This is a genomic window from Cellulomonas alba, from assembly GCF_030362835.1.
GTDB classification, from domain to species: domain Bacteria; phylum Actinomycetota; class Actinomycetes; order Actinomycetales; family Cellulomonadaceae; genus Cellulomonas; species Cellulomonas alba.
This window is the reverse complement of the sequence record NZ_JAUCGQ010000001.1, coordinates 171,347-286,689: the sequence shown is the minus strand read 5'-3', so window position 1 is coordinate 286,689 and position 115,343 is coordinate 171,347. Positions and strand designations below refer to the sequence as shown.

Genomic DNA, 115,343 nt, shown 5'->3' with positions numbered 1-115,343 from the left:
GAGCTCGGCCCGCGCCGACGCGCCGGGGTCGTCCGGGAACAGGCGATGCACGACGGCGGTGTCGAGCGCGGGCACGAGGCGTGGCGGCAGCGCGACGTTGCGCGCGAACGACGTCTCGACGGACGCGACGCTGCACGGCGCGTTGATCGCGACCCACCGGGTCGACGGCAGCCCGTCGCGCAGCGCGATGCCGGCCGCGAGGCCGCCGAGCGAGTGCCCGACCACGCCCGCGACCTCGGCGCCCCGTGCGACGACCCCGTCCGCGAGGCGCTGCAGCACCTCGGCCACCTCGAGCACGTTGGTGGTCCGCCCGGTGGAGTCGCCGTGCGCGACGGCGTCGAACGCCACGACGGTCAGGCCCGCGGCCTCGAGGCCCGCGACGACGGCGGCCATCCGGGAGGCGCGCAGCTGCCACCCGTGCGCGACCAGCACCGTCGGCGCGTCGGCGTCGCCCCACCGGTAGGTGGCGACCCGCTCGGAGCGGACGTCGAGGGTGCCGCGCACGGAGCGCTCGTGGACGGGCCGGTCGGCCGGGCGGATCACGGCCGGCCGGCCGACGCGCATCATGAGCGCCGCGGCCGTCCGCACGGCGACCGGAGGCGCGACGGCGCCGAGCGAGCGGATGGTGGTGCGGACCGCGACGCGGGTCGCCGCGCGCGAGATGGGGACGCGGGAGCGCGGCACGGGCGTGGCGGTCATCGGGTGCTCCTCGGGTCGAACAATCCGAACGGTCGTCCGTAGAGATTGCGCCCAGAATATGCGAACGGTCGTACGCTTGTCACCGTGGAGAGCCACCCGATCCTCGTGCACGCCGACGGCCGCCGCGCCCGCGGCGACCGATCCCGGCGTGCGGTGCTCGACCACGCGGTGCACCTCGCGTCCACGCACGGGCTCGACGGCCTGAGCTTCGGGCTGCTCGCGGGCTCGGCGCCGGTGAACAAGAGCGGCATCGCGGGCCTGTTCGGGTCCAAGGAGGGGCTGCAGCTCGCGGTCGTCGAGCAGGCGCGGCAGGTCTTCCTCGCGGCGGTCGTCGAGCCGGCGCGCGAGGCCGAGCGGGGCCTGCCCCGCCTGTGGGCGCTCTGCGAGCGGTGGCTCGCCTACTCGCGCGACCGCGTCTTCGCCGGCGGGTGCTTCTTCCGCGCGGCCTCGGCCGAGCTCGATGCCGCCGGGCCGAGCGCGGTGCGGGACGTCGTCGTCGACGCGATCGCCGACTGGCACGGATACCTGACGCACCAGGCCGAGGTCGCGGTCGCGCTCGGGCAGCTCGACGTGGGCACCGACGTCGACCAGCTGATGTTCGAGCTCCGCGCGTTCCTCGAGGCGGCCGACGACGCGTCGGTGCTGCTCGGCGACGACCGCGCGTACGCGCGAGCCGAGACCGCGGCGCGCGCCGCGCTCGTCGCGCGCGGGGCATCCGGGATCTGAGGGCGCCGCCGGGTTGCCCCGGCGCACCCGGCGTCAGCCGCGGTCGAGCTCCGTCAGCCACGAGAACGCGACCGGCAGCGCGCGCAGCACCGACACGTGGCCGTCGCGCGGGCGCAGCCAGAGCTGCGCGTCGGGCAGGAGCTCGAGCAGCCGATGGCTGTGCGCGGCCGGCACGACCGCGTCGCGGCCGCCGTGCACGAGCAGAACCGGCGCCGCGACGTCGGCCGGTGAGAACCCCCACGGGCCGGCGTACGCGACGTCGTCGTCGACCGGGCCGTCGGGGAACGCGGCGCCCGCGGGTCCGGCGTCCGCGCCGAGCGCCGCCCACGGTCCGGCCAAGGCCTCCCAGTCCGCGTCGACGAAGCCGGGCGGCGGACCGGCGGGCTCCACCACCGCGGCGCGCTCCGTGCGCCCGCGGGTCGCCGCTCGCAGGGCCGCGTCCCACGCCATGCCGGCGGACCAGTCGAAGCCGTCCAACGGTGCGAGCCCCGCGATGCTCACGACCGCCGTCGTCCGCTCGGGCAGCAGCGCGGCGCACGCCAGGGCGTGGGGCGCGCCGCCGGACGCGCCCACGGACGCCGCGCGGTCGACGCCGAACGCGTCGAGCACCGCGCGCACGTCGGCGGCCGCGTCGCCGACGGTCCGGCCGGGGCGGGGCGTCGAGCCGCCGTACGAGGGTCGCCCGTAGGACACGACCCGCAGTCCGCACCGCTCGGCCGCGTCGACGACCGGCGCGAGGAGTGCGCCGGACTGCGGCGTGCCGTGGTGCCACACGACGGCCGCCGTCCCGGCGTCCGCAGCCGTCGCGTGCGCGCGGAGGTGCCGGCCGTCGGGCAGGGGCAGGTCGAGCGTCGTGGCGTCCGGCATGCCAGCGAGTATGGCTCGGCGATGCCGGCTGCCTGGGGCCCGCTCGTGACCGGAGGCGGCGCGCGGGCGTCGGCGACCGGGTGAAAGCCGCGCCTCGATGCGAGATCTGGACAGTTGTCCACCTACGATCCCGCAATGCTCACGCGCCGTGCGTGGCCGTCGATGGTGACGGCCGTGGTCCTGCTGCTGCTCGGCGCGCTCGTCGCCACGGGTGTCGGCCAGGCGCTCGGGCTCAGCCACGAGCCCGCCGCCACCCCGCCCGCCGTCCCGCCGTCCACCCGACCGGTGGCCGCCATCACCTCGGCGCCAGCGATCGACGGCATCGACGTCCCGGCGGGGGACCGGCTCGCCCTCGCGGCGACGTCCGTCGCCGACGCGCTCGTCGGCCGCGGTGTGCCGCGACCCCGGGTCGGCGCCGGGACGCCCGACGCGCAGCTCGTGGTGCACCTGGTCCCGTCGTTCCCCGGGTCGCCCGAGTCCTACCGCCTCACCGCGCGGCCCGGCGGTGGGTGGACCCTCGACGCCGGTGACGTCGCGGGCGCCGCGGCCGGGCTCTACGCCGTCGCGGACCACGTGCGGTCGGGTGCGCCCGTCGTGCCCGCGGGCACCGACGGCGCCGTTCAGACGCCGCGGCTCGGGCTGCGGCTCACCGACGCGGGCTCCGTCGGCCGCGAGCCTGACCCGCAGGCGTTCGCGGCGGGTACCGACTACTCGCTCAACACCGACGTCGTCGCCGAGGCGGCGCTGCCGTCGGCGCCGTGGGTCGACCCGGCGGCGGTCGACCGGATCGACGGCCAGCTGCGTCAGCTCGTCCGGCACTCGCTCGAACAGGGCTACAACGGCCTCGTCGTCCCGGGGTTCCTGCAGTACCTCACGTTCCGCGGCGTCGGCGACGGGCACGCCGTCTACCCGGCGGGGGACGAGCACGTCGCGCGGGCCGAGGCGATGGTCGCGGCGTTCGCGCCGGTGTTCCGGTACGCGCACGACATGGGCATGCACGTCTACTTCCTGACCGACATGCTCGCGGTCGACCCGCCGCTCGAGCGGTACCTCGACCGCACGTACGGCGGCCTGCGGGTCGACGAGCCCGCGCTCTGGTCGGTGTACCAGGCGGGCCTCGACGAGCTGTTCGACGCGATGCCGTTCCTCGACGGGCTGATGGTGCGCGTCGGTGAGGGCGGCGCCGACTACCAGGCGGGCTGGGACTACTCCTCGAAGCTCGCGGTGACGACGCCCGCATCGGTGCGGGCGATGCTGCACGCGCTGCTCGAGACGGCCGGGCGCCACGACAAGGACGTCATCTTCCGGTCGTGGACGGTCGGCGTCGGGCCGGTCGGGGACCTGCACACCAACCCGCGGTCGTACGACGAGGTGCTCGGCGACCTCGACGACCCGCACCTGGTCGTCTCCACGAAGTACACCGCGGGCGACTACTACAGCCACCTGCCGCTCAACCCGACGCTCGAGACCGGCACGCAACGCCGCATCGTCGAGTTCCAGGCGCGCCGCGAGTTCGAAGGCTTCGGCGCACTGCCCAACGACCTCGTCGCCGAGGAGAAGCAGGCCCTCGAGCACTTCCTCGCCGTGAACCCGCACGTCGAGGGCGTGTGGAACTGGACGCAGGACGGCGGCCCGCTCAGGGCCGGCCCGATGACGCTGTACCTGCGCACCGGGTTCTGGCAGCTGTACGACGTCAACACCTACGGCATCGGCCGCCTCGCGTGGGACCCCGCGGCCGACGCCGGGCAGGTCACGACCGACTGGGTCCGGCAGACGCTGTCCGCCGACCCCGCGACCGTCGCGACCGTGACGGACGCGCTCGCGCGGTCGCGCGACGCGATCACGCGCGGCCTGTACATCGGTCCCTTCGCGCGCCAGACCGTGCGCGCCCTCGGGCTCGAGCCGCCGCCCATGATGTGGATCTTCGAGTGGGACATCGTCACAGGCGACTCCGCCGCTCTCGACAGCATCTACGCGGTCAGTCGCGGGCAGGTCGACGCCGCCGTCGCCGACGGCCAGGACGCCGCGCAGGTCGCGCAGCGCATGCGCGACGAGGTCGCCGCGACCGACGCGTCGACGTGGCGCTCGGCCGCGATGCACGACGACCTCGTCGCGGCGCTCGACTACGAGACGAACCTGCTGCGCACGCTCGCGGCCTACCGCGCCACCGTGCTCCGCCACGCCGAGTGGCTCGACACCGGCAGCTCGACGGCCTACGAGCAGTGGCGCGCCGCGGAACGCGACTACCGGACCGAGCGGGCGGCGCACGTGGCGCGCTACGCGGGGGACGTCGACCTGCCGGCGTACAACTTCACGGCGGCGGACCTCGGCACGACGCGGGCGGACCGGGACCCGGCGATGGCGTGGGCCGCCCGGGCGCTGCTGGTCGTGGTGCTCGCGGCGCTCGCGCTCGGCACCGTGCGCGGCGGCCGCCTGCTGCGCGGACGGCCGGGCGCCGTGGCGCTGCGCGCGCTCCTCGTGGCGGCGACGCGGCCGTGGCGGCTCTCCGCCGTCGCCGCCGGCCGGGGCCGGACCGACCGGGTGCTCGTCTGGGCGCTCCCGGCGGTGGCGCTCGCGCTCAGCCGCGCGGTGCTCACCTGGTTCGCTGCGCCCGCGCACCTGCTCGTGGCGCTGGGCGGCTGGATGCTCGTCGCCGCCGTGCTGCGGCTCGCGGTCGGTCGCCGGGATCCCTTCCACCTCTGGGCCGCCCTCGGCGGGGTCGCGCTGCTGCGGGCCGCGCTCCTGCTCGGCGCCCTCGCGCTGCGCGGGCCCGGCAGGTACTGGTTCGGGTTCTGGACGTCGCCGGACGCCCGGACGCTGTACGTGACCGTCGCGTTCGCGGCGTTCTGCTGGCTGTTCGTCGTCGTGGCGCTCGTGCTGCGTGGGCGGTACGGCCTGCTGCGCCGGCGCGCCGCCGGGGTCACCGCGGTCGCCGCGGGCGTGGCGCTCGCGGTGCTCGCCGGGTTCGTCGCGGTCGTCGGGCTCGAGCGCGCGCTGACCGTGTGGAACGACCAGCTCGCGCTGCTCCCGTGGGGGCTGTCGCGCATCCTCGGGATCACCGTGTACCTCGGCATCCCGACCGTGCTGCCGACCGTCGCGGCGGTCGCGGGCGTCGTCCTCGCCGGTCTGGGCCTCGCGCTGTGCGCCGGGCCGCGCCGGCGTGCGACGGCCCCGGCGGCGGCTCGACCCCAGCCGGAGCGGGTCGGCGTCGTCGAGTAGGGGACACACCGCAAACGACGTTGGCATCGACAACGTTTTCCACGACGATGCGGTGCGTGTCGCTGATCGAGGTCGCCCAGCTCCGCAAGGTCTTCCGCCGCGCCGACAAGAAGCCCGGCCTCGCCGGGTCGGTGCGGCACCTCGTCGAGCGGAGGTTCGTCGACAAGGTCGCGGTCGACGACATCGACCTGCGCGTCGAGGCCGGCGAGGCGGTCGCGTACGTCGGGCCCAACGGCGCGGGAAAGTCGACCACCGTCAAGATGCTGACCGGCGTGCTCGTGCCGACGTCGGGCACCGTGCACGTCGAGGGTCGGGTGCCGCACAAGGACCGCATCGCGAACGCGCGCCGTGTGGGCGTCGTCTTCGGGCAGCGCACGCAGCTGTGGTGGGACCTGCCGGTGCGCGACTCGCTCGAGCTGCTGCGGGACATGCACGGCCTGTCGGACGCGGACTACCGCCGCAACCTCGAGCGGCTCGACGCGACGCTCGGCCTCGCCGAGCTGCTGCCGGTGACGGCCCGCAAGCTGTCGCTCGGCCAGCGGATGCGCGCCGACCTCGCGGCCGCCCTCGTGCACACGCCGCCCATCGTCTTCCTGGACGAGCCGACCATCGGTCTCGACATCGCCGTCAAGGACCGCGTCCGCGCGTTCGTGCGCGAGCTCGTCGCCGAGGGCACGACCGTCATGCTGACGACGCACGACCTCGGCGACATCGAGGACATCTGCCGCCGTCTCGTGATCATCGACCAGGGCCGGATCGTGTACGACGGCGACATCGGCACCGTCGTCGAGACGTACGCGCGCGAGCGCACGATGCACTTCTCCGTGGCCGAGGCGCCCGCGTCGCTCGCGGGGATCGCGGCCCGGCTGCCGGACGCCGCGGTCGCCGAGGGGCCCAGCGACGCGCAGCTCGACGTCACGTTCGACCCCGCGGTCGTCAGCTCCGCACGGGTGCTGGCCGCGGTGCAGGCGGAGGCCGACGTCGTCGACCTCCGCATCGACGAGCCGGCGATCGAGGACGTCGTGCGGCGGGTCTACGCGGGCGAGCTCGGCGCGGGAGGCATGCAGTGAGCGCCGCGGCGCTGCTCGAGGCCGCCCCGTCCGGGCGGCTGCCGTTCGCCGGCCGCACGCGCGCCCGGCGCTCGATGGCCCGCACCGCGTTCCGCAGCCTCGTCGCGCACCAGGTGAGCTTCCTGTTCGGGCTCCTGGCCACCGCGTTCGCCGTGCTGTCGATGCTCTACCTGTGGCGCGCGGTGCTCGCGAACGGGCCGCTGCACGGATTCGACTGGCCGCACATGCGCGCGTACCTGCTCGTGACGTTCGTGGCCGGGTCGCTCGTCTCGAGCTACGTGGACTACCGGATGGCAGGGCGCATCCTCCAGGGCGACGTCGCGATGGACCTCGTCCGGCCGGTCGGCTACCAGGACGCGCGGTTCGCCGAGGCGCTCGGCTTCGGCGTGTACGAGCTCGGCACCGGCCTGCTCGTCGCGGCGGTCGCGGCGCTCGCGTTCGGCGGCGTGCCGGGACCCGCGCCGGGCGAGCTCGGCGCGTTCGTCGTCTCCGCGCTGCTCGTCATGCCGCTGCGGTTCGGCATCGTCTACATGAGCGGGCTGGTCGTCTTCTGGACGCAGAACTACATCGGCGTGCAGGCCGGCCGCATCGCACTCGTCACGCTCTGCTCCGGGGCGCTCGTGCCGATCGCGTTCTTCCCCGGCTGGGCTCAGGACGTGCTGACGTACCTGCCGTTCGCGGGCATGGCGTCGACGCCCGCGCTCGTGTACGTCGGGCACCTCGCGGGTGCCGAGGCGTGGCGGGCGGTCGCCGTGCAGGCGTTCTGGGTGGTGGGCCTCTGGCTGCTCGGTCGCGCGCTGTGGGGTGCGGCCAGCCGGCAGCTGACGGTGCACGGTGGCTAGCGCGCAGGCCGTCGCGGCGCCCGGGGTGCTCGCGCGGGTGCGGCGCAACGCCTGGCTCTACCGGCGCTGCCTCGGAGCGCACCTGCGCTCGACGCTCGAGTACGAGGCCGACTTCTGGATCATGAGCGTCTCCGCCGTGATCGCGCAGGGCGTCGGGATCGTCTTCCTCTGGGCGATCTTCGGGTCGATCCCGGAGATCAACGGCTGGACGTTCTGGGACGTCGCCATGATCTACGCGCTCGTCGTCCTGTCGGAGGGCCTCTCGGTGCTGTTCGCGCAGGGCGCGTGGTCGATGGCCTTCACCGTGAACCTCGGCGGCTTCGACGCGCTCCTCCTGCGACCGTTCTCGCCCGTGCTGCAGGTGCTGAGCTCGGAGATCGGCATGAACGGGCTCGGGAACGTCGCGCTCGGCGGCGCGCTGCTCGGCGTCTCGGTCGCGCACGTCGACGTGGCCTGGACGCCCGCGACGATCGCGCTGTTCGTCGTGCTGGTGGTGAGCGCGGCGCTCGTCAAGGTCGGCCTCAACACGGCGACGAACGCGGCGGCGTTCTGGATCAAGACGCCGTGGTCGATGTTCGCGTTCTCGATGCACACGTTCGGCGAGCTCGCGCGGTTCCCGATCACGATCTACGGCATCGGCGTGCGGCTCGCGCTGTCCGTCGTCCTGCCGTACGCGTTCATGAGCTACTTCCCGGCGCAGGCGGTCCTGTCGACCGGCACGGCGCACTGGCTCGGCTTCCTCACGCCCCTCGTGGCGGTGTGGTGCCTCGTGCTGGGTGCGCTCGTGTTCCGGCGCGGCATGCTGCGGTACGAGAGCGCCGGCAACTGACCCGGGGTGTCGCGGCCGCGTCGCGGCTGCCACGCTGTCGCCGTGGCGCACGACGAGCAGCTCGTGGCGCGCGTCCTCGCGCAGGCGCGCGCGCTCGTCCGCGACGAGATCGCGACGCTCGTCGACCGGCGTCGTGAGACGGGGTACGGGCCGCTCTACGACCTGGTGGCCGACTACCCGCTGCGCGAGGGCAAGGGGCTGCGGCCCGCGATCTGCCTCTCGGCCGCGCTCGCGGCGGGCGGGCGCGTCGACCAGGCGCTCGCGTCGGCCACGGCGCTCGAGCTGCTGCACAACGGCTTCCTCGTGCACGACGACATCGAGGACGCGTCGACGTTCCGGCGCGGCCGCGCGACCCTCTTCGCCGACCGCGGGGTCCCCGTCGCGATCAACGTCGGCGACGCCACGAACATCCTCTCGGTCGGCAAGCTGCTCGAGAACGTGTCGGGGCTCGGCGTGCGCAAGGCGCTGCTCGTGCTGCGCGAGTTCGAGCGCATGGCGCGCGAGTCGGTCGAGGGGCAGGCGATCGAGCTCGACTGGATCGCCCGCGGCACGTTCGACCTCGGCGACCACGACTACGTGCGGATGGTCTACAAGAAGACGTGCTGGTACACGGTGATCGCCCCGCTGCGGATCGGCACGATCTGCGGCGCCCCGCCGGGCACCGGGCGTCCCACGGACGACGAGCTGCTCGGCCTCGTCGCGCTGGGCTTCCACGCCGGCGTCGCGTTCCAGATCACCGACGACGTGCTCAACCTGGTCGCCGACGAGGGCGCGTACGGCAAGGAGACGGCGGGCGACCTCTGGGAGGGCAAGCGGACCGTCATGCTGCTGCACTTCCTGCGGGCCGCCGGGCCGGACGACCGCCGCCGGGCGCTCGCGCTCCTGGCGCTGCCGCGCGCCGACAAGGCGGGCGACGAGGTCGCGTGGCTCGCCGGGGCGATGGACGCCGCGGGCTCGGTCGACCACGGCCGGGTGCTCGCGCAGCGCTACTCGCGGCGCGCGCTCGACCTCGAGAGCCGGGTCCTGCACCCCTCCCGGGCGGACGAGTCGGCGGACTATCGTCACTTCCTGCGCGAGATGCTGCACTACGTCATCGATCGGACGCTCTAGTCGAACGGGCGCCGGTCGCCCGACGCCGACGGACGGGACCCGGGGGCCATGACCGAGCCACCGCACGGAGCGAGCGACGCGCTCGGCGAGATCCTCCGGCTGCAGCAGGACTTCCAGGCGCGCATGGTCGACGAGACGCTGCGCTACCTGCGCCGCGTGCAGGGCATGTTCGAGCCGCACGCGCCCGGCACCGTGCTGCGGCCCGACGCCCCCGCGGCACTGGCCGCGACCGCGGCACCCGGCGGGCGCGCGTCGGTCCGGCTCGACGTCGAGAACCGGCAGCGCGTGCACACGGTGCTCGCCGCGACGCTCACGCCGCTCGTGGGCGAGGACGGGACGACCTGGTTCGCCGACGCCGACGTGCGGCCCGCGTTCCGCCTCCTCGCACCGGCGGAGCAGGCGCGCGTGACCCTGCGGCTGCCGGTGCCGGCCGACGTGCCGGAGGGGCTGTACCGCGGGCTCGTCATGCTGCGCGGGCTGCACCAGGGCGGGGTGCCGCTCGAGGTCACCGTGGCGGTCGCGTCGTGAGCCCCGGCGACCCCGACGTCCTGCTCGTCGACGAGCCCGACCGCGCGGGCCGCACCACGGCCTCGCTGGTCGCCTCCCTCGCCGGACGGCTCGCGGTCCTGCCGGGCGTGAGCGGCGCCGACGTCGTCGGTGCGCTGGCCGCAGGCGTCGCGGCGGTCGGGCGCGAGGCGGCCGAGACCGCCGAGGGACGGCGGCTGCGGGAGGCGCTCGCGCGCGGGCGTCCGGCGACGAACGCGACGCTCCTGTGGCAGCGGCTCGGCATCGACCGGTGGCTCGCGACGATGCCGGCGAGCCCCGTGCTCCACCAGCTCCGGAACGACGCGGCGCTGCTGCTGGTCGACGACCTCGGGGAGACGCTCGACCTGCCGCCCCTGCTGCCGGACCGGACGGGTGGCGACGCCGTCGGGCCGGGACCCGTCGACCCGCTCGACCTCGTGCTGGGTCTGTGGGCTCTCGCGCGCGAGACGGAGGCGCTCGTCGAGGCGCTCGCGGCCGCGTCGGGGGAGCCCGCGCCGCGGGTCGTCCCGGGTGCAGGCCGCGCCGCTCCGGTCGACGGCGTCGTGCTGCGTTGACCGTGGGGTGAGCGTGCTCGACCACCTCCGGCCGCCCCGAGCCGACGACCCGACCCGCGCGCTCTACAAGGAGTGGCTGCACGTCAACGTCTTCGACCACGCGAGCGGCACCGTCGGGCTGGTCAACCTCTCGCTGCACGGCGACCCCGCCGCGGCGCCGTCCCGCGCCGTGGGGGTCGCGCTCGTGCGCGTGCCGGGTGCCGGATGGTCGGGCGGGACGCAGGTGCAGGGCGCCGCCGCGGCACACGCCGGTGTGCTCGAGCTCGCGGCGGGCGACGTGGCCGTCGCGGTCGCGCCGTGGTTCGGCGCCGGTCACGCGGCGGCGCGCGCCGCGGTGGCGGACGCCGACGTCTCGCTCGGGGGCCCGGCCGTGGGGCCGCCGCTCGGGCCGTCGTGGGACGTCCCGTTCGGCGAGGGTCACCTGGGGTGGGCGGCGTACCCGCGGCTCGCGCTCGACGGCGTCGTCCGGGCGGCGGGCCGCCGGCTCGTCGTGCGCGGCGCCGGGGGCTACGCGGACCACAACTGGGGTCGCTGGGCGTGGGGCGACGACGTCGGCTGGGACTGGGGCTGCTTCCACGGGGCGGACGGCCTGCTGGTCGTGATGTCGCGCACGACCGACCGGGCGCACCGCGTGACGGGGGACGCGCTCGTCACCGTCGAGCACGCCGGGCGGGTCGCGCAGTTCGTCGGCCCCCAGGTCGACATCGCCGTCGACGGCGTGCGGCACCCGTCGCGACGGTTCCCGGGCGCGATGGCGGCGCTGCACGCCGACCGCGCGCGCGACCGGCTGCCCGCGCGGGTGCGGGTGCGCGTCGGCGACGGCTTCGACGGCCTCGAGGTCGTGCTCGACGTCGACGACGTGGCCCAGCTCCTGCTCGCCGAGCCGAGCAGGCCGGGGTTCGCCGTGCTGCACGAGTCCGTCGGCCGGTTCCGTGCGGTGGGCCGCCTGGCCGGTCGCCCGGTCGAGGCGCACGGGCTGGGCGTGGTCGAGCATGCCGGCTGATCGTGGGCTCGCGGCGTGGGTGCGGGCGATCGTCGGGGCGCTCGAGGCGGCCGACCCGGTCGGTGCCGCGACCCTGCGAGGCGTCGCGGCGCGTCGCTCGGCGCGGATCGGGCTCGACGACGAGTGGGTCGCGGTGGGCTTCGACGACCACGGCGCGCTGCGGGTGCGGCGCGTCGACGGACCCGGCACCGGCCCGTGGGGCCGCTCCTCGCGCGGCACGGTGGTCGACGTGCTCGCGGCGCGGGTCGAGGTGCGCGACGCGGTGCTGACGGGCGACGTCGAGGTCGTCGGCACCGTCGCCGAGGTCGCGGCGATGATCGCCGTCATCGAGATCGTGCTCGACGCCGCGATGCGCGCGCCCGCGCTGCAGGCGCTCGCGGACGAGCTCGTCGCGGCGGTCGGTGCGCCCACCGGTCCGGGGCGCGCGCCCGTGCCCTGGTACCCCGACGAGATCGCGCCCGCCGAGCTGCGCCTGCTGCGCGCGCTGGGGCTTCTCGCCGACCCGCCGGCCGCGACTGGTTGACGCCCGACTTGTCCGGGTCGATGCTGCTGGTGCGAGCGATCCGTGCGGATGCGGGGGTACGCCATGGGTTCCGACGTCCATCTCGACGGCCATCTCGGCTCGATCGGGCCGGTGACGGTCAATCCGGTGACGGTCGACGGCATTCCCGACGCGTTCACCATCACCGTCGCGTCGCCGCTGCCGAAGATCCAGCTCGGCGTCGACCCGGTGACGCTCAACCCGGTCGACGCGACGCTGACGCTCAACCCGGTGACGCTGAACCCGGTCGACCTCAACCTGGCGGTGACGTCGCTGCCGGAGACGCGCAGCCACCTGCCCGCCGACTTCACGGTCGGGCTGAGCCTGCTCGGCATGGAGCTGCTCAAGGTCCGGCTGTGCGGCGAGGCGCAGCTGATCTCCGAGGCGTACCACCCCGGGCCGTGCGAGGTCTGCGGCTACGAGGCGCGCGAGCCCGACGAGCAGGACGGCTGACCCGTGGCGCGCGCCGCGACAGTGACTGCGCGGCTGGTCGGGCCGCCGGGCGACGTCCGCGGCGTGGTCGACGTGCCGCCCGAGGCGCGCCGCTCGATCGTCGTCGCGCCCGGGTCCCGCTCGGGCAAGGACGGGTCGTGGCCGGGGGCGCGCGTGCTGACCGCGCCCGCGGGCGTCGGCGCGACCGAGGTGCGGCTGCTGCTCCCGGACGACACGCCCCCTGGGCCGGTCGACGCCGAGGTGCTCTGGGACGGCGGCGCGATCGCCGCGACGGTCGAGGTGCTCGCCGAGGAGCGGGTCGACGTGCGGCCCCACGACCTGCGCGTCGTCGGCGCCGCCGGCGACGAGGTGCCCGTGCAGGTGCACCTGACGGCGCACGGCAACGTGGCGGTCGACGTGCCGAAGGTGGGTGTGCTCGCGTTCGAGCGCGCCGAGACCCTGCAGCGCGCGATCGTGGCGGCGCTGTCGGCCGACAAGGGCGGGCTCGACCGCTGGGCGGCCGCGGCCGACGCCGTGGCGGACGACCAGTCCGGCGTGGCGCGGGTCGTCGTCACCGAGGGCGCCGGCCCGCTCGGCCCGGCCGAGCAGCGCTGGCTCAGCGCCGCGGTCCACGTGCCGACCGGTCTCGAGCCGGGCTCCTCGCACGTGGCGACGTGGCTCGTGGCGGGCACTCGGGTGCGCGTGCAGGTCGACGTCGCCGCACCGCCGCCCGGCGAGGAGACGTCTGTCCCGCCCGCGCCGGCCCGGTCCCGGCGCGCGTCGACCGGGTCCACGGGCGCCGCGACCCGGTCGTCCTCGCGCTCGACGTCGTCGCGCGCACCGTCCCGCAAGCCGTCGTCCCGCCCGCCGTCCAGCGAGGAGCCGTCGTGACCAGCTCGTCGTCCCTGTCCGACCAGACCACCGCCACCCTCGACTCGCTGCTCGGTGCGGGTCTGCGGCTCAGCCGCGCGATGCTCGACGCGCTCACGTCCTCGACGCCGGCGTCCGACGTCGCCTCGGCCGCGACCCGGGCCGTCAAGCAGGCCGACATCGGCGGGACGGTCGGCGACCTCACGTCCCGGCTGGCCTCGATGACGGCCGGGCTCACGAAGGGCGCGTCGTCGTCGTGCTGCACGATCCCGGACGCGTGCTTCCTGCCGGAGCGCCTGCCCGAGGTCAAGGCCCACGGGTGCCCCGGCGCGACGATGCGGCTGCGGCTGCGGGTGACGAACGAGTGGCCCGCGAGCCGGCAGGTCGCGGTGCGGGCGACGGGCCCGGACGCCAAGGCCGTCGAGATCGAGCCTCAGCAGCAGGCGGTCGGCCCGTACGAGACCGCGACGTTCACGGCGACCGTCCGGCTGCCCGACGACGAGGACGACCGCGAGCTCTCGGCCCTGCTGTGGGTCCGCGGCTGCCGCGACCACGTGGTGCGCTGGCGCGTCTCGAGCTCGTCCGGGGGCTGCGCGTGCACGCACGAGGTCGCCGTCACCGACGAGCCCGACACGGTCCACCACTGGTACGACCACTTCTACCACGAGCCCTGCTGCCGCCCGCAGGCCGGCGTCCGCGTGCCGATCCAGACGCATGGCTGACGCGCCCGGCGGCGGCGCGGACGACCTGGTCCGGCGGCTCGTCGACGCGAACGTGACGTACGTGCGCGCCTGGGGCGACCTCGTGACCGACTGGCTGGGCGCGGTCGGGCAGGTCGTCCGCGACGTGCCGCGCGCGGTCACGCTCCAGACGCCGGCGGCGACGACACCGCGCGACGACGCCGCGCACCGGGCGCAGCACGCCGCCGCGGCGCAGGCGGCGAGCGCGTCGGGGACGGCCGCGTCCGGCAGCCCGGCTGCGCCCTCCGCCGCGGCGCTCGTGCTCGAGGGCGCCGTGGGCGAGGAGGCGGGCGGCGCGTTCGAGATCGAGAACGTGCTCGACGCGCCCGCGACGGCGTCGGTCGTGCTCGACCCGTTCCGCGACGCCGCGGGCGGCACGCTGCACGTCGACGCGACGATCCGGCCCCACGCCGTGACGCTCGACGCGGGGGAGTCGACGGTCGTCGTGCTGCGCGTCCGGGTCCCCGCGGACGCGCAAGCGGGCTCGGACTACCGGTCGACGCTGCGCATCGACGGGATCCCGGCCGGCACCGTCGGCGTCGTGCTGCGGCGCACCGATGCTGACGGCGCATGACGGCGACGGACGACGCGGCGAGCGCTCTGCTGGCCGGCGCGATGTGGTCGTGGTCCGCGCAGGTGTTCGAGCCTGCGCGCGCCGCCCGGCGGTACGCACGCGAGCGCGGGTCGGCACCCGTGGTGGACGCCGTTCCGCCGACGCCGGGTGGCGGCGCGCGGTTCAGCCGGCTCTGGCGCGAGCCGCGGCTGCTCGAGGAGCCCACCGAGCACGACGCGCTGGTGGTCGAGTTCGACCGGCTCGCCGAGGCGTACGACTTCTACGTCCGGCCGTTCTCGGGCCCGCTGTTCGCCGAGGCGCTCGACGTCCTCGCTCCGCTCCTGCGAGCTGACGCCCGGGTGCTCGACGCGGGCTGCGGACCGGGGCGCGAGCTGCGCGCCGTCGCGCACCGGGTGCCGGCCGGCGAGGTGGTCGGAGTCGACCTCGCGGCGGGCATGGTGGTCGGCGCCCACCGGGCCGCCTGGGCCGCCGGGCTCGACAACACGGCGTTCGTCCAGGCGGACGTCGGCGACCTGCCCCACGAGCTCGACGGCGCGTTCGACCTCGTCTACAACTGCCTCGCGCACCACCACTACCCGGACCCGCCGGCGGCGGCGGCGGGCATCCTGCGCTGCCTGCGGCCGGGCGGTCACTACGCGATCGTCGACCCCGGGCCCGAGTGGTTCGTGCAGATCTCGTCGACGCTCGCGCTGGCCGGTGACCCGGGCTGGATCGGGTTCCACACGCCCGAGCAGTTCCGGACGCTGCTCGAGGACGCGGGATTCGTCGACGTGCGGTGGTACGACCTGCTGCCGGGTTTCGGTCTCGCGCTCGCGACGGCGCCGGACCCCTAGCGCGCGTCAGCCGTCGAGCGCCTGCGCCAGGCCGTGCCGGCCGATCTCCGCGAGGTGCGGGTACTCGACCGGGTGCATGCCGAGCACGACCGAGAAGTGCAACGCCCACGCCTGCGCGCGCCGCCACGTCGCCTCGTCCCAGCGGGCGCCGGCGTCGACCCGGGCACGGAACGCGGCGCGTCCGTCCGCGTCGAACGTCAGCCATGCCGTCGCGAGGTCGGACGCCGGGTCGCCGGAGGTCACGTCGCCCCAGTCGATGACGGCGCGGAGCCGGCCGCGCGCGACGAGGACGTTCGCCGGGTGCGGGTCGCCGTGCACCCAGACTGCGGGCCCCGTGTGGTCCGGCGCGGCCGCCAGGTCGTCGAAGCGGGCGAGGACGCGGTCGACCTCCGGCAGCGCGAGGCGGTCGAGCCGCTCGACGAGCGCGGGCCGGCGCGGGGCGATCGGCACGCCGCGCACCGCGTTCGGCGGCGCGTCGGGCGGCGCGGGCCGGTGGAGGGCGACGAGCACGGCGGCCAGGTCCTCCGCCCACGCCGACCGCTCGGCGACCGGCTGCGCGTACGCGGGCCGGCCGTCGAACCACGGGACGACGCTCCACGGCCACGGGTACCGGTCGTCGGGATGCCCCGCGCGCACGGGGACGGGCACGTCCACCGGCAGCCGCGGCGCGAGCACCGGCAGTGCCGCGTGCTCGTACGCGACGAGCGGCGCCGACGACGCGCGGACGGGCAGGCGCAGCGCGAGATCGTCGCCGAGCCGCCACAGGACGTTGTCCCAGCCGGTGCCGACGCGGACGAGCGGCAGGTCGGCGAGATCGGCGTGCTGCGTGCGCAGCAGGTGACGCGCGAGCTCCTCGGTGACGTCGCGCTCGATCGTCGGGTGCGCCTTACCCGTCGGCGTCACGCCCACGGGTCCACCAGCCGGCGGGTGTCCCACGGCCGCGCCCAGCCGAGCGCGTCGAACATCCGCGCCAGCACGATGCCGGTGAAGCCCCAGATCACGCGCCCGTCGACGACGAACGCGGGCGTCCGCACGGTGGCGTCGCCGCGCACGTGGGCGACGCTCGCGCGGTGCTCGGGGTCGAGCAGGTCGGCGACCGGCACGCGGAACACGTCGACGGTCTCGGCGTGGTCGACGGCGGCGACGCGCGACGGTCGCGTCCACCACGCCGGCACGGGCGTGACGAGGTGGTTGCTCACCGGCACGGCGACGGGCGCGAGCTCACCCAGGACCTCGATGCCCGCGGCGTCGACGCCGGTCTCCTCGACCGCCTCACGGAGGGCTGCGGCCGCGGGGGAGGCGTCGGTCGGCTCGATGCGCCCACCGGGGAACGCGATCTGACCCGCGTGGTGGCCGAGCGTGGCGGCCCGGCGCTGGAGCAGCACGTCGAGGTCGGCCGCGACGGCCGGCCGGTCGGTGCGCGCGGGCGCGGCGTCGAGCTCGCCGAACAGCACGAGCACGGCGGCCGGCCGGCCGCCGGCCTCGGCGGCCCGCAGCGGGTCGAGCCGCCAGTCGAGCCCGTCGCGGCACAGCGCGGCGAGCTCGGCCCGCGCGCCGGCGAGGTCGTCAGCCACGGGCACGGACGAGCTCGCCGAACCCGGCGAACAGCTTCTCGGCGGCCGGTGCCAGCGCAGGCAGGCGCGCCGCCCCGTCGGCACGGATCGCCTCGACCTCGTCCTCGTCGAGCCGCCCGACCATCGCGGGGGTGTCGAGCCAGAGCCCCAGCAGCGGGGCGTCGACCTCCGCGTGGAACTGGAGTCCGAGCGCCGATCCCGCGCGGAACGCCTGGACCGGCGTCGCGGCGGTCGAGGCCAGCAGGGTCGCGCCAGGCGGGAGCTCGACCGCGTCGTCGTGCCAGTGCAGCACCGTCGGCTGCGCGCCGAGCGCGCCGAGCACCGGGTCGTCCGCGAGCAGCTCGACGGGCGCGAACCCGACCTCCGAGCCGTGCCGGCGCAGCAGCCGAGCGCCGAGCGCGAGGCCCAGCAGCTGCATCCCGAGGCACACGCCCAGGACCGGCACGTCGGCGTCGACGGCCGCCGCGAGCAGGGCGCGCTCGGCCGCGAGGCCGGGGTGCGCGCGGACGTCGTCGGCGTCCATCGGGCCGCCCATCACCACGACGCCCGCGACCTCGTCGAGCGCGGGCAGCACCGGGTCCGCGAGGTCGAGCACCGTGCGGACCCGCAGCGGCGCGTCGATCGCGCGGCCGATCAGACCGGGTCCCTCGTGCGGCGCGTGCTGCAGCACGAGGACCGGGCGCGGGCCCGTCACCAGCCCTCGGGGAGCGGACGCCCCTCCTCGTAGCCCGCGGCCGACTGGATGCCGACGACGGCCCGCTCGTGCAGCTCCTCGAGGCTCGTCGCACCGACGTAGGTCGCGGCGGAGCGCACCCCGGCGGTGATGTGGTCGACGAGGTCCTCCACGCCGGGCCGGCGCGGGTCGAGGTACATGCGCGAGTGCGAGATGCCCTCCTCGTAGAGAGCCTTGCGCGCGCGGTCGAACGCCGAGCCGCCGCGCGTGCGGTTCGCGACCGCGCGGGCCGACGCCATGCCGAACGACTCCTTGTAGAGGCGGCCGTCGCCGTCCTCGTGCAGGTCGCCGGGCGACTCGTGCGTCCCGGCGAACCAGGAGCCGATCATCACCTGCGCGGCACCCGCGGCCAGCGCGAGCGCGACGTCGCGCGGGTGGCGGACGCCGCCGTCGGCCCACACGTGCTTGCCCTGCTTGCGCGCCTCGGCGGCGCACTCGAGCACGGCGGAGAACTGCGGGCGGCCCACGGCGGTCATCATGCGCGTGGTGCACATGGCGCCCGGCCCGACGCCGACCTTGACGATGTCGGCGCCCGCCTCGATGAGGTCGCGCGTGCCCTCGGCGGTCACGACGTTGCCGGCGACGACCGGCACCTGCGGGTCGACGGCGCGGACCGCGGCGAGCGCGTCGAGCATCTTGCGCTGGTGGCCGTGCGCCGTGTCGACGACCAGCACGTCCACGCCCGACTCGAGCAGCTCGGCGGCCTTCGCCTTGACGTCGCCGTTGATGCCGACGGCCGCCGCGACGCGCAGCCGGCCGGACGCGTCGAGCGCGGGCGAGTAGATCGACGAGCGCAGCGCGCCGACCTGGGTCAGCACGCCGACGAGCTCGCCGTCGCGGACCACGGGGGAGAAGCGGCGGCGCGTCGAGTGCAGCTGCTCGAACGCCGCCTCGAGCCCGCGCGTGCCGCCGCTCTCGACGACCGCGAGGTCGACGGTGGTCGGGTTCGTCGTCATGACGTCCGCCACCTGCGTGAACCGGTCGACGCCCTGGCAGTCGGCCTCGGTGACGACGCCGAGGGGGCGGCCGCCGTCGACCACGACCGCCGCGCCGTGGGCGCGCTTGCCGATCAGCGTCAGCGCGGTGTGCACGGTGTCGTGCGGCGACACCACGACCGCGCTCTCCACGACGGTGTGCTTCGCCTTGACGGACGCGACGACGTCCGCGACCACGTCGGTCGGCACGTCCTGCGGGATGACCGCGATGCCGCCCCGGCGCGCGATGGTCTCGGCCATCCGGCGACCGGCGACCGCCGTCATGTTGGCGACGACGAGCGGGATGGTCGTCCCGGTGCCGTCGGTCGACGCGAGGTCCACGTCGAAGCGGGAGGTGACCTCGGAACGCGACGGGACGAGGAAGACGTCGCCGTAGGTGAGGTCGGAGGTGGCCGTCTGGCCGGGCAGGAAGCGCATGGCTGTCCCCCTTTCCGGTCGATTCTACCGGGCAGCCCGGGAGAGCCGTCGGGGCGGACGGTCCTAGAGTGGGACACCAGCCGCGCTCGCGGCACCGTCGCCGCGCCTGTCAGGAGGCCCGCCCCCATGGGAGTGCTCGACCGCATCGGGTCGCCCGCCGACGTGCGTCGCCTGACGTCGTCGCAGGTCACCGAGCTCGCGGACGAGATCCGCACGTTCCTCGTCGAGAACGTGTCGCGCACCGGCGGGCACCTCGGGCCGAACCTCGGCGTCGTCGAGCTGACCATCGCCATGCACCGCGTCTTCGACTCGCCGCGCGACACCTTCGTGTTCGACACCGGCCACCAGTCGTACGTGCACAAGCTCCTCACGGGTCGCGGCGACTTCACGCGGCTCCGCAAGCGCGACGGGCTCTCGGGCTACCCGAGCCGGGCCGAGTCGGAGCACGACGTCGTCGAGAACTCCCACGCATCCACGGCCCTGAGCTGGGCGGACGGCATCGCGAAGGCGAACCAGCTCCAGGGTCGCGCCGACCGGCACGTCGTGGCGGTCATCGGTGACGGCGCGCTGACGGGCGGCATGGCCTGGGAGGCGCTCAACAACATCGCGGCGGACGCAGACCGCCGGCTCGTGGTCGTCGTCAACGACAACGGGCGCTCCTACGCCCCGACGATCGGCGGCCTCGCCCACCACCTCGACACGCTGCGCACGACGCAGGGCTACGAGAACGTCCTGTCCTGGGGCAAGAAGGCGCTCAAGCGCTCGGGGACGCCGGGTCGCATGGCGTACGACGCGCTGCACGGCCTGAAGAAGGGCCTCAAGGACGTCGTCGCCCCGCAGGGCATGTTCGAGGACCTCGGCATCAAGTACGTCGGCCCGGTCGACGGCCACGACGAGCCCGCGGTCGAGCGCGCGCTGCGCCGGGCACGGTCCTTCGCGGGCCCGGTGATCGTGCACGTCATCACGGAGAAGGGTCGCGGCTACCGGCCCGCCGAGGAGGACGTGGCCGACCGGTTCCACGCGGTCGGCGTGATCCACCCCGAGACCGGCCTGCCGATCGCGCCGAGCCGGTTCGGGTGGACGAGCGTGTTCGCGGACGAGATCGTCTCGATCGGGCGGCGCCGACCGGACGTCGTCGCGATCACCGCGGCAATGCTCGAACCGGTCGGGCTCAAGCGCTTCGCCGCCGAGTTCCCGGACCGCGTCTTCGACGTCGGCATCGCGGAGCAGCACGCCGCCACCTCCGCGGCCGGCATGGCGTTCGGCGGCCTGCACCCTGTCGTCGCGGTGTACGCGACGTTCCTCAACCGCGCCTTCGACCAGGTCGTCATGGACGTCGCGCTGCACAAGGCGGGCGTCACGTTCGTGCTCGACCGCGCGGGCCTGACCGGAGACGACGGCGCGAGCCACAACGGCATGTGGGACATGGCGATGCTGTGCGTCGTGCCGGGCCTGCGCCTCGCGGCCCCCCGCGACGAGGACACGCTGCGCCGCGCGCTGCGCGAGGCGGTCGACGTCGAGGACGCGCCGACCGTCGTGCGCTACCCGAAGGGTGCGATGGGGCCGACGATCCCCGCTGTCGACGACGCCGACGGCGTGGACGTCCTCGCGCGGCACGACGTGCCGGGGGGTGCGCGATCGGTGCTCGTGGTCGGCGTCGGCGCCATGGCGGCGACCGCGGTCGAGGTCGGCGCGCAGCTCGCGACGCACGGCCTGCGCACCACGGTCGTCGACCCGCGCTGGGTGCTGCCCGTGCAGGACCAGCTCGTCAAGCTCGTGGGGGAGCACGACCACGTCGTGACGATCGAGGACGGCCTCGTCGAGGGCGGCGTCGGGGCACAGGTGGCGCGTGCGGCGGCGGTCGCGGGCGTGACGACGCCGTTGCTCGCGCGCGGGATCCCGCGCCGGTTCCTCGCGCACGCGACGCGCGACCAGCTGCTCGATGAGCTGCGCCTGCGGCCCGCGGACGTCGTCCGCGACGTGCTCGCCGCGCTGGGCTGACGGCGGGCGTCGTGCGCCGGCGTCACCGGCTCAGGGCAGGACGCTGAAGTCCTCGATCTGCACGATCCCGGAGGTCCCCGCCAGCTTGAGGTAGCCCGTCACCGTGCCGTGCACCGGGAGCGTGACATGGTGCAGCGCCTTCGTCGACGAGGTCGCCCTGACGTGGCCGATCTTCCGCGAACCGAGGTACACGTCGAAGCTGCCGGCCTTCGGGCCCGACCAGTAGCCGAGCCGGACGGCGCTCCCGCGCTGGCGGTACCACGTGTGGACAGGGCCGAGCGTGCACGTCTGAGCGCGTTCGTGCTCGAACGCGCTCATCGACTGGCCACAGTTCCCGGAGACCAGCTCGTCGCCGCGGCTGGGCAGCGTCACGCACGCCGTCGCCGACCACGGCCCCACGTGCCCGTACGCGTCGCGCGCCCGTACCTGGTAGCAGTCGCTGCCCTCCACGACCTGCCGAGCGAAGGAGGTCTGCGCGCTCCACTCGGTGGGACCGGCCCACGTCTCGTCGGTGACCTGCGCGCCGATCACGCGCGGCGCCCACACCTCACGCCACTGGTAGTAGAGCGCTGTCGACGTGCCCGCGAACCTGAGTGTGAACGGACGCATGGCGTCCGGGTAGGTGCCCGGCGTCTGGGGCAGGAACACACGGGGAAGGAACCGCGGGCCGACGGAGATGCTCGTGATCCCCGGCCCGGGGAAGAGCGTCGCCCCGGCGGGCACGGCCGAGGCCGTCAGCGCCAAGCCGGCGACGACCAGGACGACGACGGTGCGCAGCCCGTGGCGCATGCTCTCCCCGCTCCTCTCGCGACGTTGCGCCGCGATGCTAGCGAAGGCGCTGCCTCGGTGGAGCCGCCATGCGGGTCACGTCCGCGCCGGAGTGACGAGCTCCCGGCTCGCGCGGCGCGTCATGAACCACACCATCGCCCCGATCGCGGCGACGAGCACCGCCGCCACGCGCCCGGCACCGAGCGCCAACCCGCCGCGCTCGTGCGAGACGCCGAACCAGTCGGCGAACGACGCGCCGATCGGTCGCGTCAGCACGTACGCGAACCAGAACGCCGCGACGGACGACATGCCGAACCAGCGCCGGCCCGCGATCGGCACCGCCAGGAACGCGGTGAACACCAGGCCGGCGGCCAGGTACCCGAGACCGAGCGTCGTGGCGGCGAGGTCGCCGGCGGCGGTGCCGAGCGCGAACGTGGCGATGACGGCGGCCCAGTAGAAGAGCTCGCGTCGCAGGGTCGTGATCGTGTGGATCGAGAGCGTGCGCTCGGTGCGCCACCACGTCCAGAACACACCCGCGAGCACGAGCGCGAACAGCGCGGTCGAGACGAGGTAGGGGACGCCCAGCGCGACGTGCAGCACGTCGGCCGCCATCGTGCCCGTGACGCCGACCATCGACACCGCGAGCCAGTAGCGCCACGGGACGTACCGACCGGTGCGGAGCTGGAGCGCGAGGGCGACGACCAGCCCCACGGCGCCCGCGCCGACGGCGAGGACGGGCGAGATCGTGTGGACGAGGTAGTCCGACAGCGCCTCGCCCATCGCCGTGGTGAGGCCCTTCGTCACCCAGAACGGGGCGTCGGGGCGGGGGACCCGCACGGGGGTGCGCACCACGTCGGGGGCGGCGGCGGTGATCTCGGACATCGGGGCTCCTCGCAGCGGTCCGGCCGGCGGGTCGATCGTCGACCGCGGTTCTCAGACGCTTCTGAGACCGGGCGCGGCACCATGGGCAGGTGGACGCCGACCTCGCCGAGCCCCGGGCATCGTTGCTGCTCGTCGAGGACGACCGCACGCTCGGTCCGCTGCTCGCCGAGGCGCTCGGCGACGCGTACGAGGTCGTGCTCGTGCGGGACTCGCACTCGGCGCTGCACGTGACGCTGACCCAGCACCCGGACCTGCTCGTCGTCGACCGTGGGCTGCCCGACGGCGACGGCATCGACCTCGTGCGCCGGCTGCGCCGCGCGGGCGTCGGCGCGCCGGTGCTCGTGCTGACCGCGCGCGGCACGCTGGCGGACCGCGTCGACGGCTTGGACGCCGGTGCCGAGGACTACCTGGTCAAGCCGTTCGAGCTGCCCGAGCTGCTCGCCCGGCTGCGGGCGCTGCTGCGGCGCCACGGCGACGACGCGCCGACGGTCGCCGTCGGGACGGCGCGGCTCGACGTCGAGTCGCGCACCGTCACGCGCGCGGGCGGGGCGCCCGTCGACCTCACGGACCGGGAGTGCGCCGTCCTCGCGATGCTCGCGCGTCGCCCGACCCGCGTCTTCTCGCGTGACGAGATCCTCGCCGAGGTGTTCGACCCCCACGACACGCCGAACACCGTCGACACGTACGTGCACTACCTGCGGCGCAAGCTCGGGCGGGGCGCCGTGACGACCGTGCGCGGCATCGGCTACCGGCTGGGTGGCGTGTGAGCGACGCCGACGACGCCCTGGTCCGTCAGTCCGTGCGCCGCGTCGCGGTCGCCGTCGCGGTCGCGGTCGCGGCGGTCATCGTCGTCGTGGCCGCGGCCGCGTACCTGGCCGGGCGCGCGGAGGGTCAGGAGCGGCAGGCGCGGTCCGTGAGCCAGGCGGAGCGGGACCGGAGCGCCGACGTGGCGTCGGCCGCGAAGCTCGCCGGGCTCGGGCTGCTCGCGCTCGCGGCCGCCGCGGGCGTCGGGGTCTTCACCGCACGCCGCGCCGTCGCCCCCCTCGACGACGCGCTGCGCCGGCAGCGCCGCTTCGTCGCCGACGCCTCGCACGAGCTGCGCACCCCGCTCGCGATCGTGCACACGCGCGCCCAGCTCGTGCAGGCGCGCACCCCGGCCGACGACCCTCGTCGCGTCGTCGTCGACCAGCTGGTCGCGGACACGCGCGTGCTCGGCGACGTCGTGACCGACCTGCTCGTCGCCGCGCAGCTCGAGGCCGGGCGCGCCCCGCGCGAGGACGTCGACCTGCTCGCGCTGGCCCACGCCACGGTCGCGTCCTACGAGGCCGTCGCACCCGGCGTGCGCCTCGCCGTGGACGGTGCGCCGCTCGTCGCGGAGGTCGCTCCCACCGCGCTGCGGCGCGCGCTCGCGTGCCTCGTCGACAACGCGGTCGCGCACAGCCCGGAGGGCGCCACCGTGCGAGTCGACGTGCGGCGGGCCGTGCGCGGCGCCGCCGAGGTGGTCGTGACCGACGAGGGTCCCGGCTTCCCGGCCGACGTCGAGCAGCTGACCGAGCGGTTCCGCCGCGCGGACGCGAACCAGGACGGTCGCCCCCGGTTCGGCCTCGGTCTGGCGCTCGTCCGTGACGTCGCGCAGGCGCACGGCGGTCGGCTCGAGCTGCGCCCCGTCGAGCCGGGTGGGGGAGCGGCGGCGATCGTGCTGCCCGCGGAGGTCGTGCGGGGCTGACGTCGGCCTCTCGGCAGCGGCCCCTCCGCGGCGGTCAGGTCGGGTTCGCCCAGCGGTGGACGCGGCCACCGGCGAGGACCAGGAGGCCCGAGGTGCCGTGCAGCGTGCTCGTCCACGCCTCGGCAGCCGGCCCGAGCACGACCGCGGTCGTCGCGGCGACGTCGGCCCACAGGATCGACGGTCCCACCACGGTCGCCGAGAGCACCCCCGCCGCCGGCTCCCCGGTCCGCGGGTCGACGATGTGGGCGCCACGCGCCGCCGGCCCCGAGGTCGCGACCGCGCCGTCGAGCAGCGGCACCCGAGCCAGCACGCGGGAACGGTCGGTCGGGTCCTCGATGCCCACGACCCACGGCCGGCCGGACCGCGACCAGGCGAGCACGTCGCCCCCCGCGTCGACCAGCACGTCGCCGTCGACCTCTCGCAGCAGCTCGCCGGCCCGCGCGACCGCCCAGCCCTTGACGAGCCCGGTCGGGTCGAAGCCGTCGCGCCAGCGCCACGGGTCGAAGGCGCCGGCCGTGCGCTCGACCGCGGTCCGGCACAGCCGCTCGACGAGACGCAGGTCGTCCGACGCCGCCGCGAGCGTCAGCTCGCCCCGGCGCAGCCGGGACAGCTCGGAGTCGGCGCGGAAGGGGCTGAACCGCGCGTCGACGTCCCGCAGCGTGGCGTACGCGCGCTCGACCGCGTCCCGCGCCTGCGACCCGTGCGGGTTGCCGCCCCGGACGTGGATGCTGACAGGCATGCCCATGACCTGCACGGTCCACGCGCGCCTGGGCGCCTCGGTCGTGGTCGTCACGCGTGGAACGCCTGGTCGATCGCGCTCTGCAGCGACGAGATGTAGCCGTCGCTCGTCACCGTGGCGCCGGAGACGGCGTCGATCTTGTCGCTCTGCGCCGAGACGACCTCCTGCTCGAGGATCGGGAGGGCGTAGCCGTTGATCTGCTCGTCGCGCCCGTTGCCGTGCGGGTACTGGACCGCTCGCGCCGCCGTGATCGTGCCGCCCGACACGGTGATCTCGACCTGCACCGGTCCCCACCGGGTCTGCACGACGTCGCCCGTGTAGGTGCCCGACTTCGCGGACGAGCCCGACGTCCCCGACGAGCCGGAGCCGGACGACGAGCCGGAGGACGACGCGCCGGAGCCGGACGACGAGCCCGAGGAGGCGGAGCCGGACGACGACGAGGCCGAACCGGACGAGCCGGAGCCGGACCCGGTTCCCGACCCGGACCCCGACCCGGCGACGGCGCCGCTGCTCGCGCTCGACCCGTTGCCGTCGGCCTGCCCCGGCGCGGGACGGTTGGTGCTCGTCGGGTACAGGAACACCGCCACGACGCCCGCGAGCGTGCCGAGCCCGGCCGCGACGAGCTTGCTGACCTTCATCCGGCTCTCCTCACCAGTCGTACCGCTCGACGTGCAGCGCCTCGGCCGGGACGCCCGCGGCCCGCAGGTCCGCGACGAGCGCCTGGGTCCACGGCAAGGGGCCGCACACGATCACGTCGTGCTCGTCCAGGACCGGCACGAGCGCGCGGAGCGCCGACGGGCCGTCCCCGGGCCACGCACCGTCCGGCAGCCACGTGGGACCCGTCCGGGCTCGCGGGCCGGGGAGCGCGACGAACCGGAGGCCCGTCTGCCCGGCGAGCCACTCGATGTCCTCGGCGAGCGGCACCTCGCCGGGACGGCTGGTGCGCAGCACGAGGGTGTCCGTGACGGGCTCCCACGCGTTGTCGTGCAGCATCGCCATGACCGGCGCGATCCCCGAGCCCGCGGCGAAGGCCGCGACCCGCGGTCGGGTCCGCACGGCGGGGGTCAGGCGCCCGTATGGCCCCTCGACGAGCACGCGCGTCCCGCGCCGGAGCGTCGCGACGCGTGCGCCGTCGTCCCCGCGGGTGCCGACGGTCACGCGGAGCCCGACGGTGGTCGGCGCGGCGGAGAGGGACAGCGGGTGCCCGCGCGTCCAGCCCGTGCCCGAGAGGAACCGCCACACGAAGTACTGCCCGGGCTCGACGCGCAGCTCGTCGAGGCGGCGTCCCGTGAGGTGCAGCGACACGAGTCCCTCGCCCTCGGGGACGACCTCCGCGACGCGCAGGTCGTGGCGGGCCGAGAGCCACAACGGCTGCCCGACGCGGAACACCAGCACCGCGAGGAGCGTGACCGCCCACAGCGTCCACCAGAACGCCGTGGCGGCCGTCGAGCCGCCGAGGTCGGTGCCGGTCCAGAGCTGGTGCGGCAGCGCGAACCCGACGCCGAGGTACGCGTACAGGTGCAGTAGGTGCCACCCCTCGTACCGCATCCGCCGCCGCGCCACGCGCATCGACGAGACGACCACCGCGACGATCAGGCCGAACCCGACGGTGGCGAGCAGCATCCCGGGCAGCGTCGTCACGACGTCCCACGTCTCGCGCACCCACGAGACGCGCCCGAGCAACGTGTACGACCAGAGGATCGCGACGATGTGGACGAGCAGCAGGTGGAACGACGTGAACCCGGTCCAGCGGTGCCACCGCGTCACGGCGTCCTGGCCGAACGAGCGCTCGACCCACGGGACGCGCGCCATGCCGAGCACCTGCGCGAGCATGAGGTAGCTCGCGAGCAGGCCGGCGAGCCGCCCGGCCGCGCCCAGCGCCGACGCCGCGCCTCCGCCGAGGTCCGTCACACCGCCGTGGGAGACCCACAGCCGCAGCACGACGAGCAGGAGCGCGGTCGCGACGGCCCAGACCGCGGCCGCCCACCACCGGGCGCGCCGCGGCGCCGCGAGCCGGCGGACGTCGGGCACGGCCGGGGCCGGGGCGCTGGTGACTGCCATGCCTCGATGGTCACGACCATTCCTGAGAACAGGGTGGGAGGGCGCCCAGCGGTGTCGGTGGGACGCCTTCGCGCGGCCGGCTCGGCGGCAGCTTGCCCGCACAGGCATCGCGGCGGGAGAGGGGTGTGCCGTACGGTTGCACCTGTAGTCGCAGTGCATCGCTTGTCACGACCGCCGTAAGCACTTGGTGCGGCAGGCTCGAGGAACCCTCGGACCGGACGACGACCACCGTGATCACCCGGCGGTGACCCCACTGCCGTCGATCGACCGAGAGAGAGAGCACCATGCCTGTTGGAACCGTCAAGTGGTTCAACGCCGAGAAGGGCTTCGGCTTCATCGCCCCCGACGACGGCGGCCCGGACGTCTTCGCGCACTACTCCGCGATCGCGACGAGCGGCTACCGCTCGCTCGAGGAGAACCAGAAGGTGCAGTACGAGGTCACGCAGGGCGCGAAGGGCCCGCAGGCCTCGAACATCACGCCGCTCTGACGCTCGTCACGCCGCACGCAGGGCGCCCCACCCGTCGGGTCGGGGCGCCCTCGCACATCCGTCCGTCCTACCCCCGGGGCGAACGGGTCACCCGCGCGACAGCCGCCTGAGAGGCACGGACACGCCATGAGCACCACCGCACCCACCGTCCTGCGAACCCGACCGCGAGACGCCGACGCCGTGCATCCGACCAGCGCGTTCACCGCGCTGACCCGTGACGTGCGCGCCGGTGGGCACCTCGAGCGGCGGTACACGTTCTACGGGTTCCGCCTGGCCGGTGCGGCGCTCGCCCTCGTGGGGCTCGTCGTCGGCGTGGTCCTCGTCGGCGACTCGTGGTGGCAGCTCCTCGTCGCGACGGTGGCCGCGGTCGTCTTCACGCAGTGCGCGTTCCTCGGCCACGACGCCGCGCACCGGCAGATCTTCGTCTCGGGCCGGGCCAACGACTGGACGAGCCTGCTGCTCGCGAACCTCGCGGTGGGCCTGAGCGCCGGCTGGTGGCAGCGGAAGCACACGCGCCACCACGCGAACCCGAACAAGGTCGACGCCGACCCCGACATCGACATGAAGGTCCTCGGCTTCACGCCGGACGACGTCGCGGCCCGGCGGACCGCGGCCGGTCGGTGGTTCCTGCGCCGCCAGGGCTGGTTCTTCTTCCCGCTGCTCCTGCTCGAGGGCATCGCCCTGCACATCCACGCCATCCGCCGCATCACGTCGCGCGTCCCGATGGAGCGCCGCTCCATCGAGAGCGTCTTCCTCGCCGCGCGGCTGCTCGGCTGGGTCGCGCTGGTGCTGGTCGTCATGTCGCCGACCAAGGGCGCGGCGTTCCTGGCCGTCCAGCTCGCGCTGTTCGGGGTCTACATGGGCGCGGCGTTCGCGCCGAACCACAAGGGCATGCCACTCGTCCCCAAGGACGCGCGCATCGACTTCCTGAGCCGTCAGGTGCTGACGAGCCGCAACATCACCGGGGGGCGCTGGCTCGACATGGCGATGGGCGGCCTCAACCACCAGGTCGAGCACCACCTGTTCCCGTCGATGCCGTCGATGTCGCTGCGCCGGGTCGCGCCCGTGGTCCGGGCGTACTGCGCCGAGCACGCGATCCCGTACACCCAGGTGTCGCTCCCGCGTTCGTACGCGATCGTCGTCCGTCACCTCAACGAGGTCGGGCTCGGTGACCGGGACCCGTTCGTCTGCCCCTTGGTGGCGTCGACGCGGGTGTGAGGCCACGGGTCCGCGGGCCGCGCGGGGCGGGTGTCTCGCACGTCACACCGGTGTGTGCCCTGGTGACGAGGACCACGGGACGGAGGTCCCGAGACATCCCATCAATTGCTCCCTAGCGTCGAGGTATCGGACCTCACCAAGGAGCTCAGATGTCCACCACCGCAGTCCCGCCCACCACGGCGAGCGAGGGGACGCACCCCGCCGCATGGGATGGCTTCGTCGCCGGCCCCTGGGTCGACGCGGTCGACGTGCGCGACTTCATCCAGCGGAACTACACGCCGTACGCCGGCGACGCCTCGTTCCTCGCGGGCCCGACCCCGCGGACGACGGGCATCTGGGACAAGCTCTCGGCGATGTTCCCCGCGGAGCGCGAGAAGGGCGTGTACGACGTCGACGCGACGACGCCGTCGACCATCACGTCGCACGCGCCCGGCTACATCAGCGAGGGTGACGAGGTCATCGTCGGCCTCCAGACCGACGCGCCCCTCAAGCGCGCGATCATGCCCAACGGCGGGTACCGCATGGTGGCGAGCTCGCTGCAGACCTACGGGTACGAGCCGGACCCCGTCGTCGAGGAGATCTTCACCAAGTACCGCAAGACCCACAACGACGGCGTCTTCGACGTCTACCCGCCCGCCGTCCGCGCCGCGCGGAGCAGCCATATCATCACCGGCCTGCCCGACGCCTACGGCCGCGGCCGGATCATCGGCGACTACCGCCGCGTCGCGCTGTACGGCGTCGACGCGCTGATCGCCGCGAAGAAGCTCGAGAAGGCCGAGCTCGACATGGAGCGCTCGGTCGAGGACGTCATCCGCGACCGCGAGGAGCTCGCCGAGCAGCTGCGGGCCCTCAGCGAGCTCAAGGCGATGGCCGCCTCGTACGGCTACGACATCTCTGCTCCGGCCACGAACGGCCGCGAGGCCGTGCAGTGGCTCTACTTCGGCTACCTCGCCGCGGTGAAGGAGCAGAACGGCGCGGCCATGTCGCTGGGCCGGACCTCGACCTTCCTCGACATCTACCTGCAGCGCGACCTCGAGGCGGGCCGCCTCACCGAGGAGCAGGCGCAGGAGATCATCGACGACTTCGTCATCAAGCTGCGGATCGTGCGCTTCCTGCGGACCCCGGAGTACGACGCGCTGTTCTCGGGCGACCCGACGTGGGTCACCGAGTCGATCGGCGGCATGGGCGAGGACGGGCGCCCGCTGGTCACCAGGACGTCGTTCCGGTACCTGCAGACGCTGTACAACTTGGGTCCGGCTCCCGAGCCCAACATGACGGTGTTCTGGAGCGACCGGCTGCCCCAGGGGTTCAAGGACTTCTGCGCGCAGGTCTCGATCGACACCTCCGCCGTGCAGTACGAGTCGGACGACCTGATCCGCGACTCGTGGGGCGACGACGCGGCGATCGCGTGCTGCGTGTCGCCGATGCGCGTCGGCAAGCAGATGCAGTTCTTCGGCGCGCGCGTCAACGTCGCGAAGGCGCTGCTCTACGCGATCAACGGCGGCCGTGACGAGGTCTCGGGCAAGCAGGTCGCGCCGCTGACGGCGCCCGTCGAGGGCGAGTTCCTCGACTACGACGACGTCATGGCGAAGTTCGACGCGACGCTCGAGTGGCTCGCGCAGACCTACGTCGACGCGCTCAACTGCGTGCACTTCATGCACGACAAGTACGCGTACGAGCGGATCGAGATGGCGCTGCACGACCGCGAGATCCTGCGGACGATGGCGTGCGGCATCGCGGGCCTGTCGGTCGTCGCGGACTCCCTGTCGGCCATCAAGTACGCGAAGGTGCGGGCGCTGCGCACCGCCGACGGCCTCGTCACCGAGTACCAGATCGAGGGCGACTTCCCGACCTACGGCAACGACGACGAGCGCGCCGACGAGATCGCGGTCTGGATCGTCAACGAGTTCATGTCGAAGATCCGGAAGTTCCCCACCTACCGGAACGCGCTGCACACGCAGTCGGTGCTGACCATCACGTCGAACGTCGTGTACGGCAAGGCCACGGGCTCGACGCCCGACGGCCGGCGCGCCGGCGAGCCGTTCGCCCCGGGCGCCAACCCGATGAACGGGCGCGACAGCCACGGCATGCTCGCCTCGGCGCTCTCGGTCGCGAAGCTCCCGTACTCCGAGGCGCAGGACGGCATCTCGCTGACCTCGTCGATCGTGCCGTCGGGTCTCGGCCGGACGCGCGAGGAGCAGGTGACGAACCTGGTCGGTCTGCTCGACGCGTACACGCTGTCGAACGGCTACCACATGAACGTCAACGTGCTGAACCGCGAGACGCTCCTCGACGCGATGGAGCACCCGGAGAACTACCCGCAGCTGACGATCCGCGTCAGCGGCTACGCGGTGAACTTCGTCCGCCTGACGCGCGAGCAGCAGCTCGACGTCCTCTCCCGGACCTTCCACGGCGCCGTCTGACCGACGCCGCACCGGCCGGGGGCCCGGACCCCCACGGACCCCCGGCCGGACCACCCGCCCTCCGGACCGACACGGAACCCGTCAGGAGACGTGAGATGACCGTCGTGACCGACCGCCCCACCGGCGCCCCCGTGGTGCCGCTGGGCATGCCGCTCGTCGGCGGCGCGCACGGTCGCACGCACGGCGCCGGCACGGCGGGCCTCGAGACGACCGACGAGGAGCGCTCGCAGCGCCTTGCGGACGTGCGGGCCGGGCGGCTCGGCTCGGTGCACTCGTGGGAGCTCGTGACGGCGGTGGACGGGCCGGGGACGCGCATGACGCTCTTCCTCGCCGGCTGCCCGCTGCGGTGCCTGTACTGCCACAACCCCGACACGATGGAGATGCGCCGGGGCACGGACGTCAGCGCGGAGGAGATCCTGGGCCGGGTCTCGCGGTACCGCGGCGTGTTCAAGGCGACCGGCGGCGGCCTCACCATCTCGGGCGGCGAGCCGCTCATGCAGCCCGCGTACGTGCGGACGCTGCTGCGCGGCGCGAAGGCGATGGGCGTCCACACCGCGATCGACACGTCCGGGTTCCTGGGCGCGGCGTGCACCGACGAGATGCTCGACGACGTCGACCTCGTGCTGCTCGACGTGAAGTCGGGAGACCCGGAGACGTACCAGCGCGTGACGGGCCGCGAGCTCGCCCCGACGCTCACCTTCGGCCGGCGCGTGGCAGAGCGCGGCGACACCGAGATCTGGATCCGGTTCGTGCTCGTGCCGGGCCTGACCGACGACGAGGAGAACGTGGCGAAGGTCGCGGACTACGTCGCGTCGCTCGGGCACGCGGTGACCCGCGTCGAGGTGCTGCCGTTCCACCAGATGGGTCGCGACAAGTGGGCCGACCTCGGCATGGAGTACGAGCTCGAGGACACGCAGCCGCCGAGCCCCGAGCTCGTCGAGCGGGTGCGCGGGCAGTTCCGCGAGCGCGGCCTCACGGTCTTCTGACCCGTCTCGCTCAGAACGCGTTGATCGCGCCCGGCGCGCGCTGCGGTCGCGCGAGCGTCCGCACCAGCGCGTCCTGCCCGTGCCGCCGGAGCGCGAGGTCGCTCAGCAGCGTCAGGACCGGCTGCAGCGCCGCGGCCGGGAACTGCGGCACCGGCACGCCGTCGAGGCTCGCCGCGAGGTCGTCGGAGTGGACGACGACCTCCATCAGCCGCGAGACGAGGAAGTCGTCGGTGCCGATCGTCCGCCCGGTCCACGGGATGTGCACGGTTGGACCGGCGGCTGCGAGCGCGTCGTCCAGCTGCGCCCGCGCCGCCCGGGCCGCCTCGAGCGCGGCTGACTGGCCGCCGGCGTGGGCGCGCTCCTCGTTGCTGGTGCGGACGCCGGTGTTGGCGGGGCCGTCGAGGTCCTGCTGGATCCACGCGGCCTCGGCGTAGTGCTCGTCGAGCGTGATGGGCGCGTCGTCGCCCGCGGGCCCCGACAGCACCTCGACGATCCGCCGCGGCTGGTCGACCAGGTGCCACGTCAGCGCACCGACGCTCATGCCTGCGCACGACGACTCGTCGTCCCACCGCGCGCCCACCTGCGCGTCCGCGACGAGTCCGACGAGCAGGTCGGTGGCGCGGGCGACGGCACCGCGGTCGAGCGAGCCGACGAGGGACAGGGGCGGGAGCGTGGTCGCGGTCATGGAGACCATCCTGCCGACCCGGACGGGCCCCGGCGCAGGAAATCGGGCTCGCGGTCGCGACGCACGACCCCCGAGCCCGACTTCCTGCGGTGCGAGTGGCGGGTCAGACGGTCGGCACGTTCGCGACGCCGTCCGGCAGGAGGCGCCGGCCGAGCACGCGCTCGCTGTACCCGGTGCGGTCCAGGTACGGCGTGATGCCGCCGAGGTGGAAGCCCCACCCGGCGCCCAGGATCATGCAGAGGTCGATCTGCTGCGGCGTCGCGACGACGCCCTCGTCGAGCATGTGGCCGACCTCGACGGTGAGCGCGGTCAGCACGCTGTCGAGCACGCCGGCCTCGTCGAGCGGCGCGTCGGAGCCGTCCGTCCGCGCCTCGTCGAACACCGCCTGGATCGCCGGGTTCACCGGCTTGGGGAGCCCCTTCGCGGGTGCGTCGAGGACGACGCGCGTGCCGTCGGCGACGAGCTTCTCGAGTCCCGGCGAGCGCGGGAAGCGGTCGCCGAGGTCCTCGCGCAGCGAGGTGAGCACGTGCAGCCCGACCGCGGGGCCGACGAGGTCGAACAGCTCGAACGGCGGCATCGGCAGACCCAGCGGCCGCAGCGCGCGGTCGGCCACCTCGACGGGCGTGCCGTGCTCGACGGCGTCGACGATCACCCCGAGCAGCAGCACGAGCAGCCGGTTGACCACGAACCCGGGCCGGTCGGCGACGAGCACGGCGGTCTTGCCCAGCGAGCCCACCAGCGAGAACGCGGTCGCGAGCGCCTCGGCCGACGTGCGCTCGGCCTGGACGACCTCGACGAGCGGCATCGCGGCCACCGGGTTGAAGAAGTGCATGCCGACGACCCGCTCGGGACGGGTGAGGTCGGCGGCCATCGCGGTGACCGAGAGGGCCGAGGTGTTCGTCGCGAGCACGGCCGTGGGGGAGACGACCTGCTCGACCTCGGCGAACACGCGCTTCTTGAGCTCGAGGACCTCCGTCACGGCCTCGACCACGAGGTCGCAGTCCGCGAGGTCCTCGAGGCGCGTCGTGCCGTGGACCGAGCCCAGCAGCCGCGCACCGGCGGCCTCGCTCATGCGGCCGGTCGACGTCAGCCGCTCGACGGTCGACCGCACCGCGGCGAGGCCCTTGCCGACGCGCTCGTCGTCGAGGTCGCGCATGACGACGGGCACGCCGAGCCGCTGCGCGAACAGCGTCGCGATCTGCGCCGCCATGAGTCCCGCGCCGACGATGCCGACCTTCGTGACGGGCTGCGCGAGCGAGCGGTCGGGCGCTCCCACGGGCTTCTTGCCGCCGGAGACGAGGCCGAACGCGTAGACCGACGCGCGCATCTCGTCGGACATGATCAGGTCGGCGAGCGCCTCGTCCTCGGCAGCGAACGCCTCGTCGCGCGACGCGGTGCGCGCCGCCGCGACCAGGTCGAGCGCGCGGCCCGGCGCGGGCCGGGAGCCGTGCACGGTGGCGTCGAGCCGCTGGCGTGCGACCGCGACGGCGCCGTCCCACAGCGCGGCGTCGTCGAGCGGCCTGCGGTCCACGGCGACCTCGCCGGTGAGCACGCGCGCCGCCCAGCGAATCGACTCCTCGAGGAAGTCGGCCGGGTCGAGCACGACGTCGACGAGGCCGATCGCCGCCGCCTCGGCGGCCGAGAACGGCTTGTTCGCCGCGGGCCGGGCGAGGATCACGTCCAGCGCCCTCTCGATGCCGACGATCCGCGGCACCAGGTACGCGCCGCCCCATCCCGGCACGAGCCCGAGGCTGGTCTCCGGCAGGGCGAGCGCCCGGACGTCGGACGCGGCCGTGCGGTAGTGGCAGTTGAGCGCGAGCTCGAGGCCACCGCCGAGCGCGACGCCGTTGACGAACGCGAACGTCGGCACGCCCATGTCGTGGAGCATGGAGTACGCGGCGTGACCCGCCCGACCGAGCGCGAGCGCGTCGTCGCGGTTCGTCACCCGCGCAGCCTGCGTGAGGTCGGCGCCGGCGGCGAGGAAGTACGGCTTGCCCGTGACGGCGACCGCGGCGAGCTCGCCCGCCAGCGCCCGCTGCCGGACCGCCGCGAGGGCGGCGGTGAGCTCGCCGAGGCCGAGCGGGCCGAGCGTCGTCGGCTTGGTGTGGTCGAGCCCGTTGTCGAGCGTGACAAGCGCGAGCGTGCCGGCGCCGCCCGGCAGCCTGACGTCGCGGACCAGGGCGTGGGTGACGCGCTCCTCGCGCGGCTCGGCGGGGGTCACTTGTCGGCTCCGTTCGCGGCGGTGGGGACGTAGTCGGCGTGGTGCGGGTTCTCCCAGACGACGGTGCCGCCCTGACCGAGGCCGACGCACATGGTCGTCAGGCCGTAGCGGACCGCGGGGTGCTCCTCGAACTGGCGCGCGAGCTGCGTCATGAGCCGCACGCCGGACGACGCGAGCGGGTGACCGATCGCGATCGCGCCGCCGTAGGGGTTGACGCGGGGGTCGTCGTCGGCGATGCCGAAGGCGTCGAGGAACGCGAGCACCTGGACGGCGAACGCCTCGTTGATCTCGAACAGGCCGATGTCGTCGATCGTCAGCCCGGCGCGGTCGAGCGCGCGTCGCGTCGCGGGCACCGGGCCGATGCCCATCACCTCGGGCTCGACGCCGGCGTACGCGAACGAGACCATCCGCATCCGGACGGGCAGGCCGAGTGCGACCGCCGTCTCCTCGGCGGCGACGAGGCACGAGGCCGCGCCGTCGGTCAGCGGCGCGGACGTGCCGGCCGTGACGCGCCCGCCGGGGCGGAACGGCGTGGGCAGCGTGCGGATCGCCTCGACGGTCGTCCCGGGACGCGGTGGCTCGTCCGCCGTCGCGAGTCCCCAGCCGCGCTCGGGGTCGCGCAAGGCGACGGGCACCAGGTCGGGGTCGATCCGGCCCGCGGCGAGCGCGTCGGCGTACTTGCGCTGCGACGCGACGCCGTACGCGTCGGCGCGGTCCCGCGTGAGGTGCGGGAACCGGTCGTGGAGGTTCTCGGCGGTCACGCCCATGTTGAGCGCGTCCGCCGCGACGAGCTTCTCGGACAGGAACCGCGGGTTGGGGTCGGCCTCGAAGCCCATGGGGTGGTGGCCCATGTGCTCGACGCCGCCCGCGATCGCGACGTCAGCGCCGCCGACGCCGATCGTGGCCGCGACGCTCGTCACGGCGGTCATCGCGCCCGCGCACATGCGGTCGATCGCGTAGCCGGGCACGGACCGGGGCAGGCCGGCGAGCACGCCGACCGTGCGGCCGAGCGTCAGGCCCTGGTCGCCCTGCTGCGTGGTCGCGGCGATCGCGACCTCGTCGACGCGGGCGGGGTCGAGCGCAGGGTGGCGGCGGAGCAGCTCACGCACCGTCTTGACCGCCAGGTCGTCGGCGCGGGTGTGGGCGTACAGACCGTCCTTGCGCGCGCGGCCGAACGGGGTGCGCACCCCGTCGACGAACACGGCGCGTCGGACGCGATCGGTGGCGGGCATCGAGAGCCTCCAGAGGCGGGACGACGGTGTCCTGTCCGGCCCGCGTCGCGGGCCGCCTCCGCCGACGCTACCCGGGACCTGAGTCCCTTGCGCGGCCGGAAGTTACCGAAGAGTAACACCGCCGACGAGGGTGATCGTGACGTGCGCCACGTGAGCGGCGGTGCCCGCCACGCGCGTCCGTGGCCGGGGTCGGGGTCTGCTCGCCAGGAGGGATCACCGGGCCTGTGACCAGCGGCGACGCGCCGGCCGTCAGGTGGCGGAGATCGATGCGAACGCGTCGACGAGCGCGGGCGTCACGAGCGCCGCCTGCCACGGGCGCGCGCCGCCGGCCGCGAGCTGCGCACCGATCGACTCGGCGTCGAGCACCGCGGGCGGGGCCCAGCACAGTCGGCGGAGCAGATCGGGCTGGAGCAGGTTCTCGACCGGCACGTCGTGCTCGGCTGCGAGCACCGCGACTGCCGCGCGCGCCGCGGTGAGGCGATCGGCCGCCGCGGGGTCCTTGTCGGCCCAGGCCCGCGGCGGAGGCGGCGCGTCCGACTTCGGACCGCGCACCGACGGCAGGTCCGCGTCGGGGAGCGCGAGCGCGCGGTCGATCGCCTGCTGCCACAGCGTGGCGCGCCGACGGGTGCCCTTGCCGGAGAAGGCGGGGAGCGCCGTCAGCTGCGGGACGGACCGCGGCATGGCCTGCGCGGCGGCGACGATCGCGGCGTCGGGCAGCACGCGGCCGGGCGAGATGTCGCGCTGGCGTGCGTTGGCGTCGCGCGTCTGCCACAGCTCGCGGACCACGGCCAGGCGGCGCGCGTCGCGGATCGCGTGCAGCCCGGAGACGCGTCGCCACGGCTCGGCGCGCGGGGGAGCGGGGGGAGCCGTCCGGACGGCCTCGAACTCCTGCGCCGCCCACTCGGCCTTGCCGGCGACCGCGAGTCGCTCGGCGAGCACCTCGCGCACCTCGACGAGCACCTCGACGTCGAGCGCGGCGTAGCGCAGCCACTCGTCCGGCAGCGGTCGCGTCGACCAGTCGACCGCCGAGTGCTCCTTGGCCAGCCCGAGCCCGAGGGTGTCCGCGACGACCGCGGCGAGGCCCACGCGCTCCATGCCGAGCAGGCGCGCGGCGAGCTCGGTGTCGAACACGCGGCTCGGGTGCATGCCCTGCTCGGCGAGCCCGGGCAGGTCCTGCGACGCGGCGTGCAGCACCCACTCCACACCCACGAGCGCGTCCGACAGCGGCGACAGGTCAGGGACCGCGATCGGGTCGATGAGCGCGGTGCCGGCACCTTCGCGGCGGAGCTGGACGAGATAGCTGCGCTGGCCGTACCGGTAGCCCGAGGCTCGCTCGGCGTCGACCGCCACGGGGCCCGTGCCGGCCCCGAACCGTTCGACGGCGGCCGCGAACGCCTCGGGCGTCTCGATCACCGGCGGCACGCCCTCGGCGGGCTCGAGCAGGGGGACGACCGGGGCGTCAGGCTGTGCCTCGTCCCCGGACGGGACAGGCTCCTCGAGCCCCGACGGTCGCATGAGACCACGGTAGGCGAGGAGCGTGGCGCATCCGCGCAGGCCGCGCGGGCACGCGCGCGGTTGTGCGCAGCGTCACGGACGCTCAGCGCAGGACGCCCGCCCGGATGACCATGGCCACGAGCTCGGCGCGGTCACCCGTGCCGAGCTTGCGGGAGATGCGCGCGAGGTGGCTCTTGACCGTGAGCGCCGAGAGGCCGAGCGCGTCGCCGATCAGCTTGTTGCTCTGCCCCTCGGCCACGAGGCGCAGCACGCTGATCTCGCGCGCCGTGAGCTCCGGCAGCGGCTGCTGCGGCGGGGGAGCGGCCGGCTGGCGGGCGACCGACTGGGCGGTGAGCCCGGCGACCGCACCGCGCACGCCACCCGCGAGGAGCACGCCGATCTCGCTGCGGCTGGCCCGCCGCGTCAGCACCACGACGCGGTGCGTGCCGCGCCGGCGCAGCGTGCGCACCAGGGCGGTGCCGTCGCCGTCGGCGACCTCGCTGACCACGAGACACATCGGCTGCCCCGCGACGGCCGACGGCCGCCCGGTGGGGACGACCCGGACGTCCGGACGGCGCAGCTGCGGCACGTCGCGGCGTAGGGGTTCGATGCTCACGTCCACAGGATCGGCAGGTCGGGGCGCGCACTTGAGCGCGGCGCGCCCGTGCGATGCCGCATCGTCACCGGCGCGGCAGTCAGGGGGCCACCTCTCTCGGGTCGGGACGTTCCCAGCGCCAGCTCGCGAGCATCTGCTCGGCGCGCGCCCAGGCCTCCTCGGGCGCGGCCGTGGGCCCGAGGACGCCGACCACGTACCGCCACCTCCCGCGCGCGAAGACGCGTTCGACCGCGCGGAACTCCCGGCCGCTGGCGCTCGGCACGTGCAGGACGTAGCGCTGGCTCGCGCGGCCCGCGAGCGTCGTGGCCGAGACGTCCTCGACGAGCGAGGCGCCGTGGACGCGCACCGCGTGCTGCAGGCCGTCGCGGACCGACGACTCGATCGCGTCCCCGCCCCTGGGTGAGGACGAGCAGCTGACGAACACGCCGTCGCCCGCGGCCAGCCACAGCTCACCGCGGACGCCGAGGCGCGAGAACCCGATCTGGTGGTTGGGTCCGAACGCGCGCATCCGGTAGCCGGGCCGGCCGGTCAACGAGCGCCCGACGGTGACCTCGCGCCGGGTGCCCGGGTTCATCACGGGCAGACCGAGGAACTTCGTCCGACGGGTGGCCGCGCGGAACAGGATGCCGTCGACCCAGCCATGCAAGGTCCAGCCGGAGCTCTCGTCGCAGGGGCACGGACGGATCTTGGGTCCCCGTCGTCGGTCGCTCATGAGCGCGGCGAGCGCGCGGCACTCATGGGGACGGGTCTCGACGAGATGCGCACAGGTGGCCCATCGGCGGAGACGGAGACGGCCTTGAGCGCACGACCTCGGCGGCCCGCGGTCGTCAGTGGCGTGGCCCGATCGGCACCACGCCGTCGGGCAGCGGCTCGAGCCCCGCGGCCGTGCACAGCAGGGTGGCCCACGCGCGCAGGTGGTCACCGAGGTCCGAGTCGGACGCCGTCCACGAGGCGCGGATCTCGAGCTCCGTCTGCTCCGCTCGGCGCTCGAGGGCCCCGAAGCTCTGCGACAGGACGCGTGTCACGGTGCCTCCTGCGGCGTGCGCGTCGAGCCCGACCGACGCGAGGGCGTCGCCGAACCAGCTCCACGCGACCTCCGCGAGCAGCGGGTCCTCCCCGACCTCGTGCTCGAGCGTCGCGCGCACGAGCGTGACGAGCCGGAAGCAGCCGTCCCACGCCTCCTGACCGGCGGGGTCGTACAGCACGACGAACCGGCCGGACGCGAGCTCGGATGCGGACACCGAGCGGCGGGCCGTGCGGACCTCGGCCGTGAGCGCCGCGGTGTACGGCGCGATGCGCGACGGCCCGGGCACCTCGTCGAGGACGACCTCGGGGCGGACGGTCACGCGGCGCAGCGATCGGAGCGCGTCGAGGAAGTCGACGGGCACCTCGTCCGGGCCGGCGGGGGTCACGGATCGGATGGTAGGCGCGTGCGCCGACACCGGCGCCGTTCGGCGCGCCGCGCCCGGATCACAGTTCGGCGTCGGCGGCTGTGATCTCGACGCTCGGGCAGGCCCGAGGCGCGCGAGAGGCCCGCGGCTACGCTGGTTCGGCAGCCATCACCCGGTCGTCGTCCCGGCCTGCGCCGCAGCGCGCCGCGACGGCCGTCGAACCGAAGGAGCACCCCGCATGACCGCGAACTCGCAGGTCGCAAGCGCCCAGATCGGCGTCACCGGGCTGGCGGTGATGGGCCGCAACCTCGCGCGCAACTTCGCCCGGCACGGCTACACGGTGGCGATCCACAACCGCACGTTCGCCAAGACGCAGTCGCTCGTCGACGACCACGGGGACGAGGGCACGTTCGTCGCGAGCGAGTCGGTCGAGGACTTCGTCGCGAGCCTCGAGCGCCCGCGCAAGATCGTGATCATGGTCAAGGCCGGCGGCCCGACCGACGCCGTCATCGACGAGCTCGTGCCGCTGCTCGAGGAGGGCGACATCGTCGTCGACGCGGGCAACGCGCACTTCCCCGACACGATCCGCCGCGAGAACGCGCTGCGCGCCCGGGGCCTGCACTTCGTCGGCTCGGGCGTGTCCGGCGGCGAGGAGGGCGCGCTGCTCGGTCCGTCGATCATGCCGGGCGGCACGCGCGAGTCGTACGAGAGCCTCGGCCCGATCCTCGAGGCCATCAGCGCGAAGGTCGACGGCGTGCCGTGCTGCACGTACGTCGGCCCGGACGGCGCCGGGCACTTCGTCAAGATGGTGCACAACGGCATCGAGTACGCCGACATGCAGCTCATCGCGGAGGCCTACGACCTGCTGCGCCAGGGCCTCGGCGCGAGCGCCGCGGAGATCGGGCAGATCTTCGCCGACTGGAACACGGGCGACCTCGAGTCGTTCCTCATCGAGATCACGGCCGACGTGCTGCAGCACGTCGACGCCGCGACGGGCAGCGCGTTCGTCGACGTCGTGCTCGACCAGGCCGAGCAGAAGGGCACCGGCCGCTGGACGGTGCAGAACGCCCTCGACCTCGGCGTGCCGATCACCGGCATCGCGGAGGCGACGTTCGCGCGCGCCCTCTCGGGCGGCGTGCCGCAGCGCGAGGCCGCCCGCGGCACGCTCCCGGCCGACACGACGCCGTGGGACATCAGCGACCGTGACGCGTTCATCGAGGACGTCCGCCTCGCGCTCTACGCGTCGAAGGTCGTGGCGTACAGCCAGGGCTTCGACCAGATCGCCGCGGCCTCGGAGCAGAACGGCTGGGACATCGACCGCGGGGCGATGGCGCGCATCTGGCGCGGCGGCTGCATCATCCGCGCGCGGTTCCTCAACCGCATCACGGAGGCCTACGAGCGCGACGCGAACCTGCCGCTGCTGCTCGCCGACGAGTACTTCACGTCGGCGGTGGGCAACGGCGTCGCAGCGTGGCGTCGGGTCGTGGCGGGAGCCGCGCTGCACGGCGTCCCGACCCCGGCGTTCTCGTCGTCGCTCGCGTACTACGACGGGGTGCGGGCCGAGCGCCTGCCCGCCGCGCTGATCCAGGCTCAGCGCGACTTCTTCGGCGCTCACACCTACCGCCGGACGGACCGCGAGGGCACGTTCCACACGCTGTGGTCCGGCGACCGCAGCGAGCAGGACGCCTGAGCGGAGTCGCTCGCCCGCTCACGACGAACCCGCGGCATGCGCTCCGGCGCGGCCGCGGGTTCGTCGTCTGCCTTCAGGCCTGCACGGGACGCGCCGATGAATCGGCGTAGACCCGCCGACCGGAAGGCATGCGTTGCCGGAGAACCACTCGCCGCAGGAGGACCGCCCGCGCGCCGCCGAAGGCCTCCCCGGCTCGCTGTGGCTCCCCGAGACGCCTGCGCCCGGACCCTGGGATCAGGCCGGCTCACCCGCGGGCTCCCCGGCTCAGCCGGTCGAGCCCCGACGGAATCGCGTCCCCCGGCCCGGTCAGGTGATCCTGCTCGTGGCCCTCGGTCTCGTCGTCGGGGGTGGCTGGTCGGCTCTCCAGCCCGACAAGACCGAACCGCGAGTTGTCGTCGAGGCCGAGCCGCCCGCCACGACCGGGGAGTCGACCGGCGCGGATCCCGCCGACCCGGCGATCCCCGCCGGCGTCCTGCGCGCCTTGGGCTATCCGACGCCGGGGTACGAGGAGGGTGCGACCCCTCTGGGTCATCCGCCGGCACTGAGCGAGACGAGCTCGTCCTACAAGTTCCTCCACACCCAGCCCGACGGGATCACACCAGTCGCGTGGGATCCGTGCCGCCCGATCCACTACGTGACGACCGGTGACGCGCCCGCGGGCGGAGATGAGCTGATCGATGAGGCGGTGGCCGCGGTCAGCGCCGCGACGGGCCTGGTGTTCGTGGACGACGGACGCACCGACGAGGCGCTCGACGTGCGGCGCGTTCGGCCGTTCAGCGAGCCCGATCGCTATGGGGACCGATTCGTGCCCGTGCTGATCGCGTGGACGAGCGAGAAGCAGGACTTCCGTCTCCAGGGCGCTGTCGCAGGCCTGACGATGCCGATCGCGGTGACCGCCGACGGCCGGCTGATGGTCGACGTGGTGGGGACCGTGGAGCTCGACGCCGTGCAGGTCATGAACGCCCAGCGACTCGACGGCCAGGGCGTCACCGTCGTCATGCACGAGCTCGCGCACCTCGTCGGGCTCGACCACGTCGCCGATCCCAGCCAGGTGATGAATCCCAGCGGGACGCGGGGCGTGAACGCATTCGGGGCCGGTGACCTGGCGGGCCTCGCGCTGCTCGGTGAGGGGGCCTGCGAGCCGCGCCTGTGAGGGCGGCTCAGGGCCGCACCCGGGCGAGGGGGTCGCTCGCCCGGCGGCCTGGTCAGCCGCGGCGCAGCCGCCGCAGCGCCTTCTTCCCCCACGGGATCGCGCGCACCCACACGCGGTACAGCGGCGAGAACGGCACGTCGATCGTCCCGACGAGCAGGTCCTCGTGGTCGGCGAAGGAGCGCTTGAACTCGGAGATCCCGTCGTTGAGCAGGCCGTTCATGTCGTAGCGCAGCAGCCCGGCGTCCTGCGCCAGGCGGACCGCGTGCCACTTCACGGGCGCGTTGGCGCGCGCCTTGCGGCCCGCGTCGTTGACGCCGCCGTAGAGCTCGAACGCCGTCGACCCGGAGACGGCGTCCCACACGAACGAGCAGGGCCGGCCGTCCTGGAACGCCGCGACCAGCACGGAGTCGTCGCCGAGCTCGCGGTGCACCGACAGGTAGTAGTCGTCGTCGTGCAGGGCGAACCCGGCCCGCAGCGCGGTCTCGTGGTAGACGCCGAGCACGGCGCGGACGTCGTCCTCCTCGGTCACGCGGCGGACCTCGACGTCGCGCCCGCCCTTGCGCACGTCCGAGCGCGTCGTGCGGCTCATCGCCGCCATCAGCTCGTCCTGCGTGCGCGTGAGGTCGAGGATCAGCGTCGACTCGCACAGGATCGGCTCCGGTCCCGGCGCGGCGCCGGGGATCGTGGTGGGCGTGCCGGCCGGCCAGTCGGGCTCGAGGCTGACGCCGACGCCCCCGACGTTCGAACGGCACCACGCGACGACGGCCGCGGTCACCGACGCGCGCGTCGCCTCGTCGCCGACGCCGTACCCGACGGGAGCCTCTGGGTCGGCGGGCGCGACGGCCGGTCCGCGCGGCACGTAGGACAGCGCGCGGAACGGGAACGGCAGCGCGCGCACGAGCACCTGCGCGGCGCCGATCGTGCGGTCGCCGGAGCGGACCTGGAGCCGATGCGCGCGCCACGGGCCGGTGGCCTTGACCTCGCCCCAGCCCCACAGCTGGAGCGGGTGCCCGCCGAGGGAGCGGACCAGCGCGTCCCAGGCGACGCGGTCGGTCACCGGCTCGACGACGGGCAGGGCAGTCGGAGCAGGCATGCCCGCCATCGTATAGACGACCCCGCGAGCCCCGCCCGGCGGGTCCGCCGGCCCACGGCAGGGCGAGAAGCACGGCGCCGACCCCCGCGGGCGGCGCGTCGCGGGGGACGGGCGCCTGGCTACGCTGGGGCGTCGCCCGGCGCGAGGCTGCCGGGTCGGTCCACGTCCCCGCACGTCAGGAGCACGATGACCACCCATGCCGACGCCGCTGCGGTGACGCGGATGCTCGCGGAACGGACCGGGACGGACGCCAGCGACTGGTTCCTCGTCTTCAAGGCGCGGTACGGCATGGAGGTCGTGCTCCGCGGGCTGGCCGCGGTGCGCGGTCGTGGCGACGTCGTCACCCAGGTGTTCACGTGCTCGACGGCGGTCGACCCCGTGCTCGTCGCGGGTCTCCGGCCCGTGCACGCCGAGGTGGCGCCCGCGTCGGTGGCCGTGGACCCCGAGCCGCTCGCGTTGGACGCCGCGACGCGCGCCGTGGTCGTGCAGCACACGTTCGGCATCGTCGACGAGCCGCGGGCTCGTGGGCTCGCGGAGCGCGCGCAGGCGGTGGGGGCGCTCGTCGTCGAGGACTCGGCGCACTGTCTCGGGCGCCTCGCCCGCGGTGCGGATGGCCGGCCGCTCGCGGACGTGTCGGTGCACTCGTTCGGCGTGGAGAAGATGCTGCCCACGCGCTTCGGCGGCGCGATCTGGCTCAACCCCGCGATGCGCGACACGGCGGTGCGTGAGCGCGTCGCGAGCGACCTCGACGCGCTGCCGGCGGTCGGCCGCCGGCTCGACCTCGTGGCGCGCGCCTACCGCACGCAGGTGCGCGTGCTGAACCGGCTCGGCGGCGTGGGCGCACGGCTGCGGTCGGCGCTCACCGCGCTCGGGCTCTTCGAGCCGGCCGTCGCACCCGTCGAGGGCCGCGCGGCGCTCGCGCACCGGGCGATGCGGCCCTCGCCGTGGATGCTCGCCCAGATCGAGGCTGCCCTGCCCGGGCTCGCCGCCACCGAGGAGCGTCGCTCCGCCGCGGTCGCCGAGTACGTGCGCGAGCTCGCGGGCGTCGTCGAGGTCCCCGCGTCGGTGGGCGAGCGGGCGTCCCTGGTCCGGTTCCCGTTCTTCGCGGCGGACGCCGAGGCCGCGACCCGCACGGTCGACGCGCTCACGGCGGCGGGCGTGTACGCGGGTCGCTGGTACCGGCCGGGGCTGTTCCCGGGCGTCGAGGACCCGCAGGCGTACGGCTGGACACCTGGCACCCTGCCCGTCACGGAGGACCTGATCGCACGCGTCGTCAACCTGCCGACCGCGGTCGACGCCGCCGAGGCGCGCCGGATCGCGGGCCTCGTCCGCGCGGCTACCCCTGCGGGCGGACCTTCCGGAACCTGACGTAGTCGAGGCTGTGCCGCAGGTCGATGCGCGCGATGTCGACGCGCCGCCGCCATGACAGGTCGGGCCGGTAGCGCAGCGTGTGGATGCGGCCCCGACGCGCGGCCGCCCGCACCCGAGCGCGCAGCTGCTTCGGCACGAATCGGATGAGCACCCAGAACGGCAGGTTGACCCACAGCCGCTCGTCCGTCGTGACCGTCTCGGGGAGCTCGCGGCCGTAGACGTACTCGTCGACGAACAGCCGTGCGAGGTTCCCGCCGGCGGCCATCGTGTAGTAGCTCGTCGCGCCCTGCCGCAGGTTGATCTCGAGCAGCTTGCTGACGCCCGTGCGCCGGTCGTGCATCACGTCGAAGTTGGCGCTGCCGACGAAGCCGACGCCGTCGAGGAACCGGCGGATCGCCTCGGTGAGCGCAGGGTCGTGCGTCGTCACGATCGCGTTGTTGTTGCCGACGAGCGCCGGGTCCCACTCCGTCAGCGCGACCTGGCCCGCCGAGAGGAACCGCATCGCACCGGTCCGGTCCGAGTACGTGTTGACCACGCGCATCACGGACTCGTCGCCCGCGAGGTACTCCTGGACGACGAGGTCGCCCGCGTAGCCCGCGGCGAAGATGCGCGCCGCGACGGCCCGCAGCTCGGCCGCGTCCTGCACCAGGTAGACCTTCTGCTTGCCCTCGAAGCGCAGCCGCGGGTACGTGTCCGTGTCCGACGGCTTGAGGATCACGGGGAACGGGAACGGCAGGGCCTCGCCGAGCGCGGGGTCCACCGGTCCGGGCGGCACGATCCTCGTGGTCGGGTGCGGCACACCGAGCTGCTCGCACGTCCGGTAGAAGTCGGTCTTGTCCATCAGCCGCGCGGCGTGCGCCTTGTCGACCAGCGGGATCACGAAGTCGTCGCCGAGCTCGTCGCGGTGGTCGATGAGGATGTTCGTGTAGAACTCGATCGTCGCGTACAGGACGCGCGTGCGGCCCGGGAACTCGTCGACGAGCTTCTTGAGCGTTGCCACGACGAACTCGGGCTGCTCGAGCTCGCGGTACGCGCGGACGTCGAGGATCGACGAGTCCGCGGTCTCACGGAGCGCGACGCGGCCGAGCGCGAGCGAGCGGACGCCGAACGCCTCGTGCAGCGACCGGGCGATGTTGTACGCGTTCAGCCCCGTCCCGATGATGATCGGGACGAAGTCGTCGTTGCCGTACACCCCGCGGTCAGCCCAGCTCGCTCGTGCCGGAGTACAGGTGCAGCACCGGCACCTGCAGCACCTCGCGAGCGCGCGACGCCCAGTCGCGGTGGAACGTGTCGTCGAACATGTGCGGGTACGTGACGACGGCGACCTCGCGCGCGCCACCCGCCTCGACCACGGCCTTGGCGGCGGGGATCGGGTCGTCGGCGGTGATCTCGCCCGTCGCCGGCCGGCCCGCGGCGGCGAACGCCGCGATGCTCCCGGCGAGCTGCTCGTCCGCCGTGGCCTTGGCCTCCTGCTGGGACGGCTCGCGCCCGCGCAGCCGGTCCCAGGCCTGGCGGAGCTCGCCCATGCCGAGGTCGTCGACGATCGTCGGGATCAGTGGGCGGTCGGTGTCGGCGGGCACGAGCACGCGGTACTCGAGCGTCTCGCCGGGGTGCAGGGCGAGCAGGTGCTCGACGTCGACAGGGGCCAGGGTGTCCTCGATGAGGACAAGGATCGTGTCGGTCACGCGCCGAGCCTAGTGACCTGCCAGCGGCCGAGCAGGACACCGTCGGAGTGCAGCAGGTGGACGGGTCGCGTCTCGCGGGCCGGCTCGAGCCAGCGCTCGTCGTTGAGGATGCGCGGCGCGGGGCCCCCGACGAGCCTCGGCGACCACGTGAGGCACAGCTCGTCGACCAGGTCGGCGGCGACGAGCTCGGCGAGCAGGCGCGGTCCGCCCTCGGCCAGCACGTGCTGGAGGCCGCGCGTGCCGAGCGTGCGCAACGCGACGCCGAGGTCGACCTGCTCGGGCGTCGCACCGGGTGCGACGATCACGCGCTCGGACCCGATGCGCTCGCGCAGCGCGTCGAGCGACGGGCTCGCGAACGTGGTGATCACGATGGGCGGACGCTCGGCGTCGAGGAGGTCGGGCGGGACGGCACCGGACGCGCTCACGATCGCGAGCTCGATGCGCTCGGCGCGACCGAGCCGCGCGCGCACGGCCTCGAGGCCCGCGGGGACCTCGAGCGCGCTGTAGCGCTCGTCGCGCGCGGTGCCGGCGCCGATCAGCACGACGTCGGCGAGCGCCCGCAGCACGCGGAACACGCGCCAGTCGGCTGAGCCGTTGATCGAGCCGGTGACGTGGTCGGCACCGGTCGCCGCGCCGTCGATCGTGCCGATCATGTTGGCGCGCACGTGCACGCCGCGCGGCGGGTGCACGGGGATCCGGTCGTTGTAGAGCCCCATGAGCTCGACCTCGTCGGGCGCGGCCTCGAGGCGCGAGCCGGCACGCTCGACTGGCAGCAGGACGTCGAAGGCGGGCAGCTCGGGCACGTCAGCCACCGTAGGCGACGCTGTCAGAGCGACGCGAGGGCAGCGACGTCGCCGACCACGACGACGGCGGGGTTGCCGACGCCGCGTGCGGCCGCGACCGCGCCGATGTCGGCGAGCGTCCCGGTCGTCGTCCGCTGGCCCGGCAGGGTGCCGTTCTCGACGACGGCGACGGGCGTGGTGGGCGCCATGCCCGCGGCCACGAGCCGTGCGGCGTGGTCGGCGAGCCGTGCGACGCCCATGAGCAGGACGAGCGTGCCGTCGAGCCGCGCGAGCGCGGACCAGTCGGTCGCCGCGTCGTGCGCCGAGACGATCGTCACCTGGCGGGACAGCCCGCGGTGCGTGACGGGGATGCCCGCCGCGCCGGGCACCGCGATCGCGCTCGTGACCCCCGGGACCACGTCGACGGGCACGCCGGCGGCCACGCACGCCGCGACCTCCTCGCCGCCGCGACCGAGCACGAACGGGTCGCCACCCTTGAGCCGGACGACGCGCTTGCCGGCGCGCGCCCGGTCGACGAGCACCTCGTTGATCTGGTCCTGCGTGAGGGTGTGCGCGTGCGGCGCCTTGCCCGCCTCGACCACCTCGACGGACCGGTCGAGCTCGTCGAGCAGAGCGCGCGGTGCGAGCCGGTCGACGACGACGACGTCGGCCTCGGCGAGCGCGCGCCGGCCGCGCGTCGTGATGAGCCCGGGGTCGCCCGGGCCGCCGCCGACGAGGGTCACGCGGCCGGTGGCCGCGCGCCGGTGCCGCCGCAAGGGGAGCGCGCCGGTGTCGAGCAGCAGCGCGATCGCGTCGCGCAGCGCGACGGCCCGCCGGGGGTCGCCGCCCGCGCCGACCGCGACCGTGACGTCGTCCGCGCGCGCCACGGTAGGCGTCCACGCCGCCGACGCCGACGCGTCGTCCGCGCGGACGCACCACAGACGTGCGGCCTCGGCGTCGGCCGAGACGGCCGCGTCGACCGCGCGGTCGCCCGTCGCCGTGTGGACCAGCCAGGCGCCGTCCAGGTCGGTCGCGAGGTACTCGCGCGCATGCCAGTGCAGCCGGCCGGCGTCGACCAGCTCGCCGAGGTCCTCGCAGATGGCCGGGGCGACGACATGGACGTCCGCGCCGTCCTCCACGAGCCTCGCCGCGCGGCGTGCCGCCACCGGGCCGCCGCCGACGACGAGCACGCGACGACCGGCCAGGTCGAGCAGCAGGGGGTGGCGCGCGCCGGTCATATGCCCGCCCCGGCCAGCCAGCCGTCGTCGGCCTCGGCGGCCGGCGCCGGCGCGAGCGCGTCGAGCAGGGTGGGACCGACCATGCCCGCCGCGAGCGTCGTGCCGTCGGCCGGGTCGACCAGCAGGAAGCCGCCGGTGCGCCGGTGCGAGCCGTACTCGTCGAGCACGACGGGCTCGGCCAGCCGCAGCCGGACCCGGCCGATCGCGTTGAGCCCGAGCGAGCGGGGCGGGATGTCCGACGACGTGTCGGTCGCGTCGATCGCGTGCAGGGTGTCGACCGAGTCCCAGGCGTCGACCTGCAGCGTGTCCACGTCGAGCCGGGCGTCGACCTCGCGCAGCAGCGCGCGCACGGTCCGCGTGCCGACGCGGACCAGCAGGCGGGCGCCGAGCACGCTGCGCTTCTCCGCGAGCCAGCACACCGTGCCGACGAGGTCGGCGCCGGACTCGATCCGCGCCGCCGCGGGGGCGATGACGTCGCCTCGCGCCACGTCGATGTCGTCCGCGAGGCGCAGCGTCACCGACTGCGGCGCGTGCGCCTGGTCGAGCGGACCGTCGAACGTGTCGATGCCGACGACCGTCGACGTGCGGCCGGACGGGTGCACGGCGACCTCGTCGCCCACGTGCACGACGCCCGACGCGATGCGGCCCGCGTAGCCGCGGTAGTCGGGGTGCTCGGCGTTGCGGGGCCGGATGACGACCTGGACCGGGAAGCGCAGCTCCTCCGACGTGGGGTCGCGCAGCACGGGCACGGACTCGAGGTGCTCGAGCAGCGTCGGGCCGTCGTACCAGGGCGTCCGTGCCGAGCGGTCGACCACGTTGTCGCCGTCGAGTGCCGAGATCGGCACGGCGAGCACGTCCTGCAGGCCGAGCAGGTCGGCGTAGCCCGCGAACTCGTCGGCGATCTTGCGGAACGTGGGCTCGTCGAAGTCGACGAGGTCCATCTTGTTCACCGCGAGCACGACGTGCGGCACACCGAGGAGCGCCGTGATCGTCGCGTGCCGGCGCGTCTGCTCGAGGACGCCCTTGCGGGCGTCGACCAGCACGATCGCGAGCTCCGCGGTGGAGGCGCCCGTGACCATGTTGCGCGTGTACTGCACGTGGCCCGGCGTGTCGGCGAGCACGAACGCGCGGCGGGCGGTCGAGAAATAGCGGTAGGCGACGTCGATCGTGATGCCCTGCTCACGCTCGGCGCGCAGGCCGTCGGTCAGCAGCGCGAGGTCGGGTGCCGCGTCGTCGGAGCCGCCGCGAGCGGCGGTGGCGCGCTCGACGGCAGCGAGCTGGTCGGCGAGGACCGACTTGGTGTCGTACAGCAGGCGGCCGATCAGCGTCGACTTGCCGTCGTCGACCGAGCCGGCCGTGGCGAGGCGGAGGAGGTCACGCTGGGAGTGGTCGGTCGTCGTCATCAGAAGTAGCCCTCGCGCTTCCGGTCCTCCATGGCGGCCTCGCTGGCCCGGTCGTCGGCGCGGGTGGCCCCGCGCTCGGTGAGCCGGCTCGCGGCCACCTCGGCGATCACGTCGGGGACCGTCGAGGCGGTCGACTCGACGGCGCCGGTGCAGGACATGTCGCCGACCGTGCGGTACCGGACGGTGCGCGTCTCGAGCTGCTCGCCGGCCCGCGGCCCACCCCACTCGCCGGGGGCGAGCCACATGCCGTCGCGCAGGAAGACCTCGCGGTCGTGCGCGTAGTAGATCGACGGGAGCTCGACGCCCTCGCGCTCGATGTACCGCCACACGTCGAGCTCGGTCCAGTTGCTCAGCGGGAACACGCGCACGTGCTCGCCGGGCTTGTGGCGGCCGTTGTAGAGGTCCCACAGCTCGGGGCGCTGCCGGCGCGGGTCCCACTGGCCGAACTCGTCGCGCAGCGAGAAGACGCGCTCCTTGGCGCGCGCCTTCTCCTCGTCGCGCCGGCCGCCGCCGAACACCGCGTCGAACCGGTGGGCCGTGATGCCGTCCAGCAGCGGCACGGTCTGGAGCGGGTTGCGCGAGCCGTCGGGGCGCTCGACCACGCGGCCGTCGTCGATCGCGTCCTGCACGCTCGCGACGACCAGGCGCAGGCCGTACCGGGCCACCGTGTCGTCGCGGTACTCGATGACCTCGGGGAAGTTGTGCCCGGTGTCGACGTGCATGAGCGCGAACGGCACGGGGGCGGGCCAGAACGCCTTGCGCGCGAGGTGCAGCATGACGATCGAGTCCTTGCCGCCCGAGAACAGCAGCACCGGGCGCTCGAACTCGCCCGCGACCTCGCGCATCACGTGGATGGCCTCGGACTCGAGCGCGTCGAGCTGCGTCAGGGTCGTGGTCCCGCTCATGTGTGCAGCCCGCATTCGATCTTGGAGGTACCGGACCAGCGACCGGCCCGCGGGTCCTCGCCCGGGGCCACCGCGCGCGTGCAGGGTGCGCAGCCGATCGACGCGTAGCCGGCCTGGCGCAGCGGGTTCAGCACCACGTGCTCGGCCTCGACGTACGCGTCGACGTCGGCCTGGGTCCACGCGGCGATCGGGTTGAGCTTGACCTTGTTCCGCTTGGCGTCCCACCCGACGACGGTGATGTCGGACCGCGTCGGCGCGTCCTCGCGGCGCATGCCGGTGACCCACGCCGTGTAGGGCGCGAGGCCGCGCTCGAGCGGCTCGACCTTGCGCAGCGCGCAGCACAGGTCGGGGTTGCGGTCGTGCAGGCGCGGGCCGTGCTCGGCGTCCTGCTCCTCGACCGTCCGCAGCGGCAGGATCGTGCGGAGCGAGATGTCCGTGAAGTCGGCGTAGTAGTCGCGCGTGCCGATCGTCTCGGCGAAGTGGTACCCGGTGTCGAGGAAGATCACGTCGATGCCGGGCGCCGCCTTGGCTGCCAGGTCGACGAGCACCTCGTCGCCCATCGAGGACGCCAGCACCAGGTCCTTGCCGAACCGGTCGGCGGCCCAGCGCAGGATCTCGCTCGGGTGCGCGCCCTCGAGCTCGCGGCCCGCCTGCTCGGCCTCGGCCCGCAGCGCGTCGAGCGCGTCGGTGCCGGTGCTGCCCGTGATCGTCGCGCTCATCGCAGGTCCTCCTCGTCGGCGCGCTGCACCCACTGGGCGAACAGCTCGCCCTCCTCGCGCTGCTCGTCGTAGTGCGTGACGACGCGCTCGATGTAGTCGGGCAGCTCGGACGACGGCACGCGCAGGCCGCGCAGCGAGTGGCCGAGGCCGCTCGTGAGGCCGAGGCCGCCGCCGAGGTGCACCTGGTAGCCCTCCTCGTCGCCCGCGAGCACGCCCTTGAGGCCGATGTCGGCGGTCTGGATGCGCGCGCACGAGTTGGGGCAGCCGTTGACGTTGATGCGGATCGGCTGGTCGAACGTCGGCAGCCGGTCCTCGAGCTCGCCGATGATGCGGGCGGCGCGGGCCTTCGTCTCGACGATCGCGAGCTTGCAGAACTCGATGCCGGTGCACGCGATCGTGCCTCGGCGGAACGTCGACGCCGAGCGGACGAAGAGCCCCTCGTCCTCCAGCGCCTCGACGAGGTCGTCGACCTTCTCGGCCGCGACGTCGAGCACCACGATCTTCTGCTCGGTGGTCAGCCGCACGCGGTCGGAGCCGGCGGCCTCCGCGAGGTCCGCGACGCGAGCGAGCAGCGTGCCCGAGACGCGGCCGACGGTGGGGGCGGTGCCGACGTAGAACCGCCCGTCGTTCTGCGGGTGGACGCCGACGTGGTCGCGGCGGCCGGTCGGCGGCGGGGGCGGCTCGGGGCCGTCGGGCAGCGCGTAGCCGAGGTACTCGGTCTCGAGGACCTCGCGGAACAGCTCGGGGCCCCAGTCCGCCATGAGGAACTTCAGGCGGGCGCGGGTCCGCAGCCGGCGGTAGCCGTAGTCGCGGAAGATGCCGGCGACGCCCGCCCAGACCTCGGGGATGCGCTCGAGGGACACGAACGTGCCGAGCCGCTTGCCGAGCATCGGGTTCGTCGACAGCGCCCCGCCGACCCACAGGTCGAAGCCTGCGCCGAGCTCGGGGTGCACGACGCCGATGAAGGCGACGTCGTTGATCTCGTGCGCCACGTCCTGGTGCGGCGAGCCGCTGATGGCCGTCTTGAACTTGCGCGGCAGGTTCGAGAACTCCGGGTCGCCGATGTACCGCTCGGCGATGGCGTGGACGGCCGGCGTGCCGTCGATGATCTCGTCCGCCGCGATGCCCGCGACGGGCGAGCCGAGGATGACGCGCGGGACGTCGCCGCACGCCTCCTGCGTCGAGAGGCCGACGCCCTCGAGGCGGCGCCAGATCTCCGGGACGTCCTCGACGCGCACCCAGTGGAGCTGGATGTTCTGCCGGTCGGTGATGTCGGCGGTGTCGCGGCCGAACTCGGTGCTGATCTGCGCGACCGTCCGGAGCTGCGTGAGGTCGAGTGCGCCGCCGTCCACGCGGACCCGCAGCATGAAGTACTCGTCCTCGAGCTCCTCCGGCTCGAGCGTCGCGGTCTTGCCGCCGTCGATGCCGGGCTTGCGCTGCGTGTACAGGCCCCACCAGCGCATCCGGCCGCGCAGGTCGTCGCCCGGGATCGAGGCGAAGCCCTCCCGGGCGTAGATCGTCTCGATGCGGTGCCGGACGGACAGACCGTCGGCGTCCTGCTTCATCTGCTCGTTGCCGTTGAGCGGCGTGCGCGCCTCGTCGAAGGCCCACTGGCCTTCGTCGCGCTTGGCGGGGGGAGCGATCCTGGTCAGCGCCATGGGGCGCGTACCTCCGGAGGGGATCGTGGGCGTGCAGCCGCCTCCAGGGCGCAGGGGGTGATCACCTGCTCCTCGGACGCGAACCGCGCGCCCGGGTGTGGGGGTCGGGGCGGGTCAGCGTGTCCGCGGACAGCAGCACATGCACAGGCACGAGCGCGCCGCGACGGCACACGGCCGACACATGGCGACGTACCCGGCGGAGATCACGTGACGAGGCTGACAGACGGATCGGCATCGGTCGATGACGGGTCCGGATGGTGAGATCTGGGCGCCGACATCTGGGACGGCCGTCCAGATCGGCTTCTCGGGCGGGGTGAGGTCCGCGACGAGACCCACGCCCCGCCGACGTAGGCTGGCCCATCGTGATCGCCCCGGACGCAGACGCAGACCGTAGCGTTGCCCCCCGCGCGACCGGCCCCGCGAGCCTGACGGACCGCCGGCCCGTGGTCGCGCCCGACCGGCTGATCGCCGAGCTCGTGCCGCCGCGGCACTTCGCGGCCGCCTCGTTCGAGACGTACGTGCCGGACCTGGCCCACCCGTCGCAGGCCGAGGCGCGGGCGCGGCTCCAGCGAGCGGCCCTCCAGGTCGTCGACTCCTCGGGCCGCGCGGGGTTCTGGCGGCGGCACAAGGTCGAGCCCGTCGCCGTGTACCTCGACGGGGGCTTCGGCGTCGGCAAGACGCACCTGCTGGCCGCGCTCGCGCACGCCGTCGGCGTCGAGCGCACCGCGTACGGCACCTTCGTCGAGTACACGAACCTCGTCGGGGCCCTCGCCTTCCTGCCGACCGTCGAGGCGCTCGCGGCCAAGCGGCTGGTGTGCATCGACGAGTTCGAGCTCGACGACCCCGGCGACACGGTGCTGATGAGCCGCCTGCTGCGCGAGCTCGCCGACCGCGGGGTCTCGCTCGCGGCGACGTCGAACACGCTGCCCGGATCGCTCGGCGAGGGCCGGTTCGCGGCCGAGGACTTCCTGCGCGAGATCCAGGCGCTCGCCGCCAGGTTCGAGGTGCTGCGCATCGACGGCGACGACTTCCGGCACCGCTCGGTCGTCACGGACGCCGAGGGTCTCGCGGACGACGAGGTGCGCACGGCCGCGGGCGACCACGAGGGTGCGACGCTCGACGACTTCGGCGCGCTCCTCGACCACCTCGCGACGGTGCACCCCAGCCGGTACGGCGCGCTGCTCGACGGCGTCCGGCTCGTGGGCCTGACCGGCCTGCGCGCGGTCCCGACGCAGGACGTCGCGCTGCGCGTCGTCGTCCTGGTGGACCGGCTGTACGACCGCGACGTCCCGGTGCTGCTCGGCGGTGCGGGGGAGAGCGTGCTGTTCTCGCCCGAGATGCTGGAGGGCGGGTACCGGAAGAAGTACCTGCGCGCGCTCTCGCGGCTCGGGGCACTCGCCGCGGACGGAGCGGCGCTCGTCGGCTGACCGACACGGGCGTCACGTGATGCCGCGCCCCCGCCGGTGGGAGGCGCTTGACTGAGCCATGCAGCCGCGCGGCGGGGAGCTCGACGACGACTTCGGCGGCACCGACCTCGATCGAGCCGTCTGGTTCCCGCACTACCTGCCCGCGTGGAGCTCGCGCGCCCGGTCGGCGGCCACCTACGCGGTGCGCGGCTCCTGCCTCGTGCTGACCATCCCGCCCGCGCAGGGACTGTGGTGCGCCGGCGACCACGAGCCGGCGCTACGGGTGAGCGGCGTCCAGACGGCGAGCTGGTCGGGCGCTGTGGGGACCACGCGCGGGCAGCAGCCGTACCGGGACGGGCTGCGCGTCCGGGAGGCGCAGGAGCCGTTCGCGGGCTGGACACCTGGCCCCGGTTGGGTCGAGGTACGCGCACGCGCCGACGTCGCGGGTCGCTCGATGGTCTCCGCGTGGCTCGTCGGCCTCGAGGACGAACCCGAGCGGTGCGCCGAGATCTGCGTCTTCGAGATCTTCAGCGACGCGGTCGAGCCGGGGCGCTCGGCGGCGGTGGGCAGCGGGCTGCACCGGTTCCGCGACCCGGCGGTCACGGAGGACTTCGCCGCGCCGCGGCTGCCGGTGGACGTCACGGAGTGGCACACCTACGGCGCGCGTTGGGACGCGTCGGTGCTCGAGACGACCGTCGACGGCGAGGCGGTCCGCACGTGCGCCGCGCCACCGACCTACCCGCTCCAGCTGATGCTCGCGGTGTTCGACTTCCCCGACCGGGCGAGCGCGGACGACCGCGACCACGTGCCCCGGCTCGAGATCGACCGCGTGCGCGGCCGCGGTTGAGCCTCGGCCGTCCTCGCGGCGACCTCAGAACGGTGGCGGCGGCTCCGGCGGCGGCTCGGCCCGGTCCGGGGGGCCGGCCAGAGCGTGCTCGTACGCCGAGCGCGTCAGCAGGATCGTCGTCGCGGGGCGCACGTAGGTGATGCCGTCCGGGGTCGTCGTGTGGACGTCGCCGGTCTGCGAGTCTCGGCGCATCCGCCAGCCGTGGTGCGTCGTCGACCGGTGGTGATGTCGGCACAACGGTGGGAGATTCGACGCGATCGTCTGCTCGACCGGGCTCCGGTCGTGGTCGTACGGCTCGATGTGGTCGAGGTCGCACTTCTCGGCGGCCCGCCTGCACCCGGGGAAGACGCACGACTCGTCGCGCGCGACGACGAACCGGCGCAGCGGGGCGCCTGGTCGGTAGCCGGTCGCAGGGTCGGGCGTCCGCGTCAGGTGGGGGCCGAGGGCGAGCAGGTGGCCCTCCTCGTCGATGACCGCCCGCCGGAGGCGCGTCGCCGCAGCCGCGAGCTCGCGGGCGATCGGGGCCGGGATCGCTCCGTAGCCGGCGAGCTCGCCGGGCATGTCGTCGTCGCCGACCCACGTCGAGGCCGCGAGCGTCAGGTGGATCCCCGGTGCGTCGCCCTGCCGAGACGGCAGGCGCTGACCCGCGGGCGTCCGACCGTCGGCCAGGATCGCGCCGAACACGTCGCCGAACGCGTCCGCGCGACGTTGGGCGAGCGTGCGGTCGTCGCCGTCGCTCTGGGCGGCATCGGCGAGCGTGTCGACGACCGAGAACGCGGCGACCGCGTCGGCGGCCGGCAGGAGCGCGGACACCCACGCCATCGCGTCGCCCGCCCAGTCCAGCCGGACGCACCGGTCGCTACGCGCCTTCTCCGCGCGCTTCGTCGCGGCCTCGGGGTCGACGGCGGCGACGAGCCGGCGGACACGGCGTCGCAGGAACGGTGCGGTCATCCCGTCCGCGTCGTCGAGTGCCGCCCGCAGGACGCCGTCCGCCGCGTCGCGCGGCAGCCGCGCCACCTCGTCGAGGAGCACGTCGACCTTGCGCTGGTCCAGCAGGCCGGTGCGCAGCGCATCGGCCAGCAGCGGATGCGCGCGCAGTCCGTCCCCGCGGGCGATCAGCGCGCCCGCGCCGTACGACGTGGTGGCGAGCGCGCACAGATCGTCGACGGGGTAGGACGACGTGGCCGGCCGACGGGCCATCAGCTCGGCGACCACCCCGGCCTGGGCGGCGAGCGCCTGGCCGATGACCTGCTGCCAGCCCGCGACCGCGCCCAGGAGGTCCAGCTCGTGCAGATCGGCCGGGTCGGAGGACTCGAGCAGCTCGACGAGGTCGCTCGAGCGGAGGCCCGTGGCGGGCAGGTCGCGGGGGCGTGAGGACGCTCGATCCGAGGCGAGCGGAGACGCAGACGTCGCGGCCTCGGCCGTGCTGCCGTCCATGTCTCCGCCTTCCATTCGATTCGTACAAGTGTACCAATCGGGCTCTGACCTGGAGAGACATCCACAGGCCAGAGTGGGCATCGGCGATCACGAGGCCCCGGTCGTCTCGAGCGTTGCTCATCACCGCGCCGGCGGCAGGGGGCGCAGCCTCAGCGCACGTCCGCATGACGGACGCGCGCGCCGCTCGACTGTCCGGCCCTAGTGCGCGAGCACCGCGACCGAACGGCCGGCCATCGCGACGCGCTCGCCGCGAGCCGCGTCCTCGCCGCTCCACGACGCGAGCACCGTCCACCCGGCGCGCCCGAGCGGCACATCCACGGGCGACGGCGCCAGGCTGCAGACGACCAGCGCCGACCCTCGCCGGACGACCAGCCACGCGGGCCGCCCAGCGTCGTCGACGGCGCCGCCCCACGACAGGTCGGTCGAGCTGCGGTCGCCGGACCCGAGGTCGGGGACCTCCCCGCGCAGGCGCGTGAGCCGGCGGGTCCAGGCCAGCATCCGTGCGCGGTCCGGCGAGTCGCGCTCCGACCAGTCGAGCGTGCTGCGCGCGAACGTCGCGGGGTCCTGCGGGTCGGGGACATCAGGCTCGCGGCCGTCGCCGGACCAGCCGTGGCCCGCGAACTCGGCCCGCCGACCCTCGGTCACGGCGCGCGCCAGCTGGGGGTCGCGGTGGTCGGTGAAGAACTGCCACGGCGTTCTCGCGCCCCACTCGTCGCCCATGAAGAGGAGCGGGGTGAAGGGCGACAGCAGCACGAGCGCCGCCTCCACCGCCTGAAGTCCCGCGTCGAGCGTGGCCGACGGGCGGTCGCCCACGGCGCGGTTGCCGACCTGGTCGTGGTTGGCCGCGAAGACGACGAACCGGTGGCCGTCGACGTCCGGCGGGACGGGTCGGCCCCACGGCCGGCCGCGGAACGTCGACCACTCGCCGTCGTGGACGAACACGTCGGTGAGCGCCTTGCGCAACGTCTGCGGCGACCCGAAGTCGACGTAGTACCCGTGACGCTCGCCGGTGAGCAGCGCGTGGACGGCGTGGTGCACGTCGTCGGCCCACTGCGCCGTCATGCCCCAGCCGCCCGCCGCCGTCGGCGTCAGCGAGACCACGTCGTTGAGGTCCGACTCGGCGACGAGCGACAGCGGCCGGGCGAGCGTCGCGGCCAGCGCCGCCGTCTCGTCGGAGAGCTGCGCCAGGACGTGGCGCGGCGAGTCGTCGACCAACGCGTGGACGGCGTCGAGCCGCAGGGCGTCGACGTGGAAGTCGCGAAACCAGCGCAGCGCGCCGTCGCAGATCCAGCGGCGCACCTCGTCCGAGCCGGGGCCGTCGAGGTTCAGCGCGGCACCCCAGGGCGTGTGGTGCGCGTCCGTGAAGTACGGGCCGAACTCGGCGAGGTAGTTGCCGCTCGGGCCGAGGTGGTTGTGCACGACGTCGAGGCACACGGCGAGGCCGAGCGCGTGGGCGGCGTCGACGAACGCCTGCAGCGCACGGGGACCTCCGTAGGCGTCGTGCACCGCCCAGAGGGCGACGCCGTCGTAGCCCCACCCGCGGTCGCCGTCGAACGCCGCGATCGGCAGCAGTTCCACCACCTCGACGCCGATCTCTGCGAGGGCGCCGAGCCGCCCGGCGGCCGCCGCGAGGGTTCCCTCCGGCGTGAACGTGCCGACGTGGAGCTCGTAGTGGACCCGACCGCGCACGTCGAGGCCGCGCCACGTGGCGTCGCTCCACGCGAACGCGCCCGCGTCGAAGGCGCGGCTCGGTCCGTGCACGCCGTGCGGCTGCCACGCGCTGCGCGGGTCGGGCCGCGCCGGACCGCGGTCGAGCGAGAACGCGTAGTCGGTGCCGGGCGCGACGTCGGTGTCCGACACCCACCAGCCCTCGTCCTCGGGGCCGCGATCCTCGGGACGCATCACGTGCCGGGCGTGCTCCAGCACGAGCTCGACGAGGTCGGCGGTCGGTGCCCACACGCGCGGCCGCACGTCAGCCGTCCGTCTGCACGAGCAGCGCGACCGGGAGCCGCTCGAGGAGCTCGGCCACCGGCCGGACCCCGCCGGCGCGCGTCGCACCGCTGAGCACGTCGCGCCACTCGCCGTCGGGCAGCGCGATCGAGTGGTCGGCCCAGCCGCCCAGCCGCTCGACGATCGTCGCGAGCCGCGTCGCGACCACGGCGACCCGCGGCTCCCCGGCCACCGTCCGCGCGTAGGTGAGCGTGTTGCCCGACGAGTGGGCGAGCGGCCGGAAGCCGGCGTCCGGGCCGACGAACGCGGCCGGCAGGTCGCGCCGCAGTCGCAGCGCGCGCGACGTGACGAGCAGCTTCTCGTCGGCGAGGTCGCGCGGCCCGGCGCCGTCGTCGAGGCGCGCGAGCCGGGCGGACAGCGGATGGACGTCGACGTACCGGCGGTTGTCCGGGTCCACCAGCGTCGGGTTCGGCACCTCGGTGCCCTGGTAGACGTCGGCCACCCCGGGGAACGTCAGCTGGACGAGCTTCGTGCCGAGCGTCGCGGCGCGCACCGCCTCGCGCGTCCGCTGCTCCCAGCCGCTCAGCAGCTCGAGCACCACGGGGTCGCCCAGGGCCGCCCGCGCCGCGCGCAGCACCGCGTCCTCGTACCGCCGGTCGGGCGAGGTCCACGTGGTGTGCGTCTTGGCCTCGCGGATCGCCTTGACGAGGTACTCCTCGAGCCGGCTGCCCTCGACGGGCCCGTCGGCCGTCCACGTGCCGGCCAGCGTCTGCCAGAGCAGGTACTCGGTGCGGCCGTCGAGCAGCGTGGAGCGGTACGGCGCGCTCGTCGCGCGGAGCGCGTCGACGAGGGCCGCCCACTCGTCGGCCCGCTCGGACAGCACGCCGAGCCGGGCGCGCGTGTCCTCGCCGCGCTTCGTGTCGTGCGTCGTCAGCGTCGTCATGCCGAGCGGCGAGCCGACCTGCTGGTGCGACGCCCACGCGAGCAGCTCGGTCGGCGTGAGGGCGAACCGCTCGGGGTCGCCGCCGACCTCGCACAGGCCGACGAGGTGCGTCCACCGGTAGTACGCGGTGTCCTCGACGCCCTTGGCCATGACGGCGCCGCACGTCTGCTGGAACCGCACGACCAGCTCGTCGCGCCGCGCGCCCCGCGTCCGGCCCGCGCTGCCGACCTCGCGCCCGAGCAGCAGGTCGACGAGCACGTCCATCGTCGCGTCGCGCTCGACCGACAGCCGCGACCGGGCGATGCGCGCGGCCGCCTCGAGCACGTCGGCGTCGACCGGCTGCACGGGCCGGCCGGGCACCACGTACGCGCGGTAGCGGTCGAACGCGACGAGCAGCTCGATCAGGCAGTCCTCGAGCGACCGCCAGGTGTGGTCGCGCAGGCGCAGGTCGTCGTGGCAGATGCTCGCTGCGAGCGCCGTCAGCCGCCGGACCTCGGCGTAGAGCGGCCCGTCGACCACCTCGCGCTTCGCGGCCTCGACCACGCCCGGGAAGTCCTCCGACGAGTCGCCCGTGACGCGGTGCATGAGCGCCCCCAGCGGCGCCGCGCCCCCGGGGTCGACGAACGCCTGGCCGATCCGCCACGCGGCGTCGTACCCGGTGGTGCCCGCGGTGTCCCAGTCGGCCGGGAGCGCCTCGTCGGCCTCGAGGATCTTCTCGACGACGACCCACGCGTCGCCGCTCGCCTCGCGCAGGCGCGCGAGGTAGCCGCCCGGGTCGGCCAGCCCGTCCGGGTGATCGATCCGCAGGCCGTCGATGGTGCCGTCGGCGAGCAGCTCGAGCACGAGCGCGTGGGTCGCGTCGAACACCTCGGGGTCCTCGACGCGCACCGCGACGAGCGTGCCGACGTCGAAGAAGCGCCGGTAGTTGAGCTCCTCGTCGGCCACGCGCCAGTACGCGAGCCGGTAGTGCTGGCGGTCGACCAGGTCGGCCAGCGGCAGCGACTCCGTGCCGGACCGCACCGGAAAGACGTGGTCGAAGTAGCGCAGCACGGTCGTCGGTCCGGCACCGGGCACGTCGACCTCGTCGAGCGCGAGCTCGTCGCGTGCGAGCACCGCGCCGATGCGGTCACCGAGCACGGGCGCGAGCAGCGCGCCCTCGCCCGCCGACCAGTCGACGTCGAACCAGCGCGCGTACGGCGAGTCGGGTCCCTCGGCGAGCACGGACCACAGCGGCCGGTTGTGCCATGCCGGCGTCGGCACCGCCATGTGGTTCGGCACGATGTCCAGCACCAGGCCCAGCCCCGCGTCGTGCGCGGCACGCGCCAGCCGGTCGAGCCCGGCGCGGCCGCCGATCACCGGCGAGACCTCGTCGTGCGCGACCACGTCGTACCCGTGCGTCGAGCCGGGCGCCGCGCGCAGGACCGGTGACAGGTACAGGTGCGTCACGCCGAGCGACGCGAGGTACGGGACCCGCGCCGTCACGTCGTCGAACGTGAGGTCGGCGCCGAGCTGCACCCGGTACGTCGAGGTCGGCACCGGCCGTCCCGGCGCGGGCAGCCGGTGGGCCGACGTGGGGCGCGGCTCCGCCGTCATGCGGGCGGCGTCCGCGGCTTCGACGTGCGGCGTCGCGTCGTGGCCGGCTTCGGCCGCACCGGCGGCGTCGGCTCCTGCCGGACCTGCGGCACCATCGACGCCTCGGGCTCGCGCGCCTCCGTCGCGGGCATCTCCGCCGGGCGCGTCAGCACGACCATCGAGCGGTGCGCGAGCGCGAGGTCCTCGCCCGCGTCGATCGTGTCGCCCGGGTCGACCTGCGAGTCGGTGTCGAGGACCACGGTCCACGTCGTGCCGTACTCCGCGTCGGGGATCGTGAACGTCGTCGCCTCGAGCTGCCCGTTGAACAGGATGAGGAAGCTGTCGTCCGTGATGCCGCGGCCGCGCATGTCCGGCTCGGGGATCGCGTCTCCGTTGAGGAACACCGTGACCGCACGGGCGTCCTCGCCGGTCCACGCGTCGTCGGCCATGTGGTCGCCGGCGGGGTTGAACCAGGCGATGTCGCGCAGCTCCGACTCGCCACCGTGCTCGGCCGCGCCCGCGAAGAACCGGCGCCGGCGGAACACCGGGTGTTCCTTGCGCAGCCGCACGACGCGGCGCGTGAACTCGAGCAGGGCGGTGCGTTGGTCGTCGAGGTCCCAGTCGACCCACGACAGCTCGTTGTCCTGGCAGTACGTGTTGTTGTTGCCCTGCTGCGTGCGGCCGAGCTCGTCGCCGTGCAGGATCATCGGCACGCCCTGGCTGAGCAGCAACGTCGTGAGGAAGTTGCGCTGCATCCGGGCCCGCAGCTGGTTGATGTGCGAGTCGTCGGTCGGGCCCTCGACGCCGCAGTTCCAGGAGCGGTTGTAGCTCTCGCCGTCGCGGTTGTCCTCGCCGTTCGCCTCGTTGTGCTTGTCGTTGTACGAGACGAGGTCGCGCAGCGTGAAGCCGTCGTGCGCGGTGACGAAGTTGACGCTGGCGATGGGGCGCCGGCCCGTGTGCTCGTACAGGTCCGACGAGCCCGAGATGCGGCTCGCGAACTCGCCGAGCGTCGACGGCTGGCTGCGCCAGAAGTCGCGCACCGTGTCGCGGTACTTGCCGTTCCACTCCGACCACAGCGGGGGGAAGCCGCCGACCTGGTAGCCGCCGTCGCCGACGTCCCACGGCTCGGCGATGAGCTTGACCTGCGAGACGACCGGGTCCTGCTGCACCAGGTCGAAGAACGCGGACAGCCGGTCGACCTCGTGGAACTGGCGGGCCAGCGTCGCCGCGAGGTCGAACCGGAAGCCGTCGACGTGCATCTCGGTGACCCAGTACCGGAGCGAGTCCATGATCAGCTGCAGCACGTGCGGCGACCGCATGAGCAGCGAGTTCCCGGTGCCCGTCGTGTCGAAGTAGTGCGCCGGGTCGTCGTCCACGAGCCGGTAGTAGTTCGCGTTGTCGATGCCGCGGAAGCTGAGCGTCGGGCCCTTCTCGTTGCCCTCGGCGGTGTGGTTGTAGACCACGTCGAGGATCACCTCGATGTCGGCCGCGTGGAGCTCCTTGACCATCGTCTTGAACTCCTGCACCTGCTGGCCGGGCTGCGTGTACGCGGCGTAGCCGTTGTGCGGCGCGAAGAAGCCGATGGTGTTGTAGCCCCAGTAGTTCGAGAGCCCCTTCTCCTGCAGCGAGGGGTCGTTGACGAACTGGTGGACCGGCATGAGCTCGACCGCCGTCACCCCGAGCGACGTGAGGTGCTCGATGGTCGCCGGGTGGGCGAGCCCCGCGTACGTGCCGCGCAGCTCGGGCCGGACACCTGGGTGGAGCTGCGTCAGGCCACGCACGTGCGCCTCGTAGATCACGGACTCGTGGTACTCGTGGCGCGGCGGGCGGTCGTGCGCCCAGTCGAAGTACGGGTTGATGACGACCGACGTCATCGTGTGGCCCGCCGAGTCGGTCTCGTTGCGCTGGTCCGGGGCGTCGAACTTGTACGAGTAGAGCGACGGGTCGCCGTCGACCTGGCCGTCGATCGCCTTCGCGTACGGGTCGAGCAGCAGCTTGCTCGGGTCGCAGCGGTGGCCGCGCGCCGGGTCGTACGGGCCGTGCACCCGGAAGCCGTAGCGCTGGCCGGGCATGACCGCGGGGACGTAGCCGTGCCAGACGAACGCGTCCACCTCGGGAAGGTCGACGCGCTGCTCGCTCCCGTCGGCGTCGATGAGGCAGAGCTCGACGCGGTCCGCGACCTCGGAGAAGATCGCGAAGTTGGTCCCGGAGCCGTCGTACGTCGCGCCGAGCGGGTAGGGACGTCCAGGCCAGATCAGCATTGGCCCAGCGTGCCAGCCTGCGGCGGTCTCGTCCTGGGCAGGAGTCCGGGTGTGCCGTGCGCCACAACGGAAGCCGCGCCCAGGGCCGTCACACCAGGCTCGCGACGATGAACGCCTGCGTCACGAGGAAGCCCATGACGAGGTTGAGCCACAGGAACCGGCGCCAGCCGGCGTGCGCCTCCTCGCACCGCGCGTCGTCCAGGTCGCGGTACGGCCACACCGAGACGAGGTAGGGGAGCGGGACCAGCGCGGCGAGCGCACCGGGCCAGCCCGCGAGCAGCGCGAGCAGCGCAGCGGCGGCGTAGCACCCGATCGACAGGCGCACGGTCCAGGCGGCCCCGAACCGGGTGGCGACCGAGCCGATGCCGGCGGCACGGTCCGCCCGGATGTCCTGCACCGCGCCGAACGCGTGCGACGCGCAGCCCCACAAGAAGTACGCGGCGAGCACCGCGAGCACGGGTCCCGTGAACGCACCGCCCGCGAGCGCCACCCCGAACACCGCGGGGCTGACGAAGTGCGTGCTCGACGTCAGCGAGTCGAGCACCGGCCGCTCCTTGAGCCGCGCGGGCGGGGCCGAGTACGTCACGACGGCGGCCACGCTCACGGCGAGCACGGCCCCCGAGAGCCACGTCCCCGCGGCGAGCAGCACCACGACGAACGGCAGGTTGAGCGCGAGCGCGGCCCACAACGTCGTGCGGTGCAGCCGGTCGTCGAGCAGCGCGCCCTCGACGCCGCCCTTGCGGGGGTTCGCCAGGTCGGACTCGTGGTCGAACACGTCGTTGATCCCGTACATCGCGAGGTTGTACGGGACGAGGAAGTACAGCGTCCCGACGACGAGCAGCGGATCGACGGTCCCACCGGCGAGCAGGTAGGCCGCCGCGAAGGGGTAGGCAGTGTTGACCCACGACAACGGCCGGGACGCGCGGACGAGCTCCGCGACGGTCGACCTGCGCGCCACGTCAACCGGCACGGCTCACCTCCGGAGCACGGACCGCGCGCCGTGCGGCCAGCGAGCGGACCGACGGCACCAGCAGCGCCGCCGCCAGCGGCCACGCGAGGTCCTCCATCGGCACGCGCCAGACGTGCGGCCCGGCGAGGCTGCCCGCGTCGTACCGGAACAGGTCCGCGCCGATCATGACGCCGTCGAAGACGACGGTGAGTGCGACGAGCACCGCAGTCGTGACGGCGGTCGCGACGGCGAACTGCGCCCGGTCGGGGTGGCGGACGAGCGCGACGGCGAACGTCGCGGCTGCCACCGCGACGAACACGACGTCGACCCCGAGGTAGCTCACGGCTCGTCCCGCCCGGCGCCGAGCCGCGAGGCGACCGCGTGCACGACGGCCGCGAGGTAGGCGAGGAACGTCACGAACACGACCTCCTCGACCGGGAGGCGCGGCAGCACGTCCACGCCGAGCAGCGCGTCGGCGCCACCGCGCGAGTAGAAGCCGCTGGCCAGCGCCACCGCGTCCCACGCGAGGAAGAGGACGACGCCCGCACCGACGGCGACCAGGCCGGCGCGGCGGTCGGCGGCGAGGACGAGCCGCCACCGCGCGTCGACCGCGGCCACGCCGCCGAGCGCGACGAGCAGCACCAGCAGGTACGCGCCCCTCACGGTGCCACCGCCACCGGCTCGGCCAGCGGCCCGGTCGTCGCGTCGCCGCGCAGCCGCTTGATGACGAGCTCGGCGCTGATCAGGCACATCGGCAGCCCGATGCCGGGCGTCGTCGAGCCCCCCGCGTAGAGCAGGCCGTCGACGTGCCGTGAGGCGCCGCGCGCCCGCAGCATCGCGCTCTGCCGGAGCGTGTGCGCCGGTCCGAGCGCGCCGCCCGACCACGCGGACAGGTCGTGCGCGAAGTCGGCGGGGCCCACCGTCCGCCGCACGACGACCCGCTCCGCCAGGTCCGGCACCCGGGCCCACGCGGCGAGGCGCGCCACGGCCGCGTCCGCGACCCTCTCCACCACCGGGTCGCCGCGGCCGTCCAGCCCGCCGTGACCGATCGCGGGGTCGGCCGGCACGGGCACGAGCACGAACAGGTTCTCGTGCTCGGCGGGCGCGACCGACGGGTCTGTGCGCGAGGGCGCGCAGACGTACATCGACGCCGGCTCGGGCACGGTGCGCGCACGGATCGCCGCGAAGTTCGCGTCCCAGTCCGCCGTGAAGAACAGCGAGTGGTGCGCGAGCTCGGGCACGCGCCCGCGGACGCCGAGCATCACGAGCACCACGCCCGGCCCGGGGTCGCGGCGCGCCCACCACCGCTCCGGGTACGTGCGCAGGTCGGCCGGGACCAGCCGCGTCTCGAGGTCGTGCAGGTCACCCGCGCCCACGACGACCTCCGCGTCGAGCACCGTCGGCCCGTCGGGTCCCTCGACCTCGACCGCGCGGACGCGGGCACGGCTCGCACCCGCCGACGCGGCCTCGCGGTCGACGTGGATCCCCGTGGCGCGCGTGCTCGTGCGGACGCGGACGCCGAGCCGCTCCGCGAGGCGCGCGAACGCCCCGACCACCTCGCCGATGCCGCCCCGCGGGTAGAGCACGCCCTCCGTCAGGTCCGCGTGGCTCATCAGGTGGTACAGCGCCGGTGCCCGTCGGGGCTCGGTCCCGAGGAACACCGCGGGGTAGCCGAGCACCTGGCGGAGCCGCGGGTCGGCGAAGCGCCGCGCGACGTACCGGTGGAGGGACACCGACAGGAGCTGCACGAGGCGGGGCGCTCGGCGCAGGAGGTCGGGCGTCCACGCCTCGCGGCCCCAGGTCGACCACAGGAACCGGTCGGTCGCGAGCTCGTACGTGGTGCGGGCCGAGGCCAGGTACCGCTCGAGGGCCGCGCCGGCGCCGGGCTCGACGCGCTCGAACGCGCCGGGCGCCTCGCCGGTCCGCACGTCGAGGGACCCGCGCCCCTCGAAGAACACGCGGTACGCCGGGTCGAGGCGCACGAGGTCGAGCTCGGTCGCGGCGTCCGTGCCGAGCAGCCGGAACGCGTGCTCGAACACCTCGGGCATGAGGTACCACGACGGGCCCGTGTCGAACCGGAAGCCGTCCGCCTCCCAGACGCCCGCGCGGCCTCCGACGGTGGGTCGCTGCTCGACGAGGTCGACGTCGTACCCCTCGCGCGCGAGCAGCGCGGCCGTGTGCAGGCCCGCGACGCCGCCGCCGATCACGACGGCGCGACGGGCGCTCACCGCCCCGCCCGCGCGGACGCCGACCCGAGCCGCGGCCGGTACGCCGAGAGCGCCGAGTGCGCGACGACCCGCAGCTTCGCGGTGGGCGGCACGCTGACGCGGTGCTCGGCGATCGCGGCGGCGGGTGTCGACCGGAGGCGTCGCGAGAGCGCGGCGAACAGGTCGTGCGCCGTCTGCACGGCGCGGCGGCACGACCGCGGCAGCTGCGGGATCACGGCTGCCGCGGCCGCGAGGTCGAGGTCGGCGTCGTCGAGGAGGGCGTCGCGCTGCTCGTCCGTGAGGTGCGCCGCGTCGACGCCGGGGAAGTACGTGCGGCCGAGGTCGGACTCGTCCGCCGCGAGGTCGCGCAGGAAGTTGAGCTTCTGGAAGGCCGCGCCGAGCCGCCGCGCACCGGGCGCCCAGCGCTCGTAGAGCCGGGCGCGCTCCGGCGGCGCGTCGGCCGACGTGGCGACGAAGACCCGCAGGCACATGAGCCCGACGACCTCGGCCGAGCCGTACACGTACGTCGACAGCGACGCGTCGTCGTGGCTGCTCGTGACGAGGTCGGTGCGCATCGAGGCGAAGAAGGGGCGCACGAGGTCGAGGCCGATGTCGCACTCGCGCGCGGTCGCGGCGAAGGCGTGCACCACGAGGTTCGTCGAGAACCCGCTCCCGAGCGCTGCGACCGTCTCGGCCTCGAGCGCGTCCAGCCGGCGAGCGCGCTCGTCGGGCGGGAGCACACCGCTGCCCGCGCCGATCCCGAGGTCCGGGCAGTCGACGATCTCGTCCGCGATGCGCACGAGCGCGTAGATGCAGCGCACGTGCGTGCGCACGGGCTCGTGCAGCAGGCGTGCGGCGCGCCCGAACGACGTCGAGTAGGCCTCGATCACCTGGGCCGAGGCCGACCGCGCCGCGCGCGTGTAGAGCTCGTCCCCGGCCACGGGCGACGCGCTCATGCCGCGCGTCCCGCGTCGATCGTCGCGAACACCCGGAGCAGCTCGTCGAGAGCGCCGAGCAGGCCGAGGCTCGCGGCGTCCTCGCGCGCGGCTGCGACGTACCTGTCGACGAGCCGCTGGACGTGGCCCCGCGAGCCGCAGCGCACCAGCAGCGATCGCGCACGCTCCGCACCGGCGGGCGTGAGGTGGGGGTTGCCGACGAACGGTGCGAGCTCGGCCCACAGGTCGGTACCGCGCGCGTGCAGCACCAGGGCCGTGATCTTGCCCTCGCGCAGGTCGGAGAGCGTGCTCTTGCCGATCGCCTCCTCGTCGCCGAAGACGCCCAGCACGTCGTCGCGCAGCTGGAACGCGACGCCGAGGTTGCGTCCGACGCGGTCGAGCGTGCCCAGCGCCGCGTCGGGCGCGCCGGCGAGCAGTCCTCCCGCCCGCAGCGGGAGCGAGAACGAGTACGCAGCCGTCTTCCGCTCCGCCGTCCGGAGCACGTCGGCCTCGGTCAGGTCGTCGACACCGAGCGACGCCCGCACGTCCTCGAGCTCGCCCGCCGCCGTCTCGAGCACGGCCTCGTCGAACAGGTCGAGCAGCCGTGCCGTCGTGCGCGCGTCGGCGCCGGCACGCATGACCTGCCGGTACGCGCCGACGAGCACGAGGTCGCCGGCGAGGATCCCCGCGGCGGCGGAGTACGCGGCGCCCTGCGCGGGCGGTGCGTCGTCGGCGACCGCGCGGGCGAGGAACGTGCCGGCGACGTTCAGCCTGCCGCGGCGCACGATGTCGTGGTCGATGACGTCGTCGTGCATGAGGAACGCCTGGTGCAGCATCTCGACGGCGGCGGCGACCTCGTCGGCGCCCCCGGGTGCGCGTCCACCCAGCGCCTCGTACGCGATCCGCACCAGCGCCGGCCGCATGCGCGCCCCGCCGTCGGCGGCGTCGGCCAGCGCGTCCCAGAGCTCGGCGATCTCGCCGCCGAGCGCCCCCGCACGCGTCGCGCCCGCGGCGAGGAAGCCGTCGAACGCCCCGCCGGTCACGAGGCCGCCCTCACGTCGCCCTGCACGAGCCGTGCCGCCTGCTCGACCAGCCACGGGCTGAACGCCCACGGCGCCGCGGCGAGCGCCCGGCCGAGGTCTTCGGGGTCGACCCACGCCAGCTCGGCGACCTCGGCGGGATCGGGCGTGGGGTCGTCGTCGGAGCGGGCCAGGTACACCGGGCACACCTCGTTCTCGACGACGCCCGCCGCGTCGGTCGCGCTGTACCGGAAGTCCGGCAGCAGCAGCTCGACGTCGCGCACGGCGATGCCGAGCTCGTGCCGCGCGTGCCGGCGGATCGCCGCGCGCATCGGCTCGCCCGGTCGAGGGTGGCCGCAGAACGCGTTGGTCCAGACGCCGGGCCACGAGCGCTTCGTCAGCGCGCGCCGCGTCACGAGCATCGCGCCGTCCCCGCGGAGCACGTAGCAGGAGAACGCGAGGTGCAGCGGCGTCGCCGGGCCGTGGACGACCTCGCGGCTCGCCGACCCGCAGGGGAGGCCACGCTCGTCGAGCAGGACGACACGATCGTTCATCGGGACCCATTTCGCTAGCCTGGCTAGTAATCGTCACTAGTATGTCCCTCATGACGACCCGCGCAATCCCTGACGGGCACTTCTGGTACGCCAACGAGCCCGACGTCCGCGATCTCCTCCAGGCCGTCCGACGGTTCCGCCGGGTGGACGAGGAGATGCGGCGCCGGATCAGCGCGGGGATGGACATGAACCTCACCGACCTGAGGGCGCTGCAGTACGTCATCGCCGCCGAGGAGTCGGGGGAGACGGTCCAGCAGCACGACCTCGCGCGCTACCTCGGCATCTCCACGGCGTCGACGACGAAGCTGCTCGACCGGCTGACGGCCTCGGGCCACCTCGTGCGCGCACCGCACCCGCGCGACGGTCGCTCGGTCGTCGTGACGAGCACCGACCACGCGCGCTCCGAGATCCGCGAGCGGCTCGGTCGGATGCACGCACGGATGGCGGAGATCGCGCGGGACGTGCCGGTCGAGGCCCGGGCCGCGGTGCGCGAGTTCCTCGACGCGCTCTCGGACCAGATCGCCGAGGAGGGGCACGTCGCACCGCTCTCGCCGCGCCCGCACGGGTGACGCGCACGGGTGACCCGCGCGGGTGACCCACCAGCCCGGCCAGATCCGCCGCGGCCTGGTGCGACGGGGCGCGTCCCGGGGACAATGCGCTGGTCAGGCTCGGGCAAGGCGAGGGGACGCAGCGATGACGGTCGTGGTGGTCGGCGGCGGGCTCGCCGGGGCGAAGACGGTGGAGCACCTGCGCGACCGGGCGTACGACGGCCGCGTCGTGTTGATCGGGTCCGAGCCCGAGCGGCCGTACGAGCGGCCGCCGCTGTCGAAGGGGTACTTGCAGGGCAGCCAGCCGCGCGAGGAGGCGTTCGTCCACGCGCCGGACTGGTACGCCGCGCACGACGTCGACCTCCGCACCGGCACGTCGGTCGCCTCGATCGACCTGGCCGCCCGTGACGTGCTCGACGCCGCCGGCACGCGCACCGGGTTCGACCACCTCGTGCTCGCGACGGGCTCGGAGCCGCGCAGGATCGACGTGCCCGGCTCCGACCTCGCCGGCGTGCACGTGCTGCGCACGCTCGACGACTCGGACCGCCTCAAGGCCGCGCTGTCCGCACGGCCGCACGTCGCGGTGGTCGGCGGGGGCTGGATCGGCCTCGAGGTCGCGGCCGCCGCTCGCGCCGCGGGGTGCGAGGTGAGCGTGCTGGTGCGCGACCCGCTGCCGCTCGTCGCGCCGCTGGGCCGCGAGCTCGCGCAGGTGTTCGCGGACCTGCACCGGTCGAACGGCGTCGACCTGCGCGTCCGCACCGAGGTCGCGTCGCTCGTCGCCGACGGGTCGGGGACGGCAGTGGGTGCGGTCGAGCTCGCCGACGGCACGCGGGTCGACGCGGAGCTCGTGGTGGTCGGCATCGGCGCCGCGCCCCGCACCGACCTGGCGAAGGCCGTCGGGCTGCGCGTCGAGGACGGCGTGGTGGTCGACCAGCACCTGCGGTCGTCGCACCCGCACGTGCTGGCCGTCGGGGACATCGCGCGCGCGGCGCACCCGTTCCTCGGCACCCACGTGCGCGTCGAGCACTGGGCCAACGCGCTCAACCAGCCCGCGACCGCGGCCGCCACGATCGTCGGTGCCGACGAGCCGTACGACGCGCTCCCGTACTTCTTCACCGACCAGTTCGACCTCGGCATGGAGTACATCGGCCACGTCGGGAGCCATGGGTACGACGAGGTCGTGGTGCGCGGCGATCTCGAGGCGCGTGAGTTCGTCGCGTTCTGGCGCCGCGAGGGGCGCGTCCTGGCGGGGATGAACGTCAACGTGTGGGACGTCGTCGACGACGTGCAGGCGCTGATCCGCTCGCGCGCGGTCGTCGACCGCGACCGGCTCGCGGACCCCGACGTGCCGCTGGCGGAGCTGCGCTGACGGCGGCGCGTCAGCCCGCGGACGCGCCGGCCGGCTCGTCCGTGGTCTCCTCCTCGAGGACCGCTCGGAGGACCACGAGGTGGCTCAGGTCGACCTCGCGCACCGCCGTGACGAGCACGAGGGTGCCGTCCGCCGCCAGCGCCCGGAGCCGGTCGAGCGCCGCGACACCCGCCGGGTCCGCGAGCTCCGTGCGGTAGCGCGCCGCGAACCCGTCGAACCGCTCGGGGTCGTGCGCGTACCAGTGCCGCAGCTCGGTCGAGGGCGCGGCGTCGCGCAGCCACTCGTCGAACGGCGCGTCGTCCTTGCGGACGCCCCGCGGCCACAGGCGGTCGACCAGCACCCGGTGCCCGGCGGAGGGGTGGTCGTAGACGCGAGCCGTGCGAATCACGCAAACCAGTCTCCGCCCGGCGGGTGATGTGCGCGCCTTCACAACTTGACGGCTCCGAATGCGTGAATTCGGCGTGACGAGGCGGCTAACCTCGATGTCGCAGGCCGTGTCCCTCCCCGCAACCGGCCTGTGCCCTGCCGCCGCCGGCATCTCCGGCAGCGGTGCACGGAGCTAACCGGAGGACCCATCACCGTGAGCGTTGTCGACCTGCCCGCCGTGGAGCAGCCTCGCTCCCGGCGTGCCGCGCTGCGCGAGCTCGCCCTGTGCTTCGGCCTGTACGCGCTGTACGACGTCACGCGCCTGTGGGCGCGGGGCGGGGAGCTGTCGGCCCGGCGGCATGCGCTGTCCGTGCTGCACGCGGAGCAGCTGCTGGGCATCGACGTCGAGCGGGCCGTGAACCACGCGGTCACGCCCATCACGTGGCTCAGCGTCTTCTCGTCGTACTGGTACGCGACGATGCACTTCATCATCACGCCGCTCGTGCTCGTGCTGCTCTATCGGCACCGGTTCGACGTCTACCGGATCGCGCGGACCGCTCTCATGGGCGCGACGTTCCTCGCGCTGGTCGGGTACTTCTTCTTCCCGACGGCACCGCCGCGGCTCCTCACCGGCTACGACTACCTCGACACGGTCGAGTCGACGTCGCGGTACGGCTGGTGGCCCGGTCCGGACAGCACGGGCGGCCACGCCACCAACCAGTTCGCCGCGATGCCGTCGATGCACGTCGGCTGGGCGCTGTGGGTGAGCCTCGTCATCGCGATCCTGGTCCGGCGACGGTGGCTCAAGGTGCTGGCCTTCGCGTACGTCGCGACCACCCTGTTCGTGGTGGTCGCGACGGCGAACCACTGGGTGCTCGACGCCGTGGCCGGCGCGGCGCTCGTGCTCGTGTGCTGGTGGTTCTCCGCGCGGCAGGCCCGGCTCTCGCGCCCTGCGGAGCTCAGCAGGGTGCCCGGCCAACCCCTCGACAACACGGCGGGGCACGGCGAGCCGGCCTACGCGGGCTCGGCCGACGCGCCCGCGCCGCGTCCTGGGAGCGATCCCGCCGACGAGCGCCGGGAACGACCCGCCGGCTGACGGCGATCGCGCCGACGTCACGCAGAGGCGACGACACGGTGAAGGCCCGGTCCCGCAAGGGTGACCGGGCCTTCGTCGTCCTGCGGCGCGGCCGGCTAGAGCACGTGCGCGAGGAAGTCCTGCGTCCGCGCCTCGCGCGGGTTGTCCAGCACGTCTGCGGGCGCGCCGTGCTCGACCACGACGCCGTCCGCCATGAAGACGACCTGGTCGGCCACCTCGCGCGCGAACCCGATCTCGTGCGTCACCACGACCATCGTCATGCCCGACGCCGCGAGATCGCGCATCACGGCCAGCACCTCCCCGACGAGCTCGGGGTCGAGCGCCGACGTGGGCTCGTCGAAGAGCATGAGCTCGGGGTCCATGGCGAGCGCCCGCGCGATCGCGACGCGCTGCTGCTGGCCGCCCGAGAGCTGCGCCGGGTAGTGCGCGGCGCGGTCGGTCAGGCCGACCCGGTCGAGCAGCGCGTTCGCCCGCTCGGTGGCCTCGGACTTGCTGCGCTTGAGCACCCGCACCTGCGCCTCGACGACGTTGCCGAGCGCCGTCATGTGGGGGAAGAGGTTGAAGCGCTGGAACACCATGCCGATCGCCGCGCGCTGGTGAGCGATCTGGCGGTCGGTCAGCCGGAACAGCGTGGGCTGCCCCCGGCGGGTGCCCTCGCGGTAGCCCATGAGCTCGCCGTCGACGCGGATGCGGCCGCCGCTGAGCTCCTCGAGCTGGTTGATGCACCGCAGGGCGGTCGACTTGCCCGAGCCGGACGGGCCGAGCACGGCGGCGACCGTGCCGGCCGGGACCGTGAGGTCGATGCCGCGCAGCACGTGGTTGTGGCCGAACCACTTGTGCACGCCCTCGAGCTCGACCATCGGCGTGGTGGCCGTCGACGCGGTCATGCGGCGCCTCCCTGCGGACGGCCCATGTCGTCGAAGACCGTGGCCTCCGGCGTCGTGCGCGCGGCGTTGATCGCCGCCTGCCTGTTCGTGCGCCTGCCGCCGTGGCTCTCGAAGCCGCGGCCGTAGTAGCGCTCGAGGTAGTGCTGGCCGACCATCAGCACGCTCGTGATCGCGAGGTACCACAGTGCCGCCACGACGAGCAGCGGCACCGGGTCAAAGATCCGGTTGCCGATCGCGTTCGTCGCGAAGTTGAGGTCCTGCGTGAACGGCACCGCGAGCACGAGGGACGTCGTCTTCAGCATCGAGATCGTCTCGTTGCCCGCGGGCGGGACGACCACGCGCATGGCCTGCGGGATCACGATGCGGCGCAGGATCGTGCCCTCGTGCATGCCGAGGGCTCGCGCAGCCTCCGACTGCCCGGTGTCGACGCTCGACAGCCCCGCGCGCACGATCTCCGCGAGGTAGGCCGCCTCGTTGAGCGCGAGCCCGATGATCGCGGCCCGGCTCGCGGTGAACACCTCGGCCGTCGTGAAGTGGAAGAGCTCCGGACCGAACGGCACGCCGACAGAGAGCTTGGGGTACAGGACCGAGATGAGGCCCCAGAAGATCAGCTGGGTGTAGATCGGCGTCCCGCGGAAGAACCAGATGTAGACCCACGCGACGTACCGCATGACGCGGTTGTCGGACCGCCGCATGACGGCGAGGAAGAGGGCCAGCACGCAGGCGATCGCCATCGAGGCAACCGTGAGCACCAGCGTCCAGCGCACGCCACGGAGCACGGGCTCGCTGAACAGGTACTTCCCGACGGTGGGCCAGCCGAAGTTGTCGTTCGTGATCAGCGCGTTGACCGCCATGGCGGCCAGCACGAGCACCACGACCGCGGACGCCCAGCGGCCAGGGTGCCGCACCGGGACGGCGTCGACCCGGTGCGGCACCCTGGCCTCGGACTGGTCGGACAACGTCAGCTCGCGCTCGGGTTCAGCGTCGCGGTCTTGACGGCGCCGACCTCGTTGCCCCAGGCGGCCAGGATCTTGCCGTAGGTGCCGTCGTCGATGAGCTTCTGCACGGCCTTCTGCACCGCGCCGGTGAGCGCGTCGTCGCTCTTCGAGGTGACGATGCCCTGCGGAGCGCTCTCGAAGACGTCGCCGAGCTGCTCGAGCTTGCCGTTCGTCTGCGCGACCGCGTAGGCGATGATCGGCGAGTCGGCGAACATCAGGTCGGCCTTGCCGCCGACGAGCGCCGTGGTGACGTCGCTCTGCTGCGCGTACTTGAGCGCCTGCGGCGCCGGCTTGCCCGCGTCGGTGCACTTCGGCGTGATGACCTTGGTCAGCTCGTCGTCCTCGACCGTGCCGGTCTGGACGCCGACGATCTTGCCGCAGATGTCGTTGGGGTCGATCTTCTTCGGGTTGCCCTTGGCGACGGCGTACGCCTCACCGGCGTTGAAGTACTCGATCATGTTCGCCTTGGCCTCGCGCTCGGCGGTGATCGTGAACGACGAGATGCCCACGTCGTACTTGGAGCCGATGGCCGGGATGATGCCCGTGAAGGGCGCGGTCTGCACGTCGGCCTTGACGCCGAGCACGTTGCCGATCGCCTTGATCAGGTCGACGTCGTAGCCGACGGGGGTCTTGCCGTCCTCCGCGATGTACTCCGCGGGTGCGTAGGTCGTGTCGGAGCCGACCGTCAGCGTGCCCTTCGACTTGATCGCGTCGGGCAGCAGCGCGGCGATCGTGTCGTCCTTCTTGACGGACGAGACGTCGAACTTGCCGCTGGTCGAGCCGGTCTCCGAGCTGCCGGACGAGGAGCCGTTGCCGCAGGCGGCGAGGGTGAGCGTCGCGACGAGCGCGCCAGCGACGAGGAGGGGGGACGTGCGCACGGGGCCTCCAGAGGCGGGGTCGAGGGCGGACGCGTCCGGCCCTTCGGGGAGCATCACAGCAGAGATGTGCGGCCGGACGATAGCGCCGCCGTGTTACTCAGAGGTATCAGTGTCCAGCAGGAAGGCGCGTGTCCGGGGGAGAGCCCGGTCCGGTTCGCGTGGAACGCCCGTTCCGCGACGTGTGGGTCTCGTGCAGGTCACCGCCCCAGGGTGACCGCCACGACGTCGGCGACCTGGGCGAGGTCGGGCTCGTGGTTGACGCCGTCGACGAGCTCGAGGCGCGCGCCGGGGATCGCCGAGACGGCGTGGTCGGCCGCCGCCGCGAGGAACGGCGTCGAGTCCCGGCCGCGGACGACCACGACCGGCGCGGCCGGGTCGCGCAGCGTCGCGGGGTCGGCGTAGCGCGCGGTGACGGCGGCGTCGTAGACGAGGCTGGGCGCGATCGCGACGAGAGCGGGCCAGAACGGCGCGCGCCGGATGCCCTCGACGACGTCGGCGGGCATGCCGATCACCTCGCGCTGGAACAGCACGACCGCGTCGTCGGGCCGGCCCTCGGCGACCAGGCGCTCGAGGTCGGTGCTGCGGTCCGCACGCGGCGGCGCGCCGGCGGGGAGGAACGGCGGCTCGATCGCGACGACCGCTGCCGGGACCACGCCCGCTGCGGCCGCGGCGAGCGCGAGCTGCGCGCCCGACGAGAAGCCGACGAGCGCCACGCTGCCGCCGAGGTCCGCGACGATCGCGGCGACGTCGTCGAGCTCCCGCTCGACCGCCCCGGAAGCGGTGGCGGTCGCGTCCGTGCTGTCACCACGGGCCCGGCGGTCGACGGTGACCGCGAGCAGGCGGGTCCCGAGCGCCTCGGCGAGCGGCCGCAGCCGGGAGCGGTCGTTGAACGCGCCGCCGAGCAGGACCGCCGCGGGCCCGTCGCCGCGCGTGCCGTGCTCCTCGAGCGCGATCGAGGTGCCGTCCGTCGAGGTGATGAGGCGCATCGTCGTTCCTCTCGTCGCGGGGCCGTCGCCGAGCCCGACGACAGGTCTATCGGAAGGCGCCCACGCGCGCCGGGCGCCGCGCGCGCCTCACACCTCGAACCGGTAGCCCATGCCGGGCTGCGTGAGGATGTGCCGCGGCGCCGCCGGGTCGTCCTCGAGCTTGCGGCGCAGCTGCGCCGAGTAGACGCGCAGGTAGTTGGTCTCGTCGGAGTACGCCGGCCCCCAGACCTCCTGCAGCAGCTGGCGGCGGGGCACGAGTCGGCCGCGGTTGCGGACCAGCACCTCGAGCATCGCCCACTCGGTGGGCGTCAGGCGCACCTCCGTGCCCCCGCGGAGCACCTGCCGGCGGGCGAGGTCGACCGTGAGGTCGCCCGCGACGACGACGGCGTCCCCGTGGTCGGTGGGCCCCGCCGAGCGGCGCACCGCGGCGCGCAGCCGAGCGAGGAGCTCGTTCATCGCGAACGGCTTCGTCACGTAGTCGTCGGCGCCCGCGTCGAGCGCCTCCACCTTGTCCTCGCCGTGCTGCCGCGCGGACAGCACGACGATCGGCACCCGCGTCCAGGCGCGGAGCGCGGTGATGACGTCGACGCCGCTCATGTCCGGCAGGCCGAGGTCGAGCAGCACGACGTCAGGCAGGCGCGCGGTCGCGGCGGCCAGGGCCCCGGCGCCGTCGCCCGCCGTCGTGACGTCCCAGCCGGACGCGCGCAACGTGATGGCGAGCGCGTGCGCGAGGCCCGGCTCGTCGTCGACCACGAGGATGCGGTTGCCGCCGGTCATGGCGTCCTTCCTGCGCGGGGGACGGTCACGAGCATGGTGAGGCCGCCGCCGGGCGTGTCCTCCGCGACGACCTCGGCGCCGACCGCGGAGGCGAGGCCGCTCGCGACGGCGAGCCCGAGCCCGAGGCCGGTGCCGGACGTGTCGCCGAGCCGCTGGAACGGCTCGAACAGGTGGTCCTTGAGGTCGTCCGGCACGCCCGGCCCGGCGTCGACCACGCGGAGCACGATGCGGTCCGAGAGCGCGGCCGCGGTGACCGTGACGGGCTCGCCGGCGGGGGAGTGCCGCACCGCGTTCTGCACGAGGTTGGCGACGACGCGCTCCAGAAGGCCCGGGTCGGTCAGCACGAGCGGCAGCGACTCGCGCACGTCGAGCGTGACCGCACCCGGCGCGTAGCCGTCGACCGCGAGCGGCACGATCTCGTCGAGGCTGGTCGGTCGCAGGACCGGACGCACGCTGCCCGTCTGCAGCCGGGACAGGTCGAGCAGGTTGTCGATCAGCCGCTCGAGGCGGGCGGTCGCGTCGCCGAGCGTCTCGACCAGCGTCGCGCGGTCGGCCTCGTCGAGCTCGAGGTCGACGTTCGTCAGGCCGTCGACCGACGCGCGGATCGTCGCGAGCGGCGTCCGCAGGTCGTGCGAGACGGCCGCGAGCAACGCGGTGCGCGTCGCGTCCGCCTGCTCGAGGACCCGCGCCTGCTCCGCCTGGGCGCGCAGCCGCTCGTGCTCGAGCAGGATCCCCACCTGGGACGCGAACGCATCGAGCACGCGCCGGTCGCTGGCCGGCAGCGCGCGGCCCGCGAGCGCGAGGACGCGGTGCTCGTCGACCGTCAGCACGGTGCCCGCTCCGGCGGGTGCCTCCGGCGGGTCGGTGCCCGCGCTCGCGAGCGTGCTCCACCGGCCGTCGCGCTCCTCGAGCAGCGCGACGGCCTCGAGCGTGAACGTCTCGCGCAGCCGCGCGACGAGCGCGTCGGCCGTGTCGTCGCCCGCGAGGACGCTGCGCGACACCGCGGCGAGCGCCGAGGCCTCGGCGCGGGCGCGGAACGCCTCGCCGGTCCGCCGCGCGGCGAGGTCGACGACGGATGCGACCCCTGCCGCGACGAGCACGAACACGACCAGCGCGAGCGCGTTCTCGGGCTGGTCGATCGTCAGCCGCCCGCGCGGCTCGATGAAGAACCAGTTGAGCAGCACGAACCCGAGCACCGCGGACACCACGGCGGGCCACAGCCCGCCCACGAGCGCCACCGCGACGGCCAGCGCGAGGAACGCCATGAGATCGGTCGAGAGCAGCAGCCGCCCCCGCAGCGGAGCGAGCAGCGCGACCAGCAGCACCGGCCCGGCGACGGCGAGCACCCAGCCGACGGTGCGACGGACGGGGGAGAGCGCCGACGGCCGGCGACCCCGCACGCGCCCGGCGCGCGCTCTCTCGTGCGTGACGAGGTGGACGTCGATCGCTCCCGCGACGCGCGCGATCTGCGTGCCCGTCGAGTCGATGAAGACCTCGCGCCACCGGCTGCGCGTCGAGACGCCCACCACGATGAGCGTCGCGTTCTCGCCCCGCGCGAAGTCGACGACCGCCGACGCGACGTCCTCGCCGACGACGGTGTGGAACGTGCCCCCGAGCGACTCGACGAGCCGCCGCTGCTCGGCGATCGCGGCGGGTGGCGCGCTCGGCAGCCCGTCGGTGGCGAGCACGTGCACCGCGAGCAGCTCGGACCCGGCGCCGCGCTGGGCGATCCGCGCCGCGCGGCGGATCAGCGTCACGGCCTCCTCGCCGCCCGTCACCGCGACGACGATCCGCTCGCGCGCCGGCCACGGCTGCTCGATGCGATGGTCCTGCCGGTAGGTGGCGAGCGCGGCGTCGACGCGATCCGCGAGCCACAGCAGCGCGAGCTCGCGCAGCGCCGTGAGGTTCCCGACGCGGAAGTACGACGAGAGCGACGCGTCGATCTGCTCGGCGCGGTAGACGTTGCCGTGCGCGAGGCGGCGGCGCAGCGCCTGCGGCGGCAGGTCGACGAGCTGGATCTGGTCCGCGTCGCGCACCACCTGGTCGGGCACCGTCTCGCGCTGCCGCACGCCGGTGATGGCCGCGACGTCGTCGTTGAGCGACTCGAGGTGCTGCACGTTGACCGTGGTGATGACGTCGATCCCCGCGTCGAGCAGGTCGTGCACGTCCTGCCAGCGCTTGGGGTGGCCCGCGCCCGGCACGTTCGTGTGCGCGAGCTCGTCGACCAGCACGACCTGCGGCGCGCGCGTGACGACCGCCGCGACGTCGAGCTCGCCGAGCGTCACGCCACGGTGCTCGAGCATGCGGCGCGGCACGACCTCGAGGCCCTCGACCTCGGCGGCGGTCCCGGCGCGGCCGTGGGTCTCGACCAGGCCCACGACGACGTCCGTGCCGCGTGCCAGGCGCCGGTGCGCCTCGTCGAGCATCGCGTACGTCTTGCCGACGCCCGGCGCGGCGCCGAGGTAGACGGTGAGGCGGCCGCGGCGGCGGCCGTCCGTCCCCTCGGTCGGCGACTGGGTCACGGGGCCATTGTCCGCAGCGCCAGGTTCAGCGCGAGCACGTCGACGCGCGGCTCGCCGAGGATGCCCAGGTCGCGGCCGTCGGTGTGCTCGTCGACGAGTCGCTGCACCGCTGCGACGGACATCCCGTTCTCGCGCGCGACCCGGGCGACCTGGAGGCGCGCGTAGGCCGGCGAGATGTCGGGGTCGAGGCCCGAGGCCGACGCGGTGACGGCGTCCGGGGGCACGGCCGACGGGGCGACGCCGTCCTCGGCCGCGACCGCGGCCCGGCGCTGGTCGATCTCCGTCACGAGCTCCGGCGAGAGCGGGCCGAGGTTCGAGCCGCCCGACGCGAGCGTGTCGTACCCGTCGCCGGCCGCCGACGGGCGGCCGTGGAACCACCGGGCTGCGTCGAACTGCTGCCCTACGAGCGCGGACCCCACGGCCCGCGACCGGTCGGTGGTGCGGCCCCCGGCCGCCGTGACGAGCGAGCCGTCGGCCTGCCAGCGGAACAGCGCCTGGCCGACACCGGTCACGGCGAGGGGGTACGCGAGGCCGAGGAGCACGGTGAGGACGAGGAGCACGCGCAGCCCTGCCCAGCTCTGACGGGCGAAGGCGAGGGCGGTGCTGCCGGACGTGGGCGCGGTCATCAGTGGATCCCGGGGAGAAGAGTGACGAGGAGGTCGATGAGCTTGATGCCGACGAACGGCGCGATGACGCCGCCGAGGCCGTAGACCAGCAGGTTGCGCCGCAGCATCCGGGCCGCGGACGCGGGCGTGTACCGCACGCCGCGCAGCGACAGGGGCAGCAGCGCGACGATGATCAGCGCGTTGAAGATGACGGCCGAGAGGATCGCCGACTCGGAGCTGTGCAGGTGCATCACGTTGAGCACCGACAGCTGCGGGAACGCGGCGACGAACATCGCCGGCAGGATCGCGAAGTACTTGGCGACGTCGTTGGCGATCGAGAACGTCGTCAGCGCGCCGCGCGTGATGAGCAGCTGCTTGCCGATCTCCACGATCTCGATGAGCTTCGTCGGGTTCGAGTCGAGGTCGACCATGTTGCCGGCCTCCTTGGCTGCGGTCGTCCCGGTGTTCATCGCGACGCCGACGTCGGCCTGCGCGAGCGCGGGCGCGTCGTTGGTGCCGTCGCCCGCCATCGCGACCAGCCGGCCGCCCGCCTGCTCGCGCCGGATCAGCGCGAGCTTGTCCTCCGGCGTCGCCTCGGCGAGCACGTCGTCGACGCCGGCCTCGGCCGCGATCGCCTTCGCCGTGAGCGGGTTGTCGCCGGTCACCATGACGGTGCGGATGCCCATCGCGCGCAGCGCGTCGAACCGCTCGCGCATGCCCTGCTTGACGACGTCCTTGAGGTGGATGACGCCGAGCACCCGCGCCGGTGCGGAACCGACCCGCTCGGCCACCACGAGCGGCGTCCCGCCGGACGCGGAGATCGCGTCGACCGTCGCGGCCACCTCGGGCCCGGTGTGGCCGCCCGTGGCGTGCACCCAGTGCGTGACGGCGGCCGCGGCACCCTTGCGCACCCGGCGGCCCGAGGCCGGCAGGTCGACCCCGCTCATCCGGGTCGTCGCGGTGAACGGCACGAGCTCGGCACCCGCGAGCTCGCCCTCGGCACGCTCGCGCAGCCCGAACCGCTCCTTGACGAGCACCAGCACCGATCGGCCCTCGGGCGTCTCGTCGGCCATCGAGGACAGCTGCGCCGCGTCGGCGAGCGCCTCGGGCGAGACGCCCGCGGCGGGCAGCAGGTCGGCCGCCTGGCGGTTGCCGAGCGTGATCGTCCCGGTCTTGTCGAGCAGCAGCACGTCGACGTCGCCCGCCGCCTCCACCGCGCGCCCCGACATCGCGAGCACGTTGCGCCGCACGAGCCGGTCCATGCCCGCGATGCCGATCGCGGAGAGCAGCGCCCCGATCGTCGTGGGGATCAGGCAGACCAGCAGCGCGACGAGCACGATCAGCGGCTGCCGCGCGCCCGAGTACACCGCGAACGGCTGCAGCGTCACGACGGCGAGCAGGAACACGATCGTCAGGACGGTGAGCAGCACGTTGAGCGCGACCTCGTTGGGTGTCTTCTGCCGCTCCGAGCCCTCGACGAGCGCGATCATGCGGTCCACGAACGTGTGGCCCGCGGGCGCGGTGATGCGGACGACGATGCGGTCGGACAGCACGACGGTCCCGCCCGTGACCGCCGACCGGTCGCCGCCGGACTCGCGGATCACGGGCGCCGACTCGCCGGTGATCGCCGACTCGTCGACGCTCGCGACGCCCTCGACGACGTCGCCGTCGCCCGGGATGGTCTCGCCCGCCACGACGACGACCACGTCGCCGACGCGCAGCGCGGACGACGGCACCTGGACCGCGGGGAGCGACGCGAGGTCGCCGCCGTAGTCGAGCGTGTCCTGCGGGGCGGTGACGCGGCGAGCCGTCGTCTCCCGCTGCGTGGCGCGCAGGCTCGCGGCCTGCGCCTTGCCGCGGCCCTCGGCCACGGACTCCGAGAGCGTCGCGAACAGCACGGTGATCCAGAGCCACACCGCGACGGCCCACGCGAAGACGCTGGGGTCGACGACGGCCAGGACTGTCGAGAAGGCCGCGCCCACCTCGACCACGAACAGCACGGGCGCGTCCCACAGCTTCCTCGGGTCGAGGCCGCGCAGCGCACCCGGCAGCGCGGCGGCGAGCTGCCGCGCCGACAGCGTCGGCGCGGTCGTCTCGACCCGCGCGGGGTGCGACGTGGGGGCGGGGGACAGGACGGTGCTCATGAGAGGGACTCCACGACCGGACCGAGGGACAGGACGGGCACGAACGTGAGGCCGACGACCACGACGGTCACGGCGACGACGAGCCCGACGAACAGCGGGCGGTGCGTCGGCAGCGTGCCGGCGCTGGCCGGGACGGTGCGCTGCGACGCGAAGCGCCCGGCGAGGCCGAGGACGAGCGCGATCGGCACGAAGCGCGTCACGAGCATCGCGACGCCGAGCAGCACGTCGTAGAACGTGCTCGACGCGCCGAGCCCGGCGAACGCCGACCCGTTGTTGTTCGACGCCGACGTGAGCGCGTACAGCACCTCCGACAGGCCGTGCGGGCCGGCCTGCGAGATGCCGTCGCGGCCCACCGGCAGCGCGACGGCCAGCGCCGTGCCGATCAGCACGAGCGCGGGCATCACGAGGATGTACAGCGAGACGAGGGTGATCTCCTGGCGGCCGATCTTCTTGCCGAGCAGCTCGGGCGTCCGGCCCACCATGAGGCCCGCGACGAACACCGCGATGATCGCGAGGACGAGGAGGCCGTACAGGCCCGAGCCGACGCCGCCGGGCGCGACCTCGCCGAGCATCATCGTGAAGATCGTCATGCCGCCGCCGGGTGCGGTGAGCGACTCGTGCATCGAGTTGACCGCGCCGGTGGACGTGCCCGTGGTCGACGCGGCGAACAGCGCGGAGGCCGCCGGACCGAACCGGAGCTCCTTGCCCTCCATCGCGGCGCCGGCGGCGGCGGGCGCGAGCCCGGGACCCGCGACCTCGGCCCACGTGGTGAGCGCGACGGCGAGCGCCCACAGCGAGCCCATCACGGCGAGGACGGCCCAGCCCTGACGACGGTCGCCGACCATGACGCCGAACGTGCGGGGCAGCGCGAACGGGACGACGAGCAGCAGCACGATCTCGAGCGTGTTCGTCCACGGTGTCGGGTTCTCGAGCGGGTGCGCCGAGTTGGCGTTGAAGAACCCGCCGCCGTTCGTGCCGAGCTCCTTGATCGCCTCCTGCGACGCGACCGGGCCGCCCAGCAGGTGCTGCGTGCCCCCGGCGACGGTGGACACGTCGGAGAACGCGTGCAGGTTCTGGATGACGCCGCCCGCGATCAGCGCGATCGCGGCGACGAACGCGAGCGGCAGCAGGATGCGGACGCTGCCCCGCACGAGGTCGGACCAGAAGTTGCCGACGCGCCCGTGCGCGGACGACCGGGCCAGTCCGCGGACCAGCGCGATCGCGACCGCCATGCCGACCGCGGCCGAGACGAAGTTCTGCACCGCGAGCCCGGCCATCTGGAGCAGGTGGCCCGCGGCCTGCTCGCCCGAGTACGACTGCCAGTTCGTGTTCGTCACGAACGACACGGCCGTGTTCCACGCGGTCGCGGGGTTCATGCCCGGCATGCCCACGTCGAGCGGGAGCCACGACTGCAGCCGGGCGAGCGCGTAGAGGAGCAGCACCGACGCGAGAGAGAAGCCGAGCAGCGACAGCAGGTAGGTGCTCCAGCGCTGGTCCGCGTCGGGGTCGACGCGCATCAGCCGGTACCCGGCCCGCTCGACGCGCAGGTGCCGCGCCGACGAGTAGACGCGTGCCATGTAGGTGCCGAGCGGCACGTGCGTGGCGGCGAGCACGAGCACGACGACGCCGAGCTGCGCGAGCACGATCCAGGTGGGCTCCACGGCTCACCGGACCTTGTCGGAGCGCAGGAGCTGCACGAGCAGGTACACGAGCAGCGCGGCACCGATCACGAGCCCGACCCCGTCGGTGCCGCTCACGACCGGTCCACCCGGCGCGCGACGAGAGCGATCGCGGCGAACAGCGCCACGGTCGCCACGATGAAGGCCACGTCGGCCATGGGTCTCACTGCACCTTCGACGTCCCGCACCCGGCCTCGACCGGGCGGCACCCCGGAGTGGGGCACGGCTCAGGTCTAGGCCCGCGCGGACCTCGTGCGGCGCGCCTTGACGGATCGTTGACGGCGGCGGGCGTCGCCCTGACGGCGTCCTGACGTGGGTGGCCGCGCCGTGCCCCGGCGTCGGCCGTCGCGCCTCGCGCTCCGCCGGGCGGTCACGCCTCCGGGCTGCCGCCGACCGGCGGCGGGCGTCGCAGGAAGCCGGTGCGGCCGGCCCATGGCCGGCGAAGGTGTTCCGCACAACGAGGAAGCGGCGTGGTCCCGGTGGGGACCACGCCGCTGTCCTGCAGTGATGCGGTGGGCGATACTGGGTTCGAACCAGTGACCTCCTCGGTGTGAACGAGGCGCTCTACCACTGAGCCAATCGCCCGCGACCTCGGTCCGTGGACCGCGTCGTGGAGGATGCTACCCAACCTCACGGGAGATTCCGAACCGGTCCCGTCGGGCGGCGAGGGCCCCCTCGAGAGGCCACGCGGGTGGCCTGCGTCATCCCTCGGCGTGTCGGACACGGTGGGAACACCCAGACCAGCGCGTCCGCCGGTGCTCCCTCCGGGTGAACTACCGTCCTGCATCGGGCCAATCGGTCAGGTCGGCTGCCATGATGGGACCTCCAGCCCATGTGAACAGGAGGACCACGATGACGCAGTCGCCGTACGACGTCGTCGAGGTCGTCGCCATGCAGCTCATCGGGTCCGACGCGAGCGTCATCCCGGTGAGCGCCGAGCTCGGCTTCCGGGCATCAGACCCGTACACCGTGCGTGCAGTCTTCACCGGACCGCACACGATGTCGACGTGGCTGATCGGTCGGGAGCTTCTCTCGTTGGGCATGCACGCCACCGCCGACGAACCGGCGGGCACAGGTGACGTGCAGGTCTGGCGGGACGAAGACCCGGACTACACCCTCGTGTCGCTGAGCGGCGTCGAGGGAAGCGCGTTGCTGGCGGCACCCACCGAGCCCATCGTCCGGTTCCTTGCCGGCACCGAGAAGCTCGTACCGATCGGCACCGAGAGCGACCGCATGGAGGGCGAGATCACGGCCCTCATCGCGGCGCTCCTCACCGCCTGATCCATCCCCCTCCAACGACCGGCCCCGCAACGTCGCGGAGCCGGTCGTTCGCATTCCCGCCGGCGCGCCTCTCAGGGATCGACCTGGTCGTCGGCGCGCGCGTCGAACGCCGCGCGGGCCGCGAGGCTGACCTCGCCCGGCTCGACCTCGACCTCGTCGAGCGCGACCACAGGCGACACGTTGCGGACGGAGCCCGTCACGGCGAGCTGCGCGGTGCCCGCCAGCACGTCGTCGAGCACCGCGTAGGGCAGGTCGGCCTCGCGCGCCGCGATGCCGGCCTCGGGCGCCCACTCGAGCAGCAGCTCGCGGGTGATCCCCGCGAGGCAGCCCGAGGTCAGCGGGGGAGTCAGCAGCTCTCCGTCGCGCTCGACGACGACGTTCGACCCGGTGCCCTCGCAGAGCAGGCCGAGCGTGTTGGCGAGGATCGCCTCGTCGGCGCCGCGCCGCGTCGCCGCGGCCAGCGCGACGACGTTCTCCGCGTAAGAGGTCGTCTTGAGCCCGGCGACCGCCGAGCGCTCGTTCCGCACCCAGGGCACGCGGACCACGCGCGCGAGCGGGGTCGGTGCTCCGGGGCCGACCAGGACGACCACGGTCTGGCGCTGGTCGTCCGGCTCGAACCGGCCCGAGCCGAGGGGCCCCGCGCCGCCGGTGACGGTGATCCGCACCCGCCCGGCATCCGGGCCCGCCGCGGCCATCGCCACGGCGACGCCGTCCCGGACGAGCTGTTCGTCCGGCTCGCCGAGCCCGAGGCCGAGAGCGGAGGTGCGCAGCCGGCGCAGGTGCCGCGTGAGGGCGAAGGGCTGCCCGCGTCGCACGCCGAGCGTCTCGAACACCCCGTCGCCGACCGTCAGGCCGTGGTCGATGCCGGCGACCAGCGGCGCGTCGGGGGAGTGCAGGCGTCCGTCGGACCAGATGACGATGCTCACCCGGGCAGTCTGTCAGCGCGACGACGCGAGCCCCACCAGACGCGCGGCCTTGAGCTCGGTCTCGGCCCACTCGCCCTCCGGGTCGCTCTGCCACGTGATGCCCGCGCCGGTACCGAACCGGAGCGTCCCGCCCGCATCGGGCGTCCACCAGAACGTGCGGATGCCGACGGCGAGCTCGGCGCGGACGGTGCCGTCCGCGGTCACCTGGATCCAGCCGACGGCACCGCAGTACGGGCCGCGAGCCACGGGCTCGAGCTCGGCGATGACGTCGAGCGCGGAGGACTTGGGCGCGCCCGAGACGGAGCCCGGGGGGTACGTCGCGGCGAGCAGGTGCCGCCAGAGCACGGGTGATGCCGCGTCGGCGAGCGTCCCGCGGACCGTCGAGACGAGGTGCACGAGCCCGGGGTGCTGCTCCTGCGCGAGCAGGGCGGTCACCTCGACCGTGCCGGGCGCGCAGACGCGCTGGAGGTCGTTGCGGACGAGGTCCGTGATCATGACGTTCTCCGCGCGATCCTTGGCGGACAAGCCGGCCGCCGTCGGCGCGGTGCCCTTGATCGGGCCGCTCGTCACGACGTCGCCCTCGACCCGCAGGAACAGCTCGGGGGAGGCGGTGACGACCCACGCCTCGCCGGGCACGTGGACGCCGCCCGCGAACGGCGCAGGGTTCCCGGCGACGAGCCGTTCGTGCAGCGCCCGTGCGTCGGGCTCGCCGCCCTCGGCCGGAAGCGGCGCCGCCAGCACCCGGCAGAGGTTCGCCTGGTAGACGCGGCCCTCGCGGATGTCGTCCCGGATCCGGGCGACGGCCGCGACGTACGCCGCACGGTCCAACGACGTGCGCCACGAGTCGGTCGCGGGACCGGTCCACCGGCGCCCGTCGGCCCCGTCGTCGGGCGCGACCTGGGCGAACCGCCACGCCGTCACCGTGCCCTCGAACGTCCCGACCACGGCCCACCACCCGGGCGTCGCGAGGCGCTCGGGCTCCGCGACGACGTCGACGCGTTCGAGCACGCCACGCGCGCGCCGGCCCGCGAACCAGGCCTCGCCGGGTGCGCCGGCCGCCGGCTGCGGGTGCCCGGTGGGGCGGTCGTCGAGCACGCGTCCACGCTAGCCGGGCGCCGCCCGGGGGCCGTTCAACGTCCGTCTCCCGCGTGATCACGCGGGGTTCGGGGCCGGTTGGACTCTCGCCTCGGAGGTCGGTTAGAGTCTGGGACGCACACGGAACGCCGGTGAGAACCGGGGGACGTGCAGCGCGGACGTGGCTCAGTGGTAGAGCATCACCTTGCCAAGGTGAGGGTCGCGGGTTCGAATCCCGTCGTCCGCTCGGAGGCTATCCACATCGGCTCCACCGGCCGTTGAGGACTGCGGTCTCAGGGTGGAGTGGCCGAGAGGCGAGGCAGCGGCCTGCAAAGCCGTATACGTGGGTTCGAATCCCATCTCCACCTCGTAGCTCGACGACAACTCGATAACCCCACGGGCGATTGGCGCAGCGGGAGCGCGCTTCCCTGACACGGAAGAGGTCACTGGTTCGATCCCAGTATCGCCCACCAGCATCACCGCAGGTCACGAGGCCGCCACCGGGAGACCGGGGCGGCCTTTCGTGTGTCGTACCCGTTCCTCACCGGCAGCCGCAGGCTCTCACCAGTGACATCGCCCCGCATGCTCTCCGCGCCGGCGGCGCCTGCGTCACGGTATACAGGCGGTGCAGGCACGTTCCGGACTCCGGAAGGGAGGCCCGCGGCGGCATGAGCGTCGAGCCGGAGGGCGACCCGGCCGAGCCCGCCCTGGTCGAGGCGCGCTGGCCGATCCTGTGCGCCGTGGTCACGGCGATGGCGTTGACGGTCGTCCGGCCGGGGTCGGTGCGCGTCCTGCCGTCGTGGGTCCTGCCGGTGATCGAGATCGCGCTGCTCGTCGCCGTGGTCGCCAACGACCCGCTCCGGGTCGACCGTCGGGCGATCGCGTACCGGCGTGTGGCGCTCTTCGTCGTGACGTTGCTGGTGCTCGACATCGCTGATGTCGACGGCGCTGCTGATCGACGTCCTCATCCACGGCGGTGCCCTCACCAACTCGGCGCAGGCGCTGCTGACCGCCGGCGCCGGTGTCTGGTTCGGGAACGTGATCGCGTTCGCCTTGCTCTACTGGTTGCTCGACGGCGGTGGGGCTGCCGCGCGAGCGCGACGACTGCCGGGCGGCCCGGTCGACCTCGCGTTCCCGCAGCACCTGAACCCCGAGCTCGCGCGGGCCGGCTGGCGTCCCCGGTTCGGTGACTACCTGTATCTCGGCCTGACGGCTTCCACGGCGTTCAGCCCGACCGACGTGATGCCGCTCTCGCAGCGGGCCAAGCTCGCGATGGGGGCGCAGTCGGTGATCTCGCTGGCGGTCCTCGGGCTGGTGATCGCGCGTGCGGTCAACGTCTTCTCCTAGCGGCCTCGGCGTCGAAGCTGGGGCCGGTGTGGTGGCCGCACCCGGTCGGTTCCCCGCGTCGGCCTCACCCGCGGCGAGGGAGGCGGCCGGTGCGACAGCGCGCCTAGCGTCGAGGCGCACGTACCGGACACTCATCGAGGGAGCAGTCATGTCGGACGAGGAGATCATGGCCGCGGCGGCCGTCACCGACGGGGCGTACACCCTGCTCATCGCGGACTTCGCCGATGCGGAGCTCGCGACGCAGGCATACGAGGCGCTCAAGGCGGCCGAGGACGGCGCGACCGTGAAGATCGAGGGCGCGGTCGTGGTCAAGCGGGACGTCGACGGCGAGGTCAAGGTCGTCACCGCGACCGACGCCAGCACGCGTCGGGGACTGACCTGGGGCGTCGTGGGCGGCGTCGCCCTCGGACTGATCTTCCCGCCGTCCGTGCTGGGCAGTGCCGTCGCGCTCGGGGCGGTCGGGGCGGCGACGGGCAAGGGCCTCGAGATCCGCCGCCGCAAGGGTCTGGAGGCGGACCTGAAGGACGCCCTCGAACCGGGCCACTCGGGCATCGTCGTGCTGGTCTCGGACCCGGCCGCGGTCGAGCTCCGCAAGGCGCTCGACAAGGCTGCCGCGATCGTGGAGAAGGCCGTCGACAAGGCCGAGGCGGTCGAGCTCAAGGCGGCGGCGGACCAGCTGGCGTCCATCGAGCCGTAGCGCACGCCGGCGCGTCGCGACGCCCGGCGCGCGTGTCTCGTACCCAGCTGTCTGCAGGCGGACTTGCGCCCAGGCCACGAGGTTAGGCTAACCTCACGCGACTGCTGGCGAACTGATGACACCTGGGGTGCTCGGTGGGACTCGGAACCACACTGCTGCTGGGCCTGATCGCGGGCGCGACGATCCTGATCGGGCTTCCGGTCGGCCGGGTGCGCTCGGCTTCGCCGTCGCTGAAGCTGTTCCTCAGCGCCACCGCCGTCGGCGTGCTGCTGTTCCTGGTCTGGGACGTGCTGTCCGCGGCGTGGGAGCCCATCGACGCGGCGCTCGGCTCGATCCACGACGGGGACGGCGGCGCGGGCACGGCGGTCGGCTACGGCCTGGTCGCCGTGGCCGGACTGGCCCTCGGGCTGCTGTCGCTCGTGTTCTACGAGCGGTGGATGGCACGTCAGCTGAGGCCGACGCGTCCGTCCGGGCCCGGTGCGATGACCCTGGGGGAGACCACCCGCCCGCGCGGCATCGCGGCGTGGTCGGACGCGCGGCGGCTGGCGCTGATGATCGCCGTCGGCATCGGGCTGCACAACTTCGCCGAGGGTCTCGCCATCGGGCAGTCGGCGGCCTCGGGCGAGATCGGCCTCGCGATGATGCTCGTCGTCGGCTTCGGCCTGCACAACGCCACCGAGGGGTTCGGGATCGTGGCGCCGCTCGCCGCGGACGTGGACGAGAACGGGGTGGCGCGGCGCCCGAGCTGGGCGTTCCTGCTGGCGCTCGGTGCGATCGGGGGCGGTCCGACCTTCGTCGGCACGCTCGTCGGGCACGGCTTCACCAGCGAGGTCGTCTCCGTCGCGTTCCTCAGCGTGGCGGCGGGGTCGCTGATCTACGTCATCACGCAGCTGATCGGGGTCGCCACCAAAGCGCGACGCAGCGACCTGCTCGCGTACGGGATCCTCGTCGGCCTCGTCGCCGGGTTCCTCACCGACGCGATCCTCACCGCCGCCGGGGTCTGACGCGCGGCACCGCGTCCGTCGCCGAACGAGGCCCAGGCGGTCCGCCCTGGTCGGTGCGCGTGGCGACGCGTACGGTGCGCTCATGGGTCGAGCCGGGGTCCGGGCTGCAGTGACCGGCGTGCTGACATCATCGGTCCTCGTGCTGGCCCTCGCGGCGTGTGCGGGCAGCTCGGGGGAGCCGGCGGCGAGCGGGACGCCCGCGCCCACACCCGCCGCGCCGACCACGCGTGCCGCCATCGACGACGTACCCCTCGCCGGCGGAGCGAGCGGCGCGGGGCTGCCGCCCGGTGCCGAGGCCGGCTCGATGGGCGGGCCCGGTGCCGGCTGGACCGCGCAGGACGGGCTGCTCTACGTCGTCACGTACGGCTCGAGCACGTGCCCGATCCTCGCCGAGTCGCCCGCCACGTCCACGGGCACGACGCTCGTCGTCACGTTGACGTCGCCGAGCAGCGGCCCGTGCACGATGGACCTCGCGCCGACGACCAGTGTCGTCGCCGTGCCGGACGCCGTCGACGAGAGCGCGCCGGTGCGCGTCGACCTGGGCCACGACCAGGTCGTGACCGTCGCACCGCGGCCCGCGGCCGGCGCGGCGGGCCCGATCGCGTGGGTGGCGGCCGGCTGACGCGGTGCCGGGCGCTCGCGCGCCGGCCTCCAGCAGTCGGGCACCTGGCGTCCATCACGCCCGGGACGCGAGAGGCTGTCGTCATGGGCCACGACCACGACCACGCCCCGGCCGGCGGACGCGAGCAGCGCGCGCGGCTCGCGATCGCGTTCGCGATCACGTGCGCGATCCTGCTCGCGCAGGCGGTCGGTGCTGCCGTCACCGGGTCGCTCGCGCTGCTCGCCGATGCGGCGCACATGCTCACCGACGCCGCCGGGCTCGCGCTCGCGCTGTTCGCCGCCACGCTGACGCTGCGGCCGCCGTCGCCGCGGCGCACGTGGGGGTACCGGCGCGCGGAGGTGCTCGCGGCGCTCGCGCAGTCGGCCCTGCTGCTCGCGGTCGGCGTGTACGTGCTGGTCGAGGCGGTGCGCCGGCTGTTCGCGCCGCCCGAGATCGCGTCGGGGCAGCTGGTCGTGTTCGGCGTGATCGGACTCGTCGGCAACCTGGCGGCGCTGCTGGTGCTGGCCGGTCAGCGCACGTCGAGCCTCAACCTGCGGGCGGCGTTCCTCGAGGTGCTCAACGACGCGCTCGGCTCGGTCGCGGTCATCGTCGCCGCCGTCGTCATCGCGACGACCGGGTGGTACCAGGCCGACGCGGTCGCCGCGGTGCTCATCGGCGTCCTGATCCTGCCGCGGGCCGCGAGGCTGCTGCGCGAGACGACCGCCGTGCTGCTCGAGTCGACGCCACCTGGGCTCGACCTCGACGCCGTGCGGACGCACCTGCTCGGCGTCGAGCACGTGCGGGACGTCCACGATCTGCACGCGTCGCTCATCGCGACCGGGCTGCCCGTGATCAGCGCCCATGTGATCGTCGACGACGGCTGCTTCCGCGACGGTCACGCGCCGCGCATCCTCGACCAGCTCCAGGCGTGCGTGTCGCGGCACTTCGACGTCTCGGTCGAGCACTCGACGTTCCAGATCGAGCCCGCGTCCCACCGCGACCACGAGCTGCCCACCCACGCCTGACGACACCCGCGCCGGCGGGGCACTCGAACCCCTGTGACTCGTCAGCCGCGGAGTGCCCGTGGCCGTGCAGCATGGGGAGCTCACGTGTCTCGATTCATCGCAATACTCAATGCGTCCAACCCGGACCTGCTGACGAGCATCGAGAACGCCGGCGGTCAGGTCGTGTCGGTCTCCGAGCCCGGCGTCGTCGTGATCGACGGCGACCAGAGCGTCGCGGACGCGGTGTCGCAGATCCAGGCGGTCCAGGCGGTGAGCCCGGTCGACGCGTCGTGGGACACGAGCGAGCTGTCGCTCGGCGGCGACGTCGCGGTGCTCGTCAACGCGTGGAACACGAGCCTCGGCGCCGACTACCAGGCGGCCCTCAGCGACCCGTACCGGGCCGGCGAGCCGTGGGACTTCCCGAACGGCTGCGACCCGGACAACCCCGGGGCTGGCGGTGACGGCGGGCCGCTCGTCGCCGACAGCGGTGACGGGACCGGCACCGGAACAGGCACCGGGGACACGACCGGCACCGGGAACACGACCGGTTCCACCGACACCACGGGTGCGGTGGCCAGCACGGACACCGGGACGGGCGACACGTCCGGCACCGGCTCGGGCGACACCACGGGCACGGGCGACGCGACGTCCGGACAGGTCGCGAGCAACGACCCCCAGCCGACCGACGGCGGGGACGGAACCTTTGGTGGGTTCGACGACGGACAGGGCGGGGGGCAGCCGGCATGAACAACGCGATGAGCGGGACGTGCGGCGTCGGCGTGGTGCTGGTCAACGGACCGGCCGGGTCGGCGGCGGAGTTCACGATGGGCGAGATCATCGACGTCACGATCGGCCTCACCCGCGGATGGGACGTGCTCTACCGGCTGTCCTCGAACTCCCCGGTGCGTCCCAGGCTGCTCTTCACGGCCGACTACAAGTTCGTGACGCTGTCGGTCGACCCGACGACGGTGCCGTTCCCCACGAACGGGTCGCCGACGAACGCGGACTACACCGCGCGCGAGCCGCTGTGGCGCGACCCGGCGCTCACGGCCATGGGCTACTCGACCGGCACCGGCGGGATCGCGTCGTACAACCGCGACCTGCTCAACAAGGCCTGGTCGGTCGGATCTGCCACGTCGGCGTACACCGTCTTCATCACCAAGTACAACGCCGCGTGGATGGCGTACACGTACGCGTCGAGCGCCTACATGGTGCTGCAGTACCCGTGGCTGAGCGCGGGCACCTCGGCGTTCCCGGGGCGCGGCTGGGGCAACAGCTGGCCGATGGCGTACGCGCACGAGACCGGGCACATCTTCCAGGCGCCCGACGAGTACTTCGCGTCGCACTGCACGCGGACCAGCGTGCACGGTGCGCTGCACATCCCGAACGCGAACTGCGAGCTGGTCGACAAGGACACGACGTCGTTCCCGTGCCTCATGTCGCACAACACCGAGAACGTCTGCTCGCCGACGGTGCGCACGTGGGGCTGGGTCGACGACAACCACGACGGCGTGCTCGACGTGACGCCGTAGGGACGGACGTACCAGAGGGCGCACGAGACGCCGCCGCCGGGAGGATCGGGCGGCGGCGTCCGTACGTCTCGGTCAGGCAGTCCGAGGCGCGCGGGCTCAGGCCGTCGGGGGAGCGGGGGTCACGGCGCCGGCGGGTGCGGGCGTCGCGGGTGCGGCGGCATCGCCCGCGGGCGGCGTGACGGGGGTCGGTGCGGCAGGCGCCGGAGGCGCGGGTGGCGTCGCCGTGCCGGTCGGGCTCGGCGCAGGTGAGGCGGTCGGCGCGGCGGGCGGCTGGAGCACGACGACCTCCTTCGTCTCGTGGACCGGGTCCAGGACGACCTGCTTCTGGTCCGACGTGTACAGCGTCAGCTGGTACGTGTACTCGTGGCGCTCCGGGGCCGCCAGCCGGAACCGCCACACCACCGGCGCCGTGAAGTCGGTGATCGGGAAGTCCTGCTCGACGGCGATGTGGCCCTCGGCGTCGGTGAAGCTGACGTGCAGCGACGCGAACGCCCACGACCCCGCGGCGTTCTTCAGCAGGTACGGCAGGAACTGGACCCGCCAGCCGTAGGGGTCGCCGACCGGGAGGACCGTGCGGTCGGTGGTGATCCACGTGTCGTCGGAGCGCGTCAGCCCGTCGGAGTAGAAGACGTTGACCTGGTAGTCGAACGAGCGCAGCGCCGGGTTGACGAGCGGCACGTCCCACGTCTTGACGTCGCCGTCGCCGGCCATCGTGATGGTCGTGCTCTGCTGGTAGCTGTTCGCAGGGTCCAGGTAGCGCAGCGCGGTGACGATCTTCGAGAGCAGGCCGCCCTCGCCGAACGACCCGGCCGGCACGAGAGTCACCGACAGCGACTCGCGCTCCGGCTGGTCGAGCACGAGCCGGCGGTTCGTCGACTGCGCGGGCGGCTGCGCGATCTGCTGGTTGCCCAGGTCGACCCACGTCACCTGGTACGTGTACGGCGCGGTGATCTGCGCGCCGACCACCTCGACCCACGTCGCGGACTGCGCCCCCGAGGTGAGCACGAACGACTCGGACGCCGTGCCGCTCGTCAGGTCGACCTGAACGGCCTTGAAGCGCGTCCAGTCGACGATGCCGACCTGCAGGTCCACCGCGAGGATGCCGAGCGTGTCGGTGTCGAGCACGAGCGCGGAGCCGTTCGCCTTGCCCTGCAGGTGCATGGTCGTGGTCGAGCCGCGGTAGAAGACGTCGACCGCGTACGAGAACGTGGTCTGGTCGGGCGCCGCGAGGTACGTGCTGAAGATCTGCGGCCCCGTCGCGTCCTTGGTGAACTCGAGGTCCTTCGCGGCGTCGATCTTGTTGCCGCCGCTGACGCCGTGGTACTCGAGGTGCGCCTTGACCACGTCGACGGGCTCGTTGACGAAGTCCGCCGTGCAGCTGACCTCGACGTCGACGTACCGGAAGAACTGCGGGTCGAGGTCGATGCGCGTGCAGAACTGGCTGACCGGCCGGCCCTGGAGGATGTTGCTCAGGTTGTCGTTGGGCGCGAGCGTCGTGGTGACGGTGGCCTTCTCGTCGAACCGGGCGTCGAAGTTGCCGCTCGTCGTCTCGTCGACCTTCTTGAGCTTGTAGGAGTCGACCGAGTCGCCGCCGTACTTGCGCCCGCCGCCGCCGTCGGCGAGCTGGGTGGTCAGCGTCGGGTCGTCGCCGGGCTTGAAGTCGTCGGGGTTGGTCGCCGCGAGGAGCTTGTCGGCGAGGAAGTTGCTGATCAGCGTCCAGCCCTGCGTCGTCAGCTGCGTCAGCATCTCGGGCGTGACGACCGTCGTGCTCGCGGACGGGATCACCTTGACCCACGCCGAGCCCGTGTCGGACGCGATCTTGGTGATGATGTCGCGCGCGCTCGTCGACGAGGCGTGGCTGTAGCTGTGCGTCTCCGAGGAGTCGGAGTAGGTGTCGCGGTACGAGCCGGACTCGCTGAGGTCCTGCCACTGCTCCTGCGTGGCGTTGAACGTCTTGAGGGTGTCGGCGTGGCAGATCATCGTGACGCCGTCGAGGCGCGACGTGAACGTGAACTCGTAGCCGACCCAGATGGTCGCCATGTTCTTGTCGATGAGGTCCCAGAGCAGCGCGGCGCCGTCGAGCGTGAGCTTCGAGACGAACGCGGCGCGCTCGTCGCCCGTCATGCTCGCCTTGCCCGCGCCGACCAGCGTCGTGACGAACTCGCCGCCTGCCGTGGGCTCGCCGTCGACGGCGACCGCGACGCTGCCCGTCTCGACCGGCACCGCGCTGATCTTCAGGGCCGCGGCGAGCTTGGCGAGGTCGCCGTTGATCTCGGTCGCCCACCAGCTCGAGTAGTCGACGCGGTCGGTCGCGGGCGCCGCGAGCAGCGCCTGGACCTGCGGGTCGGCCGCGACCGCCTTGCGGATCGCCGCCTCCTGCTCGGCCGTGCGGGCCAGGTCGACCGAGAACGTCAGGAGACCGCCGCCGAGCTTGGTCGCGCGGTCCGCCTCGGGCACCTTGTCGAGCGGCCGGCGGTACTGCACGAGCGAGAACAGCGGCTTGCCGTCGGCGTCGAGCGCGATGTGCGGGCTCTGCGGCATCACGTAGACGGTGAGGGCGTCGGTGTCGTCGAGGAACACCGTGCACCCCTCGACGGTGCGCTGTCCGGTGGTCGTGATCATCGTCGGTCTCCTCCGCGCGTGGCTGTCCGGTCACAGGGGTCGACCCCTGTGACCGGAGGACCGAACCGTGCGAGCCGAAGGTGGGGGACGCGTGCTGACGCTTGCCGGCTCGAGCCGCGTCGCCGGGGCGACGGTCTACCGGGACGTCAGCTGGGCGGACGGCGGTCGCGCGGTAACCTCGCGGTTCTACGTGCTGCCCGACGAGCTGGCGCTCGCGGCCACCCCGACGTCGGCGGGCTGGACGTTCTACCGGTACCGGGGGGCGCCGGGCACGACGGACGGTGGCGGGCTGCTCGTGCTGACGCTCGCCCTCCTCGCGCCCGAGGGCGTCGTCGACGCCGTGCGCGCCGCGTACGGGCTGGCGTCGGACGCCGCCGTGGAGGTCGCGCCGCCGCCGGTGTCGGCGAGTGCCGCTCGGGTGTCGTTCGCGGGGGAGAGCGGCGGCGGCGAGCTCGTCACGTCGGTGAGCGCGGCGGGCGGCGCGGCGGGGCTCTCGGCGGTCGTGGTGCTGACCCAGGACGGCGCGGCGCTCGTCGACCAGGCGGTCGACCAGGGGCTCGGCGCGCTCCACGTCGAGCTCGACCTCGCGGTCTCGTACGTGCTCGACGACCTCGAGCTCACCGTGTGGTGCGACGTCCAGGCCTCGGCGCAGGTGGCGTCCGACCTCGCGGCGGCGGGCCAGGCGGGACCCGCGGCGCTCACCGCGGAGCTCGTGGCACGCCAGCTGGCCGGTACCACCCTGCGGACCGCCCGACCGCTCTCGGCCGACGAGCAGGCGGCTGTCGAGGCGCTCTCGACCCAGGTGCTGCAGAGCGTCGTGCTGCCGCGGCTCCTCGACGACGGCGGAGCGCCGCGGCCGCAGTCGTCCGGGCTCGAGCAGCGCGCGGACCTCACGCTCACGGCGTCCGCGCCGGGCGTCCTGCCCGTCACGCGGAGCGCCAACCTCGCGCTGCCCGACGGCCCGGCCCACACGGTGTCGAGCGACCTCGGCGGTGCGGGGCTGCGGCGCGTCGTCCGCGTGAGTGCCGTCGGCGACCTCGCGGCCTACGGCATCGGCGTCGTCACCGTGCACCTGGAGCACGCGGGCGTCGAGACGGACGGGACGGCGGTGCGGCGCGCCGCCGACGTCGAGCTGCGCCCGGACGCTCCTGCCGCCGTCGCCGTCTTCGACCTCGCGTCGGCTGACCAGCGGCTCGTCCATGCGCACGTCGCGGTGCACTTCACCGACGCGTCGGCGCCGTACGAGCTCGACCTGCCGCCCACCGACGCGGACTCCGTCGACCTCGACGTCGACGCACTCGGCGTGATCGTCGTCGACCTCGCGCTCGTGAGTCCGGACCCGGACGGCAGCGTGCAGGCGGTCGTCGACCTGGCCTACGGCGACGACGGCGGCCCGATCGAGGGCCGGTACGTGCTCGACGGGTCGCAGCCGACGGCGCGCTGGTCGGCTGTCGTGCGGGAGCCGCCCCGGCCGTACCGGTACCGCGTCACGTGGGTCGACGGCGCGAGCCGGACCGAGGGTGACTGGGCCTCGTCGGCGCACCAGGTGCTGCGGCTCGTGCCGCCCGTCGCGGCGCCGGCCGGAACGGTGACGGTGATCTCCGCCGGCGACTTCGACCAGCTGAGCGCGCTCGTCGTCGAGCTGCAGGCTGCCGACGACCAGCCCGTGACGACCCTGACGTTCACCGCGCCCGACCAGGCGCAGACCTGGACCACCGCGCCTCGCGCGGGCGGGTACCGCGCCAGGACGACGCTCGTCCGACCCGACGGCGCGCACTCCACCGGCCCGAGCGTGACGGCCGACCAGCCCGTGCTCGTGGTCCGCGACACGCTGCGGCTCGACGTCACGGTGGTCCCGGCGCTGCTCGGCGTCGGGACCGCGGTGAGCAGGGCCGTCGTCGAGCTCGAGAGCCCCGACCACGCGGCCGCGCACGCCACGGTCGTGTTCGACCCGCCGGCCGCGGCGGCCCGCGCGGCGCTCCGGCTCGCCGACCCCGCCGCCCGTGAGTACCGCTACCGCCTGACGCTCTGCCCGCCGTCGCAGCCCCCGCGGGTCGGCGACTGGCAGAGCGCCTCGTCCACCGTCCTCGTGCCCGTGCCCATGCCCGTCACCACGCCCTAGGAGCCCGACGTGCTCACCTTCGAGTCACCCGTGTACGTCATCGACGACATCGTCGTGTTCCGGGACCACGCGCTGCCGGGCTCGTTCTACTACCTGCACGGCTCGCCCCACATCACGAAGGTGAACGGCAACCCGGTGTTCATGCTGCTCACGTACCGCGACGCCGTGAGCGGCGTGACGGCCGCCCCGGTGACGCGCGACCAGCTCGGCGGCGCGTTCCTGACGTTCGAGGTCGACTGCGGCCTGAGCCAGGCGCAGCTCGCCACGATCGAGGGCGAGCTCTCCGCGCTCGTCCCGCCGGGCGTCACCGACATCAACCTGACGCCGGTGCTCTACACGAGCGGCGCCGCGCACGTGATCGCGCTCGACTACCAGGAGCCGCAGGCGGCCGCGCCCGGCACTCCGCCGCCCGCGACGCCACCCGTGCCGCCCGCGAGCGTGCCGACCGTCTCCGGCCTCGGCGCCGCAGCGGCCGCGTCGGTCGTCACGACGCCCCCGCCGACGCCCGCCGCGCAGGCCGACGCCGCGACGCGGCAGTTCGTGCGCGGCATCATCGGCTCGGCGACGCCGTCGCTGCTGCAGGACCTGCAGGCGTCGTTCTCGCTGTCGCTGACGCCCGACGCCGCGACCTTGCTCGAGGCCGCGTACACCGACGACCTCTCGCCGATCGGCGTCATGTACGAGCTGCAGTTCACGGGGCTGCGGCCCGCGCTGTCGGTGAAGGCGCACGGCGAGAAGAAGAAGATCTACGAGCACCTGCAGATGGCGTTCCACGCCGGGTACACGTCCGGGTCGGCGGCATCGCAGGGCGGGGCGCCGCCGGCGCAGCAGACGGCCAAGGCGGCACCGCCGCCGACCGCGGCGCAGCGCGTGCAGGCGCAGCGGCAGCCCGCGCAGCCGGCTGGGGCGGCCGGGGGAGCGGCGGGGGGAGCGCAGGGTCAGGCGCCCGCCGGAGGGGCGCAGGGCCAGACGCCACCGCCCGCTGCCGGGGCGCAGGGCCAGGTGCAGCCGCCGGCCGGTGGCGCCGGCGCAGGCGCGGGGGCCGTGCCCGGGCAGCCTGCCGCCGGCGGGGCGCAGGGTCAGCCCGCGGCCGCGCCGCCCGGTGGCGCGAGCGGTCCGGGCGCGGCGGGCGGGGCGCAGGGGCAGCCCGCCGCGGGTGGGGCGCAGGGCCAGCCCGCCCCCGCCGGGGGGCAGGCCGGCGCGGCGGGCGGTCAGGCAGTGCCGGCGACCTCGGGCGGGTTGGGTGCCGCGACCACGGCGCAGGCCGGCGGTGCCGGCGGTGCCAGACCCGGCGCGGGCGCCGGCGGCGGCGCGGGCGCAGGGGCCGGGGCAGGAGCCGGCGCGGGCGGCACGGGGGCACAGCCGAAGCAGGACACCTCGACGGGCGTCGCGCTCGCCGTCGACATCGGCTACGAGGTCGAGAAGATGGTCCAGGACGAGACCATCACGATCGACATCGTCCGCCAGCGGGACGACCAGTCGATGGACCAGCTCCAGACGCAGGCGCTCGACCTGATCAAGCAGCTCATCACCGAGGAGTTCTTCAAGCCGCAGATGACCGCGACGGCCGCGGGGGCGGCCGCCACCGCGGCGACCGCGGCGCGCCAGTTCACCGGCGCGACGGCGCCGGCGGGCGGCATCAACCGGGGATCGGCGGGCCAGGGCGGGCGCGTCGAGATCGGCTTCCAGCTCCAGTACAAGGAGCAGAACGAGCTCGACACGTTCGACGTGGACTTCAACGTCGCGGCGCCCGAGACGCGCACGCACGCGCCGAACGGCTTCTTCTCGGCGCTGCTGACCGACGTCGACAAGGACACGCACATCGTGCAGGTCGACCTCGACAGCGAGTTCTTCAAGCAGATCGACGTCGCGGTCACGAGCACGCCGGACCTCGACCGCTTCGACGTGCAGGCCGTCGACGTCGAGCTGCAGCACGGCGGCACCACGGACGCGCCCGCGACCGCGGGCTCCGTGCAGTTCACGCCGCAGAAGCTCCAGGGCGCGCACTTCCTGGCGTTCCCGGACGGGGGCGACTACACGGTGCGGCACCGCACGGTGTACTCGTTCGGCACGTCGCCCGACATCGCGGCACCGCCGAACACGGCGCGGCGGTCGACGCCGTGGATCAGCTCGCCGGACCGGGCGCTGGTCGTGCACCCGGGCGACGACGTCGCGATCCGCTCGGTCTACGTCGAGCCCGGGCCCGTCGACTGGGACGTCGTCGAGCAGGTGGAGACGACGTTCACGTACAGCGACCCGGCCAACGCCTTCACCACGTCGCGCACGTACCTGATCAACGCGACGACGCCCCGACAGGAGTGGCGCGTGCGCCTGGTCGACGCCACGCTCACCAGCTACCAGGTCGCGCACACGTGGCACCTCAAGGAGGGGAAGAAGGTCGTCGCGGGGTCCGCGCAGCCGAGCAACCTGGATCACGTCTACGTGCCCGACCCGTTCGTCGACCGGCTCGAGGTCGTCGTGAACGCCCCCGTCGACAAGGCCGCGGTCGCGCGCGTCGACGTCGAGTTCGACTACCGGGACGAGGACCACGGCCTCGAGGTGCAGAAGATCGTGCAGCTGGTCGCCCCCGACTTCGCACCCGCGGTCGTCGCGATCCCGCTGCTCGACGCCGACGCGCGTGAGTACACGTACCGGGCGACGCTCGTGAAGGTGAGCGGCGCCCCCGAGCAGCAGGCGGCCCAGACGACCGACGCGGGCTCGGTCTTCGTCAGCGAGGGCGGCCACTACCTGGACGTGAACGTCACGATCCTCGGGCAGCTGGCGAGCGCCGGCCTCGACGGCGTGCTCGTCGAGCTGCGCGCCGACCCGCCCGACGGGCAGCAGCAGGTCGTGCCGTCGGTTGCGATCGCCGCCACCGACCCCGGGAAGGCGACGCTGCGGCTGCTCCTGCGCTCGGACCGCCCCGACCAGTACGAGTTCCGCACCACGGCGTACCTCACCGCGGGCACGCAGGTCGTCCGCGACTGGGAGTCCTCGCAGACGGCGAACCTGGTGCTCCAGCCGGCGCGGCTCGTGCAGCCGTCATGATCGATCTCGCGGCACCCGCGCGCACGTACGACGGCGTCACCGTGATGGGCGACCACGCGGACGCGACGCGGTTCCACTACGTGCCCGTCCGGCCGCGCCTCGTGACCGACGACGCCGGGCGGCCGGAGCTGACGCTCCTCAAGTACCAGCTCGACGAGCAGACGCAGGGTGCGAGCGGCGCGGGGGTGCTCAGCCTGGCGGTCGACCTGGACGTGGCCGACGACGTGCTCGCGGCCGTGCGCGCGAAGGTGGCGGCCGCCGTCGGGCGGTCGGGCATCACGCTCACGCCGGTGTGGCCCGACTCCGGAACGTGCCGGCTGATCATCCTCGGGTCGGACGGCTCGCCGGCCGGCTCGGCGGGCGGCCCGGCGGCTGCCGCACCGGCTGCCGCACCGGCTCCCGGCGGCCTGGTGGAGACGGTCGTCGGGGGCGCGGACCCGGCGCTCGCCTCCGGTGCGCGGACGCTGTTCACGGTGAGCCTGACGCCCGACGGCGTGGCGCTCGTCGAGCAGGCGCTGACGACCGGCGGGCTGCCGTTCGGCGTGGTCTACGACCTGCGCGCCGCCGCGCTCCGGCCTGCCCTGCACGCGACGGTCACGGCGGACTACGCGTACGCGTACCACTACTACGAGAACCGCTTCCACGGCGGGCGCCTGCTCGTGGCCGCGGACATCGGAGAGACCATCCAGGACCTGCGGCAGCAGCAGGCGATCACCGTGACGATCGACGACCTGGTGCCCGACGCCGACCGGGACGCCGTGTACCAGCAGGCGATCGACGCCGTCACGCAGTACGTCCTGCAGACGCTGTTCACGCCCACGCTGTCGCAGGCGCCCGCACCGCCCAGCGGCGGGAACCTGCTGAGCACGATCGTCGACCTGTTCACCGCGAGCTACAGCCTGATCACCCTCGACACGAGCGAGCTGAAGACGCTGACGTACACGCTCACGGCCGCGACGGCGGAGGAGATCCCGCTCGCGCCCCAGGGCGAGCTGGTCTCGATGCTGCCGGCCGGCACGCCGGCGGCACAGCACGTCGTCACGGTGACGGCGCCGCCCGCGGACCACCTGGTCGCCGACGTCGCGACCCTCGTCGACCTCGCGGCGGAGTCGATCGAGCGGGTCGACGTGACGCTCACGTTCGCCGGCGCGGACTCGGACGTGACGCTCATGCCGGCGGCACCGCACGTGACGACCTCGCTCTGGCGCGGCTCGTCGACCGACACCGAGGCGGCGTACCGCTACCGCGTGCAGTTCGCCGCCGACGGCACGCAGGGGCTGACGGGCGCGCTCGCGGGCGCAGGCGGTCGCAGCGCGCACGGCCTGGTCCGGGTCGACCCGCGCGAGCTCTACCAACGGCTCGAGGTCCGGCCCGCGCTGCACGGCGTCCCCTCGGACCGGTTCCCCCGCGTGCTCGTGGACCTCAGTGCCCACGAGGCGCTCGACGGCTGGAGCGCGTCGACGACCTTGAGCCTCGACGCGACGACGACCGAGGCCCTCGCGACCTACCGGGCCCGCAAGGACGGGCTCGTCGACGTGCAGGCGCGCGTGCGGTACGTCCGCGCCGACGGCACGGAGCTCGTCCGCGCGGTCGGAGACGTCGAGCCCGGGCCGTTCGTCATCGGCGACCCCGAGCCGGACCAGGTCGCCGTCAGCGTGCTCGCGTCGGCGCGGTTCGGCACCGCCGTCGCGCGGCTCGTCGTCGAGCTGCGGCCCGACGCGGCGCCCGACCGGGTCACCACCCTGACGCTCGACTCGACCACCACCGCCGCGCCGTGGTCGTACGCCCCGAGCGCGGCGGCGCGCGGCTACGCCTACCGCGTGACCGTGCAGGAGGCGTCGGGCGCGGTGCGCACGGGCGAGTGGCTGCCGGGACCGGACTCACCGACGCTCGTCGTCGGGGAGGGATTCGCGCAGCTCCGGGACGTCCGCATCCAGTTCGTCGGCACGACGCTCGCGGCCGCGGGTCTGCTGGCGCTGCGGATCCGGTGCGCGTTCACGGACCCCACCGCGGGGCTCGAGGCCGACCAGGAGTTCCTCGCGCAGGACCCGCTCGCGCCGCTCACGTGGCAGTACCCGGTGGCCGACGCCGCGCGGGCCGACTACGCGTTCACGATCACGCGCATCCACGCCGACGGGTCGGCGACCACGGACGCGACGCTCACCGGCCCGGACCTGCTGCGCGTCGTGCCGGTCGTCGCGCCGTGATCACCACCGACAACCCGCTGCAGGTCGCCGGGACCGTGCTGTTCCGGGACGGCTCCGACCCCGACCTGTTCTGGGTCCTCCCGCGCACGCCGCACGTCGCGGCCCGCGCCGACGGGACGTCGTCGTTCTCACTGCTCGAGTACCGCACGGCGGACGGCTCGGGCGGCGGCTTCGCCGAGCTCGAGCTCGAGCTCGAGGTCCCCGGCGGCGCGGCGCTCGCGGCGCAGACCGGCCGCGAGAACGCGCGGGTCGAGCCGCTCGCGTTCCGGTCTGGGACGGTCTCGCTGCTGTCGGTGTCGGGCCCCTCCGACGCGCTCGTCCAGGCGGTGCTGGGTGCGTCGTCGGCGCCGCTCACCGCGCCGTTCCACACGGTGTTCGCACTCGACGTCACGCCGCAGGGTGCCGCGTTGCTGGCGCAGTCCGCGACGGCCCCGACGCTGCCCGTCGGCGTGGTCTACGAGCTCACGTTCCTCGCGCAGACGCCCGCGGTGCACGCGCACGTGACGATGGACTACCAGCGCATGTACGACCACTTCTCGACCTCGCTGGGCTTCACCTACTACGTCAACGCGCGGATCGACGCCGACCTGCAGTGGCTCGTCGAGCACGACGTGGTCAAGATCGAGATCACCGAGCTCACCGACGACGCCGACGCGCAGCGCCAGCGCGACTGGGTGATGGACCTCGTCAGCGCGCGCGTGCAGGCCGACTTCTTCCGCAGCGCGCTGCCCACGGCGACCGACGACACGGCGTTCGCCGGTGCGCTGGGCCAGCTCGTCTCGCGTGGACTCGGCACCACGATCTCGTCGGCGAGCGCGCTGTTCACGCTCAAGGCCCGGCTCGACGTCGAGCGGGAGCTCAAGACGTTCGAGCTGTTCTACGACGGCCGCGGCGTCCAGGAGCTGACCCACGTCGTGTCCGGCTTCGTCGGCGCGATGCTCGCCGGCAGCGACGCGCCGCCCGACATCCGGCAGATCACGGCCGAGGACCCGTTCTTCGCGACGCTCGACGTCGCCGTGGTCGTCGGCATCGACTTCGACGACGTGCCCGACCTGCGCGAAGCCGCCGTGACGCTGACCTACGGCACCCACGTCGAGACGTTCGTCGCGACGCCGGACACGCCGGGGCCGTTCCGCTTCACCTGCCCGTTCGACGCCGCGTCTCCCGCGTACACGACGCACGTGGAGTTCCACTTCGACCCCGCGTCGACCGCGGGTCCGGCGACGATCGCCGCACCGGACACCTCCCGGCGCGACCGCGCGTTCGTCGTGAGCACCGCGGACGCGTTCCAGGTGTGCCGTGTCCACGTCAGCGGGATCGGGGCGGGCGACGGGGTGGTCGAGCAGCTGCCCGTGACGATGACGGTGCTCGACGCCGACGGCACGGTCCTGTCGCGCGACGCGCTGGCGCTGGACGCCGAGCACACCGAGCTCGACTGGTACCGGCGGGTGCCCGGGACGGTGACGCCGCGCGTGCGCGCCGAAGCCGGCTGGGTGGACGCCGGGGGAGCCACCCACGCCGGTGACGAGGTCGACGTCGTCGGCACGAGCTTCGTCGCGCGCGGGCCGTTCGTGGCCGCTGCGGCGGTGCTCGTGCAGCCCGCGGTCGACTGGACCGCCGTGACGCAGCTGGCCGTCGAGCTCCGGCGCACCGTGCTCGGCACGGTGCAGGACACGAGCCTGCTGTTCTCGGCGGCGGCCGGCACCGAGCCGAAGCAGCTGACGCTGCCGCTGACCGACGCGACCGAGCGCGGGTACGAGTGGCAGGCGACGATCCTGCGGGCCGACGGCACGACGGGTGTCACGCCGTGGCGCACGAGCGACGCGGCGCTCCTCCTCGTGGCCGACGACGTGGCGGGCCGCGCGAGCGTGCGGCTCGTCTGGCTCGGGGACCCTGGCGCGGCGCTCGCGATGCGCGTGGACTTCTGGACCGCCGCGCCCGCGGGCGGCGAGCAGCAGGTCGCGTCCGCGCTGCTCCAGCCGACCGCCACCGACGTGACGGTCACATGGAGCAGCCCGGGGCTCGCCCCGGGCGCGGTCCCGCCGTACCGGTACGAGGTGCACCGGCTCGATGCCGCGGGGGACTCGGTCGTCAGCCGGGGGAGCGACGCGGGCAGCCTGGTGGTCGTGCGCACGAACGGCTGACGCGGGTGGCCGCTCGTGCTCACGGTGACGGCGCGGGCTTCGCCGGCGGAGCGGGGGTCGGTGGCGCGGGTGGTGCCGGAGCAGACGGGGCGGGGTCAGGCGGCGCAGGGGTCGGTGGCGTGGCCGTCCCCGGGGCGACCGCGCGGACGCCCCAGGTCTTGCCCGACGACCGCAGGGTGGCGATCACCTGCCCCGCGACCTCCCGGGTCACGGGTCCGATCGACGTGTCGCCGTCGACGAAGTAGCTCGCGCCCGGCGGCTCCCACAGCACGATCAGGTCGATCACCTTCCGGGTCAGGTCGAGCGCGGTCCGCTGCGGGAGCGACCGCGTGTCGTCCGCGAACCGCGACGTGAACTCGAGGAAGAAGCCCGCACGCAGGTCGAGCCCCGCCGCCAGCTGCGCGAGTGTCAGCTGCAGCTCGAGAGGCGCGTCGTGGCCGGGCGCGATGTCGAGCGGCGGCTGCCGCGGCGACGTGTCGCCCGCCGCGTACACCGCGACCGTCACCGAGCGGATGTCCGCGAGGTGCGCGGCCGGCACCGACGGCGAGAGCGTCACCGACACCTTCGACGGCTGCAGCGACGGGTCCCGGTTCACCGTGTCGATCCACGTCGCGGGGTCCGGGCCGTGCACCGTGACGACGCCGGGCGCCGTGACCACGCTCGTCCAGCTCGGCGTGCTGGGGGTGTACGTCAGCGGCGTGCTCGCCGTGCCGGCGGCGACGGTGAGCGGAGCCTCGAGCAGGTCGAACTGCTCGGCGTGGAAGAGGATCCCGGTGTCGTGCCCGGACGTGACGAGGCTGAGCCCGAACGCGTCGAGCGAGACGGGGTAGGCCAGCGTGTTGGTCAGCACCACCGAGGCGGTGTAGGGGTCGGGAGGCGGGTCCGGCGTCGGGGGCAGCGCGACCGTCACGGCGTTCGTCACGACCTTGTCGAGCTGCATCCGGACCGGAACGGAGACCGTGATGTGGTCGTCCGAGAGCGCGACGGCGCCCGTGACCCCCTTCGCGAGCATCGCCGCCAGCAGCCCGTAGTCGAGCTGGTCCATCGTGAACCGGATCTGCAGCAGGTCGCTCGTCGGGGTCCCGGCGAGCGCGTACGTGATCGACGACATCGCCACGGGCTGCCCGTCGGAGAGGAAGTCGGCCTGGAAGCTCGCCTTGAGGCCGGTTGCCGGCCGCAGCTCGACGTACGGCGGGCTGCCCTGCAGCTCGTGCTGCACGAGGAACGACGCGAGGTCGTGCCGGTCGTCGTCGGACAGGTACGGCATCGCCGTCATGGTGACGGTGATCGTCGTGCGGTCGTCGTCGCCGCGCGCCATCGTGACGCGGAACGGCGTCGCCGGTGCGTCGCTGTCGTCGGTCGCGTGGAAGCCGAGCCGGTACTCGGTGGGCAGGTAGTAGAAGAGCTCGGCGCGCTCGCCCGCGAGGCAGTGGAGCGACGTGGTCGAGCCCGCGGGGCTGACCTGGAGCCACCCGCCGGCCTGCTGGCGGGGGATGTCGGGGAAGGCGTCGGCGTCGCTCTGCGGCTTCTGCGCGAGGTTGCCCGTGCCCTGCTGCGCGACGGTCGCGGTGTGCGTGGGGTCCCCGCCCTCGGTCGGCTGCGGGACGAAGACCCGACGCCAGTCGGGCCGCTCGAGCACGACGCGGCGCGACAGCTCGGAGACGGTCGGGCTGTCGGCGATCCGCAGCGCCGGTGCTGCGATCGCGGGGCTCGCGAGGCGCGCGCCGACGAACGGCTGGACGGCGGTGCGCTCCAGCTCGAGGTTCAGCCCGCGGCCGGCGAGCACGGGACCGCGCCAGACCGGCGGGATCCCGTGGATGATCACCGGCCCCGGGTCCACGGGCTGTGGCGCGGGCGCTGCGACGTGGATCGTCAGGTCGTGCGAGCTGCTCAGGCTGACCCGCCCGCCGGCGGGCGCGCTGAGCGCGCCGATCGCGGCGTCGTACGAGGCCGCGCCCGCGTCGTCGCCCGCGAACGTGCTGACCAGCCGGACCGCGCCGGAGTCGACGACGACGGTCAGCGGGAGCGTCGCACCGTCGCCGAGGTCGAGCGACGCGGTGGGCGAGCCCGCCGAGAACGGCAGCACCTGCGCGTCCGTCACGGTCGCGGGGAACGTGATCGTCAGCTGCGCGCGGCGGCACTGCCACCCGGCGGACCCGATCGAGGCCGGGAAGCCGACCCACGTGCCGAGCGTGCACCACCGCTTGCCGGTCGTGTCGGTGACGACCGTGGTCGCGTCCGCCGTGATGGCGGACTCCTGGTCGGGCCCGAACTCGGGCGCCTGCTGGAGCGTCGTGCCGAGCACCACGAACTCGTTGAACACCATCGGTGCCGCCGTCGCGGACAGCAGCGCGGCGGCCTGCATGGGCACGGCGTAGGCGCCCGAGCCGGCGGAGTCGTGGGTGTCACCCGCGGCGCACGGCGCGGCGGGGTTGAGGCCGTAGAACAGGCCCTGGCACTTGTGGCACCACGACCAGCCCTGCTGCTCGGTCGCGGGAGTGTCGTCGCCGACGAAGTCGAGCGTGTAGTTGCCGCTGCCCGACCCGTCGTGCGTCCCGCCGGCCGGGCACGCGCTCGACCCGAACCCCGGTCCGTACGCGAGCCCCTGGCACTTGGTGCACCAGGACCAGTCGGGCTGCCCGTGCGCGTGCGTGCCCGCGTCGGCGTTCATGTCGACCGAGTACGCGCCGCTGCCGCTCGCGTCGTGCGCGCCGCCCGCCGGGCAGACCGTCGGCTGCGTGTTGCCGTTGTAGAACAACCCCTGGCACTTGTTGCACCAGGCCCATCCCACCTGCTCCATCGCGCGCCCCCTCAGCCCTGCGTCGTCGGCATCGAGCGGTCCAGCTCGACGGTCGTGTCGGTGTACCCGGTCAGCGTCACGGTCCGGTCGGTGCTCCGGTCGGTCCCGTAGAACGTCACGGTCCCGCCGTACGAGCCGCCGTCGGCGCCCTGCCGCGGCACGGTCCAGACCCAGGCGGCGGGCTCGGTGGCGGTGAAGACGTGCTCGCCGCTCGTCACGCTCCCGTCTGCGTGGCCGAACGTCAGGGACACGTGCACGGCCTTGAGGTCGTTCACCAGGTCGAGGACGTCGGTGCGCAGCGTCACGGTGAGCGGTGCGATGCCCGAGCCGCCGACGAAGTTCAGGCCCTCGGCGAGCGTCGCCGTGAACTCCTCGTGCGAGCCGTCGGCGTTCTGCACCCGACCCGTGCACGACGCCGACCGCGCGCCGCCCGGCATCACCGGCACGGTCACGTCGGTCGACGGCGTGGCACCGGTGAGCGTGAAGGGTGCGACCCGCGTGTAGCCGTTGCGCTCGTCGGCGTACGTCGCGGTCCCCGCGATCGACGAGACCCGCGACCAGTCGGCGCCCGCCATGAGCGTGAACGTCACCGAGCCCGCGAACGGCGTCGGCACCTCGACCGTCTCCTGGGTGCTCGACCGCTGCGGCACGACGATCGCCGTCGGGCCCACGCGGTACGTGACGGTGTAGTCGTACGGCCGCGGGCTGCCCGCACGGTCTGCCGGCACGATCTCGCCGGTGGACTGCAGCCACGTCGCGCGGGGTGCGGCGGGCGTCAGCTCGAGGCCGCCCGTGTACGTGGTGTGGTCGGCCGCCGTGTACGCGACGTCGACCCGCGCGGAGTCGACCGAGCCCGGCGGCGCGGTCAGCACCGCGTCGACCTTGACGGCGCCGAGCTGGGGCGGCGTGATGATGACGAGCCGGCGGTTCGTCGTCGTCCACGGCACGACGGTCGGCGCGCCGCCGCGCTGCCAGTACACCTCCGCCATGTACTGGTAGTCCTCCTTGTGGCCGCCGCCCGCGGTGCGCGCGGTGTCGAACCGGAAGTCGGCCTGCGCGGTCGCCGAGTCCAGCTCGGCGTCGTCATGGCGCTCGACCAGCGGCTTGCCGGGGGCCGCGTCGTCCGTCTGGCTGTAGCGGTAGTAGACGTGGATCTTCGCGATGCCGTCGGCGGAGAAGTCGACGCCGGACGTCGAGAACGTCACGCGCATGTCCGTGAAGAAGTCGTCCGCGAGCCGCAGCGCGTGGAAGCACGACGCCAGCGCCGACGGGTCGTCGATGAGCACCTGGAGCGGCGCGTTGGGGGCCGCCTCGCGGGTGATGCTGATGGCGTCGTCGAGCTCGAGGTGGAACGTCGCCGTGCCGGGCTCGGCGTTCTCGTCGAGCTGGAGCAGCGTCGTCTGCGCGGTCTGCGAGCCGGCGTCGGTCGCGCCCGGCTGCGGCCCCCCGGCGGTCAGCGAGGGCAGCAGCGAGTCGGTGAGGAGGTCGGTCGCGAGCTTCAGCAGCGAGGCTCGGGTCGCGGCGTCGGCGGCCGCGTCGCCGGTCGACACCTCCTCGATCTTCACCGTGACGCTCGCGTCGCTGATGGTCTGCTCGACGGCCGTCGCGATCGCCGGCCGCGGCAGCATCGCGTGGACGATGCCGTACTCGTGCCGCAGCGCGGGCAGCATCCCGACGGTGAACGGCGTGTCGAGCGCGAGCGGCACGTAGCGCAGGAAGCCGTCGGTGAGCAGCCGGTACGGCGCGGCGCTGCGCCAGACGCGCTCGTGCACCACGGAGTGCGACGCGTCGATCGTGAGCCGCGCGTTGATCCGTCCCACGTAGGTCAGGTGGTAGGTGACGACGAGCGGGAGCTGGTGCGTGCCGTCCTGGTACGCCTTGAACGCGCCCTCGAACACGCCCGCGCCGTCCGTGCTGAGCGTCGCCGCGAACGCGGCACCGAGCTGGCCGGTGAGGTCGACCGGCGCCTGCGACGTGGCCTGCCGGACGAGCCCGGTGTCGCTCACCGCGAACGTGGCGAGGTCCACGGTCCCCGCCGTCCAGAGCGGCGTCGCGAGGTTCGGCCCGCCGTCGGAGATCTCGTTGCCGAACGGCTTCTTGCCCGCCGCCTTCTCGCTCGCGAGCAGCGCCGTCGTCGCGTCGACGACCCGCGCGCGCTGCGCGTCCGTCAGCGACAGCACCGTGCGGAACTGGAGGTACCCGCCGCCCGTCTCGTCCGTGACCGGCACGTCCGAGAGGTCCTTCGTGTAGAGGATGAAGAGGAACTCGGGCGTGCCGTCCTCGCCGACGGGGACGACCGGCTGGTTCGGCAGCACGTAGAAGGTGTTCGCGTTCTCGTCGTCGCGCAGCACGGTGAGGTCGTCGACGCTGATCGGGTCGATAAAGTTCAGCATGAGCGGGCCTCTCAGGTCGCGGTGACAGGGACGGGGAGCAGCGCGTCGTGGCCGTCCACCCACGGGCCGGCCCGCACCTCGCCCGTCAGGAGCTGGCGCGTGACGCGGTACTGGTAGTCGCGCAGCGTCGGGTCTGCCAGGTGCACGTCCCACCGGAACGTGTCGGCCCTGGCGGCGATGACCACGGTGTGCTCGTCCCGCACCTGGTGCGCGACGTCGACGTAGACGAGCTCGACCGTGATGGTGCGCAGGCCCGCGCTCGTGAGCTCGGGTCCCACCGGCATGATGTCGACGACGAGGTCCCCGGTCTGGACCTCGCCGACCGCGAGGACCGGCGCGTCGCTCGTCCGCCAGTCGTCCGTCGTCGTGACGCCGCCGGCCGTCCGGGTGACGCGGAACCGGTAGCTGCGGTCGGTGGGGTCCGTCTGGTCGAGCGCGACGGCCTGGCTGCCGGGCGCCGCGAACGCGAGGGTCGCCGGCTGCGCCGTCTCGTCCTTCGCCAGGGCGACGACGACCGCCGTGAGGTCGGTCCACGTCGTGTCGGTGGTGACGAGCACCGTGATCGAGCCCGCGTACGGGTCGGGCAGACGGTAGACGCTCGTCTCGACCGGCACGTCGGGGATCGGGACCTGGCGGCCGTCGGCGAGCTGGTGGACGCCGCCCACCACGAGCCGGTCGCCGTCGCGGTGGTCGCGGAACGTGGCCGTGCCGGCGCGCCGGGCCGCGGTGAGCGCGACGTCCCGCGACGCGAGGGCGGCATCGCCGCGGCGGTGCGTGACGGTGACCGCGCTGGCGACGACCCGGTCGTCCGCGGGTCCCTCGAGGTCGAGCCGCACGAGCCCGAGCGCCGCCTCGAGGTCGAGCGTCACCTGGCGGGCGGTGTCGTGCACGGGCGGCAGGTCGACCTCCGCGCCGGGGTCGACCGGGCTGTCGGGCGCGAGCTGGACGCGCGCCGCGAGCACGTAGCTGCGGTCCGGGGACGCGTCCGCGAAGCACTCGAACGAGCCGGTCGGCTCGTCGGGGGTGAGCCGGATCGGCCCGTCCTGCGACCCGTACCGCACGTCGAGGACCACCGCAGCGACGCCGAGGTCGCCCGGCGGACGCGCCGTGGTCACGTCGAGGTGGAACCGGCTGAAGAACGGGTCGTCGGCGCCGGCGTCGACGATGACCGCGCCGGGGTCCGTGGCGCCGAGCAGCGCACCGAGAGAGGCCTGCGCCGTGAGCGTGCGCGTCTGGACGCGGGCCTGCGACAGGTCGAACACGTCGGTCTCGGACTCGGTGAGGTGCAGCGCCGTCACCCGGTACGCGGCGCCGAGCGCGAGCTGCGTCGCCGAGTCGCCGACCGCGCCGGCCGCGTCGGTCCCGAACGGCAGCACCGGCTCGCACAACCGGTCGAGCAGCGTGGTCTGCACGAAGTCGAGCGCGGCCGCGACCGCCGCCGACGTGGTCGCCGGGTCGGTGCCCGCCGCGTCGGACCGGACCACCGTGACGCTGACGGCGGACTTCTGCTGGAGCTGCTGCACGAGGTGGTCGACCTGCTCGCGGAACAGCAGCAGGCCGAGCTCGTACGTGCTGGAGACGTAGTCGTAGACTGCCGACCAGTCGACGCGCGCGACCACGTGCACCGCGGGCCAGAGGCCCTCGACGACGTACCGGCAGGTGACGCCCACGGGGAGCGCGCCGGCGCGCAGCCCCGCCTCGACCATGCGGACGCCGTCCGCGGTGAGCGTCACGGCGAACGCCGCCCGGTGCGGCGCCGCGAACCCGAGCACCGCGCTGCCGTACGTCGTCCGCACGATCGGCGACACCACCCCGGGCTGCGGGTCCGCGCGGCCGAAGAACGTGAGGTCCGCCGCCCCCGAGAGCACGGGCAGCGGTGCCAGCACGACGGGCCGGCCCGCCTCGTCGGTGAGTGCCGCCGTGGCCGCGTCGACCGCCGCGTCGTCGACCGCGAGGCTGACGCCCATGCGCAGGTAGCCGCCCGTCAGCGCGCCGCCGGTCACGAACCGCAGCAGCTGGAGGTCCGGCCCTGCGGCGCCCACGTCGACCCGCGGGGTCGCGGGGACCACGAGGAAGCGCGCGGGATCGTCGACGTCCGGGGCGACCGTGACGCCGGCGACGGTCCGCGTGCTCCCCGCGAGGTCGAGCATCGCGCTCAGCCCGGCGGCGGGACGGGCTGCACGGGCGGCGCAGGCGGTGCGGGGACGGGAGCGACCGGGGGAGCGGGAACCGGGGCCGGGGCGGGGACCGGGGCCGGGGCGGGCACCGGCGCGGGCGCTGGCGGCGCGGGGGGCGGTGGCGGCGGGGTCACGGCGCGCGGCGGCGGCGGGGGCACGAAGACGGCGTCGCTCGACTGCGTCGCGCGCTGCGCGACGACGGTGGTCCCGTCCTTGTAGAAGTAGCGGACGACGTACCCGAACTCCTTGGGCCCGTTCTGGTCGCCCTTGACGTGCCACGTCTGCTTCGCGGTCGCGTCGCCCGTGAAGACGAACGTGTCCGCCGCGGTCACGCCGTGCGCGGGGTCGGCGTACTCGGTGTCGACCTGGACGGCCGCGAGGTCGGTGCCGAACGTCAGGAGCGTGGGGTAGAGGTCGACCGACATCGAGTACTTCTCGCCGACCGTGATGTACCCCGGGTCGCCCGGCAGCCACGAGCCGTCCGCGGGGTACCGCTTGACCACGCCACCCTCGTAGATGTTCGAGTACTGGTAGGTGTAGTCGCGCTTGCTCGGGTCGACGAGGTCCACGGTCCACGGCACCGACTGCTTGTCGGCGGTGAACGTCGCCTGGCCGTCGACGACGTGGTTGTTCGCGGCGTCCTCGTAGTGCAGCGCGACCGCCACCTGCGAGAGCTTGTCGGCGCCGTCCGTGAAGTTCCCGGAGCAGAACACCGTCACCGTCATCTCCTGGCCGAGCGGAGCGTCGAGCTGCACGCGGGCGTCGTTGCTCGTCGTCCACGTGCCGGTGCGGACCTCGGGCGGCTTGTCCTTGTCGATGACGTGCAGCCAGTCGACCTTGTATTCGAAGCCGTCCGTCGGCTCCTCCTCGACCACGGCCGTCCACGGCGCGCTCGGCGTGTCCTTGTCGAGCCGGAGCTGCGTGCCGACGTCGCGGCCGAGCGCGGCCGAGTGGTACCGCGTGCTCACCACGGCGATCGGATAGCTGTCCTCGTCGACCAGGCCGAGTGCGAACTCGGTGGACAGGATGCCGATCTGCCCGACGTCGATCACGAGGAAGTTGTCCTTCACGCCCTTCTTGCCGAGCGTGTACGTCGCGTCGGACCCCTCGTAGTGGATCTGCGCGGACCAGTCGTAGCTCACCGACGCGAGGCTGTTGGCGTAGGCGAGGAACTTCTCGAGCTGCGAGCCGCTGGTGAAGTTGAACGAGTCGCGCACCTGCTGCGGCGCGCCTCCGCCGACCGGCGCGCGGTCGTACGTCACCGTCACGGTCACCGAGCTGATCGGCAGCTTGTCGAAGTCCGCGTTCACCTGGACCGGCACCTGCAGGAACGTGAAGAACGCGGTCCGCAGGTCGACGTAGGCCACGAGGTCCGCGACGTTCGCTCCGACCAGCATGTTCGAGAGGTTGGCCGACGGCGTGAACGCCTGCTCGAGCACCATGCGACGGTCGACCGTGTAGTTGAGCGACGAGTTGTAGGTCTGCTCGAACTTCGTCAGCTGGTTGCGGTCGAGGCCCTCGGGCGGCGGCCCGGCCGTCAGGACGTTCGCCACCTCCTTGTTGAGCATGTCGAGGCCGGCCTTCTCGAGCGCCGTCAGCGTGTCCTGGTCGACCTGCGAGCTCATCG

98 protein-coding genes and 4 tRNA genes (2 of these 102 running past the window's edge) are annotated in these 115,343 nt (G+C 74.1%); 45 read left to right on the top strand and 57 right to left on the bottom strand.

Going from position 1 to position 115,343, the window contains the following annotated elements:
• On the bottom strand, positions 1–699 hold the 5' portion of the coding sequence (locus tag QRT04_RS01325; RefSeq protein ID WP_289453081.1) for an alpha/beta hydrolase. The gene continues 216 nt to the left of window position 1, outside the view; the window shows 699 of its 915 coding nt (coding positions 1–699); it begins with the start codon at positions 697–699; its stop codon lies beyond the left edge, outside the window.
• Between the two features lie 84 nt (positions 700–783).
• Between QRT04_RS01325 and QRT04_RS01320 the strand changes: the two genes are divergently transcribed.
• On the top strand, positions 784–1,425 hold the full coding sequence (locus QRT04_RS01320; protein WP_289453080.1) for a TetR/AcrR family transcriptional regulator: 642 nt from the start codon (positions 784–786) through the stop codon (positions 1,423–1,425).
• Positions 1,426–1,458: 33 nt separating this feature from the next.
• Here QRT04_RS01320 and QRT04_RS01315 read toward each other — a convergent pair whose 3' ends face one another.
• Positions 1,459–2,292: an alpha/beta fold hydrolase gene (locus QRT04_RS01315; protein ID WP_289453079.1), complete on the bottom strand. Its 834-nt coding sequence runs from the start codon at positions 2,290–2,292 to the stop codon at positions 1,459–1,461.
• 135 nt (positions 2,293–2,427) lie between these two features.
• On the opposite strand from QRT04_RS01315, the gene QRT04_RS01310 reads away from it, so the two are divergent.
• The 14 genes from QRT04_RS01310 (at position 2,428) to QRT04_RS01245 (ending at position 15,455) form a co-directional block, all read left to right on the top strand.
• A complete protein-coding gene (locus QRT04_RS01310; RefSeq protein ID WP_289453078.1) occupies positions 2,428–5,511 on the top strand; it encodes a hypothetical protein in 3,084 nt (1,027 codons plus the stop codon).
• Between the two features lie 56 nt (positions 5,512–5,567).
• Positions 5,568–6,581 carry an ABC transporter ATP-binding protein gene (locus QRT04_RS01305; RefSeq protein WP_289453077.1) on the top strand — a complete coding sequence of 338 codons (1,014 nt, stop codon included), beginning with the start codon at positions 5,568–5,570 and terminating at the stop codon, positions 6,579–6,581.
• Positions 6,578–7,423 (top strand): ABC transporter permease, encoded by an 846-nt coding sequence (locus tag QRT04_RS01300; RefSeq protein ID WP_289453076.1) that lies wholly within the window; start codon positions 6,578–6,580, stop codon positions 7,421–7,423. Before QRT04_RS01305 ends, QRT04_RS01300 begins: the two co-directional genes overlap by 4 nt.
• Complete coding sequence (locus QRT04_RS01295) at positions 7,416–8,252, top strand: ABC transporter permease (RefSeq protein WP_289453075.1); 837 nt, start codon at positions 7,416–7,418, stop codon at positions 8,250–8,252. The genes QRT04_RS01300 and QRT04_RS01295 overlap by 8 nt, the downstream gene beginning before the upstream one ends.
• 42 nt (positions 8,253–8,294) lie before the next feature.
• Positions 8,295–9,362, top strand: coding sequence for a polyprenyl synthetase family protein (locus tag QRT04_RS01290; RefSeq protein WP_289453074.1), 1,068 nt, complete (start codon positions 8,295–8,297; stop codon positions 9,360–9,362).
• Positions 9,363–9,410: 48 nt separating this feature from the next.
• Positions 9,411–9,890 (top strand): hypothetical protein, encoded by a 480-nt coding sequence (locus QRT04_RS01285; RefSeq protein ID WP_289453073.1) that lies wholly within the window; start codon positions 9,411–9,413, stop codon positions 9,888–9,890.
• Positions 9,887–10,462 (top strand): hypothetical protein, encoded by a 576-nt coding sequence (locus QRT04_RS01280; RefSeq protein ID WP_289453072.1) that lies wholly within the window; start codon positions 9,887–9,889, stop codon positions 10,460–10,462. The genes QRT04_RS01285 and QRT04_RS01280 overlap by 4 nt, the downstream gene beginning before the upstream one ends.
• Before the next feature lie 13 nt (positions 10,463–10,475).
• Positions 10,476–11,465 (top strand): hypothetical protein, encoded by a 990-nt coding sequence (locus tag QRT04_RS01275; protein ID WP_289453071.1) that lies wholly within the window; start codon positions 10,476–10,478, stop codon positions 11,463–11,465.
• Complete coding sequence (locus QRT04_RS01270) at positions 11,455–11,988, top strand: hypothetical protein (RefSeq protein WP_289453070.1); 534 nt, start codon at positions 11,455–11,457, stop codon at positions 11,986–11,988. Before QRT04_RS01275 ends, QRT04_RS01270 begins: the two co-directional genes overlap by 11 nt.
• Positions 11,989–12,051: 63 nt before the next feature.
• Entirely contained in the window at positions 12,052–12,459 is a 408-nt protein-coding gene (locus QRT04_RS01265; RefSeq protein ID WP_289453069.1) for a hypothetical protein, read from the top strand.
• 3 nt (positions 12,460–12,462) lie between these two features.
• The gene (locus tag QRT04_RS01260; protein WP_289453068.1) at positions 12,463–13,329 is read left to right on the top strand and encodes a hypothetical protein; all 867 of its coding nucleotides are present in this window, start codon (positions 12,463–12,465) and stop codon (positions 13,327–13,329) included.
• Positions 13,326–14,030 (top strand): hypothetical protein, encoded by a 705-nt coding sequence (locus QRT04_RS01255; protein WP_289453067.1) that lies wholly within the window; start codon positions 13,326–13,328, stop codon positions 14,028–14,030. The genes QRT04_RS01260 and QRT04_RS01255 overlap by 4 nt, the downstream gene beginning before the upstream one ends.
• Complete coding sequence (locus tag QRT04_RS01250) at positions 14,023–14,622, top strand: hypothetical protein (RefSeq protein WP_289453066.1); 600 nt, start codon at positions 14,023–14,025, stop codon at positions 14,620–14,622. Before QRT04_RS01255 ends, QRT04_RS01250 begins: the two co-directional genes overlap by 8 nt.
• Positions 14,619–15,455 carry a class I SAM-dependent methyltransferase gene (locus QRT04_RS01245; RefSeq protein ID WP_289453065.1) on the top strand — a complete coding sequence of 279 codons (837 nt, stop codon included), beginning with the start codon at positions 14,619–14,621 and terminating at the stop codon, positions 15,453–15,455. Before QRT04_RS01250 ends, QRT04_RS01245 begins: the two co-directional genes overlap by 4 nt.
• Positions 15,456–15,461: 6 nt before the next feature.
• Here the strand turns inward: QRT04_RS01245 and QRT04_RS01240 are convergent, their stop codons facing one another.
• The 4 genes from QRT04_RS01240 to QRT04_RS01225 are packed head-to-tail and all read right to left on the bottom strand — an operon-like array spanning position 15,462 to position 19,174.
• Positions 15,462–16,358, bottom strand: coding sequence for an aminoglycoside phosphotransferase family protein (locus QRT04_RS01240; RefSeq protein WP_289453064.1), 897 nt, complete (start codon positions 16,356–16,358; stop codon positions 15,462–15,464).
• Positions 16,355–17,035 (bottom strand): NUDIX hydrolase, encoded by a 681-nt coding sequence (locus QRT04_RS01235; RefSeq protein ID WP_289453063.1) that lies wholly within the window; start codon positions 17,033–17,035, stop codon positions 16,355–16,357. Before QRT04_RS01235 ends, QRT04_RS01240 begins: the two co-directional genes overlap by 4 nt.
• Positions 17,022–17,723, bottom strand: coding sequence for a type 1 glutamine amidotransferase (locus tag QRT04_RS01230; RefSeq protein WP_289453062.1), 702 nt, complete (start codon positions 17,721–17,723; stop codon positions 17,022–17,024). The genes QRT04_RS01235 and QRT04_RS01230 overlap by 14 nt, the downstream gene beginning before the upstream one ends.
• The gene (locus QRT04_RS01225) at positions 17,720–19,174 is read right to left on the bottom strand and encodes a GuaB1 family IMP dehydrogenase-related protein (protein WP_289453061.1); all 1,455 of its coding nucleotides are present in this window, start codon (positions 19,172–19,174) and stop codon (positions 17,720–17,722) included. The genes QRT04_RS01230 and QRT04_RS01225 overlap by 4 nt, the downstream gene beginning before the upstream one ends.
• A gap of 126 nt (positions 19,175–19,300) precedes the next feature.
• Between QRT04_RS01225 and dxs the strand changes: the two genes are divergently transcribed.
• Positions 19,301–21,175, top strand: coding sequence for a 1-deoxy-D-xylulose-5-phosphate synthase (gene dxs, locus QRT04_RS01220; protein ID WP_289453060.1), 1,875 nt, complete (start codon positions 19,301–19,303; stop codon positions 21,173–21,175).
• A gap of 30 nt (positions 21,176–21,205) precedes the next feature.
• On the opposite strand, the gene QRT04_RS01215 is transcribed toward dxs, so the two are convergent.
• Together QRT04_RS01215 and QRT04_RS01210 are read right to left on the bottom strand one after the other, a co-directional pair.
• A complete protein-coding gene (locus QRT04_RS01215; RefSeq protein WP_289453059.1) occupies positions 21,206–21,964 on the bottom strand; it encodes a hypothetical protein in 759 nt (252 codons plus the stop codon).
• Between the two features lie 75 nt (positions 21,965–22,039).
• Complete coding sequence (locus tag QRT04_RS01210; RefSeq protein ID WP_289453058.1) at positions 22,040–22,825, bottom strand: COG4705 family protein; 786 nt, start codon at positions 22,823–22,825, stop codon at positions 22,040–22,042.
• Positions 22,826–22,914: 89 nt separating this feature from the next.
• Between QRT04_RS01210 and QRT04_RS01205 the strand changes: the two genes are divergently transcribed.
• Positions 22,915–23,592, top strand: a complete 678-nt coding sequence (locus tag QRT04_RS01205) for a response regulator transcription factor (RefSeq protein WP_289453057.1) — start codon at positions 22,915–22,917, stop codon at positions 23,590–23,592.
• Positions 23,589–24,551 (top strand): sensor histidine kinase, encoded by a 963-nt coding sequence (locus QRT04_RS01200; protein WP_289453056.1) that lies wholly within the window; start codon positions 23,589–23,591, stop codon positions 24,549–24,551. Before QRT04_RS01205 ends, QRT04_RS01200 begins: the two co-directional genes overlap by 4 nt.
• Before the next feature lie 34 nt (positions 24,552–24,585).
• On the opposite strand, the gene QRT04_RS01195 is transcribed toward QRT04_RS01200, so the two are convergent.
• The 3 genes from QRT04_RS01195 to QRT04_RS01185 are packed head-to-tail and all read right to left on the bottom strand — an operon-like array spanning position 24,586 to position 27,351.
• Positions 24,586–25,344 carry an FAD:protein FMN transferase gene (locus QRT04_RS01195; RefSeq protein ID WP_289453055.1) on the bottom strand — a complete coding sequence of 253 codons (759 nt, stop codon included), beginning with the start codon at positions 25,342–25,344 and terminating at the stop codon, positions 24,586–24,588.
• On the bottom strand, positions 25,341–25,928 hold the full coding sequence (locus QRT04_RS01190) for an FMN-binding protein (RefSeq protein WP_289453054.1): 588 nt from the start codon (positions 25,926–25,928) through the stop codon (positions 25,341–25,343). The genes QRT04_RS01195 and QRT04_RS01190 overlap by 4 nt, the downstream gene beginning before the upstream one ends.
• A gap of 10 nt (positions 25,929–25,938) precedes the next feature.
• Positions 25,939–27,351 (bottom strand): ferredoxin reductase family protein, encoded by a 1,413-nt coding sequence (locus QRT04_RS01185; RefSeq protein ID WP_289453053.1) that lies wholly within the window; start codon positions 27,349–27,351, stop codon positions 25,939–25,941.
• A gap of 284 nt (positions 27,352–27,635) precedes the next feature.
• Here QRT04_RS01185 and QRT04_RS01180 point away from each other — a divergent pair, with 284 nt between their 5' ends.
• The 4 genes from QRT04_RS01180 to pflA all read left to right on the top strand — a co-directional run bounded on the left by QRT04_RS01180 (position 27,636) and on the right by pflA (position 32,466).
• Entirely contained in the window at positions 27,636–27,839 is a 204-nt protein-coding gene (locus tag QRT04_RS01180; protein WP_289453052.1) for a cold-shock protein, read from the top strand.
• Positions 27,840–27,965: 126 nt separating this feature from the next.
• Positions 27,966–29,057 carry a fatty acid desaturase family protein gene (locus QRT04_RS01175; RefSeq protein WP_289453051.1) on the top strand — a complete coding sequence of 364 codons (1,092 nt, stop codon included), beginning with the start codon at positions 27,966–27,968 and terminating at the stop codon, positions 29,055–29,057.
• Positions 29,058–29,206: 149 nt separating this feature from the next.
• Positions 29,207–31,480, top strand: a complete 2,274-nt coding sequence (gene pflB, locus QRT04_RS01170) for a formate C-acetyltransferase (RefSeq protein WP_289453050.1) — start codon at positions 29,207–29,209, stop codon at positions 31,478–31,480.
• Between the two features lie 95 nt (positions 31,481–31,575).
• Positions 31,576–32,466: a pyruvate formate-lyase-activating protein gene (pflA, locus tag QRT04_RS01165; protein WP_289453049.1), complete on the top strand. Its 891-nt coding sequence runs from the start codon at positions 31,576–31,578 to the stop codon at positions 32,464–32,466.
• A gap of 10 nt (positions 32,467–32,476) precedes the next feature.
• On the opposite strand, the gene QRT04_RS01160 is transcribed toward pflA, so the two are convergent.
• From QRT04_RS01160 to QRT04_RS01130, 7 genes are all read right to left on the bottom strand, one after another.
• Complete coding sequence (locus QRT04_RS01160; protein ID WP_289453048.1) at positions 32,477–33,151, bottom strand: maleylpyruvate isomerase N-terminal domain-containing protein; 675 nt, start codon at positions 33,149–33,151, stop codon at positions 32,477–32,479.
• A 103-nt stretch (positions 33,152–33,254) separates the two neighbouring features.
• Positions 33,255–35,372: a 3-hydroxyacyl-CoA dehydrogenase NAD-binding domain-containing protein gene (locus QRT04_RS01155; RefSeq protein ID WP_289453047.1), complete on the bottom strand. Its 2,118-nt coding sequence runs from the start codon at positions 35,370–35,372 to the stop codon at positions 33,255–33,257.
• The gene (locus tag QRT04_RS01150) at positions 35,369–36,604 is read right to left on the bottom strand and encodes a thiolase family protein (protein WP_289453046.1); all 1,236 of its coding nucleotides are present in this window, start codon (positions 36,602–36,604) and stop codon (positions 35,369–35,371) included. The genes QRT04_RS01155 and QRT04_RS01150 overlap by 4 nt, the downstream gene beginning before the upstream one ends.
• Before the next feature lie 249 nt (positions 36,605–36,853).
• On the bottom strand, positions 36,854–38,119 hold the full coding sequence (locus tag QRT04_RS01145) for an HRDC domain-containing protein (protein WP_289453045.1): 1,266 nt from the start codon (positions 38,117–38,119) through the stop codon (positions 36,854–36,856).
• Between the two features lie 82 nt (positions 38,120–38,201).
• Positions 38,202–38,714 carry a helix-turn-helix transcriptional regulator gene (locus QRT04_RS01140; RefSeq protein WP_289453044.1) on the bottom strand — a complete coding sequence of 171 codons (513 nt, stop codon included), beginning with the start codon at positions 38,712–38,714 and terminating at the stop codon, positions 38,202–38,204.
• Positions 38,715–38,793: 79 nt separating this feature from the next.
• Positions 38,794–39,360, bottom strand: coding sequence for a hypothetical protein (locus QRT04_RS01135; protein WP_289453043.1), 567 nt, complete (start codon positions 39,358–39,360; stop codon positions 38,794–38,796).
• A gap of 181 nt (positions 39,361–39,541) precedes the next feature.
• Complete coding sequence (locus QRT04_RS01130) at positions 39,542–40,126, bottom strand: DUF3000 domain-containing protein (RefSeq protein ID WP_289453042.1); 585 nt, start codon at positions 40,124–40,126, stop codon at positions 39,542–39,544.
• Between the two features lie 217 nt (positions 40,127–40,343).
• Between QRT04_RS01130 and gndA the strand changes: the two genes are divergently transcribed.
• The gene (gene gndA / locus QRT04_RS01125) at positions 40,344–41,795 is read left to right on the top strand and encodes an NADP-dependent phosphogluconate dehydrogenase (RefSeq protein WP_289453041.1); all 1,452 of its coding nucleotides are present in this window, start codon (positions 40,344–40,346) and stop codon (positions 41,793–41,795) included.
• A 322-nt stretch (positions 41,796–42,117) separates the two neighbouring features.
• A complete protein-coding gene (locus tag QRT04_RS01120; protein WP_289453040.1) occupies positions 42,118–42,948 on the top strand; it encodes a peptidase in 831 nt (276 codons plus the stop codon).
• 52 nt (positions 42,949–43,000) lie between these two features.
• Here QRT04_RS01120 and QRT04_RS01115 read toward each other — a convergent pair whose 3' ends face one another.
• Positions 43,001–44,041 carry a lipid II:glycine glycyltransferase FemX gene (locus QRT04_RS01115; protein ID WP_289453039.1) on the bottom strand — a complete coding sequence of 347 codons (1,041 nt, stop codon included), beginning with the start codon at positions 44,039–44,041 and terminating at the stop codon, positions 43,001–43,003.
• Between the two features lie 186 nt (positions 44,042–44,227).
• Between QRT04_RS01115 and QRT04_RS01110 the strand changes: the two genes are divergently transcribed.
• Positions 44,228–45,409, top strand: coding sequence for a DegT/DnrJ/EryC1/StrS family aminotransferase (locus QRT04_RS01110; RefSeq protein ID WP_289453038.1), 1,182 nt, complete (start codon positions 44,228–44,230; stop codon positions 45,407–45,409).
• Here the strand turns inward: QRT04_RS01110 and QRT04_RS01105 are convergent.
• Genes QRT04_RS01105 through QRT04_RS01070 form a run of 8 tightly spaced genes read right to left on the bottom strand, consistent with a single transcriptional unit; the run spans position 45,378 to position 53,802 of the window.
• Positions 45,378–46,604, bottom strand: a complete 1,227-nt coding sequence (locus tag QRT04_RS01105) for a carboxylate--amine ligase (RefSeq protein ID WP_289453037.1) — start codon at positions 46,602–46,604, stop codon at positions 45,378–45,380. The two genes, QRT04_RS01110 and QRT04_RS01105, sit on opposite strands and share 32 nt — an antisense overlap.
• 7 nt (positions 46,605–46,611) lie before the next feature.
• Positions 46,612–47,097, bottom strand: coding sequence for a hypothetical protein (locus QRT04_RS01100; protein ID WP_289453036.1), 486 nt, complete (start codon positions 47,095–47,097; stop codon positions 46,612–46,614).
• Positions 47,094–47,900, bottom strand: coding sequence for a dihydrofolate reductase family protein (locus QRT04_RS01095; RefSeq protein WP_289453035.1), 807 nt, complete (start codon positions 47,898–47,900; stop codon positions 47,094–47,096). Before QRT04_RS01095 ends, QRT04_RS01100 begins: the two co-directional genes overlap by 4 nt.
• A 23-nt stretch (positions 47,901–47,923) precedes the next feature.
• Positions 47,924–49,117, bottom strand: coding sequence for a uroporphyrinogen-III C-methyltransferase (gene cobA / locus QRT04_RS01090; protein WP_289453034.1), 1,194 nt, complete (start codon positions 49,115–49,117; stop codon positions 47,924–47,926).
• A complete protein-coding gene (locus QRT04_RS01085) occupies positions 49,114–50,520 on the bottom strand; it encodes a sulfate adenylyltransferase subunit 1 (RefSeq protein ID WP_289453033.1) in 1,407 nt (468 codons plus the stop codon). Before QRT04_RS01085 ends, cobA begins: the two co-directional genes overlap by 4 nt.
• On the bottom strand, positions 50,520–51,425 hold the full coding sequence (cysD, locus tag QRT04_RS01080; RefSeq protein ID WP_326522446.1) for a sulfate adenylyltransferase subunit CysD: 906 nt from the start codon (positions 51,423–51,425) through the stop codon (positions 50,520–50,522). The genes QRT04_RS01085 and cysD overlap by 1 nt, the downstream gene beginning before the upstream one ends.
• Positions 51,422–52,144, bottom strand: a complete 723-nt coding sequence (locus QRT04_RS01075; protein ID WP_289453031.1) for a phosphoadenylyl-sulfate reductase — start codon at positions 52,142–52,144, stop codon at positions 51,422–51,424. Before QRT04_RS01075 ends, cysD begins: the two co-directional genes overlap by 4 nt.
• Entirely contained in the window at positions 52,141–53,802 is a 1,662-nt protein-coding gene (locus tag QRT04_RS01070) for a nitrite/sulfite reductase (RefSeq protein WP_289453030.1), read from the bottom strand. The genes QRT04_RS01075 and QRT04_RS01070 overlap by 4 nt, the downstream gene beginning before the upstream one ends.
• A gap of 365 nt (positions 53,803–54,167) precedes the next feature.
• Here QRT04_RS01070 and zapE point away from each other — a divergent pair, with 365 nt between their 5' ends.
• Both zapE and QRT04_RS01060 read left to right on the top strand, forming a co-directional pair.
• A complete protein-coding gene (gene zapE / locus QRT04_RS01065; RefSeq protein WP_407653599.1) occupies positions 54,168–55,229 on the top strand; it encodes a cell division protein ZapE in 1,062 nt (353 codons plus the stop codon).
• 58 nt (positions 55,230–55,287) lie between these two features.
• Positions 55,288–56,055: a glycoside hydrolase family 16 protein gene (locus tag QRT04_RS01060; RefSeq protein WP_289453028.1), complete on the top strand. Its 768-nt coding sequence runs from the start codon at positions 55,288–55,290 to the stop codon at positions 56,053–56,055.
• Positions 56,056–56,079: 24 nt separating this feature from the next.
• Here the strand turns inward: QRT04_RS01060 and QRT04_RS01055 are convergent, their stop codons facing one another.
• From QRT04_RS01055 to idi, 11 genes are all read right to left on the bottom strand, one after another.
• On the bottom strand, positions 56,080–57,492 hold the full coding sequence (locus QRT04_RS01055; RefSeq protein ID WP_289453027.1) for an HNH endonuclease signature motif containing protein: 1,413 nt from the start codon (positions 57,490–57,492) through the stop codon (positions 56,080–56,082).
• A 198-nt stretch (positions 57,493–57,690) separates the two neighbouring features.
• Positions 57,691–59,451, bottom strand: coding sequence for a malto-oligosyltrehalose trehalohydrolase (gene treZ, locus QRT04_RS01050; RefSeq protein ID WP_407653525.1), 1,761 nt, complete (start codon positions 59,449–59,451; stop codon positions 57,691–57,693).
• A 13-nt stretch (positions 59,452–59,464) separates the two neighbouring features.
• On the bottom strand, positions 59,465–61,978 hold the full coding sequence (gene treY, locus QRT04_RS01045; RefSeq protein WP_289453025.1) for a malto-oligosyltrehalose synthase: 2,514 nt from the start codon (positions 61,976–61,978) through the stop codon (positions 59,465–59,467).
• Positions 61,975–64,218 carry a glycogen debranching protein GlgX gene (gene glgX / locus QRT04_RS01040; protein WP_289453024.1) on the bottom strand — a complete coding sequence of 748 codons (2,244 nt, stop codon included), beginning with the start codon at positions 64,216–64,218 and terminating at the stop codon, positions 61,975–61,977. Before glgX ends, treY begins: the two co-directional genes overlap by 4 nt.
• Positions 64,219–64,306: 88 nt before the next feature.
• On the bottom strand, positions 64,307–65,188 hold the full coding sequence (locus QRT04_RS01035; RefSeq protein WP_289453023.1) for a prenyltransferase: 882 nt from the start codon (positions 65,186–65,188) through the stop codon (positions 64,307–64,309).
• The gene (locus QRT04_RS01030) at positions 65,178–65,510 is read right to left on the bottom strand and encodes a lycopene cyclase domain-containing protein (RefSeq protein ID WP_289453022.1); all 333 of its coding nucleotides are present in this window, start codon (positions 65,508–65,510) and stop codon (positions 65,178–65,180) included. The genes QRT04_RS01035 and QRT04_RS01030 overlap by 11 nt, the downstream gene beginning before the upstream one ends.
• A complete protein-coding gene (locus QRT04_RS01025; RefSeq protein WP_289453021.1) occupies positions 65,507–65,830 on the bottom strand; it encodes a lycopene cyclase domain-containing protein in 324 nt (107 codons plus the stop codon). The genes QRT04_RS01030 and QRT04_RS01025 overlap by 4 nt, the downstream gene beginning before the upstream one ends.
• Positions 65,827–67,395, bottom strand: coding sequence for a phytoene desaturase family protein (gene crtI / locus QRT04_RS01020; RefSeq protein WP_289453020.1), 1,569 nt, complete (start codon positions 67,393–67,395; stop codon positions 65,827–65,829). Before crtI ends, QRT04_RS01025 begins: the two co-directional genes overlap by 4 nt.
• The gene (locus QRT04_RS01015) at positions 67,392–68,330 is read right to left on the bottom strand and encodes a phytoene/squalene synthase family protein (RefSeq protein ID WP_289453019.1); all 939 of its coding nucleotides are present in this window, start codon (positions 68,328–68,330) and stop codon (positions 67,392–67,394) included. The genes crtI and QRT04_RS01015 overlap by 4 nt, the downstream gene beginning before the upstream one ends.
• The gene (locus tag QRT04_RS01010) at positions 68,327–69,352 is read right to left on the bottom strand and encodes a polyprenyl synthetase family protein (RefSeq protein ID WP_289453018.1); all 1,026 of its coding nucleotides are present in this window, start codon (positions 69,350–69,352) and stop codon (positions 68,327–68,329) included. The genes QRT04_RS01015 and QRT04_RS01010 overlap by 4 nt, the downstream gene beginning before the upstream one ends.
• A complete protein-coding gene (gene idi / locus QRT04_RS01005) occupies positions 69,349–69,882 on the bottom strand; it encodes an isopentenyl-diphosphate Delta-isomerase (RefSeq protein ID WP_289453017.1) in 534 nt (177 codons plus the stop codon). The genes QRT04_RS01010 and idi overlap by 4 nt, the downstream gene beginning before the upstream one ends.
• A gap of 50 nt (positions 69,883–69,932) precedes the next feature.
• Here idi and QRT04_RS01000 point away from each other — a divergent pair, with 50 nt between their 5' ends.
• Both QRT04_RS01000 and QRT04_RS00995 read left to right on the top strand, forming a co-directional pair.
• Complete coding sequence (locus tag QRT04_RS01000; RefSeq protein WP_289453016.1) at positions 69,933–70,451, top strand: MarR family winged helix-turn-helix transcriptional regulator; 519 nt, start codon at positions 69,933–69,935, stop codon at positions 70,449–70,451.
• Positions 70,452–70,575: 124 nt separating this feature from the next.
• The gene (locus QRT04_RS00995) at positions 70,576–71,799 is read left to right on the top strand and encodes an NAD(P)/FAD-dependent oxidoreductase (protein ID WP_289453015.1); all 1,224 of its coding nucleotides are present in this window, start codon (positions 70,576–70,578) and stop codon (positions 71,797–71,799) included.
• A 10-nt stretch (positions 71,800–71,809) separates the two neighbouring features.
• On the opposite strand, the gene QRT04_RS00990 is transcribed toward QRT04_RS00995, so the two are convergent.
• Entirely contained in the window at positions 71,810–72,187 is a 378-nt protein-coding gene (locus QRT04_RS00990) for a DUF488 domain-containing protein (protein WP_289453014.1), read from the bottom strand.
• A 192-nt stretch (positions 72,188–72,379) separates the two neighbouring features.
• Between QRT04_RS00990 and QRT04_RS00985 the strand changes: the two genes are divergently transcribed.
• Complete coding sequence (locus QRT04_RS00985; protein ID WP_289453012.1) at positions 72,380–73,261, top strand: phosphatase PAP2 family protein; 882 nt, start codon at positions 72,380–72,382, stop codon at positions 73,259–73,261.
• Between the two features lie 95 nt (positions 73,262–73,356).
• Here QRT04_RS00985 and QRT04_RS00980 read toward each other — a convergent pair whose 3' ends face one another.
• The 11 genes from QRT04_RS00980 to QRT04_RS00930 form a co-directional block, all read right to left on the bottom strand.
• Positions 73,357–74,148, bottom strand: coding sequence for an amino acid ABC transporter ATP-binding protein (locus QRT04_RS00980; protein WP_289453011.1), 792 nt, complete (start codon positions 74,146–74,148; stop codon positions 73,357–73,359).
• Positions 74,145–75,107 (bottom strand): amino acid ABC transporter permease, encoded by a 963-nt coding sequence (locus QRT04_RS00975; protein ID WP_289453010.1) that lies wholly within the window; start codon positions 75,105–75,107, stop codon positions 74,145–74,147. Before QRT04_RS00975 ends, QRT04_RS00980 begins: the two co-directional genes overlap by 4 nt.
• A gap of 2 nt (positions 75,108–75,109) precedes the next feature.
• On the bottom strand, positions 75,110–76,024 hold the full coding sequence (locus tag QRT04_RS00970) for an ABC transporter substrate-binding protein (RefSeq protein WP_289453009.1): 915 nt from the start codon (positions 76,022–76,024) through the stop codon (positions 75,110–75,112).
• 197 nt (positions 76,025–76,221) lie between these two features.
• On the bottom strand, positions 76,222–77,010 hold the full coding sequence (locus QRT04_RS00965) for an alpha/beta fold hydrolase (protein ID WP_289453008.1): 789 nt from the start codon (positions 77,008–77,010) through the stop codon (positions 76,222–76,224).
• An 87-nt stretch (positions 77,011–77,097) separates the two neighbouring features.
• The gene (locus QRT04_RS00960) at positions 77,098–77,787 is read right to left on the bottom strand and encodes a response regulator (protein WP_289453007.1); all 690 of its coding nucleotides are present in this window, start codon (positions 77,785–77,787) and stop codon (positions 77,098–77,100) included.
• Positions 77,784–80,213: a DUF4118 domain-containing protein gene (locus tag QRT04_RS00955; protein ID WP_456064475.1), complete on the bottom strand. Its 2,430-nt coding sequence runs from the start codon at positions 80,211–80,213 to the stop codon at positions 77,784–77,786. The genes QRT04_RS00960 and QRT04_RS00955 overlap by 4 nt, the downstream gene beginning before the upstream one ends.
• 92 nt (positions 80,214–80,305) lie before the next feature.
• A complete protein-coding gene (gene kdpC, locus QRT04_RS00950) occupies positions 80,306–80,935 on the bottom strand; it encodes a potassium-transporting ATPase subunit KdpC (protein ID WP_289453005.1) in 630 nt (209 codons plus the stop codon).
• A complete protein-coding gene (gene kdpB, locus QRT04_RS00945) occupies positions 80,935–83,058 on the bottom strand; it encodes a potassium-transporting ATPase subunit KdpB (protein ID WP_289453004.1) in 2,124 nt (707 codons plus the stop codon). Before kdpB ends, kdpC begins: the two co-directional genes overlap by 1 nt.
• Positions 83,055–84,719 carry a potassium-transporting ATPase subunit KdpA gene (kdpA, locus tag QRT04_RS00940; RefSeq protein WP_289453003.1) on the bottom strand — a complete coding sequence of 555 codons (1,665 nt, stop codon included), beginning with the start codon at positions 84,717–84,719 and terminating at the stop codon, positions 83,055–83,057. Before kdpA ends, kdpB begins: the two co-directional genes overlap by 4 nt.
• 3 nt (positions 84,720–84,722) lie before the next feature.
• A complete protein-coding gene (locus QRT04_RS00935; protein WP_289453002.1) occupies positions 84,723–84,815 on the bottom strand; it encodes a potassium-transporting ATPase subunit F in 93 nt (30 codons plus the stop codon).
• Between the two features lie 435 nt (positions 84,816–85,250).
• A tRNA-Val gene (locus QRT04_RS00930) sits at positions 85,251–85,322 on the bottom strand.
• A gap of 267 nt (positions 85,323–85,589) precedes the next feature.
• On the opposite strand from QRT04_RS00930, the gene QRT04_RS00925 reads away from it, so the two are divergent.
• The gene (locus tag QRT04_RS00925; RefSeq protein ID WP_289453001.1) at positions 85,590–86,018 is read left to right on the top strand and encodes an SsgA family sporulation/cell division regulator; all 429 of its coding nucleotides are present in this window, start codon (positions 85,590–85,592) and stop codon (positions 86,016–86,018) included.
• Positions 86,019–86,089: 71 nt separating this feature from the next.
• Here QRT04_RS00925 and QRT04_RS00920 read toward each other — a convergent pair whose 3' ends face one another.
• Positions 86,090–86,944, bottom strand: a complete 855-nt coding sequence (locus QRT04_RS00920) for an aminotransferase class IV (protein WP_289453000.1) — start codon at positions 86,942–86,944, stop codon at positions 86,090–86,092.
• Positions 86,945–86,956: 12 nt separating this feature from the next.
• Complete coding sequence (locus tag QRT04_RS00915) at positions 86,957–88,039, bottom strand: chorismate-binding protein (RefSeq protein WP_407653522.1); 1,083 nt, start codon at positions 88,037–88,039, stop codon at positions 86,957–86,959.
• A 154-nt stretch (positions 88,040–88,193) separates the two neighbouring features.
• Here QRT04_RS00915 and QRT04_RS00910 point away from each other — a divergent pair.
• From QRT04_RS00910 to QRT04_RS00865, 10 genes are all read left to right on the top strand, one after another.
• A tRNA-Gly gene (locus QRT04_RS00910) sits at positions 88,194–88,265 on the top strand.
• A gap of 50 nt (positions 88,266–88,315) precedes the next feature.
• Positions 88,316–88,386 (top strand) — tRNA-Cys (locus tag QRT04_RS00905).
• A 30-nt stretch (positions 88,387–88,416) separates the two neighbouring features.
• A tRNA-Val gene (locus QRT04_RS00900) sits at positions 88,417–88,491 on the top strand.
• Between the two features lie 463 nt (positions 88,492–88,954).
• Positions 88,955–89,365: a hypothetical protein gene (locus QRT04_RS00895; protein ID WP_289452999.1), complete on the top strand. Its 411-nt coding sequence runs from the start codon at positions 88,955–88,957 to the stop codon at positions 89,363–89,365.
• Positions 89,366–89,513: 148 nt separating this feature from the next.
• On the top strand, positions 89,514–90,062 hold the full coding sequence (locus tag QRT04_RS00890) for a DUF1269 domain-containing protein (RefSeq protein ID WP_289452998.1): 549 nt from the start codon (positions 89,514–89,516) through the stop codon (positions 90,060–90,062).
• 134 nt (positions 90,063–90,196) lie between these two features.
• The gene (locus QRT04_RS00885) at positions 90,197–91,066 is read left to right on the top strand and encodes a ZIP family metal transporter (protein WP_289452997.1); all 870 of its coding nucleotides are present in this window, start codon (positions 90,197–90,199) and stop codon (positions 91,064–91,066) included.
• Between the two features lie 82 nt (positions 91,067–91,148).
• Positions 91,149–91,688, top strand: a complete 540-nt coding sequence (locus QRT04_RS00880; RefSeq protein WP_289452996.1) for a hypothetical protein — start codon at positions 91,149–91,151, stop codon at positions 91,686–91,688.
• A gap of 83 nt (positions 91,689–91,771) precedes the next feature.
• Positions 91,772–92,692 (top strand): cation diffusion facilitator family transporter, encoded by a 921-nt coding sequence (locus QRT04_RS00875; protein WP_289452995.1) that lies wholly within the window; start codon positions 91,772–91,774, stop codon positions 92,690–92,692.
• Between the two features lie 84 nt (positions 92,693–92,776).
• Positions 92,777–93,418 (top strand): hypothetical protein, encoded by a 642-nt coding sequence (locus QRT04_RS00870; RefSeq protein ID WP_289452994.1) that lies wholly within the window; start codon positions 92,777–92,779, stop codon positions 93,416–93,418.
• On the top strand, positions 93,415–94,203 hold the full coding sequence (locus QRT04_RS00865; protein WP_289452993.1) for a hypothetical protein: 789 nt from the start codon (positions 93,415–93,417) through the stop codon (positions 94,201–94,203). Before QRT04_RS00870 ends, QRT04_RS00865 begins: the two co-directional genes overlap by 4 nt.
• A gap of 96 nt (positions 94,204–94,299) precedes the next feature.
• On the opposite strand, the gene QRT04_RS00860 is transcribed toward QRT04_RS00865, so the two are convergent.
• Entirely contained in the window at positions 94,300–96,825 is a 2,526-nt protein-coding gene (locus QRT04_RS00860; RefSeq protein WP_289452992.1) for a hypothetical protein, read from the bottom strand.
• 91 nt (positions 96,826–96,916) lie between these two features.
• Here QRT04_RS00860 and QRT04_RS00855 point away from each other — a divergent pair, with 91 nt between their 5' ends.
• Genes QRT04_RS00855 through QRT04_RS00840 form a run of 4 tightly spaced genes read left to right on the top strand, consistent with a single transcriptional unit; the run spans position 96,917 to position 106,346 of the window.
• The gene (locus tag QRT04_RS00855; RefSeq protein WP_289452991.1) at positions 96,917–98,947 is read left to right on the top strand and encodes a hypothetical protein; all 2,031 of its coding nucleotides are present in this window, start codon (positions 96,917–96,919) and stop codon (positions 98,945–98,947) included.
• 9 nt (positions 98,948–98,956) lie between these two features.
• A complete protein-coding gene (locus QRT04_RS00850) occupies positions 98,957–101,995 on the top strand; it encodes a hypothetical protein (protein WP_289452990.1) in 3,039 nt (1,012 codons plus the stop codon).
• Complete coding sequence (locus tag QRT04_RS00845) at positions 101,992–104,202, top strand: hypothetical protein (RefSeq protein WP_289452989.1); 2,211 nt, start codon at positions 101,992–101,994, stop codon at positions 104,200–104,202. Before QRT04_RS00850 ends, QRT04_RS00845 begins: the two co-directional genes overlap by 4 nt.
• Positions 104,199–106,346 carry a hypothetical protein gene (locus QRT04_RS00840; RefSeq protein WP_289452988.1) on the top strand — a complete coding sequence of 716 codons (2,148 nt, stop codon included), beginning with the start codon at positions 104,199–104,201 and terminating at the stop codon, positions 106,344–106,346. The genes QRT04_RS00845 and QRT04_RS00840 overlap by 4 nt, the downstream gene beginning before the upstream one ends.
• 19 nt (positions 106,347–106,365) lie before the next feature.
• Here QRT04_RS00840 and QRT04_RS00835 read toward each other — a convergent pair whose 3' ends face one another.
• The 4 genes in view from QRT04_RS00835 to QRT04_RS00820 are tightly spaced (at most 11 nt apart) and all read right to left on the bottom strand, a layout consistent with a single transcriptional unit that may run on beyond the window.
• On the bottom strand, positions 106,366–109,146 hold the full coding sequence (locus tag QRT04_RS00835) for a hypothetical protein (protein ID WP_289452987.1): 2,781 nt from the start codon (positions 109,144–109,146) through the stop codon (positions 106,366–106,368).
• Positions 109,147–109,157: 11 nt separating this feature from the next.
• Positions 109,158–111,539 (bottom strand): hypothetical protein, encoded by a 2,382-nt coding sequence (locus QRT04_RS00830; RefSeq protein ID WP_289452986.1) that lies wholly within the window; start codon positions 111,537–111,539, stop codon positions 109,158–109,160.
• 11 nt (positions 111,540–111,550) lie between these two features.
• On the bottom strand, positions 111,551–113,689 hold the full coding sequence (locus tag QRT04_RS00825; protein WP_289452985.1) for a hypothetical protein: 2,139 nt from the start codon (positions 113,687–113,689) through the stop codon (positions 111,551–111,553).
• Positions 113,690–113,694: 5 nt separating this feature from the next.
• On the bottom strand, positions 113,695–115,343 hold the 3' portion of the coding sequence (locus tag QRT04_RS00820) for a hypothetical protein (protein WP_289452984.1). It continues 835 nt past the right edge of the window; the window shows 1,649 of its 2,484 coding nt (coding positions 836–2,484); its start codon lies beyond the right edge, outside the window; its stop codon occupies positions 113,695–113,697.

Coding starts and splice junctions, on each gene's coding strand:
- QRT04_RS01315 (WP_289453079.1), bottom strand. CDS start 2,292: ATGCCGGACGCCACGACGCTCGACCTGCCCCTGCCCGACGGCCGGCAC.
- QRT04_RS01310 (WP_289453078.1), top strand. CDS start 2,428: ATGCTCACGCGCCGTGCGTGGCCGTCGATGGTGACGGCCGTGGTCCTG.
- QRT04_RS01285 (WP_289453073.1), top strand. CDS start 9,411: ATGACCGAGCCACCGCACGGAGCGAGCGACGCGCTCGGCGAGATCCTC.
- QRT04_RS01270 (WP_289453070.1), top strand. CDS start 11,455: ATGCCGGCTGATCGTGGGCTCGCGGCGTGGGTGCGGGCGATCGTCGGG.
- QRT04_RS01265 (WP_289453069.1), top strand. CDS start 12,052: ATGGGTTCCGACGTCCATCTCGACGGCCATCTCGGCTCGATCGGGCCG.
- QRT04_RS01250 (WP_289453066.1), top strand. CDS start 14,023: ATGGCTGACGCGCCCGGCGGCGGCGCGGACGACCTGGTCCGGCGGCTC.
- QRT04_RS01245 (WP_289453065.1), top strand. CDS start 14,619: ATGACGGCGACGGACGACGCGGCGAGCGCTCTGCTGGCCGGCGCGATG.
- QRT04_RS01225 (WP_289453061.1), bottom strand. CDS start 19,174: ATGCGCTTCCTGCCCGGCCAGACGGCCACCTCCGACCTCACCTACGGC.
- dxs (WP_289453060.1), top strand. CDS start 19,301: ATGGGAGTGCTCGACCGCATCGGGTCGCCCGCCGACGTGCGTCGCCTG.
- QRT04_RS01215 (WP_289453059.1), bottom strand. CDS start 21,964: ATGCGCCACGGGCTGCGCACCGTCGTCGTCCTGGTCGTCGCCGGCTTG.
- QRT04_RS01210 (WP_289453058.1), bottom strand. CDS start 22,825: ATGTCCGAGATCACCGCCGCCGCCCCCGACGTGGTGCGCACCCCCGTG.
- QRT04_RS01190 (WP_289453054.1), bottom strand. CDS start 25,928: ATGAAGGTCAGCAAGCTCGTCGCGGCCGGGCTCGGCACGCTCGCGGGC.
- QRT04_RS01185 (WP_289453053.1), bottom strand. CDS start 27,351: ATGGCAGTCACCAGCGCCCCGGCCCCGGCCGTGCCCGACGTCCGCCGG.
- QRT04_RS01180 (WP_289453052.1), top strand. CDS start 27,636: ATGCCTGTTGGAACCGTCAAGTGGTTCAACGCCGAGAAGGGCTTCGGC.
- QRT04_RS01175 (WP_289453051.1), top strand. CDS start 27,966: ATGAGCACCACCGCACCCACCGTCCTGCGAACCCGACCGCGAGACGCC.
- pflB (WP_289453050.1), top strand. CDS start 29,207: ATGTCCACCACCGCAGTCCCGCCCACCACGGCGAGCGAGGGGACGCAC.
- pflA (WP_289453049.1), top strand. CDS start 31,576: ATGACCGTCGTGACCGACCGCCCCACCGGCGCCCCCGTGGTGCCGCTG.
- QRT04_RS01160 (WP_289453048.1), bottom strand. CDS start 33,151: ATGACCGCGACCACGCTCCCGCCCCTGTCCCTCGTCGGCTCGCTCGAC.
- QRT04_RS01150 (WP_289453046.1), bottom strand. CDS start 36,604: ATGCCCGCCACCGATCGCGTCCGACGCGCCGTGTTCGTCGACGGGGTG.
- QRT04_RS01145 (WP_289453045.1), bottom strand. CDS start 38,119: ATGCGACCGTCGGGGCTCGAGGAGCCTGTCCCGTCCGGGGACGAGGCA.
- gndA (WP_289453041.1), top strand. CDS start 40,344: ATGACCGCGAACTCGCAGGTCGCAAGCGCCCAGATCGGCGTCACCGGG.
- QRT04_RS01115 (WP_289453039.1), bottom strand. CDS start 44,041: ATGCCTGCTCCGACTGCCCTGCCCGTCGTCGAGCCGGTGACCGACCGC.
- QRT04_RS01110 (WP_289453038.1), top strand. CDS start 44,228: ATGACCACCCATGCCGACGCCGCTGCGGTGACGCGGATGCTCGCGGAA.
- cobA (WP_289453034.1), bottom strand. CDS start 49,117: ATGACCGGCGCGCGCCACCCCCTGCTGCTCGACCTGGCCGGTCGTCGC.
- QRT04_RS01085 (WP_289453033.1), bottom strand. CDS start 50,520: ATGACGACGACCGACCACTCCCAGCGTGACCTCCTCCGCCTCGCCACG.
- cysD (WP_326522446.1), bottom strand. CDS start 51,425: ATGAGCGGGACCACGACCCTGACGCAGCTCGACGCGCTCGAGTCCGAG.
- QRT04_RS01075 (WP_289453031.1), bottom strand. CDS start 52,144: ATGAGCGCGACGATCACGGGCAGCACCGGCACCGACGCGCTCGACGCG.
- QRT04_RS01070 (WP_289453030.1), bottom strand. CDS start 53,802: ATGGCGCTGACCAGGATCGCTCCCCCCGCCAAGCGCGACGAAGGCCAG.
- QRT04_RS01060 (WP_289453028.1), top strand. CDS start 55,288: ATGCAGCCGCGCGGCGGGGAGCTCGACGACGACTTCGGCGGCACCGAC.
- QRT04_RS01055 (WP_289453027.1), bottom strand. CDS start 57,492: ATGGACGGCAGCACGGCCGAGGCCGCGACGTCTGCGTCTCCGCTCGCC.
- treY (WP_289453025.1), bottom strand. CDS start 61,978: ATGACGGCGGAGCCGCGCCCCACGTCGGCCCACCGGCTGCCCGCGCCG.
- glgX (WP_289453024.1), bottom strand. CDS start 64,218: ATGCTGATCTGGCCTGGACGTCCCTACCCGCTCGGCGCGACGTACGAC.
- QRT04_RS01015 (WP_289453019.1), bottom strand. CDS start 68,330: ATGAGCGCGTCGCCCGTGGCCGGGGACGAGCTCTACACGCGCGCGGCG.
- idi (WP_289453017.1), bottom strand. CDS start 69,882: ATGAACGATCGTGTCGTCCTGCTCGACGAGCGTGGCCTCCCCTGCGGG.
- QRT04_RS01000 (WP_289453016.1), top strand. CDS start 69,933: ATGACGACCCGCGCAATCCCTGACGGGCACTTCTGGTACGCCAACGAG.
- QRT04_RS00995 (WP_289453015.1), top strand. CDS start 70,576: ATGACGGTCGTGGTGGTCGGCGGCGGGCTCGCCGGGGCGAAGACGGTG.
- QRT04_RS00980 (WP_289453011.1), bottom strand. CDS start 74,148: ATGACCGCGTCGACGGCCACCACGCCGATGGTCGAGCTCGAGGGCGTG.
- QRT04_RS00965 (WP_289453008.1), bottom strand. CDS start 77,010: ATGCGCCTCATCACCTCGACGGACGGCACCTCGATCGCGCTCGAGGAG.
- QRT04_RS00960 (WP_289453007.1), bottom strand. CDS start 77,787: ATGACCGGCGGCAACCGCATCCTCGTGGTCGACGACGAGCCGGGCCTC.
- QRT04_RS00955 (WP_456064475.1), bottom strand. CDS start 80,213: ATGCTCGACGAGGCGCACCGGCGCCTGGCACGCGGCACGGACGTCGTC.
- kdpC (WP_289453005.1), bottom strand. CDS start 80,935: ATGACCGCGCCCACGTCCGGCAGCACCGCCCTCGCCTTCGCCCGTCAG.
- kdpB (WP_289453004.1), bottom strand. CDS start 83,058: ATGAGCACCGTCCTGTCCCCCGCCCCCACGTCGCACCCCGCGCGGGTC.
- QRT04_RS00925 (WP_289453001.1), top strand. CDS start 85,590: ATGACGCAGTCGCCGTACGACGTCGTCGAGGTCGTCGCCATGCAGCTC.
- QRT04_RS00895 (WP_289452999.1), top strand. CDS start 88,955: ATGTCGACGGCGCTGCTGATCGACGTCCTCATCCACGGCGGTGCCCTC.
- QRT04_RS00890 (WP_289452998.1), top strand. CDS start 89,514: ATGTCGGACGAGGAGATCATGGCCGCGGCGGCCGTCACCGACGGGGCG.
- QRT04_RS00880 (WP_289452996.1), top strand. CDS start 91,149: ATGGGTCGAGCCGGGGTCCGGGCTGCAGTGACCGGCGTGCTGACATCA.
- QRT04_RS00875 (WP_289452995.1), top strand. CDS start 91,772: ATGGGCCACGACCACGACCACGCCCCGGCCGGCGGACGCGAGCAGCGC.
- QRT04_RS00865 (WP_289452993.1), top strand. CDS start 93,415: ATGAACAACGCGATGAGCGGGACGTGCGGCGTCGGCGTGGTGCTGGTC.
- QRT04_RS00860 (WP_289452992.1), bottom strand. CDS start 96,825: ATGATCACGACCACCGGACAGCGCACCGTCGAGGGGTGCACGGTGTTC.
- QRT04_RS00845 (WP_289452989.1), top strand. CDS start 101,992: ATGATCGATCTCGCGGCACCCGCGCGCACGTACGACGGCGTCACCGTG.
- QRT04_RS00835 (WP_289452987.1), bottom strand. CDS start 109,146: ATGGAGCAGGTGGGATGGGCCTGGTGCAACAAGTGCCAGGGGTTGTTC.
- QRT04_RS00830 (WP_289452986.1), bottom strand. CDS start 111,539: ATGCTGAACTTTATCGACCCGATCAGCGTCGACGACCTCACCGTGCTG.
- QRT04_RS00825 (WP_289452985.1), bottom strand. CDS start 113,689: ATGCTCGACCTCGCGGGGAGCACGCGGACCGTCGCCGGCGTCACGGTC.